The 115,343-nt window shown below is 50.9% G+C and carries 88 protein-coding genes (2 of these 88 cut by a window edge); 42 read left to right on the top strand and 46 right to left on the bottom strand.

Translation table 11 applies throughout. From position 1 onward, the window contains the following. The 5 genes from argH to bioA all read left to right on the top strand — a co-directional run. A protein-coding gene (argH, locus tag ACN0YN_RS00220) for an argininosuccinate lyase (RefSeq protein WP_417382954.1) crosses the window boundary here: on the top strand, positions 1-1,027 show its 3' portion. The gene continues 353 nt to the left of window position 1, outside the view; the window shows 1,027 of its 1,380 coding nt (coding positions 354-1,380); the start codon falls outside the window, past its left edge; the stop codon is at positions 1,025-1,027. A 59-nt stretch (positions 1,028-1,086) separates the two neighbouring features. Then, positions 1,087-1,890, top strand: coding sequence for a tRNA pseudouridine(38-40) synthase TruA (gene truA / locus ACN0YN_RS00225; RefSeq protein ID WP_417382955.1), 804 nt, complete (start codon positions 1,087-1,089; stop codon positions 1,888-1,890). A gap of 138 nt (positions 1,891-2,028) precedes the next feature. After that, positions 2,029-3,204, top strand: coding sequence for a hypothetical protein (locus tag ACN0YN_RS00230; RefSeq protein ID WP_417382956.1), 1,176 nt, complete (start codon positions 2,029-2,031; stop codon positions 3,202-3,204). Positions 3,205-3,438: 234 nt separating this feature from the next. Beyond that, a complete protein-coding gene (locus ACN0YN_RS00235) occupies positions 3,439-4,431 on the top strand; it encodes a malate dehydrogenase (RefSeq protein WP_417382957.1) in 993 nt (330 codons plus the stop codon). Between the two features lie 101 nt (positions 4,432-4,532). Then, positions 4,533-5,900: an adenosylmethionine--8-amino-7-oxononanoate transaminase gene (gene bioA, locus ACN0YN_RS00240; RefSeq protein WP_417382958.1), complete on the top strand. Its 1,368-nt coding sequence runs from the start codon at positions 4,533-4,535 to the stop codon at positions 5,898-5,900. Positions 5,901-5,924: 24 nt separating this feature from the next. Here bioA and ACN0YN_RS00245 read toward each other — a convergent pair whose 3' ends face one another. The 4 genes from ACN0YN_RS00245 to aceE form a co-directional block, all read right to left on the bottom strand. Further along, a complete protein-coding gene (locus ACN0YN_RS00245; RefSeq protein ID WP_417382959.1) occupies positions 5,925-7,010 on the bottom strand; it encodes a hypothetical protein in 1,086 nt (361 codons plus the stop codon). A gap of 85 nt (positions 7,011-7,095) precedes the next feature. Beyond that, entirely contained in the window at positions 7,096-8,523 is a 1,428-nt protein-coding gene (gene lpdA / locus ACN0YN_RS00250; protein WP_417382960.1) for a dihydrolipoyl dehydrogenase, read from the bottom strand. A gap of 47 nt (positions 8,524-8,570) precedes the next feature. Beyond that, the gene (locus tag ACN0YN_RS00255; RefSeq protein WP_417382961.1) at positions 8,571-9,893 is read right to left on the bottom strand and encodes a 2-oxo acid dehydrogenase subunit E2; all 1,323 of its coding nucleotides are present in this window, start codon (positions 9,891-9,893) and stop codon (positions 8,571-8,573) included. Between the two features lie 58 nt (positions 9,894-9,951). Then, a complete protein-coding gene (gene aceE, locus ACN0YN_RS00260) occupies positions 9,952-12,645 on the bottom strand; it encodes a pyruvate dehydrogenase (acetyl-transferring), homodimeric type (protein WP_417382962.1) in 2,694 nt (897 codons plus the stop codon). A 671-nt stretch (positions 12,646-13,316) separates the two neighbouring features. Between aceE and ACN0YN_RS00265 the strand changes: the two genes are divergently transcribed. From ACN0YN_RS00265 to ACN0YN_RS00285, 5 genes are all read left to right on the top strand, one after another. Next, positions 13,317-14,366: a sigma-70 family RNA polymerase sigma factor gene (locus ACN0YN_RS00265; protein ID WP_417382963.1), complete on the top strand. Its 1,050-nt coding sequence runs from the start codon at positions 13,317-13,319 to the stop codon at positions 14,364-14,366. A gap of 115 nt (positions 14,367-14,481) precedes the next feature. Beyond that, positions 14,482-15,534: a pseudouridine synthase gene (locus ACN0YN_RS00270; protein ID WP_417382964.1), complete on the top strand. Its 1,053-nt coding sequence runs from the start codon at positions 14,482-14,484 to the stop codon at positions 15,532-15,534. Then, positions 15,531-16,403 (top strand): dihydroorotate dehydrogenase electron transfer subunit, encoded by an 873-nt coding sequence (locus ACN0YN_RS00275; RefSeq protein WP_417382965.1) that lies wholly within the window; start codon positions 15,531-15,533, stop codon positions 16,401-16,403. The genes ACN0YN_RS00270 and ACN0YN_RS00275 overlap by 4 nt, the downstream gene beginning before the upstream one ends. Positions 16,404-16,589: 186 nt before the next feature. Continuing rightward, positions 16,590-17,606 carry a hypothetical protein gene (locus ACN0YN_RS00280; protein WP_417382966.1) on the top strand — a complete coding sequence of 339 codons (1,017 nt, stop codon included), beginning with the start codon at positions 16,590-16,592 and terminating at the stop codon, positions 17,604-17,606. 380 nt (positions 17,607-17,986) lie between these two features. Beyond that, positions 17,987-19,681, top strand: coding sequence for a serine/threonine protein kinase (locus tag ACN0YN_RS00285; RefSeq protein ID WP_417382967.1), 1,695 nt, complete (start codon positions 17,987-17,989; stop codon positions 19,679-19,681). A gap of 25 nt (positions 19,682-19,706) precedes the next feature. On the opposite strand, the gene ACN0YN_RS00290 is transcribed toward ACN0YN_RS00285, so the two are convergent. Then, positions 19,707-19,973 carry a hypothetical protein gene (locus ACN0YN_RS00290; RefSeq protein ID WP_417382968.1) on the bottom strand — a complete coding sequence of 89 codons (267 nt, stop codon included), beginning with the start codon at positions 19,971-19,973 and terminating at the stop codon, positions 19,707-19,709. Between the two features lie 99 nt (positions 19,974-20,072). Beyond that, entirely contained in the window at positions 20,073-21,134 is a 1,062-nt protein-coding gene (locus tag ACN0YN_RS00295; RefSeq protein ID WP_417382969.1) for an Ldh family oxidoreductase, read from the bottom strand. A gap of 526 nt (positions 21,135-21,660) precedes the next feature. Here ACN0YN_RS00295 and ACN0YN_RS00300 point away from each other — a divergent pair. After that, on the top strand, positions 21,661-21,960 hold the full coding sequence (locus ACN0YN_RS00300; protein ID WP_417382970.1) for a hypothetical protein: 300 nt from the start codon (positions 21,661-21,663) through the stop codon (positions 21,958-21,960). Between the two features lie 8 nt (positions 21,961-21,968). On the opposite strand, the gene ACN0YN_RS00305 is transcribed toward ACN0YN_RS00300, so the two are convergent. Then, positions 21,969-22,610: a hypothetical protein gene (locus tag ACN0YN_RS00305; RefSeq protein WP_417382971.1), complete on the bottom strand. Its 642-nt coding sequence runs from the start codon at positions 22,608-22,610 to the stop codon at positions 21,969-21,971. Positions 22,611-22,766: 156 nt separating this feature from the next. Here ACN0YN_RS00305 and ACN0YN_RS00310 point away from each other — a divergent pair, with 156 nt between their 5' ends. Then, positions 22,767-24,491 (top strand): arylsulfatase, encoded by a 1,725-nt coding sequence (locus ACN0YN_RS00310; RefSeq protein ID WP_417382972.1) that lies wholly within the window; start codon positions 22,767-22,769, stop codon positions 24,489-24,491. Between the two features lie 64 nt (positions 24,492-24,555). Here ACN0YN_RS00310 and ACN0YN_RS00315 read toward each other — a convergent pair whose 3' ends face one another. The 4 genes from ACN0YN_RS00315 to ACN0YN_RS00330 form a co-directional block, all read right to left on the bottom strand. After that, positions 24,556-26,121, bottom strand: a complete 1,566-nt coding sequence (locus ACN0YN_RS00315) for a hypothetical protein (RefSeq protein ID WP_417382973.1) — start codon at positions 26,119-26,121, stop codon at positions 24,556-24,558. Between the two features lie 618 nt (positions 26,122-26,739). After that, a complete protein-coding gene (locus ACN0YN_RS00320; protein WP_417382974.1) occupies positions 26,740-28,296 on the bottom strand; it encodes a UxaA family hydrolase in 1,557 nt (518 codons plus the stop codon). Positions 28,297-28,443: 147 nt separating this feature from the next. Next, positions 28,444-29,916 carry a sulfatase gene (locus ACN0YN_RS00325; protein ID WP_417382975.1) on the bottom strand — a complete coding sequence of 491 codons (1,473 nt, stop codon included), beginning with the start codon at positions 29,914-29,916 and terminating at the stop codon, positions 28,444-28,446. 34 nt (positions 29,917-29,950) lie between these two features. Next, positions 29,951-31,585: an arylsulfatase gene (locus tag ACN0YN_RS00330; RefSeq protein WP_417382976.1), complete on the bottom strand. Its 1,635-nt coding sequence runs from the start codon at positions 31,583-31,585 to the stop codon at positions 29,951-29,953. 505 nt (positions 31,586-32,090) lie between these two features. Between ACN0YN_RS00330 and ACN0YN_RS00335 the strand changes: the two genes are divergently transcribed. Further along, the gene (locus tag ACN0YN_RS00335; RefSeq protein ID WP_417382977.1) at positions 32,091-33,284 is read left to right on the top strand and encodes a SpoIIE family protein phosphatase; all 1,194 of its coding nucleotides are present in this window, start codon (positions 32,091-32,093) and stop codon (positions 33,282-33,284) included. A gap of 72 nt (positions 33,285-33,356) precedes the next feature. Beyond that, positions 33,357-34,274, top strand: a complete 918-nt coding sequence (locus ACN0YN_RS00340) for a bestrophin family ion channel (protein ID WP_417382978.1) — start codon at positions 33,357-33,359, stop codon at positions 34,272-34,274. 7 nt (positions 34,275-34,281) lie between these two features. Here the strand turns inward: ACN0YN_RS00340 and ACN0YN_RS00345 are convergent, their stop codons facing one another. The 4 genes from ACN0YN_RS00345 to ACN0YN_RS00360 all read right to left on the bottom strand — a co-directional run bounded on the left by ACN0YN_RS00345 (position 34,282) and on the right by ACN0YN_RS00360 (position 37,596). Next, entirely contained in the window at positions 34,282-34,719 is a 438-nt protein-coding gene (locus ACN0YN_RS00345; protein WP_417382979.1) for a DUF695 domain-containing protein, read from the bottom strand. Then, positions 34,716-36,671 (bottom strand): cation acetate symporter, encoded by a 1,956-nt coding sequence (locus ACN0YN_RS00350; RefSeq protein ID WP_417383528.1) that lies wholly within the window; start codon positions 36,669-36,671, stop codon positions 34,716-34,718. Before ACN0YN_RS00350 ends, ACN0YN_RS00345 begins: the two co-directional genes overlap by 4 nt. Next, positions 36,661-36,972: a DUF485 domain-containing protein gene (locus tag ACN0YN_RS00355; RefSeq protein WP_417382980.1), complete on the bottom strand. Its 312-nt coding sequence runs from the start codon at positions 36,970-36,972 to the stop codon at positions 36,661-36,663. The genes ACN0YN_RS00350 and ACN0YN_RS00355 overlap by 11 nt, the downstream gene beginning before the upstream one ends. A gap of 219 nt (positions 36,973-37,191) precedes the next feature. Further along, entirely contained in the window at positions 37,192-37,596 is a 405-nt protein-coding gene (locus ACN0YN_RS00360) for a ComEA family DNA-binding protein (protein WP_417382981.1), read from the bottom strand. A gap of 217 nt (positions 37,597-37,813) precedes the next feature. On the opposite strand from ACN0YN_RS00360, the gene ACN0YN_RS00365 reads away from it, so the two are divergent. Next, complete coding sequence (locus tag ACN0YN_RS00365) at positions 37,814-38,785, top strand: alpha/beta hydrolase (RefSeq protein ID WP_417382982.1); 972 nt, start codon at positions 37,814-37,816, stop codon at positions 38,783-38,785. 31 nt (positions 38,786-38,816) lie between these two features. Here the strand turns inward: ACN0YN_RS00365 and ACN0YN_RS00370 are convergent, their stop codons facing one another. Next, positions 38,817-39,710 carry a hypothetical protein gene (locus ACN0YN_RS00370; RefSeq protein ID WP_417382983.1) on the bottom strand — a complete coding sequence of 298 codons (894 nt, stop codon included), beginning with the start codon at positions 39,708-39,710 and terminating at the stop codon, positions 38,817-38,819. Positions 39,711-40,202: 492 nt separating this feature from the next. On the opposite strand from ACN0YN_RS00370, the gene ACN0YN_RS00375 reads away from it, so the two are divergent. Together ACN0YN_RS00375 and glgX are read left to right on the top strand one after the other, a co-directional pair. Then, positions 40,203-40,733, top strand: a complete 531-nt coding sequence (locus tag ACN0YN_RS00375; RefSeq protein ID WP_417382984.1) for a hypothetical protein — start codon at positions 40,203-40,205, stop codon at positions 40,731-40,733. A gap of 507 nt (positions 40,734-41,240) precedes the next feature. Next, the gene (gene glgX / locus ACN0YN_RS00380) at positions 41,241-43,337 is read left to right on the top strand and encodes a glycogen debranching protein GlgX (RefSeq protein WP_417382985.1); all 2,097 of its coding nucleotides are present in this window, start codon (positions 41,241-41,243) and stop codon (positions 43,335-43,337) included. Positions 43,338-43,348: 11 nt separating this feature from the next. Here the strand turns inward: glgX and ACN0YN_RS00385 are convergent, their stop codons facing one another. Beyond that, positions 43,349-44,116, bottom strand: a complete 768-nt coding sequence (locus tag ACN0YN_RS00385) for an undecaprenyl-diphosphate phosphatase (protein WP_417382986.1) — start codon at positions 44,114-44,116, stop codon at positions 43,349-43,351. 328 nt (positions 44,117-44,444) lie between these two features. Here ACN0YN_RS00385 and ACN0YN_RS00390 point away from each other — a divergent pair, with 328 nt between their 5' ends. After that, positions 44,445-44,846: a thioredoxin family protein gene (locus tag ACN0YN_RS00390; protein WP_417382987.1), complete on the top strand. Its 402-nt coding sequence runs from the start codon at positions 44,445-44,447 to the stop codon at positions 44,844-44,846. 55 nt (positions 44,847-44,901) lie between these two features. On the opposite strand, the gene ACN0YN_RS00395 is transcribed toward ACN0YN_RS00390, so the two are convergent. Then, positions 44,902-46,737: a GTPase gene (locus ACN0YN_RS00395; RefSeq protein WP_417382988.1), complete on the bottom strand. Its 1,836-nt coding sequence runs from the start codon at positions 46,735-46,737 to the stop codon at positions 44,902-44,904. A 4-nt stretch (positions 46,738-46,741) separates the two neighbouring features. Continuing rightward, positions 46,742-48,676, bottom strand: a complete 1,935-nt coding sequence (locus ACN0YN_RS00400) for a GTPase (RefSeq protein WP_417382989.1) — start codon at positions 48,674-48,676, stop codon at positions 46,742-46,744. A gap of 365 nt (positions 48,677-49,041) precedes the next feature. Between ACN0YN_RS00400 and rpsB the strand changes: the two genes are divergently transcribed. From rpsB to pyrH, 3 genes are all read left to right on the top strand, one after another. Further along, a complete protein-coding gene (gene rpsB, locus ACN0YN_RS00405; RefSeq protein WP_417382990.1) occupies positions 49,042-49,800 on the top strand; it encodes a 30S ribosomal protein S2 in 759 nt (252 codons plus the stop codon). Positions 49,801-49,948: 148 nt separating this feature from the next. Then, entirely contained in the window at positions 49,949-50,785 is an 837-nt protein-coding gene (gene tsf, locus ACN0YN_RS00410; RefSeq protein WP_417382991.1) for a translation elongation factor Ts, read from the top strand. A 115-nt stretch (positions 50,786-50,900) separates the two neighbouring features. Then, complete coding sequence (gene pyrH / locus ACN0YN_RS00415) at positions 50,901-51,668, top strand: UMP kinase (protein WP_417382992.1); 768 nt, start codon at positions 50,901-50,903, stop codon at positions 51,666-51,668. 15 nt (positions 51,669-51,683) lie between these two features. On the opposite strand, the gene ACN0YN_RS00420 is transcribed toward pyrH, so the two are convergent. The 7 genes from ACN0YN_RS00420 to ACN0YN_RS00450 all read right to left on the bottom strand — a co-directional run bounded on the left by ACN0YN_RS00420 (position 51,684) and on the right by ACN0YN_RS00450 (position 59,102). After that, positions 51,684-52,463, bottom strand: coding sequence for a class I SAM-dependent methyltransferase (locus tag ACN0YN_RS00420; RefSeq protein ID WP_417382993.1), 780 nt, complete (start codon positions 52,461-52,463; stop codon positions 51,684-51,686). Between the two features lie 135 nt (positions 52,464-52,598). Then, positions 52,599-53,060, bottom strand: a complete 462-nt coding sequence (locus ACN0YN_RS00425; protein WP_417382994.1) for a hypothetical protein — start codon at positions 53,058-53,060, stop codon at positions 52,599-52,601. A 305-nt stretch (positions 53,061-53,365) separates the two neighbouring features. Continuing rightward, positions 53,366-54,229 carry a hypothetical protein gene (locus ACN0YN_RS00430; protein WP_417382995.1) on the bottom strand — a complete coding sequence of 288 codons (864 nt, stop codon included), beginning with the start codon at positions 54,227-54,229 and terminating at the stop codon, positions 53,366-53,368. Between the two features lie 92 nt (positions 54,230-54,321). Continuing rightward, positions 54,322-54,810: a Holliday junction resolvase RuvX gene (gene ruvX / locus ACN0YN_RS00435; protein WP_417382996.1), complete on the bottom strand. Its 489-nt coding sequence runs from the start codon at positions 54,808-54,810 to the stop codon at positions 54,322-54,324. After that, the gene (locus tag ACN0YN_RS00440; RefSeq protein ID WP_417382997.1) at positions 54,794-55,870 is read right to left on the bottom strand and encodes a mannose-1-phosphate guanylyltransferase; all 1,077 of its coding nucleotides are present in this window, start codon (positions 55,868-55,870) and stop codon (positions 54,794-54,796) included. Before ACN0YN_RS00440 ends, ruvX begins: the two co-directional genes overlap by 17 nt. Positions 55,871-55,950: 80 nt before the next feature. Further along, positions 55,951-57,372 carry a UTP--glucose-1-phosphate uridylyltransferase gene (locus ACN0YN_RS00445; protein ID WP_417382999.1) on the bottom strand — a complete coding sequence of 474 codons (1,422 nt, stop codon included), beginning with the start codon at positions 57,370-57,372 and terminating at the stop codon, positions 55,951-55,953. 38 nt (positions 57,373-57,410) lie between these two features. Next, a complete protein-coding gene (locus ACN0YN_RS00450; protein ID WP_417383000.1) occupies positions 57,411-59,102 on the bottom strand; it encodes a dihydroxy-acid dehydratase in 1,692 nt (563 codons plus the stop codon). Positions 59,103-59,721: 619 nt separating this feature from the next. On the opposite strand from ACN0YN_RS00450, the gene ACN0YN_RS00455 reads away from it, so the two are divergent. The 4 genes from ACN0YN_RS00455 (at position 59,722) to murA (ending at position 63,731) form a co-directional block, all read left to right on the top strand. Beyond that, positions 59,722-60,006, top strand: a complete 285-nt coding sequence (locus tag ACN0YN_RS00455) for a type B 50S ribosomal protein L31 (protein ID WP_417383001.1) — start codon at positions 59,722-59,724, stop codon at positions 60,004-60,006. 165 nt (positions 60,007-60,171) lie between these two features. Next, entirely contained in the window at positions 60,172-61,254 is a 1,083-nt protein-coding gene (gene prfA / locus ACN0YN_RS00460) for a peptide chain release factor 1 (RefSeq protein ID WP_417383002.1), read from the top strand. 51 nt (positions 61,255-61,305) lie between these two features. Next, on the top strand, positions 61,306-62,223 hold the full coding sequence (gene prmC / locus ACN0YN_RS00465; protein WP_417383003.1) for a peptide chain release factor N(5)-glutamine methyltransferase: 918 nt from the start codon (positions 61,306-61,308) through the stop codon (positions 62,221-62,223). Positions 62,224-62,282: 59 nt separating this feature from the next. Next, positions 62,283-63,731: a UDP-N-acetylglucosamine 1-carboxyvinyltransferase gene (gene murA / locus ACN0YN_RS00470; protein WP_417383004.1), complete on the top strand. Its 1,449-nt coding sequence runs from the start codon at positions 62,283-62,285 to the stop codon at positions 63,729-63,731. A gap of 32 nt (positions 63,732-63,763) precedes the next feature. Here the strand turns inward: murA and ACN0YN_RS00475 are convergent, their stop codons facing one another. From ACN0YN_RS00475 to ACN0YN_RS00495, 5 genes are all read right to left on the bottom strand, one after another. Beyond that, the gene (locus ACN0YN_RS00475; RefSeq protein WP_417383005.1) at positions 63,764-65,281 is read right to left on the bottom strand and encodes a PQQ-binding-like beta-propeller repeat protein; all 1,518 of its coding nucleotides are present in this window, start codon (positions 65,279-65,281) and stop codon (positions 63,764-63,766) included. Positions 65,282-65,306: 25 nt separating this feature from the next. Next, positions 65,307-66,899, bottom strand: a complete 1,593-nt coding sequence (locus ACN0YN_RS00480; protein WP_417383006.1) for a DUF6798 domain-containing protein — start codon at positions 66,897-66,899, stop codon at positions 65,307-65,309. A gap of 87 nt (positions 66,900-66,986) precedes the next feature. Further along, on the bottom strand, positions 66,987-67,217 hold the full coding sequence (locus ACN0YN_RS00485) for an RNA polymerase subunit sigma (protein WP_417383007.1): 231 nt from the start codon (positions 67,215-67,217) through the stop codon (positions 66,987-66,989). 149 nt (positions 67,218-67,366) lie between these two features. Beyond that, the gene (locus tag ACN0YN_RS00490) at positions 67,367-68,935 is read right to left on the bottom strand and encodes a pyridoxal phosphate-dependent decarboxylase family protein (protein ID WP_417383008.1); all 1,569 of its coding nucleotides are present in this window, start codon (positions 68,933-68,935) and stop codon (positions 67,367-67,369) included. A 142-nt stretch (positions 68,936-69,077) separates the two neighbouring features. After that, positions 69,078-70,196: an FtsW/RodA/SpoVE family cell cycle protein gene (locus ACN0YN_RS00495; protein WP_417383009.1), complete on the bottom strand. Its 1,119-nt coding sequence runs from the start codon at positions 70,194-70,196 to the stop codon at positions 69,078-69,080. Positions 70,197-70,425: 229 nt separating this feature from the next. Here ACN0YN_RS00495 and ACN0YN_RS00500 point away from each other — a divergent pair, with 229 nt between their 5' ends. The 3 genes from ACN0YN_RS00500 to ACN0YN_RS00510 all read left to right on the top strand — a co-directional run bounded on the left by ACN0YN_RS00500 (position 70,426) and on the right by ACN0YN_RS00510 (position 74,867). Further along, complete coding sequence (locus ACN0YN_RS00500) at positions 70,426-71,649, top strand: rhomboid family intramembrane serine protease (protein WP_417383010.1); 1,224 nt, start codon at positions 70,426-70,428, stop codon at positions 71,647-71,649. Between the two features lie 286 nt (positions 71,650-71,935). Next, entirely contained in the window at positions 71,936-73,528 is a 1,593-nt protein-coding gene (locus tag ACN0YN_RS00505) for a hypothetical protein (protein ID WP_417383011.1), read from the top strand. Positions 73,529-73,592: 64 nt separating this feature from the next. Then, on the top strand, positions 73,593-74,867 hold the full coding sequence (locus ACN0YN_RS00510; protein ID WP_417383012.1) for a hypothetical protein: 1,275 nt from the start codon (positions 73,593-73,595) through the stop codon (positions 74,865-74,867). 18 nt (positions 74,868-74,885) lie between these two features. Here ACN0YN_RS00510 and ACN0YN_RS00515 read toward each other — a convergent pair whose 3' ends face one another. Continuing rightward, on the bottom strand, positions 74,886-76,667 hold the full coding sequence (locus ACN0YN_RS00515; protein WP_417383013.1) for a HEAT repeat domain-containing protein: 1,782 nt from the start codon (positions 76,665-76,667) through the stop codon (positions 74,886-74,888). 144 nt (positions 76,668-76,811) lie between these two features. After that, on the bottom strand, positions 76,812-79,427 hold the full coding sequence (locus ACN0YN_RS00520; protein ID WP_417383014.1) for a PVC-type heme-binding CxxCH protein: 2,616 nt from the start codon (positions 79,425-79,427) through the stop codon (positions 76,812-76,814). 204 nt (positions 79,428-79,631) lie between these two features. Between ACN0YN_RS00520 and ACN0YN_RS00525 the strand changes: the two genes are divergently transcribed. Further along, on the top strand, positions 79,632-82,934 hold the full coding sequence (locus ACN0YN_RS00525) for a PAS domain S-box protein (RefSeq protein WP_417383015.1): 3,303 nt from the start codon (positions 79,632-79,634) through the stop codon (positions 82,932-82,934). A gap of 2 nt (positions 82,935-82,936) precedes the next feature. Here ACN0YN_RS00525 and ACN0YN_RS00530 read toward each other — a convergent pair whose 3' ends face one another. From ACN0YN_RS00530 to ACN0YN_RS00540, 3 genes are all read right to left on the bottom strand, one after another. Then, positions 82,937-84,256 (bottom strand): 4Fe-4S binding protein, encoded by a 1,320-nt coding sequence (locus ACN0YN_RS00530; RefSeq protein WP_417383016.1) that lies wholly within the window; start codon positions 84,254-84,256, stop codon positions 82,937-82,939. A gap of 86 nt (positions 84,257-84,342) precedes the next feature. Then, positions 84,343-86,640, bottom strand: coding sequence for an FAD-dependent oxidoreductase (locus tag ACN0YN_RS00535; protein WP_417383017.1), 2,298 nt, complete (start codon positions 86,638-86,640; stop codon positions 84,343-84,345). 164 nt (positions 86,641-86,804) lie between these two features. After that, a complete protein-coding gene (locus ACN0YN_RS00540) occupies positions 86,805-87,728 on the bottom strand; it encodes a hypothetical protein (protein ID WP_417383018.1) in 924 nt (307 codons plus the stop codon). Positions 87,729-87,955: 227 nt separating this feature from the next. Here ACN0YN_RS00540 and ACN0YN_RS00545 point away from each other — a divergent pair, with 227 nt between their 5' ends. Further along, complete coding sequence (locus tag ACN0YN_RS00545; RefSeq protein WP_417383019.1) at positions 87,956-88,576, top strand: ECF-type sigma factor; 621 nt, start codon at positions 87,956-87,958, stop codon at positions 88,574-88,576. After that, positions 88,573-91,125 (top strand): protein kinase domain-containing protein, encoded by a 2,553-nt coding sequence (locus ACN0YN_RS00550; protein WP_417383020.1) that lies wholly within the window; start codon positions 88,573-88,575, stop codon positions 91,123-91,125. Before ACN0YN_RS00545 ends, ACN0YN_RS00550 begins: the two co-directional genes overlap by 4 nt. Before the next feature lie 99 nt (positions 91,126-91,224). Here the strand turns inward: ACN0YN_RS00550 and ACN0YN_RS00555 are convergent, their stop codons facing one another. Continuing rightward, positions 91,225-92,922, bottom strand: a complete 1,698-nt coding sequence (locus ACN0YN_RS00555) for an FAD-dependent oxidoreductase (protein WP_417383021.1) — start codon at positions 92,920-92,922, stop codon at positions 91,225-91,227. A gap of 19 nt (positions 92,923-92,941) precedes the next feature. Further along, positions 92,942-93,403, bottom strand: coding sequence for a GNAT family N-acetyltransferase (locus ACN0YN_RS00560; protein WP_417383022.1), 462 nt, complete (start codon positions 93,401-93,403; stop codon positions 92,942-92,944). A 206-nt stretch (positions 93,404-93,609) separates the two neighbouring features. Between ACN0YN_RS00560 and ACN0YN_RS00565 the strand changes: the two genes are divergently transcribed. The 7 genes from ACN0YN_RS00565 (at position 93,610) to ACN0YN_RS00595 (ending at position 101,025) form a co-directional block, all read left to right on the top strand. Further along, positions 93,610-94,767, top strand: coding sequence for a XylR family transcriptional regulator (locus ACN0YN_RS00565; RefSeq protein ID WP_417383023.1), 1,158 nt, complete (start codon positions 93,610-93,612; stop codon positions 94,765-94,767). Between the two features lie 179 nt (positions 94,768-94,946). Then, complete coding sequence (locus ACN0YN_RS00570; protein WP_417383024.1) at positions 94,947-95,510, top strand: DJ-1/PfpI family protein; 564 nt, start codon at positions 94,947-94,949, stop codon at positions 95,508-95,510. Between the two features lie 42 nt (positions 95,511-95,552). Then, complete coding sequence (locus ACN0YN_RS00575; protein WP_417383025.1) at positions 95,553-96,881, top strand: Gfo/Idh/MocA family protein; 1,329 nt, start codon at positions 95,553-95,555, stop codon at positions 96,879-96,881. Positions 96,882-96,942: 61 nt separating this feature from the next. Then, positions 96,943-97,701, top strand: coding sequence for a phytanoyl-CoA dioxygenase family protein (locus ACN0YN_RS00580; protein ID WP_350197835.1), 759 nt, complete (start codon positions 96,943-96,945; stop codon positions 97,699-97,701). Between the two features lie 39 nt (positions 97,702-97,740). Further along, on the top strand, positions 97,741-98,682 hold the full coding sequence (locus ACN0YN_RS00585; RefSeq protein WP_417383026.1) for a sugar phosphate isomerase/epimerase family protein: 942 nt from the start codon (positions 97,741-97,743) through the stop codon (positions 98,680-98,682). 75 nt (positions 98,683-98,757) lie between these two features. After that, positions 98,758-99,129 carry a hypothetical protein gene (locus ACN0YN_RS00590; protein ID WP_417383027.1) on the top strand — a complete coding sequence of 124 codons (372 nt, stop codon included), beginning with the start codon at positions 98,758-98,760 and terminating at the stop codon, positions 99,127-99,129. A 78-nt stretch (positions 99,130-99,207) separates the two neighbouring features. Further along, the gene (locus ACN0YN_RS00595; RefSeq protein ID WP_417383028.1) at positions 99,208-101,025 is read left to right on the top strand and encodes a sulfatase-like hydrolase/transferase; all 1,818 of its coding nucleotides are present in this window, start codon (positions 99,208-99,210) and stop codon (positions 101,023-101,025) included. On the opposite strand, the gene ACN0YN_RS00600 is transcribed toward ACN0YN_RS00595, so the two are convergent. From ACN0YN_RS00600 to ACN0YN_RS00615, 4 genes are all read right to left on the bottom strand, one after another. Further along, on the bottom strand, positions 101,026-101,286 hold the full coding sequence (locus tag ACN0YN_RS00600) for a hypothetical protein (RefSeq protein WP_417383029.1): 261 nt from the start codon (positions 101,284-101,286) through the stop codon (positions 101,026-101,028). Positions 101,287-101,511: 225 nt separating this feature from the next. Then, the gene (locus ACN0YN_RS00605; RefSeq protein ID WP_417383030.1) at positions 101,512-102,189 is read right to left on the bottom strand and encodes a TPM domain-containing protein; all 678 of its coding nucleotides are present in this window, start codon (positions 102,187-102,189) and stop codon (positions 101,512-101,514) included. A gap of 54 nt (positions 102,190-102,243) precedes the next feature. Next, positions 102,244-102,975 carry a TPM domain-containing protein gene (locus ACN0YN_RS00610; RefSeq protein ID WP_417383031.1) on the bottom strand — a complete coding sequence of 244 codons (732 nt, stop codon included), beginning with the start codon at positions 102,973-102,975 and terminating at the stop codon, positions 102,244-102,246. Positions 102,976-103,097: 122 nt separating this feature from the next. Further along, entirely contained in the window at positions 103,098-107,057 is a 3,960-nt protein-coding gene (locus ACN0YN_RS00615; protein WP_417383032.1) for a PQQ-binding-like beta-propeller repeat protein, read from the bottom strand. A 341-nt stretch (positions 107,058-107,398) separates the two neighbouring features. Here ACN0YN_RS00615 and ACN0YN_RS00620 point away from each other — a divergent pair, with 341 nt between their 5' ends. Together ACN0YN_RS00620 and ACN0YN_RS00625 are read left to right on the top strand one after the other, a co-directional pair. Beyond that, entirely contained in the window at positions 107,399-108,739 is a 1,341-nt protein-coding gene (locus ACN0YN_RS00620; RefSeq protein WP_417383033.1) for a leucine-rich repeat domain-containing protein, read from the top strand. A 15-nt stretch (positions 108,740-108,754) separates the two neighbouring features. Further along, positions 108,755-109,648, top strand: coding sequence for a uracil-DNA glycosylase (locus ACN0YN_RS00625; protein WP_417383034.1), 894 nt, complete (start codon positions 108,755-108,757; stop codon positions 109,646-109,648). A 15-nt stretch (positions 109,649-109,663) separates the two neighbouring features. Here ACN0YN_RS00625 and ACN0YN_RS00630 read toward each other — a convergent pair whose 3' ends face one another. The 3 genes from ACN0YN_RS00630 to ACN0YN_RS00640 all read right to left on the bottom strand — a co-directional run bounded on the left by ACN0YN_RS00630 (position 109,664) and on the right by ACN0YN_RS00640 (position 112,211). Continuing rightward, entirely contained in the window at positions 109,664-110,191 is a 528-nt protein-coding gene (locus ACN0YN_RS00630; RefSeq protein WP_417383035.1) for an HPP family protein, read from the bottom strand. A 287-nt stretch (positions 110,192-110,478) separates the two neighbouring features. After that, positions 110,479-111,549 (bottom strand): hypothetical protein, encoded by a 1,071-nt coding sequence (locus ACN0YN_RS00635; RefSeq protein ID WP_417383036.1) that lies wholly within the window; start codon positions 111,547-111,549, stop codon positions 110,479-110,481. 29 nt (positions 111,550-111,578) lie between these two features. Continuing rightward, positions 111,579-112,211, bottom strand: coding sequence for a TlpA disulfide reductase family protein (locus ACN0YN_RS00640; RefSeq protein ID WP_417383037.1), 633 nt, complete (start codon positions 112,209-112,211; stop codon positions 111,579-111,581). 149 nt (positions 112,212-112,360) lie between these two features. Here ACN0YN_RS00640 and ACN0YN_RS00645 point away from each other — a divergent pair, with 149 nt between their 5' ends. Continuing rightward, positions 112,361-113,602 carry a c-type cytochrome gene (locus ACN0YN_RS00645; RefSeq protein WP_417383038.1) on the top strand — a complete coding sequence of 414 codons (1,242 nt, stop codon included), beginning with the start codon at positions 112,361-112,363 and terminating at the stop codon, positions 113,600-113,602. Positions 113,603-113,615: 13 nt separating this feature from the next. On the opposite strand, the gene cls is transcribed toward ACN0YN_RS00645, so the two are convergent. Further along, positions 113,616-115,046 carry a cardiolipin synthase gene (gene cls, locus ACN0YN_RS00650; RefSeq protein ID WP_417383039.1) on the bottom strand — a complete coding sequence of 477 codons (1,431 nt, stop codon included), beginning with the start codon at positions 115,044-115,046 and terminating at the stop codon, positions 113,616-113,618. Between the two features lie 229 nt (positions 115,047-115,275). Between cls and ACN0YN_RS00655 the strand changes: the two genes are divergently transcribed. Then, positions 115,276-115,343: the 5' portion of an alpha-2-macroglobulin family protein gene (locus ACN0YN_RS00655; RefSeq protein WP_417383040.1), read on the top strand. It continues 6,109 nt past the right edge of the window; only the first 68 of its 6,177 coding nucleotides appear in the window; it begins with the start codon at positions 115,276-115,278; its stop codon lies beyond the right edge, outside the window.

Raw genomic sequence — 115,343 nt, forward strand, 5'->3', positions numbered from 1 at the left:
GAAACTTTATACCCGCGAAGCGATTCAACATGTGGACGGACTGCTGAAAGATCTGCAGACGGCATTTGTGGAACGCTGCGAACGGGATCAGGATCTCGTGCTGCCTGGTTTCACACATCTGCAGCGGGCACAACCGGTGAAAGCCGCCCATTATTGGCTGGCTTACTGTGAGAAGTTCGATCGCGACCGACAGCGACTGGCAGACTGTCTGAAGCGTGTGAATGTTTCTCCCCTGGGAGGGGCCGCTCTGGCGGGGACTTCGTTGCCCATCGATCGTCATTATACGGCGGAACTGCTGGAGTTCACCGATGTCGCGCGGAACAGTCTGGATATCTCCAGTGATCGGGATTATCTGGCGGAGTTCTGTTTCTGTATGGCGTTGATCGCAACTCATCTCAGTAACTGGGCGGAAGAGTGGATTGCCTGGTTCTCGACGGAATTCGGGTTCATCAAGCTTCCTGACGCCTTTACCACGGGTTCGTCGATCATGCCTCAAAAGCGGAACCCGGACGTACTGGAACTGATTCGTGGCAAGTCAGCTCGACCGATCTCCGATGTGCAGCAGATTCTGGTACTGCTCAAAGGGCTGCCGATGGCTTACAACCGTGATATGCAGGAAGATAAGCTGGCCTTATTTGATGCCTATGATACCGTAGCTGCCTGCCTGGAACTGGCGGCGGCGATGGTGGAAGGGGCCGAACTACAGCAGGAAACAATCGCGAACAAACTGGAAGACGGTTTTCTCGATGCCACCGCGCTGATGGAGTACCTGATCAAAAAAGGGACGCCGATGCGGACCGGGCATGGCATTGTAGGGAAACTGGTGTCACTGTGTGAATCGCGGTCAATTCGTCTGGTGGATCTTTCACTGGAAGAACTTCAGCAGGCCTGTCCGCAGATTGAAGAGGACATCTACCAGGTTCTGGGGGCGCGTAATGCGATGGCGGCACTCTGCAGTTTTGGTTCAGGGGGAGAAGCACCTGTGCAGGAACAGACCGAATACTGGAAGAAAAAACTGGGGCTGTAAGGAACCTTTCCCGTCGATCTGAAATTCTGTCTCTGATGATCTCAGCTGATTGAGCGTTCATGAGAAATATTAAGCTGACATTGGCCTATGATGGATCGGAATTCGCGGGCTGGCAGGTTCAACCCAATGGGCCGTCAGTCCAGGCATGTGTCGAGAAGGCGATTGAACAGCTCACGCAGCAGCACAGTCCGGTACTGGTTGCCGGTCGAACCGATGCCGGCGTGCATGCGTTAGGACAGGTCGCCAGTTTTCAGACGGAATCTGCCATTCCCTGCAAGAATCTGCAATCAGGTCTACAACGATTTCTGCCAGACAGCATCTGCGTACGCGAAGCGCGGGAGGTCTCTGCAGACTTTCATGCGACTTATTCGGCGATACAGAAACGGTACCGGTATGTGATTCATAATTCCGCGGTTTCTTATCCATTCCTGAAGAAATATGTCAGTGAGTTCGGTCGACCGCTGGACTTTGAAAGTATGCATGCTGCTGGTCAGATATTGTTGGGGAAACATGATTTTCGCTGTTTTGAATCTCATTTTCCCAATAAAGCTACCAGCGTACGGACGATTAAAGAACTGACAGTGCAGCGGACCGGGGTCTGGCCAGTCTGGGGCGTACTGGAACAGGCTGCGCTTTTGCAGGGAAATTCTTCCGCAGCAGAATTCATTACCGTTGATGTTGTGGCTGACGGTTTTTTATACAATATGGTGCGGGCAATTGTAGGGACCTTACTGGAAGTGGGCGTAGGTCGCTGGACCGCAAATGATGTGCAGAACATTTTAACTGGAATGGATCGTTCACTGGCCGGACCGACTGCGCCGGCCTGCGGTCTGTATCTGGTTCAGGTTGACTATCCGGAATGAATTCTGCAAATTAGGTTTGATCCTGAGCAGGGAAAATTACGTTCACTGCAAGTCGAGTGTTCTTAAGGGACTGAGAGTGTTACCATTCGAATTCAGAGAGATTGAGGGGCACGCCACCGTCAGTCCGGAAAGCAAAAGATGAGTCAGCAACCACCGCCTTTACCTCCGCATGATGCCGATGAGCCGATCTTTCTGGAAGACTCATTTGCTGGAGGGGGAGAACGGATTGACGATGATAAGGGCCGTATTTTTCCCTGTGAAAGCTGCGGCGCCGATCTGGTATTCAACATCAAAACACAGAAGCTCCGTTGCGGGCATTGCGGCTTTGAAAAAGAGATCGGGATTGATCCTGACCGTGAAGTGGAAGAGCAGGATATCTATGCCATGCTGGCGCACCTGCGGGAATTGCGCGAGTACCCGGACCAGGAAGGGGACGAGCAGGAACAGGAAGTGCGCTGCGAGAGCTGTGGTGCGACTTTACTGTTTGTGGACTCGGTCACCAGTTCCGAGTGTCCGTACTGCGCGTCTCCCATTCAACTGGAGCATGCACATACATCTGAGAAGCGGGTTCCCGTTGACGCCGTGCTGCCGTTTCTGATTGAAGAAGCGGTCGCACGTCAGCAGTTGAAGGCATGGGTGAAGTCGCTGTGGTTTGCTCCCAATGAATTTGTAGAGAAGGGGGTCGAAGGTAAATTCCATGGCGTTTATATGCCTTATTTTACTTACGATACGATGACCAGTACCCGCTATTCAGGACAGCGGGGAGAATATTATTACGTCACGGTGGGGACCGGGAAGAATCGTCGGCAGGAAAGACGGACCCGGTGGTATCCGGCTTCGGGCGACTTTCAGCGTTTCTTTGACGATGTGATCATCCTGGCTTCTCATGGCTTACCGCGGGATCTGATTCGCGCTCTGGAACCGTTTCCCCTGCATCTGCTGGTTCCCTTTAAACATGCCTATCTGGCGGGCTTTACCGCGCGGACTTATGAGATTGAACTCGATGACGGATTCATACTGGGAAAAGAGCGTATCGATGCTGCCCTGTATTCCGAAGTCTGCAGCCGCATCGGTGGGGATACTCAGCGGGTCGATTCTGTCCAGAGCCAGTACGATGCGATCACATATAAGCATCTGCTGTTGCCTTTGTGGCTGATGAGTTACCAATACAAGGACAAACTGTATCAGGTCGCCGTAAATGCAGCGACAGGAGAAGTGAGTGGAGAGCGTCCTTACAGCTGGGTGAAAATCACCTTAGCCTCGTTGGCTGCGGCTGTTCTGGTGATTGGTGGAATCGCACTGTTCAACCAGTAATCACCGTCTTGTCGGCTTGAGTCAGAATCGCCGGAATCTCTGGATTTATTCGAGTTTATGACCCGTTTTGATGGGCAAGACACTGTAGTCTTCAGAAAATGGAAACAGATGCCTCACAACGGTTGCTGATCCGGCAGCAGGGAGGTAAAAAAATAGAAGAATCCACATTTATCCTGGCCTGTGTTCAGGGACAGGTTCACTGAGTAATATTCAATGTTAAGGAGTGCTTTAGAGATGACTCATCCGATTCGAGTTGCGGTAACCGGGGCAGCAGGCCAGATTGGTTATGCCATGCTGTTCCGTCTGGCTTCCGGGGAAATTTTTGGCCCTGATCAGCCTGTTATTCTGCATCTTGTGGAAATTCCTCCGATGCTGTCCGCGTTGGACGGGGTCGAAATGGAACTTGACGACTGTGCCTTCCCAACCCTGGCTGGTGTTGTCAAAGCAGACAGCGATCACCTGGAAGATGCCTTTGCAGACTGCAACTTTGTCGTTTGTGTCGGAAGTATTCCCCGTAAAGCTGGTATGGAACGCGGCGACCTGATCCGCATTAACGGTCCGATTTTCACCAGCACCGGTAAAGCGGTTGAAGCGGCTGCCGCTGATGATGTGCGGGTTCTGGTGGTCGGAAATCCCTGTAACACCAACTGTCTGATCGCAATGAGCAACGCTCCCAAAGTTCCCCGTGATCGCTGGTACGCCATGACCCGTCTGGACCAGAACCGTGCCATGACACAGATCGCGAAGAAAGCCGGTCAGCCTGTGTCTGCAGTCAAGAACATGAATATCTGGGGAAATCACTCAGCCACTCAGTTTCCTGATTTTTACCATGCCACCATTCACGGAAATCCGGTTCCTGAAATCATTGAAGATCATGACTGGCTGCGTGGCGAATTCATCGAAACCGTCCAGAAACGTGGTGCTGCCGTCATTCAGGCGCGTGGTGCCTCCAGTGCCGCTTCTGCTGCAAATGCTGCCCTGGATACCATCAAAAGTATTATCACACCAACACCCCTGGGCGAAAGCTTCTCAGCCGCTGTCTGCAGTGATGGCAGCTACGGTGTTGATGAAGGCCTGATCTGCGGTTACCCGCTGACCAGTGATGGCACTACCTGGAAAATCGTCGAAGGTCAGGAGCATGACGATTTTGCCCAGGCAAAATTTGAAGCGACTTTACAGGAACTGCGGGATGAACGCGATGTCGTTCGCGACCTGCTGCCAGGTTAGTCCTGTATCAGCTTTTGAAGAATCAGTGAAAGAGTCACGCTCTTCGGACGTGGCTCTTTCTGTTTTTTATTACCGCGCTAAATATAACGTCGAGTGGAAAAATGCAGTCTGACGAATTACGTAAAATTGATAACGAGCATCTCTGGCATCCCTTTACCCAGATGCAGGGGCACCGCGATGAATGTGTGCCAATCATTGAATCCGGTGATGGCTTCTTTCTGATTGATACAGAAGGGGGTTCTTATCTGGATGGCGTGTCGTCACTGTGGTGCAATGTGCACGGCCACCGCGTGCCTGAACTGGATCAGGCAATCCGCGATCAACTGGATCGAATCGCACATTCGACACTTTTGGGACTGGCGAGCGTGCCTTCAATCGAACTCGCAGAAGAACTGGTAAAACGGACCCCCACCGATTTGACCAGGGTCTTTTATTCTGATAGTGGCTCGACGGCTGTCGAAATTGCGCTGAAAATGGCGTTTCAGTATCATGCGCAGAAGACTCCCGCCGATTCGCAGCCTCGTGATTTGTTTGCCTGCATGCAGCACGCATATCATGGCGATACAATCGGTTCGGTCAGTGTCGGCGGTATTTCGATTTTCCATCAGATCTTCGGGAAGCTGTTGTTTGAATCGGTACAGATCCCATGTCCGGTCGCCTATCACCATCCTGAAGGATATACGGAAGAAAGCTATCTTGAATTCTGTTTTGCCGAACTGGAACGACTGCTCGAAGAACATCACCAGCGACTGGCTGCGTTTGTGATTGAACCGCTGGTCCAGGGGGCAGCCGGCATGTTGATGCATCCTGCCGGATATCTGAAACGGGTGCGGGAACTGACGAGCCAATACGGTATTCCGCTGATTGCCGATGAAGTGGCGGTTGGGTTGGGACGGACCGGGACGATGTTTGCCTGTGAGCAGGAAGGGGTGACTCCCGATTTTCTGTGCCTGGCGAAAGGGATCACCGGCGGCTATCTGCCTTTGGCGGTAACAATGGCGACGGATGAGATTGCTGCTGCCTTCGAAGGGGCTCATACGGACTATAATGCTTTCTATCACGGGCATACTTATACGGGGAATGCCCTGGCATGTGCCGCTGCTCTGGCAACTTTAAAGCTGTTTGATGAGCATCAGATCCTGGAGAATGTCCAGGCGTCATCAGCGGTTCTGTCTCAGCGCCTGGCGGAACTCAAGGATCATCCGCACGTGGGAGAGATTCGTCACAAAGGGGTAATGGTGGGGATTGAGCTGGTCGCGGACCGTGAAACCCGGGCTGCGTTTCCTGCAGAACGTCGTATGGGACATCAGGTGACCCTGGCTGCCAGAAAGAACGGCGTGATTGTGCGTCCGCTGGGTGATGTGGTCATTCTCATGCCGGCTCCGGGGATGCCTGTGGAGTTAATTCACCAATTATGTGATACCGTGTTTGCTGCGATTGATGAAGCAATTCAGATGCAGGTCGCCTGAGTCGAGCTTGGACTGGCATACAGTTTACTTCTGGCTATCTGGTTTGTCTGACCCGGCTGGCGGATCCTCTTTCTGCTGCCCCATCTGTTTGAGGACATCATTGATGTCCACGGTCTTGATGTCTTTGAGACTCTCCATAGACATGTCGGGGCGTTGCATCAGTTTCGCGGTACGACTGCGGGCAAATTTCTGATCGCTGACCATGAATCTCCAGATCAGAAAAACCAGTGCAACACTGATTACCAGAAACAGGCTGACAATGTATTTCACTGCTCCTGAGGAAGAAGGAGCGGTCTGCTTTGCTGTTGGGAACCAGCGAATCTGGCGGGCAATCAGCAAGGGGGCCGTCTGGAGTTTACCGGCTGCGGAGGGATAGCCGTATTTTTTAAAATAGTATCCCGTGATCTGGACGTCAGGCATGTCAGCGAGATCATCACCCGTAGGAATACCTGGAGGGAGTTGAGTACAGAGGACACGCCAGGGATGAGTACCGGAATCTTTTGAGAAAAACCAGCCTTCATATAGCGACTCGACTCCATATCTGTTTTCTTCTACAGGTAGAGACTTGAGTCGTTTCAGGTTCCCTTTGACTGTCATCAGTTTTCCCCGGTACTGAGGCGATTCTGTCATGACAACCACGAAGGGGGGCGCCGGTTCTGCCGACTGTTCCAGTACGTTCTGCGGGATGGCAGTGGCTTTGGCGAGCAGATAATACATGGCGTTCGCTTCATCACTACGAATACCCAGGTTGCTGTCCGAGACGGGATTCAGAAGTCGAGGATCAACGCGTACATCAAATTCACCGCTTTCCAGCCGGGCAATGACTTTTTCAGGCGCTTCGATTTCACGCTTTGGTTCAGAGCGAAATACATCCGGCCTCAGAGGAGCTTCTTCCTTGACACTAAAGTCAATTTCGCGTGGCGGCTCTTTGGCCTGCTGTCGCGCAGGATCATCTGCAGGGCGCCCCGTGAGCCAGTACCAGTTTTCTTCACGTGAGGCATAAAGCATCGCGAGAAAAATAACACCCAAAGCGGCAACCAGACGAAACAGCCGGATCTGATCACGTCGACTGAAATAAGAAGGCGTCGTTGATCGGTTATGAAATCGCATTCAACAACGCCTTCCGTTTATGCTGGTTCCTGTTCTTAATGATTCGATCCGCTGACAGTCTGGATCGACTGCCTGACGTCATCGATTACTTTCGTTTGGGTTTATACATGTGTGTTGCCTGACCGATGAAGCCTTCTGCAGCTTCCATTAAGGTTTCAGACAGGGTGGGGTGTGCATGAATACTTTCCGCGACATCTTCCGCGACAGCAGCCATTTCGACCGCCATGACCCCTTCGGCAATCAGTTCACCGGCACCTGGTCCGACGATCCCGACGCCGAGCACGCGTCCGGTTTTTTTATCGAAGATCATTTTGGTGAGCCCTTCCGTGCGGGCCAGAGTCTGTGCACGTCCCGAAGCCGCCCAGGGGAAGCGGGTGATTTCCACTTCCAGTCCCTGGTCTTTGGCTTCCTGCTCGGTGACGCCACACCAGGCGAGTTCCGGATCGGTGAAGACAACTGCGGGGATGGCGATATTATCGAACTCGCCGAATTCACCGGCTATACTTTCGACGGCCACTTTGGCTTCGCGTGTGGCTTTGTGGGCCAGCATCGGTTCGCCGGCAATGTCGCCAATCGCATAAATGTGAGGCTCGGCGGTCCGCTGCTGTGCATCGTGTTTGATGAAGCCGCGTTCGTCGAGTTCCAGTTTGGTGTTCTCGAAGCCGATGCCTTTGTTGTTGGGGCGACGACCAATCGAAATCAGCACGCGGTCAAAGACCTGCTGGGGTTCGACGCCTTCACCACTCAGATCGGCGGTAATGCCGTTATCGCCGGGAGTCAGCTTTTCGACTTTGGTATTCAGGTGAATTGCAGCAAAGCTTTCTGTGAGTCGTTTCTGCAGCGGGCGAACAAGATCGCGGTCAGCACCGGGGAGCAGTCCTCCAGTCATTTCCACAACCGTCACTTCCGAGCCCAGTGCAGCGTAGACACTACCCATTTCAAGGCCGATGTAACCGCCACCCACGACAAGCAGTTTGGCAGGGATGTCGGCCAGTTCCAGGGCACCGGTGGAATCCATGATCCGATCATCATCCAGATCGAATACAGGAGGCACAGCCGGTGAAGAGCCTGTCGCGACAATTGCGTATTTGAACTGGACGGTTTCGGTGGTGCCGTCCTGCTTTGTGACTTCGACTGTGTGCGAATCTTTGAAACGGCCGAAACCTTTAAGGATTTCCACATTGCGGGCACCGGCCAGTTGTCCGATACCGCCGGTCAATTGTGTAACCACTTTGTTTTTGAAATCCCGGAGCTGATCGAGGTTGATTTCCGGCTTCTGGAAAGTGATGCCCCACTCAGATGATTCTCTGGTTTCGTTAATCAGTTTGGCGACGTGCAGCAGTGCTTTGGATGGGATACAACCCCGGTTCAGGCAGACTCCACCCGGGGCGACGTCATCATTGACCATGATGACTTTGTAGCCTTTGTCGGCTGCATCGAATGCGGCCGGATAACCACCAGGGCCACCACCGATAACAACAACATCCGTTTCTCTGGTAGCTGATCCAGACATAATATCGATAAACCTTTTATTGCATTACTTCAGAGTAGATAACGTTCTCAGCAGTCAACCAGCAGATTGAATGGATCAGAGAGTAAACTGGAAAGTCGCACGATGAATCGAGCAGCGTCAGCCCCGTTGATGACCCGATGATCGTAGGACAACGACAGCGGCAGCATCAGGCGAGAAACGGGTTTGTCATCCACCAGCTGGAATTCATGCCGCGAGCGTGACATACCCAGAATGGCGACTTCAGGATAATTGACGATTGGTGTGAAGGATGTTCCACCGAGTCCACCCAGGTTGGTGATGGTAAACGTTCCCCCCTGCATGTCACTCATTTCCAGTTTACGATCGCGGGCCTTGATGGCTAATGCGTTCATTTCATTGGCAATGGTGATGATGTTTTTCTTGTCGACGTTTTTGACGACGGGGACAACCAGTCCGTTTTCCGTATCGACGGCGACACCGATGTTGATGTAATTCTTGAAAACAATTTCATCGGTCTGTGTATCGAAGCTGGAGTTGAAGCTCGGGTATTCGTGCAGCGCGATGGCGATGGCTTTCATGGCCAGAGCGGTCATCGTTACTTTGGGACCCGAGTAATTCGGCTTGGAGATGAACAGCTTTCGGGCTGTTTCCAGGTCGGTGATATCAGCCAGATCGTGTTGCGTCACGTGCGGAATCACCTGCCAGGACAGGCTGAGGTTGTTAGCAGAGACACGCGACAGCTTGTTGAGTTTCTTGCGTTCGACTTCGCCAAACTGGGTGAAGTCGGGCAGGGGAGGAACAGCAATTCCGCCACCGCCACCTGCAGGACCGCCGTTGGCAATCAGGTTTTTGACATAGTTTTCGACGTCTTCCTGAGTGACGCGACCGCCGGGACCGGAGCCTGTGACCTGGTGCAGGTCGACCCCCAGTTTTCTGGCGAGTTTGCGAGTAGCAGGGCCGGCAGGAACAGGAGGTTTATCGCCATTTGCATCCGCAGCAGCTGGTTTTGCGGCAGCGGGTTGTGGTGCAGCTGGTTTGCTTTCCGGCTTTTCTTCAGGGGGAGCAACCTGTTCCGCTTTGGCTGGTTCCGTCTTTGGTTCTTCTGGTTCAGGTTCCGCAGGCTTTTCTGCAGCGGGGGCAGAAGGAGCACCGTTAGATTCTTCAATCGACAGCAGAACGGCTCCAATCGAAACCGAATCGCCTTCAGAGACTTTAAGCTCTGCAATCGTGCCTGAGTAAGGTGATTCCAGCTGGACAACCGCCTTATCGGTTTCGATGTCCATCAGAACCTGACCCTGTTCCACTGTATCGCCTACCGCGACAGAGATTTGTCCGACATCTGCTGTCTCGACACCCTCACTCACTTCAGGAAGTTTAAATTCAGTAGCCATAGTTTTGTGTTCTATCTTCTTTGTTGGTAATGCTTCAATGAAACCTGTTGTATGGGAATTAAGCGAGCCGTGGATTCACTTTGTCCGGATCAATTCCCAGCTCTTTGATGATGGCAGGCAGCTTTGATTTATCGAACTGACCTTCTTCGGCTAAAGAGACCAGCGTTGCCACCACGACGTTCTCGGCATCAATTTCAAAATGACGTCTGAGTGATTCACGGGTTTCACTGCGACCGAAGCCGTCTGTTCCCAATACGCAATAATTACCGGGAATGTCTTCACGGATCTGGTCTGCGACCAGTTTGATGTTATCACTGGAAGCGATGAACGGACCAGCGACACCTTCGAAGGTTGTTTCCAGGTAGGATTTCTTAGGTTCTGCATCGGGATGCAACCGGTTCTCGCGTTCGACGTCTTTCACATTACGGGCCAGCTGGCTGTAGCTGGTGACACTCCAGACGTCTGTCGCGATGCTGAACTGCTCTGCCAGGATTTCCTGGGCCCGCAGCACTTCCCGCAGGATGGGACCACTGCCGAACAGCTGAGGTCGCATTGAAACAGCAGGTTTTTCAACTTCCTGTGACCGGAATTTGTAAATCCCTTCAATGATGCCTTCGACGACATGATCGCCTTCCGGCATCGGTGCCATTTCGTAGTTTTCGTTGTAGACGGAGAGGTAGTAGAAAATCTCTTCGCCTTCCTGGTACATGCGTCGCAGACCTTCCTGGATAATGACTGCCAGCTCGTATGCATAAGCCGGGTCGTAAGCCAGTAACGTCGGGACTGTCGAAGCCATCAGGTGGCTGTGTCCATCCTGGTGCTGCAGACCTTCGCCATTCAGGGTCGTTCTGCCGGATGTTCCCCCCAGCATGAAGCCTTTAGTACGGGAGTCGGCAGCGGCCCAGACCAGATCGCCGACACGCTGGAATCCGAACATGGAGTAATATACATAGAACGGAATCATATTGACGCCCTGGTTCGCGTAAGCTGTACCTGCGGCGATGAAGGAGGAAATCGCTCCTGCTTCGTTGATTCCTTCTTCGAGGATCTGTCCATCTTTCGCTTCTTTGTAGTACATCAGCTGATCACGGTCGACCGGCTCGTACAACTGTCCCTGACTGGCATAGATACCACACTGTTTAAAGAGGCCTTCCATACCGAAAGTACGGGCTTCGTCCGGAATGATGGGCACAATACGCTTGCCAATCACTTTGTCTCTCAGCAGGTTACCGAGCAGGATTCCGAAAGCGCCGGTGGTAGAACCTTTTTTTCCGGCCATACTCGTGAGGAATTTATCGAGTGATTCCAGAGTCGGAGTTTCCAGACGCTCTTCAGTGGGGGCCCGTTTGGGGAGATAGCCGCCCAGTTCTTCCCGTTTTTTCTGCAGGTACTGCATTTCAGGACTGTTATCATCGGGGCGATAGAAAGGTGTGTTTTTGACGTCTTCATCACCAATGGGGATGCCGAAGCGGGAACGGAAGTCTCTCAGTTCTTCTTCGTTGGCTTTTTTTACGTTGTGTGCGATGTTGCGACCTTCGCCTGCTTCACCCAGACCGTACCCCTTGATGGTTTTCGCCAGAATCACGGTGGGGGAACCAGTGTGTTTCACAGCAGCGTTGTAGGCGGCGTAAACTTTTTCCGGATCGTGACCACCACGTTTCATACGTTTGAGCTGGTCATCAGACAGGTGCTCTGCCATCTTTGCCAGTTCGGGATTTTCTCCGAAGAAGTGCTCTCGGATGTAGGAGCCTGGTTCGACGACATATTTCTGATACTGTCCGTCGATGACTTCGCCCATGCGTTTCACGAGCAGACCATCTTCGTCTTCGGCCAGCAGGGGATCCCAGTCACTGCCCCAGACCACTTTGATGCAGTTCCAGCCCGCACCGCGGAAGGCAGCTTCCAGTTCCTGAATGATTTTACCGTTACCGCGAACGGGACCATCCAGACGCTGCAGGTTACAGTTGATTACAAAGATCAGGTTGTCCAGATGCTCACGGGAGGCGAGGGTAATGGCTCCCAGGGTTTCGGGTTCATCGGTTTCACCATCGCCGACAAAACACCAGACCTTTGATTTGGATGTATCCATGATGCCGCGATTATGCAGGTAACGCAGGAAACGGGCATGATAAATGGACATGATCGGGCCCAGACCCATTGAGACCGTTGGGAACTGCCAGAAGTTCGGCATCAGCCAGGGATGCGGATAGGACGACAGCCCACCGCCACGGGGAAGTTCCTGTCGGAAGCGTTCCAGGTTCTCTTCTGTCAGACGCCCTTCGACAAAGGCACGGGCATAGACACCAGGAGAAGCATGTCCCTGAAAGTAGACGACGTCACCTGAGTGATCTTCCGTGCGGGAATGGAAGAAGTGGTTGAATCCTATTTCAGAAAGTGTTGCAGCGGAAGCGTAGGTTGAAATGTGTCCGCCAATGCCGTCATGGTATTTGTTGGCACGTACAACCATTGCCATCGCATTCCAGCGAATGATACTTTTGATGCGACGTTCAATCTCACGGTTACCGGGGAAGGGGGCCTGCTCGTCAACGGGAATGGTGTTGATGTAAGGAGTGTTCGCCGTGAAGGGCATTGTGACGCCCTGACGGTAAGCACGTTCCTGCAGAATCGCCAACACATTTTTGACGCGTTCTTTACCGTACCGGATGATGAGGTCATCCAGCGATTCAAACCATTCTTCGAGTTCCGCTGGATCGACTCCAGGCACTGCACCTGTAACTGTCTGTTCTACCATGAGATATGGTTCTTTCAACCTGCTTAAGTATTTTCGATGAGCGTAACTTCTCTCAGATCACTGACAGTAGTCATCCTGGAAGAATTTACGCAGATGAGTTCTCAACAATTCTAGGAATGCACCGTGAGTAAGGGAACTATCACGGTTCTTTTTTGAGATCCTTCAGCTTCCGGTTCAGAGTTGAGAATGCTGCAACGGATCCCTGTTTAGGAAATGCTAACTAATTTCAGTCTGTTTTGCGAGTCAAAGCAACGGGTCTAAACTCTTTAATAGACATAGCAAACAGCAAACAGAACTGAGACGGGGGTCGGGAGGGAGATTTTGATGAAAATGGGACAGGAATTCTGAAATTGTTCCCGGGGAAAACGAATGCGTTCACCCCTTAATTTATTGATCGGCTGTTGTGGAAAATTGCGTGAGTCCGTCTCGGAATTCCTGCCAGTGTAATAATAACCAGTTGTGTTTTGATTCGTCAAAATTAGAGCGATAAAATTCCGAGTTCGAAGTGTCCACAACTTCCTGTCCCGTCTTAAGATCATTAATTATCGTGCATTTTAAACAATTCTGCCTGTTAAAATTGTTTTATCGAATCAGATTTCCTAGTATGATCGCAGTATCTCTGACGAGAGATCTCGCTTAGTGTCAGCATTATTCGAACGAGTTTCTATTTCATGTACAGTGCATCGACGACTGGTTTTCAGCAGGCGGAAGCTTTCTCCCAACTGGGAGAGCGTGCGATTGTTGCAGATCAGTCGAAATCCTGTCAGTGTGAACTGCTGGCCGCCAAAAAAGCGGTTCGGATGAGGAAGGTCTGCGTTACACGTGAATTGCAGAAACGGGCAGAGGAGATCTGCGCGACTGAGATCGAATATGTCTACAGTGAGCGGTTTGAAGAGTCTGCCGCCAGCGAAGATATTCTGCAGCCCCTGCAGAAACTGTGTGCAGAATTAAATCCGGATTCCGACTACGAATTGTCTGAATTCGATTTCCAGCAGGCGCAGCTGTATACAGTGCCTCTGCTGGATAAAGAGCAGGAAGTCATCCTGTTCCGGGGGATGAATTATCTCAAATACCGCGCAGAACTGCTGAAGTCACAGGTTGATCTCAAGTCTCCCTGTATCGGCCTGCTGGATCGAATTGAACAAAAACTGAAAGACGCGCGGCGACTTAGAAATTACATCATTCAGGCCAATCTGCGTCTGGTGGTTTCGATCGCCAAAAATCTGACAGATCGTGCCAACCTGTTTGAAGACATTGTCAGTGATGGTCATCTACCGCTGATTCGTGCTGTCGAGATTTTCGATGTGGATCGTGGAAACCGGTTCAGTACCTATGCGACCTGGGCCGTCCGTAATTTCCTGTTTCGCACTACAAAAAAAGGGCGAAAGTACCGTAAGACCTTTTTAAATGGTGCAGAGACACTGGCAATGGGATTGAGCGACAGCCGCTCGACATCGCGATCGCATGAAACCTATCATCGAAATATTGATGATGTTCTCCAGAAGGTACTGCATACCCTGGATGAGCGCGAGCAGGTCATCCTGCGGCGTCGGTTTGGTCTGGAGAAATCAGACACGCCGGAAAAGTTTCGAGAGATCGCGGAAGATCTGGGCGTGAGTACCGAGCGGGTTCGGCAGTTGACGATCCGCTCACTGCAGCGAATGCGGGAAGCGATTGAGGAACAAAAGCTGGAAATACCGGATATTCCAGAAATCATTTGAGTTCCCTGTAAAGAAACCCTGCAGCATAATTGGTATCGCGCGCCCGCTGTGTTATAAGAAACACAGGTGACAGGTGCCTTTTTCTTACTTTTCCTTTTCTCTTATAGTTGAAAACATGAGTTCCGATTCCCAGACCCCGTCCAATGAACCATCAGCCGATGATGAGGATCACCTGATCCGTTTGCAGAAATTTCTGGCTGCCACCGGTCTGGGATCCCGCCGTCACTGCGAAGAATATATCGAAACCGGTCGCGTGAGCATTGATGGCGAGGTCGTCACAGAGCTGGGAGCGAAGATCGATCCGGAGACACAGGTCATCGAGGTTGATGGCGAACGGGTACGTCTGCAGCCTCGTCGGTATTATCTGTTGAATAAACCTTCCGGGTTCCTCTGCACCAATAATGATCCTGCCGGCAGGAGACGGGTGGTCGATCTGTTTCCCAGCGATGGACAGCGACTCTTTACTGTGGGGCGTCTGGATGAAAACAGTGAGGGGTTGATTCTGGTCACCAATGATGGCGAACTGGCTCAGAGGCTGGCGCATCCCCGGTATCGTGTCGCTCGTACCTATCATGTGCAGGTCGTGGGCAACCCGCCACGCGAAAAACTGGACGAACTTCGGAAAGGTGTTCGGTTCAAAGAAGGCGTGTTTCGGGTTTCCGGTCTCAAGTATCTCAAAAAACAGGGCAAGAGCGCGTTTCTGGAATTAACGCTGCATGAAGGGCAGAACCGTGAAATTCGTCGCATGATGGCGCGGATTGGTCACAAGGTGATTCAATTGGTGCGGATTCGCTTTGGCCCATTGAATCTGGGGAAACTCAAAACAGGAGAATCCCGACGATTAACTGATGTCGAGTTGAAAAAATTACGGCAAATGTTAAATGAGAAGCACTCCCCGGATATCCGCCACCGTAAGGGAAAGAAAAACGCTGCCCCTGCCAAAGCCCGGGGCGCTCGAAAAGCGGTCAACAAGCCGTCTGGTGAACGGTGGGCAGCCGCCGGTAAAAATGTTTCAGAGAGTAAAACAGGCGGAAAAAAAGCGGGAGGCAAGCGTTCTGTCACCACAGGACGAAAAGCTGGCACAGGCTCTGCAAAACCGAAAACAACAGGACGTAGAATCATCGGCGATGTATCGGAAAACCGGACACGTCAAGGAAAACGAAAATGACAGAGTCCTCACAATTCAGTCATTGTGCAACTCCCCAGTACCTTTCCGCCCGTGTAGTCGAGCAGGAACGCATGGCGCGTGACACGTATCGATTGCGTCTTGAGTGTCCCGAAGTGGCTGAGGTGATTTTGCCGGGCCAGTTTTTCATGGTTCGGGAACCAGGAGTGAATGATCCTCTGCTGGGACGGCCTTTCGCCTTGTATGATACCTGTCTGGATGGAAGTGGCACGCCGACCGGAATCGATTTTGGCTATGTCGTAGTAGGAAAACTGACGTCCCGGATGACTCACTGGCAACCTGGGGATCAGGTCGAAATCTGGGGACCTCTGGGAAATGGATTTCCACACCCGGGCAATGGTTCACTGGTGATGGTCGCGGGGGGGATCGGACAGACACCATTTCTGGCTACGGCGCGAGAAGCGTTAGGGCTGAGGAAATATGGACGTCCCGAACGAACTCTGCCTGCGCTACCGGAGCGAGTGAGCCTGTTGTATGGGGCACGATCCAAAGAGTATCTGGCTGGTCTGGATGATTTTCAGCTGGAGGGACTGGATGTCGAAGTAGCGACTGACGATGGTTCTTACGGGCATCAGGGGTTTGTCACCGAGCTGTTACAACAGCGCATCGAGAGCGAGACACCACCGACAACGATTTTCTGTTGTGGTCCGGAACCGATGATGGAAGCGGTCAGTAAGATTGCTGCACAGGCAGGAATTTCCTGCTGGCTTTCTCTGGAGACTCCCATGGCGTGTGGCTTTGGAGCCTGTTTCAGCTGCGTAGCGAAAGTCCGGATCAGCGATGATGAATGGGATTATCGGCGAACGTGCGTTGAAGGCCCGGTTTTCAATGCGGAATCACTGATTTTTTAATCCCGTTTCTTCCAGTGACGTGAGTTTTACGGTTCAGAGGCAGTTGCTGCGGCCGGTCTGGGGGATTCAGTAAAACAGGATGTGCCTGCAGGGCATAACTTCCTGTAAAAACAGCGGTTGCAGCGAGCTCATATTGACAGTTTTCATGAAATCACTTTATAGTCCTGTCAGCAGACAGGCCCGAAAATGAGCGTGAAACACGAAAAGCACAATCTGATCGATGCGGAATCTTTTGCTGAATTGACGCAAAAACAGACAGGGACCGGTTCCAGCGGGTATACGGAACTACGGTCAGAAGGCTCTCTCCGGCAGCAGCCGTTTCCCTCTGGTTTTAAAGCGCTGTTTATCAGTAAGGTTCGACCGGTGTGGGTGGGCCTGGCATTGCGGCTGGATGCAATGGGCTGCTGTGAACCACGATTTGAGTGGGTTTCCACGGCTGAGGAAGCATTAACTCAACTGCGAAATGACAGCTATGACTGTCTGCTGATCGAGATCGATTCTGCAACCACTAAGTCTCGCCTGGAACTTCTGAATGCGATTCGCATCAGTGGTTGTCATGAGCCTGTCGTCCTGCTGATGTCTGCCCCCGATGATCAGGTGATGCTGGCTGCCTGTGAGAATCAGGCAGAACTACTCGTTTCTGCTGCGATGTGGGAGTCTCCCGCATTGTTAAGTGTTGTGCATCGTGCATTATCCATACAGCAGATCAGCGAAGAAAACCATCAATTGCAGGTGGAAAAGCATCGACGTCTGATTCGAGAGCGGGATGAAGCGGAACGTCTGTTGAATCAGCAGAGATCGATGGTGGAAGAATTACAGGCACTGGTGAATCCAGAGGCATTCCCGCTTGAACAGGCTGAATCAGAACAGGGGGGCACATCGGATCTCCACGAATCTGATCCCAGGCTGGAACTTCCGCAGATTCCGTTTGAAGTTCGGGATTATTATCAGGAATTATTACGGACCTATGTGATCATGGGAGCAGGAAGTCTGAAAGATGAAATCCTGCAGATCGCGGAATTACTGGCGGCTGCTGACTTAACTCCGCCTCAAGTGCTTGAATTTCATCTGCAGTGTGTTGAATTGATTGTAAAAGGGCTGGGGAATCGCAGTACCCGGCATGTGATGAGTCGGGCTGATCTGCTGGCTCTGGAGATGATGGTTCATCTGGGCGAATGTTATCAGAAAAAACAGAGCGATTAGCTTCCCGCCTGGGTTGCTTCTCCCTGTTTTACAATATGAAATCGAATTTAACTGATCAATATGTGAGTGGATTCAGCAGGTTCAGTGCTTTTTTAAACGTCTGTCAATAAATGATTTAGCAGAGCTGGTTCTTATTTGTGGGACAACGTCAAAAAGTACTGTAAATCATTTCTTCAACTACGTATAATAGAGCAAAATTATCTGTGCGATGTGGTCAGTGAATTCCATTCTTTCTCCATGAAACGCAGATCCTGATCATGATTCGAGTGTCATGGGAGACAGAAGCATCAGGATTGGTCGTTTCAAAGTGTGAGAGTGACTTGCCAGTTCTGATCCGCAGTTTGCATTCACAATAATTGATCATGTCTGGGACATTGAGGATGGGTTCTAAACAACATGCCGGGGCGAAGACTCAGGCTTTCGCTGCATTGATTCCTGGGGAATTCAAAAAAGAAGCAGGTAAGTTCTGCCCGCATGCCGGTGTTGTCTCGCGCGGTTCCGGGATGTTTCAGGAACAGGGACGTGTCCTGCTGCTCAGTCGGCTGAGAATGGCTTCATTGCTGTTGGCACTGGCTTCTCTGGCGTTTCTGATACGTGGCTTATGGCTGGGTGAGTTTGATGACTCGCATGGCCAGGAAATGCTGATTCTGGATTCGATCCTCACGGGCATTCTGTTTGCCGTATCAGGTGTTCTCTGGTTGAAGCCTTCACTCTGTCTGTGGCGTTTGAGAATCTGTGAGGCAATCACGTTCGGCGCGCCTGCTGCCTTTTTTATCTGGTGGCATTTTTGTGAACTGTGCGCCTGTGATCCCGTTCTGCTGGGCAAGGTGGCATTTGCATTTCCGCTACGCACCGTATTCCCCTGGATGATCCTGATCTATACCTACGGGTTTTTCATTCCCAACTCCCTGCGAGGAGTGATCTCAGTCGTGAGCCTGATGGTAATCAGCCCGATTGCCGGGGCTATAATGACCGGGATGCAGGTGCCCCAGGTTTCGGAAGTGCTCTACTCAGGTGGCTTGTCTGAGATGATCATTCTGCTGTTAATCGCCGCCAGTACTGCCGTTTATGGCTCACATCGCGTGGGCAGTTTGCGACGCGAGGCTTTCGATGCGAAAAGCATCGGCATGTACACACTGCGCAAACAGGTCGGCAGCGGGGGGATGGGGGAAGTCTATCTTGCTGAACACCGTCTGCTCAAACGACCCTGTGCGATAAAACTGATTCGACGGGACAAAGTGGATGATGAAAACGTCCTGCTGCGGTTCGAAAGCGAAGTGCAGGCAACGGCGGGTTTGACACATCCCAATACGATTGAAATCTATGATTACGGTCACACGGAAGAGGGAACCTTCTACTATGTGATGGAGTTTCTGCCCGGCTTGAATCTGCAGGAAATTGTAGAACGTTTTGGAGTTTTGCCTCCGGAGCGGGTAGTTTATCTGTTGAAGCAGGTCTGTTCAGCGCTGGCAGAAGCACATCATAAAGGCCTGATTCATCGCGATATCAAACCGGGTAATATCTTTTCAGCCGAGCGTGGCGGTCTGTACGATGTGGCCAAATTGCTCGATTTTGGACTCGTCAAGGATAATCGTTCGAATGTCGATTCACTGAATCTGACCCAGGAAGGGGCTGTAGTAGGATCACCCCTTTATACCAGTCCCGAAGCGGTGACCGGTGATGGTACTCCCGATCCACGGTCCGATATCTACTCCCTGGGAGCGAGTGCCTACTACTTATTGACGGGCAAACCTGTTTTCGATGGTGAAAATGCACTTAAGGTCATGTTTGCTCATGCGAGCCAGACAGTCATTACTCCCTCTTCGATCAATCCACGTATCCCGGAAGAACTGGAAGCGATCATCATGAAGTGTCTGGAGAAGAAGCCTGAAGATCGTTACCAGCGGGCAGAAGAACTGAGTGCCGCACTCAAATTGCTGCAGGTTGAAGATTGGACTCAGGAGCAGGCAATCGCCTGGTGGTCTGAAGCAGAACAGATTGTGCAGTCAGAACCTGACGCCGAGTATGTATCAGATTACATGAAGGCGACGACCATTTTGCCTGTGAATGCCTGAGCCTGCTTGAAAAGCGGACTTGTGGTTATCTTTTGCGATGCTGCCAGTTCAAACGGTCCCGGGTCAGGAAACCGTGCCTGATGGCACAGTCGACACAATACATGTCATGGCCGTTTGTCACCACAATTTCACCATGCATTAACAGGTGGAAGTGGTCCTGCCCGGGAAATTTTGAAAAGCAGTATTCTTTGGAAGACGAACGTTTGACGATGAGGTTGATGTTGTCTGTCTCATTGACGGGAACATACAACCTCGCATCAGGATTCTGATTTTGATCCGTTTCGTTTTCCATTTCAAATACAGACTGTGTCCAGTTTTACTGTAGCGTCTCCAGGTCCATTTGGACCGAGTATATTAGATTGACAGACGCTATGGTTAAATCTGATGCGCTCTAAGCCTGGTCTTCTGGTACAGGCACTCCCAGTTCGTCTGCGAGATTGGTTAAGGCTTCCCAGTTTCCCTTATCCACAGAGATGCCCGATGTTTTTCGTGCGGCTGCGGTTTTCTTTTCCGGATCGCCTGGTAGAAAGATCTCACTGACCCCATCCTTGAGAGGGACGTTTCTGACATACTGCTCCAGATTGGTGATTTCGTTCAGCAGATGGTTCTGGCCGCCCAGGTGACCGGGATCGATAACCACGACGAACACGCAGTTTCCCTGTGGTGGTGGCGGGTCAGGGAACGCACATTGTCCGCCTGAGAGTGCGCCGCAGAGCATTTCTACCATGAAAGAGAGTCCAAACCCTTTATAAGCCTGGTCTCCACCCATCGGGAGAATTGTTCCTGGCGGATTACCGTAGAGCATGTTGGGGTCTGTCGTCGGGTTTCCATCGGGATCCAGAATCAGTCCGGGAGGGACCTGTTCGCCGGCGATTTTTTTGATGCGGACTTTGCCTTCCGCGGTGGCGGAGGTACCGAAGTCAAGCACAAAAGGACCTTCAGCGCCGCCTGGCATACCGATACAAATCGGGTTGGTTCCCAGTCGAGGTCGTTTTCCACCGACCGGAGCGACACGGGGAGCAGAGCCGTGTGTGTTGGCACAGATGATGGAAGCCATCCCTTTTGCGGCAGCCATTTCCGCATATTCACCCAGGCGACCGATATGAGAAGCCCGCTTCAGTGTTCCACAGGAGACGCCCAGTGTGCCTGCTTTTTCGATTAAACGATTCATCAGATCGTGCATGACGGTCTGACCGAAACCCCAGCAGCCGTCTCCGGCAATCGCAGCGGGAGTCTCATTCAGAATCTGCAGCTTCTCACCTGCTTTCAGGATGCCTTCCTTCACGCGTCCCAGATAAAAGGGGAGCCGCATGACACCATGAGAGTCGTGCCCCAGCAGGTTGGCGTCGACCAGGCTATGGGAAACGATCCGTGCTTCTTCTTCATTTGCGCCTCCTTTGAGCAGGAGCGATTCAGTAAAGTTTTGCAGAGATTCAGCAGAGATAACGGGCACTTCAGGAAGTCCTTCAGATAAGAAGTATGGTTGAGCCAATTCTGGACAAAAAGTTGAATTGCTGTTTTCATCAATTTCTATCATACAAACAATTTTATATTCGGTAAATTTAGGGGATATCAGGATTTTCCCTGTTGGTCAGAAAAAACGAACCCGCGTACAGTCCTGATTGAATCCTCCGGGGAGTAAAGTGAACCAGCTGTTCTGATTAGATAAACCAGTCCGGTCCAGAAAAGGACCACGTACCGTGAAATCGCGCTCTGTTTCTGGCTTGATCTTCAGTCCTGTTTTTTGATTTTTGTGGAAATCCAGGAAATAGTACTCCCGGGTAACGAATACAGAAAATTGATGATCTTCTCAAATTTTAACAAAGAGACGGGCATCAAAACTCTTCTGACAGATGCCCGTCTGGCTGGACGATACTCGTCAGGTCAACCTGCTGATTCGGGATTGGACAACAAGTGAGGAAACCACTCACTTCACTGAATAAACAGGTGAACGAGAATTTTTGCGAGAGGGACAGTGAATGAGTTTCAGTGTAGATAACATCCAGTCACTTAACGAACTGCGACAATTTATTCATAAAACGTTGTGCGAAAAAGAGAACCTGCTGGAAGAGCAGTTCTCGATGTCAGAAATGTCCCTGATTCGTCGTGGACGCAGCTGCGGACTGCAGTTCTCGATCAATGGCCCGCGTAGCGTACGTCTGGGAGCCATCTGGGCATCAGACTCAAATATGATCTACTTTTACGATGCACGAGGCGAACGCTATGCTAAGGTGCATCTCCCCAATCGAATCTTTATCGCGGATGAAGAAGCGGCCTGATCCCGGTGCTATTCAGCTGAGATTCTGCTCCGGACTGAGTCATTTGTTGCACTGGTGGTCGTAAGTTCCTGGAGACGGGCTGCCGCTTTGGTGCTGCCATACTTTTCCGCGTTCCTGTAATGGAGTATGGCGATGGTGGGGGTAGCGTGTTTTTTCTCCGCCTGCCGTCCCAGTTCATAAAATCTCTCCGCCTTGGTGCGCCTCAATTCACTGGCGTGATTCTGCGATTTCGAAGAGCCGGTCTCTGTTGCCTGCCTCGCGTCAGTCTGATTCAGTAACTGGTTGCGCCAGTGCTGATGTGCAGAGGAAGCGTTCCGGGTATCGCGTAAAACTCGCGGCGCAGAATTGAGCAGCATCTGATCCATGGCTTCAAAATCATGGATATAGACACTGACACTGCTGGTCGAACTCTGAAAAGAGTGACCATAGGTGGAACCGCTGCGAAAGGGGCCACTCTGTCTGGAATAAACGGCACCTGATTGAACTCCTCCCAGTAATGCAGATCCCCGATCGGGAACAGTCAGTGTTGTTCCCGCTGAAAATTGTTGTACGATGGGTTGCTGGATTCTGACAACCTGCGCTTCAGCAGTTTCAGTAAGAACTGTCATCAGGCAGATCAACATGCTGCAGCCAACAGCGATGGATTTCATACTTGGAGTCTCCGCTAAGAGTATGCGGTTGGTTAATCTATCGTAAGGCATCAGGCTGGACTCGACAACTGTTTTTTCCAGTTGAGTGTTCGAGCAGACTTTGCTGCAGCCCTTTTTTTGATGTAAGAACAGCCTCTTTCGATACCTGGAGAGATCATGAATACGCGTTATATCCCAACTGTGAAATGGTTTGCCGGGTATCTGTTCCTGCTGTTCTTCACGCTTTACGGTGAAAAAGGATTATGCGCTGAGAACCGTCCCAATGTGATCATTATTCTGACTGACGACCAGGGGTATGGGGATGTCGGGTTTCACGGAAATCCCAAAATTAAGACGCCACACCTGGATCGCATGGCGAAGCAGAGTACTGAGTTAACCCGGTTCTATTGCAGTCCCGTCTGTGCACCGACGCGTGCCAGTCTGTTGACGGGGCGTAACTATTATCGCACGGGAGTCATTCATACCTCGCGTGGCGGTGCGAAAATGCACGGCGAAGAGATCACACTTGCCGAACTGCTGCAACAGGCAGGATATCAGACCGGTATCTTCGGGAAATGGCATCTGGGGGATAACTATCCGATGCGGCCGCAGGATCAGGGATTTATGGAATCGCTGATTCATAAGAGTGGCGGGATTGGCCAGAGTCCCGATCAACCCAATAGTTATTTTGATCCCAGGCTCTGGAAGAATGGAGAAGCGTTTCAGTCAACCGGGTATTGTACGGACGTGTTTTTCGATGCGGCTCTGGAGTTTATTGATCGACAGAAGCAGGCAGCAAAACCGTTTTTTGTTTATCTGCCGACGAATGCACCTCATACGCCACTGGAAATTGCTGAGTCATACTGGAAGCCTTATCGACAGCAGGGACTCGATGAAACAACGGCACGTGTATACGGGATGATTACGAACCTGGATGAAAACATCGGGAAACTGCTGTCACATCTGGATCGCAGCGACCTGTCTGAGAAGACAGTGGTTCTGTTTCTGGGAGATAATGGTCCGCAACAGAAGCGATATACCGGAGGTCTGCGCGGACGTAAATCCTGGATCTACGAAGGGGGGATCCGGGTTCCCTGTCTTGCGCAGTGGCCTGGTCATTTTCGGGAAGGAGTGAAAAACAATCAGATTGCCGCACACATCGATCTACTGCCAACGTTGCTGGCTCTGACAAACACACCGCGGCCTGAACGCCTCAAACTGGATGGCGTCGATCTCTCTCCGTTATTGACAGGCGGGAAAGAGAAACTGCCGGAGCGAAGCCTGTTTTTCCAGGTGCATCGGGGTTTAAGGCCACAGCGTTATCAGAATTTTGCCGTGGTGACGGAACGGTTCAAACTGACTGGTTATCCTGGCACTTTTGGCAACGAAAATCTGATGCTGCAGGCTGAGCCCGTTCTGGAATTGTATGATCTTTCGGTTGATTCGGGAGAGCGAAAGGATGTACTGTCTAAGCATCCAGAGACGGCAAAAACGTTGTTGAAACAATATGAAGCCTGGTTCTCAGAGATGAAAACGACGCGAAACTTTGAGCCGGGACTGATTGTGATTGATCGGGAGCAGGAGAATCCCAGTGTCCTCTGTCGCTATCAGGATGGCTCGTTTCAGCAGGGAGTGTCGGAAGGCTGGATGGTGAAGATCGTCCGACCCGGTTTATATCGCGTCAAAATCAATCGTGAGTCGGAAAAACCAGGTAAGCTTACTGTGAACTGGCAAGGTAAGGCTCTGCATGAATTCCTGAAAAACGGGGAGTCTGCTGCCGAGTTTGAGCTGGCAGCCGGAACGGGGTTACTTGATATCTGGTTTCAGGTCGAAGGTGAGGAGCGGGTTTATCCCGGTGATAACAGTCCGCGAGGTGATGTGGTCATTAGCCAGGTGAAATAAAAAAACCGGCGGGGAAGTCCGATTCCCAGCCGGTTAAGTTGTCTGATATCGTCAGTCGAATGACTTAATAGTTCCAGTCGAGACCGACACTCCAGGTTCCGACACTCCAGGTTTCGCGTTTCAGGTCGATCGAAGGGAAGAGCCCTCTGGTCGGCATCCCCTGCCAGCGGATACTGTCGTATGGTCTAGCGATTTCTCCGGCTGCGATGTAGGTGTAGCCGACTTTTAATTTCGCTTCTTCAAGCAGTTTCATGCGTTTCAGCACAGGAATCTTATCGAAGAGTGCCATTTCTGCAAAGATCGACTGTTCGAAGAGAGGTGAAACGTGTGTATGAGTCTGTGAGTCAGAGAATTCGTTCGGGTTTGGGTCAGTAGGAGTCGGGTCGATCAACGCTTTGGGACGATCCACATCATTGGGATCAGCCCGGACAATCATACCGACGTTGTCCCCTTTCAGTTTGATTGTTTCCTGGTTTGCCATCAGACCAAATTTTGTCTGTCCCGAGATTTTGAATTTCTCGCCACCCAGGTCAAACTGAAAACCAATTTCCGGACCAGCCAGATTGGTGCGTACTACGTTATTGACATAAGTCGTCGTAGGAGTCACGGGCAATCCGGTGACTGGATCCAGAGGAGCAACGAAGAAGGCAGTCGAGGTACCTGTGTTAGTATTTCCGGTACTGTCGTCTTCGACCACACCCGCATTGTCAATAATTCCATCCTGGTTTTCATCTGTTCCCGAAGGAAGCGAGAACAGTTTCAGGTCTGGTCGTATCCCGGCGATGTTAGTCGCATCACTGTAAAGCAGCCCACTGTCGCGACCGACGAAGCTGAACGCTTCTCGAACACGCATATATCGGGCTCCTGCAAGACCGCGGATCTTCAACGCTTTCTTATCCACAAACGGAGTTGTCATCCAGGTGGCGTTAGTACCCCAGGCCTGACTGACAACTTTAATGTTAAAGTCGAGGTCATAAGGAACAGTAACACCATTGACGCTACCGTCATCCAGCGGTAAGCCTCTCAAATTCATCAATTCGTTCTGGAGAACTGTATTGATTTCGGCTGTCGTGACACCAGGGATGGAAGAGACCACACCGGTTCCAGATGGATCAATATAGTTTGGAGGTGAAAGCAGGATATCCATGATTGCCTGATTGGCCCGATTCGGCTGATGAGTGGAATCTTCAATCGCAGACCATGAAGTGTCAGCCTGCGTCAACCACCAGCCTGCGATTTCAACTCCACTTCCATCATCGTTCGTCCAGCCCCAACGCAGTCGGGTACCAGGTGCATTCAGGTTGGGAATGACATCATAGGTTGTCTGATCGAAGTAATTGAATCCTTCGTTCTCGCTGAATTGATCGTAGAAATCTTCATCAGTCGCATCGATCAGTTCGTCTTCTACCAGTTCCAGATAGGAGATGGATCCGTCGTTCCCCAAACGCATGCTGCCTGGTCGACGGTACCGTGCGAACAGAGCTTCCATACTGAAGAAATGACGTTTTCCATGATTGCTGGACTGGTACATCCACAGCCCGTCACTCTCGACACGATGTTGTTGAAACATCTTCTCGAACGGGGTAATTTGTGGAAACGCACTGACCGGTGCCTCGGGACCAGCGTTCATAGGTACTCCCGGTGCCGTCGGAACCCCATAGGGTCCAGCTGGCGGCTGAAAGTATCCAGACGGTGGAGGTGGTACCATGGTTTGTGCATTTGGAAGATTTCCGGGGTTGTATGATACAGGTTGTACCATCCCGGCTCCCTGGTATGAGGGCGGATATCCCTGCGCATGTACTCTAGAGTGTGCATGCGAGATCAGAACGATGCTCAATACCGGTGCTAGCCAATGAAGAAGCCGCATCTATACGTCCTTACAAACAGCGGAAACTTTGATAACAATCCGCGCGGTCTAAAACGGAAAAGCGCGGAGTCTGTTGCTGGTTATATCGGACAGTGCTTCTGGTAAACTGTAGCGATTATTCGGAAGATACCGAATTTTCCTGTTTCAATAGTCCTGACGGTTATACTGGCTCATTCGGTGTGTTTGCGTATGTATACTTGTTAGGGGTTTGAATCACCCTGTCAGGATTCATTCTAAGCGTTTTATTTTTGAAGGTAGAAGTTGTAAGGTATAGATATATAAAGAGATATGGGTTTGTGCTCGAGTCGGGCCCAAGAATCAGATTCCGAGCTGTTCTCTTCAGGAATTGCGGTCGCCGGAATCTATGTAAATACGACAAAATTAGAGGACCGGACCGATACTCCAGGGGCAAAATTCCTCATCTCCGATGCCTTGAGCCTCACTTTTCGTCTTTTTACCACTGGCAACTTCGATGATCAGCTCGAAAATTTCGCGTCCGACCTGCTCTACAGAAGTGCCGTGAAGAATCCGGCCTGCATCCAGGTCCATATCATCTTCCATGCGTTCGAACATGGGGGTATTCGTCGAAATTTTGATACTGGGAACCGGTTTGCAACCAAAGCAGCTGCCGCGTCCGGTTGTGAAGGCGACTACATTCGCACCACCGGCGACCATGCCGGTTACGGAAGCCGGGTCATAGCCTGGTGTATCCATGATGACAAAGCCTTTTTCGGTAACCGGTTCTGCAAAGCGATAGACTTCCCGCAGTGCAGTGCTACCCCCTTTAGCGATGGCCCCTAGAGATTTCTCGTAAATCGTGGTCAGGCCGCCTCTTTTATTTCCGGGAGAGGGGTTATTATCAATGACCACTCCGAATTTCCCTGTATATTCTTCCCACCAGCGAATGCGTTCGATGAGTTTTTTACCCACTTCCGGCGTGATGGCTCGTCGTGTCAGAAGATGTTCACCGCCATAGATTTCGGAAGTTTCACCGAGAATCGATGTGGCACCGTGGGCAACCAGCAGGTCGCTGGCAATACCCAGAGCTGGATTGGCAGTGACGCCGCTGTTCCCATCGCTGCCACCGCATTCGGTACCCAGAATCAGTTCAGAAACCGGAATCGGGACTCGAGTGACATCATTTACCTGAGGCAGATATTCTTTCAACAGGGCCGAAACCTGCTTCACGGTTTTGGTAATCCCGCCAATATCCTGAATATTAAGCACCAGAGGGGCATTGGCAGGTGGTTCTTTGAGATTGGGGAGTTGCACGAGGCCTTCCGAATCGGAGAGAAACGCTCCCTGACCGGTTTCGCAGCCCAGCCCCAGAATCACATAAGCGCCTATGTTAGGATGTTTCGCAAAACCACCCAGAGTACGCATCAGTTGATGATGGTCTTCGCCATCATACTGCATCGCACATCCCCCTTTGTGAACCAGGGGGATGATTCCGTCAATATTAGGGAAGTCTTTGAGCGAGGTCTGGGCCAGTTCCCGGGCGATATACTTCGATGCGGTAGCAGAGCAATTCACCGTACTGACGATTGCCAGATAGTTGCGAGTACCCGCTTTGCCGTTGGGACGTCGGTATCCCATAAAAGTTCGCCCTGTGATTGGCTCGGGGGGGGCGGGGACATCAGTTGAGTAAGCATAATCCAGGCTTAATTCGCCAGCTGCCAGGTTATGGCTGTGAATCCAGTCGCCGGGTTGGATATCACAGGTGGCAAAACCGATGATCTGGCCGAATTTACGGACCGCTTCCCCTTTGTTGATTTGCTTAATTGCGACTTTATGCCCGAGATCGATGTCTTCGCGTGTCGTCACACTCTCCGTTTCAGATAACTCGCATTCCTGGTTCTCACCGACCGAATTGCGGGCGATGGCAATATTATCTTCAGGGTGTAATTTTAACAGGGGAGAGTGGGCGACGGCAGACATGGTTGTTTAACGATCTAGATTGAGAAATAAAGAAGATGCTCAGATGACGCACCGAAAGCGTTCTGCTGAACTGGGAAGAGTTCGGATCTCATAATATAGAATATCTCGATTTGTGGCGGCAGAATCAAGTGAGAGATCAGTCAGCCGTCAATTCGTCTGATCGAGGCGCGTCTTTTTCCGTTCGGGAACCGGTTGATTTGTACGACGATTCCAGAACTGGGAAGCCCGGGCGGGATCGTATTCCGGATTTTTGACGGGCAGGGCGGCTCCGACACTGGTTCTCCAGTTTGCCAGTTTCTGCTGCAGTTCAGCCGTTTTCTCTGGATTCCTTAGAGCCAGGTTTGTCGATTCAGAGAGGTCTGATTTCAGGTTATAGAGTTCCAGATTCCCATCTGCGAAAAATTCGATCAACTTCCAGTCTCCCGCACGAATCGCTCCTGCGGGGGTTGAATGATGGTAATGGGGATAGTGAAAGTAAATCGCATCCCGGTTGAGATGGCTGTTGGGATTTTTCAAGAGGGGGACCAGGCTCAGACCATCGATGGTCTGATGTTTCTGTGGAGGGGCATGCGAGATTTCGGCAAAGGTAGGCCAGAAATCGATACTGATGGTCGGTTCGGCGCATGTTTTTCCAGCGGCAGCGACGCCCGGCCATTTGATGATCAATGGAACCCGAATGCCCCCTTCATAGAGTGAACCTTTCTCATCCCGGAGTGGTGCGTTCGTGGAAACAATGTCGCCGCCTGAGAAGCTTTGACGCAAACCACCATTGTCAGAGGTGAAAATCACGACGGTATTCTCAGTCAGTTTCAGTTCATCCAGCGCAGCGACGATGCGGCCCACACTGTCATCCACGTGTGCGACCATGGCCGCGTAGACAGGATTATTGATTCCAGAGTCCGGTTTGGATTTCTGCTGATATTTCCGGATCATCTGCTGTTTCGCTTCCAGCGGAATGTGAACGGCGTAATGTGAGAGTTGGACGAAGAAGGGCTCTGACTGATTCTGTTTGATAAACTCAATCGTTTTGTCGGTCAGAAAATCTGCGAGATACGCTTTGTCGGGAACCTCTGTGCGAGGCGTTGTGCGGAAGCGGGGGGCAAAATGGCGACCACCTATCACCAGTGAAGTCTGGTATCCCTGCTGGTCGGGATTGTGTGATTCCGGACCCAGATGCCATTTTCCGAAGTAGGCGGTATTGTAACCCGCCGATTGCAGGAGTTCGCCTGGCGTGACGATGTCCAGAGGGAGATAGGGGGCATTTTCAGGAACGATCAGTTTTTCAAACGGTCGCCAGTGGCCGGGAATGAAATCGGTCAGATGCAGTCGTGCCTGGTATTGACCAGCCTGGATACTGGCTCGCGTGGGAGAACAGACTGGACAGGCGGCGTAAAAATCAGTGAAACGGACGCCATCACTGGCCAGCTGATCGATGTGAGGTGTCTCGTGAAACTGATGCCCGTAACTGACTGGATCGGGCCAGCCCATGTCATCGATGAGAATGAATACAATATTCGGTTTGGGAGTAGCTGACTTCTGCTCGGCCTGTAGCACGGTTGCCGGAATCAGCAGCAAACATACGGCGAATAACAGCCTCTGGTGCAGTGATGTCAGCTTCATATCATGATCCCCTCAAAGAAATGAATCGCGCGGTTTACTTTTTACGATAAAAATCAGGACCTTTACTGCGATAACCGGGGGGAGGCAACTGTTCCCAGGGAACAACTCCCACTTTCTCGGCCCAGATCTGCCAGGCCCCTGCGAGGGTGGCAGCACGTTCCGGTTGTGATTTCGACAGATCATGCAGTTCGCTGCGATCCTGACTCAGATCGTAGAGCTCCCAGTCATGCTGGTCTTCTTTGACCAGTTTCCAGTTTCCCTGGTGAATGGCTTTATTGCCTTCATGTTCCCAATAGAGTGTGCGTGGTTTCGTCTGTTCCGGATGCTGAAACGTGGGGAACAGACTGATACCCGCGAGAGGGGTGATCTGTTTTCCGTTTCGAGTTTTGGGATATTCCGCTTTTGTAACGTCAACAAAAGTGGCCAATAGATCGATGACATGCCCGGTTTGTCGCGTCCAGCCACCTGTCTGTTTGATCTGTTCGGGCCAGCGGACGATCAGAGGCGTTGAAATCCCTCCTTCGTGCATCCATATCTTATGGAAACGGAATGGGGTATTGCTGGAATTTGCCCAGCCAACTTCAGCACAGCGGAACGACTCACGCGTGCCTGTGATCGCGCCAGGCTGATGTCCGCGGTCGATGTATTCTGCACTGGCACCATTGTCAGATAAAAAGAGAACCAGTGTATTGTCAGTGGCATCCATTGCATCCAGTTGTTTGAGAACCTGGCCGATGCCTCGATCCATGCAGGTGATCATGGCGGCGTAAACGGACATCCGCAGATCCCATTCCTGCTGTTCTGCTTTGGTGAGTGAATCCCAGGCTTTCGCATCCGGATCGCGCGGTGAGAGCGGGCTGTTGATCAGGCCGAGTTCCTGCATTTTCTGATGACGCTGTTGGCGGAGTCGGTCCCAGCCTTTCAGGTAGTTGCCTCGATAGCGGGCAATGTCTTCCGGCCAGGCATGGAGAGGAAAATGCGGTGCGGTATATGCGAGGTACATAAAAAACGGTTGTTGCGGTTGTTTCTGCGCATGGTCTTTCAGGTAATCGACGGCACGCTGGCTGAAGGCATCGGTGACGTAGTAATCCTGTTTTGGAGGTTTGATGTGCTGATTGTCTTCGTAGAGGGGGCGGGGGGCAAAATAGTTACCCCCTCCGCCTGTTCCATAAGCGCGGGCAAAACTGCGTCCCAGCGGCCAGTTTTCGTTGGCCTCTTTCATGCGGTGCGTCAGATGCCATTTACCGACGTGAAAACATTCATAGCCAGCCGGTGCAAGTACCTGGGGAATACTGACGCAGTGCTCGTTCAGTTCGCCTCGATAGCCGGGCAGTTTGTCGTCACGATTCATCCACCCCATACCCGCCTGGTGCGGATACAGGCCGGTCATCAATGAAGCACGCGTAGGGCAGCAACGCCCTGCGTTATAAAATTGTGAGAACCGTAGCCCGTCTTTGGCCAACTGGTCCAGATGGGGAGTCTGGATTTCTGAACCGTAGCAGCCCAGATCAGAGAAGCCCAGGTCATCAGCCATGATCAGGATGATGTTGGGGGACTCTGCCTGACAGTTGCTTGCCAAAATACAGTTTAGCAGCGGGCAGAGTAGCAGCAGTAAGATAGACCACTTCGGTCGGCCGATGACATGTTGTGTGTTTCGATTCCTCTGCATGATGTTTCTGTTAGTCCTTTGCGTGAGCGTTCGCATTCGAAACAGTCGTATGAATTAATGAAAGGGTCGCTTTATCAATTGTGCTTCAGTTGTTTTGAGACGTCAACTCTGGCTAGAAACAATACAAACTCAATGAATTGTCACACAGGTCGTATGGTTTCTGAAACTGACCTGTTTGAATGTACGTTGATATTTTCCTGATTCAATTCGCTTTGATTTTGTTGATCATCATGAAAATGAAAAGTGCTCGCACGCGACCAGCGACCACTTAAATCGATACGGGACGGGTGAGTAGAAAAATTGCTTTCTGCTTTTCGGGCCATCGCTGAAGAGTAAACTGCCGTGGGTTCGCGGATATATACAACTGTCAGTTTAAACACATGATTCTGATGTAAGAGCACTGTTCCCAGTAATTTAAGTCGATAATCGATTAGTAATATTATATGATGATACAGTTAACATACTATGAATGATTATTCTGAATTCGAACTAAATGGGGCCACATATGCGAATTCTGATTGGGTGGGACAATCCCGATGAATGCGAACTGATATCCCTCTATCTGGGTGTGGGGGAAAATGAGCTGACAGTCTGTGCGACTCCAGAAGAGTTCCTGTCAGAGGGACTGCAGCAGCACGAGTATGACATTATTCTGATGTCGATCATGTCACCCGATCCACAAACTGCTTTTGAACATTTCGAACAGATTCGGCAGAAACACCTGGATACTCCGATTGTGGGAGCCTGCCGCACCCAGGGAACCTTTCATGTCGCTCGTTTTTTAACAGCGGGCATGCGGGCATACATTATCCGCGATGAAGGGGGAGACTTCATGTTTCTGATGGAGACCACTTTGCAGAGTGTGGTAGATTCGGTTCGCGCGGAACGGGAACGTTTCGTGGCGGAGCGCCTGCGCGAGGAAATAGAGTCTGTACGCAAACTGCAGGAATCGATCATCCCGACGAACCTGACCTCTCCCGACCGGTTTCATGTCACAGCGCGGTATGAGTCTTCGCAGATTCGCGTGTTCGGTGGTCAGCCTGTTACGCTGGCAGGCGGGGATTATTATGATGTTTTCATGCTGGATGATGACAATCTGGTGTTACTGGTGGGCGATGCTTCAGGGCATGGCATGAAAGCCTGTATGTCGATCATGACCATGCATACGCTGGTAGGCATGATTCGTTCCAACAAATATCTGAATACGGCTGCCTTCGTAAAGGATGTCAATAACCGACTGTGTGACCAGGCAATCGTCAATGATGATGGTGGTTTTATCACACTGCTCTATGGGATTCTGAATTCCAGAACCAATGAGTTCCAATGGACTTCGGCCGGTGCACCGATCCCAATGATTCAGGAACTGGAAACCAACCAGGTGCGCGAATTAGGGACGCTCGATGATGGGGGGCTGCCTCTGGGGATTATACCTGATGCCGGTTATGATATTCACACATCGATTGTCCCGCCTGACAGTCGCCTGCTGATTTTTACAGATGGGCTGGCGGAAGCATTTCCCGGTGAAAAAGAGAAATTCGGTGAATTTGGAATTCCCGGAATCATGAAGTCGTTGCAGTCTTCCCGGAGTCAGAATCTCGAGGAATCGCTCGAAAATCTGTTTCGGGATTCCAATGCTTTTACAGATGGATCCGGCAGACACGATGATACTTCAGTTGTATTATTAGAGCGAAAAAACTAGAGTCCTCGTATTAACTTAGAACGAACTGACAGGATAGGTTTGTCTGATTTTTAATACAGGGTGTTCGGTTTTATGGCAGCTGATGTAGAATTAAATCTCTCGTTTATCGAGAAAAAGCTGGGGACCGTGGGACGTATTGCATACTATGCAGGTCTCGTGGGGCTGTATAGCCTGATTCCGTTAATCAAAAATGACCTGGGCTGGTTGCATCGATTTGGCTTTTCTGAAGATCAGATTCATGCAATCGAAAAATTTGGTGACTTCTCTTCAAGCCTGCATGGAATCATCGGCCTGGTACTGGGGTTGCTGCTGGTGTTTCGTACGAACAGTTCTTACTCCCGCTGGTGGGAGGCCCGTAAACTGTGGGGTAAACTCGTCAATATCAGTCGAAATATGGCGATCAAATTTCGCGAGCTGACCAATTTCAGCAGAGAACAATTAAGGGAACTGGGAGATCTGCTGGTCGCTTTTCCTGAGGCACTGCGGGATCATCTGCGTGAAGATGACGACTTCTCGATGTTTCCGGAACTGGAGCAGATTGATCCGCCTCCCCGCCATATCCCCGCCTATATTGCAGACCTGATTTACCGCAGAGTCATCGGCTGGAAACGTTCTGGAATCATTGATGGTGATGAATTAAGAGTGATTGATTCGGAAACGCGGGAACTGATGGAGATCTGCGGTGCCTGTGAGCGAATTCGCCGCACGCGGTTGTCACCTTCGTACCGGAGATTCGTGAGACACTGTATCACGCTCTATCTGCTGACCCTGCCCTGGGGACTGGTGGAAGACTTTAAATTCTGGACCGTACCCATGACGGTGATCATGGCCTACTTCATGATCGGGATTGAAGTCATTGCACATTCAGTAGAAGAGCCTTTTGGTCTGGACGAAGACGACCTGGATCTGGATGGTCTGTGCATTACGATTCGATCTACGGTAAACGAAATTCTGGATCGCTTCGGTAGTCAAACCGAAAGCAAATCCTGAGTTCAAACTATTCTGTTACCTGTTCCATGAAGTTTGAATAGGCGTACCAGTCGGGATCGTTTTCGGTATGGAATTCGATCGGCAAAGGTTCCTCGTCAGCCAGTGCTTCGTTCAACACCTGCAGTGCCTGCTCCGCATCGCGCAGATACCACTGCCATTCGCAGATCTGGTTACCTGTGATCAGCATGGTCAGGTGCCCCAAGCCTGTTTTAAGCCAGATCTCAACCAGTTGATCCTCAAACTGATTCATTTGCTGCTGATCTTCCGGGCCGGGCATCCCCGTTTCGTTGGGTGATGTGTACGACCAGATGATCTCTACCCGGGCGGGGAAATCAACTGTCTTGAGATTCTGTGGAATGGTCGGCAGCAGGCGAAAGAGGACGGTAAATTCATCCTCCATTGCAGTTGCTGTCAGCCATTCCTGTTCATGTGGTTGATCTGTCAATTGACCGACTCCTCAGTTTTGGGCTGCGTCATTAATGAGACAATTATCAGGACTATGAAGCCCAGCGGGATGGTGACCAGTCCCGGTTGACTGAAGGGGACGATGGCATCTTCAGCATTCCATCCGTAGATCCCTTTGTACGAGTCGGCACTCAGCAGAATCCAGGCCAGTGAAGAAATCATGCCGGTAAAGATCGCGACGGTGATACCCTGCTTGGTCGTTTTAGGCCAGAAGAGCAGCATTACCAGTGCCGGTAGATTCGCCGAAGCTGCCACACTGAAGGCCCAGCCAACCAGATAGTTTACATTGAATTTTTCGAACAGGATGCCGAGGATGATGGCGATGACACCAACTACTACGGAGGCGATCTTGGCGACACGGACTTTGGCAAAATCATTCATTTCGATTTTCATAAAGCTCGACATCAGGTCGTGCACCACTGCGCCGCTGGATGCGATAATCAGTCCGCTGACGGTTCCGAGTACCGTGGTGAAGGCAATCGCGGAAATAATCGCAAACAGCCAGTCGCCGATACTCTTTGCCAGCAGGGGAGCTGCCATGTTGGAATTGGTAACATCCATGGCGCCACTGGTCATGGCTCCCAGGCCCATAAACAGAGTCAGGATATAGAAGTAACCAATACTGCCGATACCGACGATCGTACTTTTTCGTGCACTGGCCTGATCCTTAACCGTGTAGTAGCGAATCAGAATGTGAGGCAGCGATGCGGTTCCGCAGAAGAGTGCCAGCATCAGTGAGAGGAAGTTAAGTTTCTCAGAGAATTTATCACCCCGAATACCGGCAAACTTGGGATGGTTACCAGGGCTGAGAACTTTCTCCCCAGACGTTGGTTTGGGGTAATAAATCGTCACGGTTGAACCATCGTCTTCTTTAACGGAATCAGAACCCCAGAGGATGATTTCGCTTTCCCGAATCATACTTAAAAAGCTCGTCAGTCCCAGCGGACCTGTTTCGGTTTTATCGCCGGGCAGTTTGCTGATGCGTCCCACAGGATAGAAATCGGTCTCTCCTTCGCCGGTCCCCTGGGGTAATCCGTTGATGAGAACTGCACCCTGGGATGTAACCAGTTTGTATTGAGTTTCGGAGAGAAAATATTGCTGATCCTGGTTTTCAGTTATTTTCCAGTAAGAAGTTTTTCCGTCTCGCGTCAGTTGCAGAATGCCTTTTTTAGCCCACGGCCCCTGGTCGAGGGAAGTCAGTTTGTCCTGGTCGGTCAGCTTGAGTTCTGACCTCCATTGCTGGAGATCGTTGGCTGCGACCGGACCAAGGATCTGGAACTGATGGGTGGTCTTTCCGTCATTGACCGGTTCGGTGGAAAGTCCCCGCTGCAGAATCAGAATGGTGAGAATGGTACTGAAGATGACGAGCAGAGAGCCTTTCAGGAACTGCACGTAGGTTGTACTGACCATCCCTGCGGTGACCACGATCAGGATGACGATCGTCCCGACCATCAATACGCCGACATAATGCGGGAAGCCGAGCAGAGGCGTGATCAGTGCGCCGGCACCAACCATCTGCGGAATCAGGTAGAAAATACTGACGGCCAGTGTACTGATGGCGGCAGCCAGTTTGATGCCTCTGGACTGGAATTTACTGTCGAGTGCATCGGCGAAGGTAAAGCGGCCCATGCGCTTCAGGGGTTCGGCAATAACGAACAGTGCGACGATCCAGCCTGCCAGGTAACCGATGGAGTACAGGAACCCATCGTATCCATAAAAGGCAATCATGCCGCAGATACCCAGGAAGGAAGCAGCTGACAGGTAGTCGCCGGCAAAGGCCACTCCGTTCACAAACCAGTGGATGCCACCACCGGCTGCAAAGTAACCTTTCGCTGATTTGGCTTTGGCCCCCAGCCAGAAACTGAGGCCCAGGGTCACAGCAACAATGGCCCCAAAGATTAAGACGGCCATAAAGGATGGTTCATAAATCATGGTTTTGCCTCCCGTTCTCTGCAGTCGGGGAGGTGATCTCATTTCGACACATCCAGCCGTAAATCATGGCCAGCAGAAATGCGGCGATGATCAGGGTAAAACCATAGACGATGGCCAGATTCAGGCCGGCAAATACGACCACTTCCATCTGGGCAGGTGAAAACGTATTCAGAAAAACAAATCCGCCGTACAATATCAGATAGACCAGAAAGAGGATGAGACCCAGACGCGTATTTCGCGAAATGGTCTCGAGGCTCTCCTTTTCATCTGGCTCATTGGGGCCATGATCAAAACCTGCCATAAGAAGTAAACCCTTTAGATGAAACGCTATTTCGGGCAAGATCAGCCAGAAAGGCTGGATCTGGAAAAATGATTGAAATGACTATTCAACCGTGATTCGGGTGTGGAATCAACTGACTTCAGAACGGGAGCAGCAAAGATATTGAAAAACTGCTGTTTTTGAGAGGGAATCAGCGTGCTTCTGCATTCTGACGCTGTACAAGCCTGAACAGAATCGATTTCAGTGGCTTGCATTATTCATTGGCGGATTTAAAACCAGGTGCCTGCGGTTGGTATTCAGTTTCTGTGCTCCGATTCCTTTAACGTTCAACAGGTCATCGATGGAAGTGAAGGGACCGTTTGCTTCCCGGTAGGCCACAATCCGTTTTCCCAGTGCAGGGCCGATGCCCTCAAGTTGCGCAAACTCCACCCAGGTTGCCTGATTGATATCAATCTGATACTCATAGGTGAGATGAGGCAGATGTTTGATTTCAATCGGTTCTGTACCCCAGTGCGACATCTGAATCAAATGGATCAGCGCAACGATCAGGATGGCGATGAGCAGGGTTCCCAGGAAAAACTGGTCATCCCGTTTAAGACCGAGGAACGGCCGAGATGGGTTTTCGTTGCTTTCCTGGTCCTGCATCGGCGGTCTGTTCTCGCGTTGAGGGATGATGATAAATACTGAGAAATACCGTGCACCGGAAAGGGTAAGTCTTGAAAAGCAAGGACACTATTTGACCTTACTGTGAAGAACCCATAGAATAGAAGTCTAGTCCATCAGAGACATTGCCTATCTTAAGACAGTTTGTACCATCAAGCTTACAATCACTGAGAAATTATTCCAACGTTGAGGGGGTTCCGTGCGAAATCTTTTATACTGTATGAAAAAAAATCACTTTCTCTGTTCGGTCTTCACGTTGGTATCGCTTTCGCTGATGAGCAGCAGTGCTGTCTTAGCGCAGTCTGACACCAAAGGCCCGCCTAAACCCCAGGAACAGACATTAACGGCACAGGGTGGGTGGCCGATTGCGATTACCTACTTTGAATCCAGCAATGCCTCTGATTCCCCTGTCGTAGTTCTGTTGCACGGAAAAGGGGGGAGTAAACGGGTATGGGATCAACAGTTTGCACCAATTCTGCAACAAAATGGTTATGCTGTTGTTTCAGTTGATTTGCGAAAACATGGCAAAAGTCAGGTGACAGCCGCGGATGCTGGAGGCAATCAGAATCAGAAAGGGAATTCCCGGGATAAACTTGCCGCGCTGGATTACAGGGCAATGGTTGCGTTCGATATGGAAGCTGTCTGGAAGTTTTTATATGACGAACATCAGAAAAAGCATTTAAACATGCAGAAGACAGCGATCATCGCTGCTGATATGAGTGTGCCTCTTGTCTTGAATTATGCTCTCTTTGACTGGAGTAAAATTCCCTATGACGATGCTCCTGTGCTGGCTGCTAAAACACCAAAAGGTCAGACGGTGAGAGCGCTGGTTTTGATCTCGCCTGATGCCAGTGTTCCAGGGGTCTCTGCGGCACGTGCTGCGGTAAAGATTAAAGAGCCTTTGTTTGGTGTCGGCTTTTTTGTCTGCACGGGGGCCAGTGATTCCCTGGATCGAGGTGCTGCCAAAAAATTGTATACACAATTGTCTTCCGCTCAGGATTCGAGTGAGCGGATGTATTTCAAGGAATATCCAGGAAAACTGCGAGGCACCGATATGCTCGGCAAGCGATTGGGGCTCGAACTGGATATCTTAAAGTTCCTGGATAAACACCTGAAAAAGCTGCCTGGTGAGTGGTCTGATCGTCGTCCCCGCTATGATCGGGAAGAGTAACCTGGTGTAGTCGTTTTTCAGGCGAATGCTGTCAGGCTGCTCTTTTTTGCGGAGTGTCATCCTGAATGGTGCTTCCGCAGACGGATAGAGAATTGATATTAATCCTGTCTGACAGCATTGCGATTTCGGATTTGATCTCTTCGATTTCGCGTTCTTTTTCCTGCAGCAGCGATTCCAGACGCGTGATCCGTTTTTCCGGATTTCGTTGCAGGAGACGATTGATGACATCCAGCATGAGGAGTGCCCGGTAGAGTTTCATTACCAGACTCTTTAAGCGGAACATCCGGGCTGATCTCAGAAGTCCGGCCATGCGGAAGGCCCGCAGGAAGGCAACCATAGGCAGGCAGATGACAGCCAGGTCGATCCAGTGTTTGCGGCAGTATTCAACACGTTTCTGTTCAATTGAGATCATGACGATGAACTCAAGAGTGAAAGCAAACCAGATCAGGCCGGTTGCCAGAGCAGTGATATCTGCCAGCAGGGGACTGGCTTCAATCTGTTTCTGCCAGTAATGTTCGACAGCAAACAGTGGCAGTACCAGCAGAGCCATGATCAGCATCGGGACAGAGAAGGATTTTCTCACCCGTTCCAGGAATGCCTGATTCACTTCCCGCCAGGCCAGAATGGGGAACCAGATTGCCCGTCCCGTCATTTGATCTCTTGCGCAAATTCGGAGTGGTGGGACCAGGCAGTAGAGAAGATTGAATTTCCAGCGTGGACTTCCCAGTGCAATATGTGTTACTGCTTCAGCAACAAAGCAGGGGTAGAGCAGGAACAGGCACCAGTTGCAGATATCCAGCGCAATTCCCGAAGATTCGAGATTGAAAAGATGCAATGTGCCAGCGAAAAACACGAGAAACAGAACGGAGCAGCAGAACATCGGGGCTGCAGCAAACTGGTCGACTTTCTTGGTGTACCGATTCATGAATTTCATCACTGCCAGTGGAGAAGGAGCAAAGCGTATTCGAAGGAAAGCGTCTGTTGAGGCGAGGGTTTATATTGGATATCGGCAGGATGGTCTATTCAGAATAATCCGACCAGACTGCCAGGCATGAATTCCAGAAAATCAAAATGACGACATGGTGGGAGTGTCAGAACCTCTATAAACACTGTCTGATTTTAACTGATCGCTACAGAATGACCGAAAAGATTCGCTGTTTTACTGATAATGACATCTCATGAGACAGGTTTGTAGAAATGATGTCGTAATTGTTACAAAAGATGGTGCGAAGTGTTGCGAAAACGATTTGGTGTCTGGTTTGTGTTACGTTGTTAAGTTGATATTGGTAAAAGGATTATGTGCAATTGTGTTTTCGTGTTTCTCCGTTTTGGCACAGCGAGTGCATTAGTGATTCATTACCACGATGTGGTTTAAATGATAACAGTACTCGACTTTTACAAATGTGGAGAAATCTCAATGAAACGTTTAATTACAGCTTTTGCTTTTTGTGCTGCAGCTATTGTGATGCTGTCCAGCGACTCTCAGGCCTCTGAAATTCAGACTGCTTATCAACCTCGTCCCGGTGGAGTGATTGATGTGATTACCTCACCATTTCGTGCGTTGACGCAACCAGTCAGTTATCGCACTGCACAGCAGACTTATCGTCCCTATTACGGTCAGCCCTCTTACGGAAGTACGAACTGTGTGAATGGTGTCTGTTACCCTACCAGCAATTACGCCAGTCCCTGTGCTTCAGGTAACTGCGGAGCCGGGATGGCATGTCCTGGTGGTAACTGTGGGACTGGTTACAGTACGGCAAATTGTCCTGGTGGCAACTGCAACTTGACTCAGTATCGTTACCCTACCCAGAATTACAGCGGGTACCGCGGAACAGGTTGGAATAATGGTCAGCAGTATCAGACTTACCGACCGGTTGCTCAGCCTGTTTACCGGACTTCTGTACCGGCATCTACTAATTCTATCCGAAATGATCCATTTTTCCCTTAAGCCAAGAATGTAAATTCTCTTGAAAACTGGTTCAAAACTACAGGATAAAAAATGTGGTTAGGTAAACTCTGAGCTGCTGGAACGTTCCAGCAGCTCAGTTTTCATTTTTGGGAAATTGTTCTGGGTAAAGTTGTTTTTCCTGTTAAACTATCTGCAGCTGTCAGTTAATTTATGTATAAACTGAGTATTGATTGAATAAAGTGCAAAACGAACTTTCTCTCGGTCATAGCTTCAAGTTTTTACTGATTTTAAAGTTCTCGAAATCAGAAAAAAAAAGAATGATCAATTACTGACCGAGGCGTCGAAGTATAGAATTAGGGATAATGGTTAAAATTTAATGGCGGTTACCTCTGCCCGAGAGCATGAGGCCGACTGCTGTTTGCAAATATTTAGAGATATATTACTGCGTTGAACGGAAATTTCTGAATTCTTTTTTTGGCGCTCAGGAGAAGATCCCTTTAATTTCCATAACAGTTCGATGCAGTCATTGTGAGGAACAGGTCAGCAATGGGTCGCGAATTGGTACACTCTCTCAGCTCCCCGATTCATTCCATGCATACTTTTTCCTACGGCGCGGTGCCGCAGGACAACGGGGTGCTTTTTTCTGTTTACAGTCGATCAGCCACTTCCATGTGGCTCCTGCTGTATAATCATGTGGATGATACAGAACCTTCGGAAGTCATCCGATTCAATCAGGAATATGGGCGTCTCGGAGATATCTGGACGGCATTCATTTCCGGTATCGGTCCAGGTCAGCTTTATCACTTCCAGGCTGATGGTCCCTTTCAGCCGGAAATCGGTCAGCGATTCGACAAACGGGCGCGACTGATTGACCCGTATGCGAAAGCGCTGGCAGGAAATTTCCAGCCATCTTTAGACGGTGTCGTGCGACCTCCAAAATGTGTGGTCGTCGATGACCAGTTCGACTGGCAAGGGGATCGGCATGTCCGTCACCATCTGGCAGACACTGTCGTATACGAAATGCACGTTCGCGGTTTTACCAATTCGCCTTCGAGCGGAGTGGAGCATCCCGGCACCTACCTGGGAGTCATTGAAAAGATCCCTTATCTGATTGACCTGGGGGTTACCGCGGTCGAGTTGATGCCCATTCACGAATTCCCGATGAATGAACCGGATGGTACTTTTACAGACCATCAGAACTACTGGGGATATGAAACTCTGGCCTTTTTCGCCCCGCACCGTGGTTACGCGACCAATTCAGAACCAGGCGCGCAGGTTCGCGAATTCAAAGAGATGGTGCGGGCGCTGCATAAAGCCGGCATTGAGGTCATTCTGGATGTGGTATTCAATCATACTGCTGAAGGAAATGAGAACGGCCCGACCCTCTCCTTCCGTGGGCTGGAAAACCAGGTTTACTACCATCTGGATCAAGGTGGGAAGTACTATAAAAACTATTCCGGCTGTGGTAATGCAATTAATGGGAACCATCCTGTTGTGCGGGAAATGATCTTCCACTGTCTGCGTCACTGGACCTGCAATTATCATATTGACGGATTCCGTTTCGATCTGGCTTCGATTCTGAGCCGGGATCGTAGCGGTCATCTTGTTCCCAGTCCGCCTCTGGTGGAAGCGATTGCAGAAGATCCATTGCTGGCGGATACCAAACTGATTGCGGAAGCCTGGGATGCTGCCGGTGCGTATCAGGTCGGTTCGTTTTCGCACATCCGCTGGGCGGAGTGGAATGGCCGTTACCGGGATGACATCCGTCGATTCTGGCGAGGTGATGTACCTACGCTGGGCGATTATGCCACAAGAATTGCAGGCTCAAGTGACCTCTATCAGAAGACGGGGCGCGAACCATTTCATGGCGTTAACTTTATCACCGCACATGACGGCTTCACGCTGAATGATTTGGTGAGTTACGAACACAAGCACAATTATGCCAACCGCGAAGATAACCAGGATGGCGAAAACAATAACATCAGCATGAATTTCGGCGTGGAAGGTCCTACTGATGATCCCGCGATCATTGGAATGCGTGAACGTCAGATAAAGAACATGCTGGCAACACTCTTTTTGAGCCAGGGTGTGCCGATGCTGCTTTCCGGTGATGAATGTCGCCGTACCCAGCGTGGGAATAACAATACCTACTGCCAGGATAACGCCATTTCATGGTTTGACTGGTCGCTGGTCAATAAACATAAAGGCCTGTATCGGTTCTGTAAGGAACTGATTCATTTCCGTCTCTGTGAGCCAACGCTGAGACAGCGGAATTTCCTCACCGGTCATTCGGACGGTGTTGAGAAACTGCCTGATATCAGCTGGTATAACGTCATGGGGCAGTCCGTCGACTGGCGTCATGATAAACATTGCCTGTTGTGCATTCTGGGCGCAAGGCATTCCTCACGCAGAGTGCGCGATGGTTCTGATCTGATGATTCTGGTGAATTCCTCACCCGATCCGCAGGCATTTGAATTGCCAGTGGGCATCAAACCGAAGGAGTGGAATCTGACAATCGACACCGCTGCCCGTTCTCCACTGGATATTTTCCCCAAACGGGATGGAGCGACGTTGTATCCGCGTGTCGCCGTACTGCCGCCGCGCTCACTGCGTTGTTTTGTGCGTCGGGGCGGTCGTAAATAAACGGTTGATACTCATATCAACTGCATGATCACGATCACGATTCCCAGGGGAATACACCAGTACGCGAAGTAGTGCAGCTTCCCTTTTTCCAGCCAGCGTACGAGCAGCCAGAGTGCGATGACTCCCACGACGGCTGCGATCAGTGCGCCGCTGAGTAACAGGCTGAGTGGTGTGCTGAGGTGCTGGTTCGAAATGATTTCCGCTGTTTCCAGAATGGTGGCACCGGAAATCGCCGGGATGGCAAGCAGAAATGAGAAGGTGGCAGCGGACTGCCTCGACATTCCCGTGAGCAGCCCGGCTACGATCGTACTTCCACTCCGTGAGATTCCCGGCAGAATCGCGACTGCCTGCGCCAGTCCGATCAGAATTGCCTGCTTGTAGGTGATCTTCGTGTAACTCTGATCGTTTTGTGGGATGCGAGGAATCAACAGCAGGATCAGGCCCGTTACAGGCAGCATGCAGCCAGCCAGCAGGGAGCTTTCCAGGAAGGACTCTGCAAATTTTTTGGCAGTCAGCCCGATGACGACAACAGGCAGTGTTCCCACAATCAGCAGCGGAATGACGCGCAGGTCCTGGCTTAATAACCGGAAGATTGTTTTGTGATAAAAGATCAGAATCGAGAGCAGCGTTCCCGCATGCAGCACGATATTGACATCGGTCTGATCCGCCTGGATATCCATCAGGCTTTCCACAATCACCAGGTGCCCGGAAGAGCTGATAGGCAGGAACTCGCTAATTCCCTGAATGATGGACAGCAGTATCATTTTTAACCAGGTCATGGTGGGGCTTTTCAGGGTTAAAGAGAAGCAATTGACGTCAACCAGCATGGAAACTGATCAGCGTTTGTGGATCCAGAGAAATTTGCGAGTCACAAAGCTTCTATGTTGGATGTGTTGTAAGTGTTTATCCAGATAAGGAATACGAATTCTGAGTGATCTGCAGACTAAATGAAAATCATTAGATTCTATAGCAGAGACTCTATAACGAGGAATTGGAATCTTGTCAATTTGAGTCGAGTTTAACGGTTGAACGGGTTAGCTTGAGTCGCTATGGTTATTGCCTATTGTTAATGAGGTTTCGAAATGTCTTTAATTGTAATGGAACACAATGAATACACTCATCCCAGCAACATTGGTGTTATCTCTTTCCTTAGCACCAGCTCAGTCAGTGGAAGTGCCTGCGTTGCCTGAAAACGTTGTTCAACTTTTCAAAATGGAAGAAGATGTCTCTAACCATCAGCTGTTACTATTCACAGCAAGCTGGTGTCCTGCCTGCGTGCAGATGAAGAACAACGAATTTCCCGCACTGCGAAAACAGAACTGGGAAATCAGTGAATCAAAATCAAGTCACATTCGAATCATCGACGTCGATCAGCACGCAAATCTGACGGATAAGTATAACGTGCAGTCTCTGCCAACGCTGATTCTGATTGTCGATGGCAAAGAAGTCAGTCGTTCTGGATCCTTGAGTGCCTACAGCATTGCCGAGATGTTTTACAATCGCAAATAGCTTTCAGACTTCTCTGATTGAACAGTGACCTGGTGCATCGGAAATGAGCGCCAGGTCAGGGCGTTGCTTGAGTGCCTGCGTGCTTTGCCGGTTCGTTTACTTTCCAGGATCCCAGGATTCTGGAAGTGGCGATTTCCGAGCGGAGCTGATGGACTTCGCCCCGCATGCGTTCCAGTGAGTGCTGTTGAGAGTAGATCTGGCGGCACTCGCGTTCCAGGTGCGGGAACAGACCATGTGAAAGTCTGGTATGAGCCATGTGGTCTGCCAGCTGGTTGATCTCCTGTTCCAGTCCCCGTTTCAGTTTGCGGGTAAACATCATGACCAGGAATCCGGTCCAGATCAGGAAGATGACTCCCGCAGTGACGTAAAAGTCAATTGCCAGGATATTCGATTCATCCAGGAACGAGTCGTAGAAAAAGTTTTTTCCAATGCGGACCAGCGCGTAGACGACCAGGGCCAGAAACAGGGTTTCATACACACAGCGTGTAAACCAGCCTGAGTTCTTATGTGCCAGTCGAGTAATGATACTGTCGATTTTGGTGCCCGCATCGTTCAGAAACTGTTCCTCGACATGCGCTGCTTCCGTCTGCAGGTATTCCAGCGATCCGATCTGGTGTCCCGGGGGAGGGATGAGCCCTGCCTCCTGGGTATAACCGTCGATCAACAGTTGGGATTCGCGCAGTTTATTGTCATCCAGTCCGAATGAACCAATGCGTTTCATACGGTCATCCGCCGCCTGTTCCTGCTGGCGATTGCCCAGCCAGCGGGCTCCCTGCAGGGCGCCAATCAAGGCGACCTGTGCTGAATTTCTGGCACGAAACAGGCTGGCAGAAGCGATCAGGTTTCCCAGTCCGTTATACAGGCGGAGCATCATGGAAAACGGGCTCGAACCCCAGGAATCGGAGACGCAGGAAAGCAGCCTGCGCTCCCAGAGATTTCGACTGACGAGTAATTCGGACCGCAGTTCCTGCGACATCTGCTCTGTGAGTACTGTCTGTTGCTGTTTGAGGAATGATTCGAGTTCGTGGACTGCAGGGAGTGCACTTTCGATTTTGGCCGTGCAGTGGTCGATGGCGTTCTGCATTAATTCCAGCAGGTTGGCGCGACGGACCTGCAGTCGTTCTGACTTGCCAAGCTGGGAACTCAAAATGTTCTGTAACGCTGCGAAGTCCGGGTCGGGGGTTCGGTCCGCCAGCTGGTCTTCTAACGCTTTGACTGAATCGACGAAATAGATTTCCGGAACTTCAAACTGTTGTGAAAGCTGCTGTTTCCAGTCTTCGCGAATGTCTTCATCCAGGCCCGCGTGTGTCTGCACGAAGATCAGTCGCCGACCGATGGCTGCTTCGATCAGCTCTTCAGAAACCCGCGCGGATCGATATTTCTGTTGCGTTGAGGTGTAGAGCAGGATGTCACAGAGTGGAATGATATGCTGCAGGCGGGTCAGATTGTTTTCTTCGAGGTTGGATTCAGAGGTGTCCGGGTCCGGGCAGTCGATCAGAATCACATTCTGCAACTGATCCAGTTTTTTCTGTTCGACATGAAACTGGCTCAGGTCCAGCCCCAGTCGATCGAGATCGGTTTCCGGGTGTGCAATCAGGACCGGTTTTGTCGTGGTCGGTCGTTGACGTCCGGAAGTCGTGCAATAAGAACCAATCAGCGCATTGACCAGGCTGCTTTTTCCGGTCCCGGTGCCGCCAAAAGTGGCGATGACCAGTGGAGATTCCAGTCGTACGCGGAGCATGCCGAGCCGCGGCAGGAGTTGCTGGATCACGGCCTGGCATTGTTGTGCAGTCTTCCAGTGCGATTGCTGCTCACTCCAGTGCTTGAGCTGGTGAATCAGGTTGTCCACCGCTGCCAGCATTTCGATTTGTGCTAATTCTGATGTAGGCATGATTTCAGTCTTTGTTTTCAGGCTCCAGAGAGGTTTCAAGCGTGATCTGCAGTTGATTCAGCTGTTGTTCCAGTTCGTTGGCGGTCTGTTGAACTGCATGATAATGTTCGGAGTCTGGCAGAGCGACTGCAGACTTCAACTCTTCCGGCAGTGTCTTGAGTAAATGAGTGCGAATGGCGTTCGCCAGCCACTCGGTCCGTTTCTGGGCAAAGACCGCGTGGAATCGTCTGATTTTTGCTTCGAGATATCCCATGCCCGAAGCTGCGGAACTGCTGACGGCGGTTTCTCCGACCGTCGTGGCGGCAGCGCCTCCGGCAACATCACCGGCGACATTGACGACGGACTGAATCATGGTGTCGGTGACGATTTGCGTTCCGACATCGCCGACAGCGCCAAAGCCGACAAAAAATAATCCGACACTGAGTACCGGTCGACCGACTGCGGCGGCCCTGTCGATCTGTTTAATTAACGCATAGTATTGCGGGCTTTCCGATTTGAAGCTGGTCATCTCTTTATCGACCAGACTTTCGAACTGCGTGGTGAAGTCGAACTCGGAATGCTCTGCATGCAGCGTCTTCAGAAGTGCCTCGCGCGAGGTTCCGTTTAACAGGCTTTTTAATCGACTGGTCAGCAGTTCGTTACCCAGTTCACTGACGAGCGTCAGGCGGTCGTAGATCCCTTCCACTGTCTGTAGCACCACCGACCATTCCTGGTCGCGGTAGACTTCCATCGGAGGTCGTTTTTCTTCGGTTGTTAGTGAATGCAGGTAGCGAACGGGCCAGAGGACCCCTTTGCCGAGTGTGTTGTAGAAGCCGTGCACGTGAGCGGACCAGCCTTCCCGCTGTTCCTGCCACCATTTACGGACGGCAGCGACGATCACAGAATTGGGAACCAACGGCCAGTTTTCGATCTCGGCCAATTCGTGTTCCGAAAGTAATTCTGCAGCAGAACGAAACTCCTGACTGCGCACTTTGATTTCACGCAGATAAGAGGGGACCCCCGCATCCTGCTGAATAAGATATTTCAACGCCCCCCGTAGCGTCTGAACTTTGATCTCCCCGAACTGCAGTTGTGACAGAACCTGCATCAGGTTCACAGGTGTGTCTGTCGGGGGAGTATCAGCGTTGCTCTCAGCAGAGGCATCCGCTGAACCTGGTTCAAATTGACGCGGATAAAAGGGGAGTTCCAGGCTGGTCGCGGCACGTCGATCGTTCGGCGCGATAAAGACCAGTTCCGGGTGCGCCCCGGTCTCCTGGCAGAAAGTGTTCAACCACAAAGGCCAGTACGCTTCATCGTCAGGTAACTGACATTGATTGAAAACGGTGATGATAACCTTGTCTTCCCGGGCCGCTTCTCGAAAGAACTTCTTGACCGCGGCGTCATTATATTTCTGCTGGGTGAGCACGGTGACCAGCACGTCCGCACATTGCCTGATCCGTTCGGCTCGCTCCCAGTTGACCTCAGCATCGCTGTCGATATCGGGGGTGTCCAGCACGAGCAGGTTCGAAGCCAGGGTATCACAGTTCTTCCAGAACAGCAGGTGCTCCTCATCCTGACGGAGAGGATCTTCTGCCGATGACCAGGGGATGAGTTGAAATCCCTGGAAGACTTCTCGCAAATCATGCTGTTGTTCAAAGTGTTTAGGCACCAGACAGACCGGATGGCGTGTCTGGGAGGCAAGCGGGCTGATGGCACTGGTCTGCTGATCAACCAGATGATTGAAAATGACACTCTTGCCGATATTGGTTCCGCCGACGACAGCGACCACCAGATACATCTGGTTGGTCAGCTGGGGAATCAGCTTGCGTTCCAGGATATCAAACCATTCCCGGCCGCTGAGCCGGGGGATTTCCAGCTGGCCGGACTCTGCTTCCAGCGCCTGCAGATGGTTTCGCAGCTGGTGAATCGTATTCGAAAATTTGTGAAGCGTAGTGGACATAGGGTGATTTAATTTAGAGCCAGGTGATGTTTTAGTCTGTCATTCGTCTGCCAGAGTTCATTCTTACGATCAAATCGCAATGTTTGAGTATATCCATTCCGGCATCACAGGATGACCCCAAATTGGATCTGAGAGGCTTCAAATTCGATCCAATTCCCTGAATTAACGGTCGCAAGGTTTGACGGGCGCAAATAACTCAGATACTATCCACCCAGCCGCACTTTGCAGTGTTCACAGCTCAAATTGCGCAAAGAGTTTTTGTAAAAGCTGTTTGTCGCCTTCAGTAGATAAGTCTATTGATTGTAATTCTTTAAGAACGTGACCCCTGGCAGGTCATGTGCCCATTAACAACAGAGGAGATGAAGATGTCGGAACTGGTAGTCAAGGATATTCTTGAAGCGGGTGTTCACTACGGTCACAAAACCAGCCGCTGGAACCCCAAAATGCGACCCTACATTTACGGTCGTCGCAACCAGATTCATATTATCGACCTGAAAGAGACTGTCCGCGGAATTATTCGTGGAAAACGTTATCTGGAACGGGTCGCCTCACAGGGAAGTTTGATCCTATTCGTCGGAACCAAAAAACAGGCTCAAGGCCCGATCCGCGACGCAGCAATCGCCTGTGGCATGCCTTATGTGACAGAACGCTGGCTGGGTGGTGCGTTAACTAACTTCCGAACCGTTCGTAACCGTCTGAAACGCCTGGAAGAGCTGGAATCATTCGATGAAACCGGTGAAATCCATTCTTACTCCAAGAAGATGCAGTCCACACTGCTGCGTGAAAAGCGAAAAGTCTTCCGTAACCTGAACGGCATCCGGACCATGAACCGTCTGCCCGAAGCACTGGTTGTGGTTGACCCGACCAAGGAAAAGAATGCGGTTCACGAAGCACACATTCTGGGAATCAAAGTGGTTGGTCTGATTGATACGGACTCTGATCCTGATGAAGTCGATCTCCCGATCCCCGGCAATGATGACAGCATTCGTTCTATTCGCCTGGTGATGAACCAGCTGGCTGCTTCCATCATGGAAGGCAAAGGCAAACTGCCTGACAGCAATAAAAAAGATGATAGTGGTGATGCGGGTGCTGAAGAAGAATTCAAGCCCGTCCCTTCACTGTAAGAGATACATGGCAAATTGAGATGGCAATAAGTGTCTCCGGCTGACTGGTGATTGAGCCAGTCAGCGGAGTCGCTTCAAAACACAAACAAATCGGAATATCAAATGAAAGCAACTGATGAAGCAGTTGCTTCCGAAGGAGATTACTGAGATGGCTGAAATCACAGCAGCAGCCGTGAAAGCATTACGTGAAATTACCGACCTGCCCATGATGGCCTGTAAAAAAGCATTGCAGGAAGCAGACGGCGATCAGGAAAAGGCAATTGAAATTCTGCGGGAAGAAGCTGGTAAGATCCAGTTGAAGCGGAGTGATAATGAGACTTCAGAAGGTCGAATTACTGTTCTGTCCAACGAAGATGGTTCAGAAACAGTCATGCTGGAAATTGCCTGTGAGTCCGCTCCTGTTGCCAGTGGCGAAGATCTGGTGAACTTTTCCAACGCCTGTGCCACACAGCTGATTGCTCATCCGGAAGTCGATACGGTTGAAGGTCTGCTGGCACTGCCTTCTGAAAAAACAGCCGGAAAAACTCTGAATGACGACTTCATGGACATGTTGAACAAGATCCGTGAAAAAATCGTCGTTACCCGAATTGCCCGGTCACAGGGACCCACAGGAAGCTATGTGCACCACGATGGCAAAACCGGCGTTCTGCTGCAGGCAAAAGGTGAAAAGGCAGATGCCGAGCTGCTTCGCGGCGTGGCAATGCATATCGCTGCTCTGAAACCAGTTGCCGTGAATGAATCAGATCTGGACCCTGCCGTTGTTCAGGAAGAACGCGACCGTCTGGTTGCGGAAGCCAAAGCAACAGGCAAGCCAGATAACATTATTGAGAAAATTGTAGATGGCCGCATGAAAACCTTCTTTGTGGAACAGGGTGTTTTGAATTACCAGCCTTATGCGGTTGATGATTCCAAAACTGTCAGCCAGGCTTTGGCCGAAAAAGGCCTGGAAGCAGTTTCGTTTACCCGTTGTGCAATTGGCGGTTAAGTATTTGCAAACTGTGACGCATGCGTACTGATAAAGTGCGCGTGCGTTTTTTTCTATATTGACTTTGAGTGCGCTTTTAAAACCAACTTCTGACCGACTATTGAGGATACCACGGATGACCGATTCTCCTGCCCCTTTGCTTCAGCCTGCTTATGAGCGTGTTTTACTGAAATTAAGTGGCGAAGTCTTCTGCCGCGACGGAGAAGGTGGCATCAGCATGTCTGAGCTGGAGTCGATTTCCGCTCAGATCAAGCGACTCGTCGATTCAGGAGTTCAACTGGCCATCGTCTGTGGTGGTGGCAATATTCTGCGCGGTAAGCAGTTCTCTTCTTCCAGTGGTTCCATCAATCCGGCGACCGCCCATTATATGGGGATGCTGGCGACGGTCATCAATGGCCTGGCGTTACAGGATGCTCTGGAGAACGCAGGCGTGGCAACCCGTCTGCAGACGGCTATCCGCATGGAAGGGGTGGCAGAGCCCTTCATCCGTCGACGTTGCATTCGTCATCTGGAAAAAGGGCGTGTTGTGATTCTGGCCGCGGGAACCGGGAGCCCGTTTGTGACGACCGACACCGCAGCTGCTTTGCGATCGCGTGAAATTGATGCGGATATCCTGCTCAAGGCAACCAAGGTTGACGGCATCTATTCCGATGATCCTGAGAAGAACCCGCACGCGGTCCGTTTCTCAGAAATCAGCTACCAGGACGTTCTGCATAAGAATCTGCAGGTCATGGATGCCCAGGCGCTGCATCACTGTATGGAACACGGAATTCCGATCCTGGTTTTCAATTTCCGCAAAACCGGGAACATCGAAAAAGCAGTGGCCGGCGAAAACATTGGTACCCGTGTGCTGCCAACCGTCGAATCGCGTACTGAGAGTTAAGTGGATTTGTTCCGATTACTTCTTGCGAAGTATGAAGACCACATCTTCCGTTTGCGCATCGAGTTCGATGGTAAAGTCCATTTCGTACATGAAGTCGTATAGCTCAACGACTTCAAATTCGGGAACTTTCTTCAGCAGTGCTTTGAACTGCGGCGCCGTGTAAGTCCGGTAGTCCATCGTGTCAAACAGCTGGAACTGACGGGACGGCGTGTAAACGTCAAACGTCATTTCCAGATGTTCGTTGCGTTTTTTAAGATCGGTCCAGATCGATTGCATGTGTGAGTTGATCTGCAGGTTGCCCCGCCTGGCGGACCAGCTTTCACTCTTCATCGGCTCACCCACTGTAGGAGTCAGGTGCAGGCCCAGAATATACAACCCGCCGGGCGCGAGTGCATCTGCGACACATTTCAGATGGTTTTCTGCAGCAGTTTCAGAAGGCAGATGACGAAAGCTGTTGATGGTATTGAATGCGGCATCAACCGGTTTTTTCAGTTTGAAATCCGACATGTCTCCCAGGACGGCTGAACGGGGGAAACCTGAGCGTTCGAGACGGTCGTTGCAGTACTTGATCGCGTGCTGATTGAGATCATTACCCGAGACCTGGTAGCCCGCCTGGGCCAGTTTGATCAGCAGGCGGCCGGTTCCACAGGCTGGTTCAAACAGTTTTTTTACTTTTCTACCAGCATGCTTCTCGAAGCAGTTTTGCAGAAAGTCGAACTCGGCTTTCCAGTCATCACCAAAAATGAGGTCGTAGTATTTAGGGTAGTCGTAGAGATGACCTTTGATCGTTTCCATCGTTCTTTCTTACTGATCTGCGTATTCTGCTTTTGAGTCTTGCTTCAAATATAAAAAAAGCCTTGAGTAGACGTTATAGTCTGCTCAAGGCTGATGTTCAACCAGTGGAGAGAGAATCTGTCGCAAGACGAACCGTTACAGGGCTTTCCCCAGTGTATGTGTCGGTAAGTCTTTAATCATCTCTCCCGGTCCATGGACAAAGTCAATCGAGGGGTCTTCTCCCAGACCGACGTACACGCTAATCGAGTAGTCTTTGAAGAAACCGTTCCAGGTGTACTGCTTCATTTTTTTACACATCTGGGTATGGTTGTCAGCGGGTCGCGTCACAACACTGGGGGTGCCAGCGATGTATTCGTTTATTTCGGACATTCGCAAGTCTCTATTCAGCTCAAGCATTTTTGTCTGAGCATGCTGTAAAGCAAGTTCAGTCTCATGGGCATAGGTCTGAGCATAAAAGTCAACCATTGCCAGGCCAAACAGGATCGTGCCCAGAGTCCAGGACAGGCATTTAATGGCGGATTGTGTAAATGATTCGAGAGAGTGTGTAGAAGGATCGTTAGAGCGCGATTCGTGCGCTTCGATAGTTAATGTAGACATTATTTGAGCCTTTCTGTCGTTCCTACTTAAGGTGGGTGTAGGTCGGGGGGGGGAAATAAGGCGTTTCATCTCAATAGTAAGGTGGGAACACAACGTTTAACTGGGGGGATGTTACCTCCTACATTTGAATAAAACAAAGACAACAGGTTAACTTTTGATGAATCAGCAGACTTTTCTGGATGAGAAGGCTGGATGATTCAATGCCCGTTTGAGTTCAGGCATTTACTATATACATGTTAGGGAATTGGCAGCAGGATTGACAAGTCTGATTTTCGGAAATCGCCTGGATAGGGTTCGCTTGAACACTATTTTGGGTCGAGGTCATCCAGTTTCAGGTCTTTCACCATAAACTGGTTCAAATCGATATTTCCTTTCAGTTCCGCGTCAATTAACTGGAGCCGCGCTTCAATCTTATGTAATCGGGCTTCCAGAGCAGGGTGGAACACCGATTTACCCGTTTGCGGCAGATTTCTCGGGACTTCCGGATAGCCCAACTGTCGTTGCAGGGCCCCGAACATGTATAGAGGATCACGATCGTGGTTGGCTTTGGCAATACGCCCGTCCTGGCTACTGAATAAAACTGGATAGCGAGGCTCGAAATCAGCATTTCCCGGACGTCTACGCTGTTCGTCAACAAAATGTTGAGAACGCAGGTAGATCAGGTCTGCGAAATCAACCGATCCCAACTGCTGTTTGAGCTTACGGATCCATTCTGACCAGTCGGCGTTATATTGAGTATCGCGAGAGATCGCTTCGAGTCCATGATGATATCCCAGCCGGTTACGCGAAATGCATTCGAACTGGAAAATGAACAGCCCCGCGCTGCTGGGATTTTCAGTACGATATTTTGATTCACGCTCCAGAATCTTGAGCGCGATTTTCTGGTCGAATTTCGACTTATCATCTTCCGCATTTTTCATGATGTAAGTCTGGAATGGGGTGAAATAATGCGAGAGCTTCTGCATTCCGTCAGAGATCCGACCGGTCAGCATTAACTCACCTTTCAGGAAGTCGATCGCCATCGGGAGTTTGGTCGTGGCCAGAATTTCTTCATAGATTGTAGCCAGGACAACCTGTGAAGGGATCGCATCTTCCAGCCTTTCGCGGTAGTTGCGAAAGAAGTAAGTCTGTTCGATGTATTCTTCACGATCCAGAGGCGTCTGTGTCATTAGGTTGGGTTCGAAATGATGGAGTCTGTAAAATCAAAGTTCGTTTGTATTTGCGGGCAATCTCATTATACCGCATCAGGAACAAAAACGGTTCAAAAAGATTCGGGAATCTGATTACGGTTTGGACTGTCCAGAAAAGCCTGCAGAATGATCTGGGCTGCCAGCTTGTCCAGATAAGCCTTCCGTTTGTTGCGACTGATATTCATGTTGGCCAGAAATTCTTCTGCCGTTGCCGAAGAGTAGCGTTCATCCCAGTAGCAGACGGGAATTTCTGCGAACTGGCTGACCCAGTTACCGAATTTGCGGGCCTCTTTTGCTTTCTGTCCTTCATCGCCACTCATGTGTACGGGGAGTCCGACAACCAGCCCTTTGCATTGATACTCTGTAATGATTTTTTCGAGATGCTTCTGGTCCTGCTGCAGGCTCTGGCGGTTATAGTTGTCGAGTGGGCTGGCGATATTCTGTTCAAAAGTAGAAATCGCAATGCCGACCCGCTTCGTGCCGTAATCGAGTCCCAGCAGCCGTCCCTCAGTGGGGAACTCTGCTTCAAAGGGTTGCCCCGTTTCAGAGGTACTGCTCATAGCCGCGCTCCTCGATCAGAGTGACCAGTTTTTTGATGGCGGATTCATCGTCTTTGGGAGCAATCAATGTCGCATCGGGAGTGTGCACGATCAGGCAGTTCTCTACCCCAAACGTGGCGATCAGATGGTCGTCTGTCGTACGGATAATACTGTTGGATGTTTCCAGGCCGCAATGTGGCCCTAGAATCGTATTGCCATTCGCATCGGTAGGAAAATATTTCTGCAGTGTATTCCAGTTACCGACATCGTCCCATTCGAACTCAGCGGGTACCACCGCCAGTAATCCTTTCGAATGCTCGAGAACCGCATAGTCGATTGAAATGGATTTCATAGCAGCGAATTGTTCTGCGAGAACCGTTTCGTAGTCGGGCGTTCCGATGACTGCACTGATCCTGTTCAAGGCAGCGTACATTTCCGGTTCCCGTTTTTTCAAAGCCATCAGAATTCGATCGGCTTTCCAGGCAAAAATTCCGCAGTTCCAGAGATAGTCGCCGCTGTCACAATACTGCTGCGCTGTTTCTGGATCTGGTTTTTCCTTGAACTCTTCAACTTTCAGTCCGCTCAGACTGGCAGCGAAGGGGGGGCCTGTCTGAATATAGCCGTAACCAGTCGCAGGGTAAGTCGGTGGTACTCCGATCAAGGCGAGTGTTTCCGGTTCGGCTTCAATCAGTGCTTCCGCCTGTCTGATCGTTTTCACAAACCCTGATTCCGGCTGGATCACATGATCGGATGAGACCACCAGCATAGTGGCTTCGGGATCAACGTATAACAGGTGAATCGCTGCCAGTCCAATACAGGGAGCGGTATTACGCGGTACTGGTTCGACCAGAATGTGTTCCGAGTTCAGTTGAGGCAGCTGGAGTTTGACTTCAGGCGACAAAGTGCCGTTGGTGGCAATCCAGATACGTTGCGGATCTGAAAGTTCGCGACAGCGAGACACCGTCTCCTGGATCATGGTCTGCTGGCCCACGAGTTTCAGCAGCTGTTTGGGAATTGCTTTGCGGCTTTGAGGCCAGAAGCGTGTTCCGCTGCCACCTGCCATGACAACTGTGTGAAGCATGAAGCCTGTTTCTCCGAAAGGGAAGTTTGGTTCTCTTGAATCAAAGCGGGAGTTGATACTGACTGCTCAACCAGGGAATTCTATTCTCCCAGATACACGGGAGAAGTAAATTCCGCATCGGCTGAGATTTTCTGTTTTAATTCTGTTTCATCGACTGCGTATAAGGGACTGATCTCAACCGTTGCATCAGCAGGGAGTGTAACACCACACGATGTCAGCCAGCCGGAAAAGATGCGATTGAGGGCTTCATGAGCCGTCTGGGGCGAATCCTGGCCTTCCGCGTTTTTAACGGGATTGAATTCCCGTTGTCGATCGATTTCATAGACCAGAACCGTCTCCGCTTCCGGCAGGACATCAAAGATGAACCGTTCGAACTTAATGGCGTTGGGTTTTTCGGGTTCAACCTGCTTACTTGATCCATCGATATACGGGACTTTTTTATTCGCCTGATGGAAGGGGAGGCGATCATCATCATTGGCGATCTGTTCCAGGAAATCCCGGTTGAAAATGTGAATCGCCGTACTGCCTGCCCAGTGCAGCAGCTTGCCTTCCTCGTCCGTCTGTTCGGCGATATGGTGCGGCAGATCACTGTATTCGATGATCTGAGTTTTCTCGTCCACATCACAGACGATTCCCATTTTTTCATCGGGCGAACGTTTCGAGACTACTTTGACGGAGACTTCTGCGTTTGCTTTTTGATGGTAGCCCAGAAACTCGGGATCACAGACGATGGCAGTCGGATTGTCGACCTGGTGATAATAGAGAGTGTCGATCCCTTTCTCCCGCATCACATCAAACATGCCATTGTTCTTGAGGGCGGCGAGCATGCCTCCATGTCCATCGGGACTGACGGCAATGCGGTGTTTTTCTGCCAGCAGAACCAGACCCGATTCCGCATCGACGGCCGGCATGGTTCCCTGTTTAAAGAAATAGAGTTCGTCTTCTGCCAGACCGAAATTCTGATGCTGCTGAAAATATTCGACGGTTTCATCGTGGGTGGCATCGCTGGTCATAATGAAATAGAAGATCGGCTGGCCCGCCTGACGTGCGCGGGCCCGTAACTGTTCCACCAGAATCTGAAACAGGGAAGTTTGTTTGACAGGCCCGATAGGATACATGCCTTTGGGATGACTGAAGCCCAGACGCGAACCCTGACCGCCTGCCACGAGGATGGCGCCGACTCGACCTGCTTCCAGAAGTTTCTGGCCCTGTTTTGTCGCCTCTTCCGATTCAGCGGGAGACGAACTACGATCTTCCAGTCGAACCACTGTTGCAGGACGGGTGGCGCGTTCTGCCTTTTGTGCCGGCGATTCTGTTTTCTGATTCGTTGCACCAGGAGCGTACAGCCGCTGGATCTGTGCGAAGTTGATGTGCTGTATCTGCGTTACGAGTTCTGATTGAGCCTGTTCGCTCAGGTCATTCCACCAGGTCAGTAGATGGGATTGATCAAAGTCTGCTAACGTCTGGTAAAGATCCTCTGGAAAGGATTCGGGGGCTGACATAGTTCTGGTTCCCTTGTATTGATTTGGGGGTTCCGGGTTTATTCGCAATCCGGCAGCAGGGCTTTGCTCACACAGCCATGATGGGCCTGTGCAGTCGTTGCTGAAAAATCAGCGAGGTAGCCGCGCGAATGCATGACGGGTTTGAGCTGGTGATTGTCTCGACGTTGCTGTAATTCCTGATCGGAGACAGCGAAACTGATTTCTCCTTTGAGCAGATCGAACGAGATCTGGTCTCCATCCTGAACCAGGCCAATCGGGCCGCCCACGGCTGCTTCGGGTGAACAGTGCACGCCGATGGCACCGTGTGAAACGCCGGAGACACGTGTGTCTGAGATGAACGCGACTTTACCATCCAGTTCCGGTACCGTCAGAGCGGCTGTCGCGACAAGTACCTCAGGCATACCGGATGCAACCGGACCGAGATTTCGTAATACGATAACACTGCCGGGCTTGATCTTACCGGCTTCGACAGCATCGACGACTGCTTTCGCTTCATCAAAACAGCAGGCGGTTCCTGTGAAGTGCGATTCCTGCATGCTGGACACTTTGAAGACAATGCCTCCCGGAGCGAGATTACCGAAACAGATCTGCATGTCGGCGTAAGCTTTATAAGGTTGATCCAGTGGGGCGATCAGTTCCTGGTCTGCGGGAACATCGCCGACGTCTGCCAGATTTTCAGCGAGTGTTTTACCTGTCACTGTCAGACAACTGCCATCAATGATACCTGCTTTGAGCAGATGTTTCATGAGGACCGGAGTGCCACCCAGGTAGTGCAGATCGACCATGGTTTTTTTGCCGCGTGGTGCAAAACTGCAATACACGGGTGTTTTTTTGAGGATTTCCTGAATGTCCTGCAGATGGAATTCGACTCCCGCTTCGCGCGCCAGGGCAAGCAGATGGAGGATGCCGTTTGTGGAGCCGCCGATGGCTGCGATGGTGGCGGCGGCATTTTCAAAGGCTTTGCGGGTCAGGATATCGCGCGGCCGGATATTTTTCTGCAGCAGGTTCCGCACGGCGGAAGCGACGTTGAGGCATTCCGTTTTTTTCGCGCTATCGATGGCAGGCGTCGAACTGCTGAATGGAAGCATCAGCCCGATGGCTTCGAGCGCGATTCCCCAGGTATTGAATGAAGCAGCAATCCCACAGCCTCCCGGACCCGGGCAGGCGGTTTTCAGAATCTGCTCCGCTTCCTCTTCTTCCATCGCGCCGACGGCCGCTGCCGCCTGAGAGTCGTAAACATCCAGGATCGAAATGTCCTGACCTTTGTGGCAGCCCGGCATGATACTGCCTCCACTGACGACCAGGCCTGGATAGTTGAGTCGCGCCAATGCCATCGCAAAGCCCGGGCCGTTTTTGTCACAGTTATGCAGACCAATCAGGGCATCGTAAGAGTGTGCACTGACGACACATTCTGCGGCGTTTGCGATCATATTCCGAGAGGGGAGGCTGGCGTTGCCTCCTTCCTGTCCCTGGGTGATGTTGTCACTGACGGCGGGAACTCCAAAGGGGAGACCAATCATTTCCGCCGATTTGCAACCTTCTGCAATTTCTTTCGCCAGTTCGTATGCATGCACATTACAGAGGTTGCCATCCAGTAACGGCACACCAATCCCAATCTGAGCCTTGTTAAAATCCGCGTCAGAAAAACCCAGCCCGTAGTAAAATGCGGTAACTCCCCGCTGCCAGCCGTGTGTCAGGTTTTGACTGTTCCAGTTTAAAGGGTGATCCATAATGTTGTTCCTGAGCGAATTGATATGTGAGTGGGACGAAAGCCCTTGTTTTTATCTAACTCTAAACGGTCGACAGCGGCAGGCCAAGTTACTTAACATTTGATTTTCAAAACAGATACAGAGTCCTGCCTTCTCTCGTTAAAAAGTGGACTTCCTGAGCAGACGAGCGTCCTGAAAGAGGCAGAAAATCTGAAGGTGATTTCAAATGCAGGCCTGCAGATGAGAGTTGAGGTGAGGAAAATATGAAAAATTGCGCGAATTGTTTGAATTCTGAGTGTCTGAAATAGCTGTATGTTAAACCTATAGAAAGAGTTGCGTTGATTTGTGTCTACAGGCCTTTGCGCTTGCTCATTCGTGCAGAGGAACGTAAACTGTGATGTTTCGTAGAGCAGATATTTCTATAAACTGTTTTGTTTTCTAATTTTAGGGAACTGAAGACTCAGACAGGGCAGTTTGAGAGATCATTCCGACAAGACAGTTCGATGATTGGCATCGGTTATATAGCAGAGTCAGGGACAGCACACGGCAAAAAGTGCTTTCGGAGTCCCGATCCACAAGACTGGCAGCAGACAGTCTGTGAAATCGATTAAGGTTTTCAGGTAATAAAGAAGCTGAGAAAATGAAAAAAGACATTCATCCCGATTATCATCCTGTTGTATTTAAGGATACTTCAACAGGTGATTCATTCCTCATCCAGTCAACAGCCACTTCTAAGACAACCGTGGAATGGGAAGATGGAAACACTTACCCATTGGTGGCAGTGGAAATCAGTTCCAAATCTCATCCTTACTACACCGGTAAGATGAAGTTTGTTGACAGCGCCGGCCGCGTGGAAAAATTCCAGAAGAAATACAACTGGGACAAACGCAAAGGCGAAGAAGGCGACACCAAAGAAGACGAATAGCACAATTTATTATTGTCTAAAACAGAGGCTCTACGGATGATCCGTATGAGCCTCGTTTAATGCATGGTCGTCACTTTTCTATTTTTATGTCTGGGTAGATCATTCAACATTACGTGAATTGATAAACCGAATATTACAGACAGGCTTATTCGTGGATTTGGGTAAATGAAGTTTCCCACCCTGCAGGTTAAACTGGATCGATATGAGGAGTTGGAAAAAGAACTCCAGGATCCGGAAGTTCTGGCTAATACCAGCAAGCTGGTTGAAATCCAGCGAGAGTACGGCGGTCTGGCGAAGGTTGCATTAGCAGTCCGCGAGTTTAATACTCGCGCCGAAGACATCGAAGTCGCGAAGGAGATGCTGGAAGAGGAATCCGATCCTGCTGCCAGAGAATACGCACAGAAAGAACTGGACGAACTCTGCGAAGAGCACGAGAGGCACACCAAAGAGCTGGAAGATATGGTCGTCGCCGGTGATTCGATCACGCGTGGCGGTTTGATCATGGAAATTCGCGCTGGTGCCGGCGGTGATGAAGCGGCTCTGTTTGCACGCGAACTCTTCGATATGTATATGCACTATGTCGAAGCGCAAAAGGGCTGGAAAACAGAAGTGTTGAACATGAGTGCCACCGAACTGGGGGGCATGAAAGAAGTCACGTTTTCCATCGCCGGTGAAGGTGCCTATCACCGTTTGCAGTTTGAGAGTGGCGGTCACCGCGTGCAGCGGGTTCCTGAGACGGAAACACAGGGCCGCGTGCATACGAGTGCAGCTACCGTTGCCGTGCTTCCCGAAGCGAGCGAGGTGGAAGTCGAAATCAAACCGGACGAAATTCGCCTCGATACCTTCCACGCGAGTGGTCCCGGGGGTCAGAAGGTGAATAAAACGGAAAGCGCCGTGCGAATCACCCACTTGCCGACTGGCACCGTGGTGCAGTGCCAGGATGAAAAAAGTCAGCATAAGAACAAAGCGAAGGCCATGCGAGTGCTGCGAAGTCGTGTGCTGGAACAGATGCAGCAGAAAGCGGCTGAAGAACGGGCTGACCAGCGTCGGACATTAATTGGCTCGGGAGACCGTAGCCAGCGTATTCGTACCTATAACTTTCCACAAGGTCGTGTGACGGACCACCGCATCAACCTTTCTCTTTATAAGATTGATCAGATTATGCAGGGTGACCTGGATGAACTGGTCAATGCCCTGTTACAGTTTGACCGGGAAGAGCGTTTACTGGGCGACGGCTCAAAAAAATAAATTCGACTGTCTACCGTTTATCGGTTAGCTGTAACTACGATGGATCGTGCCGTGAATGAGAACTCACCATCATCGGATCGCACCTCCGGGGCTGCATCAGAGGCCTGGACCGTCCGACGGATTCTGGACTGGACGACCGCCCATCTGGCGAAACACGGCAGTGATTCCCCGCGACTGGATACCGAAGTTCTGCTGGCTCACGCACGGAACTGCGAGCGGATTCGTCTCTACACAAATTACGAAGATGTCGTCACGGAATCGGAACGCGCGATGATGCGTCAACTGGTGCAGAGACGGGCCAATTCCGAACCGGTGGCCTACCTGGTGGGGAATCGCGAATTTTTCGGCCTCGATTTTTATGTCGATAAAAATGTGCTGGTGCCCCGACCGGATACGGAAACGCTGGTGATGGAACTGGTTGATGAGGCACAGAAACTCACGAATCCTTTCATTCTGGATTTGTGTACCGGGAGTGGCTGTATCGCTATTTCCGCTGCTGCGAATTGTCCCAATGCGAAATTTCTGGCAACCGATATCAGTGAACCGGCGCTGGCAATCGCTCAAAAAAATGCGGAATCCAATGACTTGTCGAATCAGGTTGATTTTCTGCTCAGCGACTGTTTCGAACAGATTACATCTGGAACATTGTTCGATGTTATCGTGAGCAATCCGCCCTACATTCCCGATGCGGAAATCGAGCAGCTGGAAAAAGATGTCAGGCAGCATGAACCCCGGCTGGCATTATCAGGCGGCAAAGATGGTCTGGATTTTTATCGTAAGATCATTCAACAGGCGGGCGGTTATCTGAAAGACAATGGGTTGCTGATGCTGGAGTTCTCACCAGAACAGGAAACTGATTTGCTGTCTCTGTTTAAGGCGACTGGTGTCTACACGGATGTGAGGGTCAAATCGGATCTGGCGGGGCGGGCCCGGGTCATAATTGGGCAAAAACTGCCTATCTTAAAATAAACGGATTTTCTATACTGCAGCAGTCAATCGACGTCTAATCTACATGAGGAGATCCAGGGATGGATATGTTTATCGTTCGCGGAGGCGAGCGGCTTTCAGGTAGCGTTTCTGTCAGTGGTGCGAAAAATTCGGCATTACCACTGATGGCAGCAGCGATGGCCTGTGAAGGCGAGACAACTCTGTGCTCCATTCCCGATCTGGTCGACGTTAAAACTCAGTCGCAGGTGCTGGGTTCTCTCGGCATGGATGTGAACCGCGATCCTGACGGTGCATTGCGTCTCAAGACGGTCGATGAAACATCCTGTATTGCCGATTACGATCTGGTGCGACGCATGCGGGCCAGTGTCTGTGTTTTGGGGCCATTGCTGGCCAAGCGACGCATGGCGTGTGTCTCTCTGCCGGGCGGCTGTAATATTGGTGACCGACCGATTGATCTGCATCTGAAAGGGCTCTCCGCGCTGGGAGCGCAAATTCGTGTCGACCGGGGTTATGTTATCGCGCGAGCCGATCGGTTGCGCGGCGCGAATATCTTTCTGGGTGGTGCCTTTGGAAGTACGGTTACGGGGACCTGCAATGTGATGATTGCGGCTGCCCTGGCAAAAGGGACAACGACCATCGAATCCGCGGCCTGTGAGCCGGAGGTGGTTGACGTCGGTAACTTCCTGAATGCAGCGGGAGCAAAAATCGAAGGGCTGGGAACACCGTTCCTGACAATCGAAGGTGTTGAACAACTCAACGGCGTGAAACATGAAGTCATCCCGGACCGCATTGAAGCGGCTACGCTAATGATTGCCGCTGCGATTACGGGAGGCGATGTCTGTTTAAAACAGGTCAGACCCGATCATATTACGGCTGTGATTGAAAAGCTGCGAGAAATCGGTGTCACGGTTGAGCTGGAATACCCGGATCAGCCGTCAAAAAAACAGGCGGTCACTGTACGGGTGACGCAGCCACTCCGGTCTGTCGACTGTATCGCACTTCCGTATCCCGGAATTCCGACAGACGTGCAGGCGCAGCTGATGTCGTTGCTGACCAGCGTGCCCGGCATCAGTATCGTCACCGACAAGGTCTTCCCGGATCGATTCATGCATGCTTCGGAACTGGCACGCATGGGGGCGAATATCCGCAGAGAGTCGGCCAGCGCCATTCTGAATGGTGTGTCCCGTTTGAGTGGTACCTGTGTGATGGCTTCTGATTTGCGTGCGAGTGCCGCCCTGGTTTTAGCCGGCCTGGCTGCTGAAGGGGAGACGGTCATTCGCCGGATTTATCATCTGGATCGCGGCTATGAACGTCTGGAGGAAAAGCTGATCTCACTTGGTGCGCATGTCGAGCGCGTCAGAGACGAACCGCAAAACATGCCCGACAGTCTGAAACTGACCGACGGCGAAAGCCGCCCCAGTTATTCTGAACTGCTCGATGCGTTAACCGGGCCGCACTGGAATCAGAGTGCCAGACAGCCCGATACCCAAAGTGTGTCGATGCCAACCGATACATCTGACGAAGACTGAAATCGTTTCGTTCGAGAACTCAGTCTGAGCAACTACTTTTTCTTTTCTGAAAAGTCCAGGCAGATCAGATGCGATTCGCTTCTGAGGTACAGCTTCTTATGTGCGAGTACCGGTGCTGCCCAGGCGGGATAATTGATCTGGGGAAATGATGTGCGGCAGACTTCGTGGAATTCCTTGGGGTCTACTTTGACAATCGCCAGAGTGCCTCTTTCTCCCAGGACGATGAATTTGTTGTCGGCCAGAATCGCAGAACCGCGCCCATAGAGAGGCCAGGGAGCTGTTTTCCCGGAATCGATCCACAGGAACTGACCGGTGAGTGTGTTGCGTTTGATTTTATCGATGACGGGGGCAGCGCCATCGGTTTCCCACACGACTTTACCGTCTGAGAGACGGACACAGCGCATTGTCGCTTCTCGTTCGTGGCGACCACTGAAGCCATACAGGTAACCGTCGTGATGAATGGTCGTTGACCAGTGGGTCATCATGTTAGTTGGGTCACGCCAGAGCTCTTTATAGCTTTTGCCGTTCGGTTCTACCTGCAGCAAAGCTGACCCCACCTGATAAGCGGCGGAGAGGAAGATTTTATCATCGATGACCACCGGTCGGGCGGCATTGACCGAGTCGTTAATCATGGAACGGAACCAGTATTTGAAGTTCAGCGAACCATCTTCGGGATTGAGGGAGACCAGTCCCTGACGCATCAGGCAGAGCAGGTGTCGTTTGCCATGAATGGTGACCGCGATGGGAGAGGAGTAGCTGGAGAGTTTTTCGTTACCCCTCCATTTGTAAACCGGCATTCTTTCCCAGCCTGTCGATGTCCCATTCCAGACGTCCTCACCGACATTGTGCCAGAGTGTTTTGCCCGTCCTGGCATCAAAGGCGACCATGCCGAAATCTGGTTTGCCGCCGACCATGACGATGAGCTTGTTTCCTTCCAGAATGGGAGTGGCGCCGATACCAAAGAATCCGGGGGGGACCTCAAATTCCTTGAGGCAGTCACGATGCCAGACCAGAGTGCCGTCTTTGATGTTGAGGCAATATAGTTTTCCCTGTGCGCCGAAGGTATAGCAGTACTGTTCGGTCAACAGAGGAGAGCAGCGGGGACCATTGTTATAGCCATAGGGATCGCGGAAATCGGAGTCGTAGGCGTACTTCCAGAGTTCCTTGCCGGTATCTGCCGCCAGGCATTCGATGACTTCTTTCTTCTCATCCTCACCTTTGTCAGGACGATGGTGAATGACCAGGCGGTTACCCAGCACGGAGGGGGCGCTGTAGCCGGTACCGATTCGTTTTTCCCAGAGCAGGGGAGGTCCTGACTGGGGGAAGCTGTCGATCAGACCGGTCTCTGCTGAAATGCCTGTCTGTTCCGGACCGAGAAAGTAAGGCCAGTCTCCTGTTTTGACCGCGGGTGGTTGTGCCTGAAGAGATGCCGTCGGTTGACCTGTCTGAGGTGTGGGTAACGACAGGTTCAGCAGGAGAACGATTCCCAGGCAGACGCTGATGCAGTATTTTCGATTGAGATGATTCATGTGTGAGTCGGTCGCTTTCATCAGTAAACCATTCAGAGGCAGGAGGTCAGGGGAGTTCGTATACTTTATAAGTACGATTCTGATAAATCGGGTCGATGGTTGTAAAGGGGCCCAGACGTTTTACCAGCAGATGCGTAATGCCGGTCTTCTGCTGCAAAGCTTCTAAGGCGTCATCGTCAAAGCCGTTATTATAATATTCCTGGCCCCATTTTCGAAGGTACTTGAGGCGTCGATTCCATTCTATGATCCCGCTGGCATCCTGGGGGCAGTCTTTGTAGGTCACATATTCGGGGCGCTGGGCATACCATTTGAAGTCGGATTGATGCGCCGGCGTCAGGAAGAGCGTCTCTTCAGGTGTATGATTTCGAATCCATTCACAGGCATCGATCCAGTCCGCCCGTTGTGCGGGGGACATCTTGTGGATTGGTGGATGGTTCCAGGCGGAATACAGCGTACCCGTAAAAATTCCCAGGCAGAGCAGACCCAGAATCAATTTGCGTGTTGCGGGAGACAACCTTGAGGCGCTGGTTTTCTGTTCTGCGTCGACAGTCAAATACTGCTGAAACAGATGGAATAAGGCGACGACAAATGCCAGCGGAAGCAGGGCGTCAAACAGACGGAAGGGATAGAATTTGAGCAGCGACATGCGAAAGGCATAATAGGGCATTTCGCTGGCAGGTCGGGGGCCGGCTCCCAGTAAAATACCGACGCAGGCCAGTCCGACAGAGCCGATGATAAAAAACTGAAAGAAGCGACTGATGAATGAGGCCGGTTCCCTGCGTGCCAGGAATAACCAGACGACCAGCAGAATCGCATACATGAGGTAGCTGAAAAGATCGAAATCCATCGGGTCCAGGTGGTGCTTGAGTCGGTAAAAAACCTGGATATAATTTGCGGCGAAACTGTCCTTGGGATTTCCCTGTGTCAGTAAAGCCAGGGAGGGGATCAGTCCGGGCAGCGAGCAGAGAATGAGGCATCCAAAAGCTGGTATTGCGACTTTGAGAGAATGGATCAGCGTGATGCGGTTCAGGTTCTTTCTGTTGAAAAACGTCAGGCAGATCAGGGCAAACAGACCGCAGGCCAGCGCCCAGACTCCGACGACGGGATGCCAGGTGATGGTCAGCCCGGTATAAATGCCGGCCCGGTTCCAGTTTTGTTCACAGGCATTGGCGAGCGCCAGGAACAGAAAACCGTACGCGTAGACTTTGGATTCTATGCCGCCAATGATCCATTCACCTGAGAAGTTCCCGATCGCTGCCAGCGCGAGATAGAGCCAGGCCGTAATCAAAGGTGCCCAGAACCCCGGACATAAAACGCTGATCAGACGATACCAGCCAATGGCCAGCAGCAGGAAACCTGCGAGTCGGCCCAGCACTGCGGTCAGTGGTAACGACAGCACCTGGGTGACAGCGCCGACTGTCTGGAAAAAAAAGAGGTGCGCATTGGATGATTCGAGAAAGAAGTCACCGGCGCACCACTGTGGATTCCAGTAATGATGTGCCTTGGTGAGATAATGCGGTTCGTTTGTGCCGGGAACCGGAAAACGCATGAATGAGTCGGCGGCAAACGATCCGCCGATCAATAAAATCATGAGAATGGCTGGAGCCGGTATCTTCGTCGCTGTGGATTCAGGGGTCACTGAACTTGAGCACCTTGTTTGGCCATCAGACGTCAACCGGAATAGCGCCTGCCGGATCAGTATCTGGGAGTCTGTTCCGGGATCAGGTTATTTTTTCTTCGCTTTCTTTTTCGCCGTTTTTTTCGCTGCGGTTTTTTTGGCAGTTACTTTTTTAGCAGCGGGTGCTTTGTCTGCTGTTTTTTTAGCTGCTTTTTTCTTCGTACTTTTTTTGGCAGCTGCTTTCTTTTTAGCCCCTTTTTTGGCTGGATCGCCGAAGATTTTATCGTAATTTTCCCAGAACTTGGGAGTCGTACCTGTTCGAACAATCGGGCCGCTCATAATCTTACATCTCCATTTCGAATCTGAATACGCCGACAGGCGATATCAAATACAATACATTTTCATCAAAAGTCAGTGGTCAAATTATAACAAGATACGGTCGTCTTGTCTTTTCTGAGCGATGATTCTTTCGATCTGATTGTGAATTGTCAAGTCTGTTCACATTGATCGACGAGAGGCGGGGGATCAAATGTCTTTTGGAGTTCACTGGCCCGGAGGCGAATTGTGTTTAATAACTGAAGCAGATGGGCTTCTGTTGTCAGGGGATTCATGACGGTGATGCGAAACGCCGCCTGTTCATTAATGACGGAATGCACAATGTAAAATTCACCTGATTCGATTAACTGACGTCGCAGTTTGAAATGAAACAGGTTCTGTTGTTCCATTGGCAGGGCATTCAGCCAGTCGGTCTGGTAACGGAAGACAACGATGTTGCATTCCGGTTCATGCAGTGGTTCAAAATCGGACGCCTGCAGGAGCATGTCATAGAAGGTCCGGGTAGTGGCAAACGTGATGTCTACCAGGTCGGCGAACAGGCTTTTCCCAAACAGTGACCAGATTCCCCAGAGTGCGTAGCTGTTCGCCCGCTTGGTGCATTCGATGGTGCGCAGGCCGATGTCATATTCCGCAATTTCGGGGGCTGAGGGGTCAAACAGATAGGCTGCCTGCTGCTGGAATGCTGAGAACTGATGCGCTTTGTTTTTGTAAAACAGAAATGCACTGAGAGCGGGCATGAACATCATCTTGTGGGCATCGAAAACTACACTGTCTGCCCGGTGCAGGCCGGCGGTTAAATGTTTGTGCTGTTCCGAAAAGCAGGTTGGTCCGCCGTGGGCAGCGTCGACATGCAGCCAGAGATCATGCTGTTCACACAGATCGGCGATTTCATTCAAAGGATCAAAGGCACCTATGGGTGTGGCGCAGGCACAGGCGACTACAGCGATGATGGTTTTATTATCCGCCTGACAGGAGAGGATCAGTTCCCTGAGAGCGGCGGGATTCATCTTCCTTCGTTCGTCGAGGGGGACTTTGATAATGTTTTCCGAACCGATGCCCAGAATTCCTGCCGATCGGGTGACGCTGTAGTGAGCATCGCTGGAGACCAGAATCACGGGAACGGAGTTCCGTTTTGCCTGCGGTCCCTGTGTCCAGATTTCCGGACATTTCAGATTACGAGCTGCCAGCAGTCCCGTCAGGTTGGCCAGCGATCCTCCATGTGTGACCAGGCCGGCAAACGTACCCGGCTTGTAGCCGATTTCACGGCCCAGCGATTCAATCAGCGCTAACTCGACTGCGGTGGCCCAGGGACCCATTTCATAGACGGCCATCACCTGATTGGTTACCGAGACGATGGCCTCAAACAGACCAGCCAGGGGGAGGGAAGCAGGGACCTGATGTCCGATATAACGGGGGTTCTGCAGGTTGTGTCCCCGGTCCAGCATGGACTGGGCCAGCTGACGAAAGGCGTTGATTGTTTTACTGAGATCGAATTCTTTCGCTTCATTCTCAGGTGCCTGATTGAGCTGCTGCAGAGCGGCTTTAAAGTTATCGGCAGGGTGTGCCCAGTTGAGAACAGGCGTGCTTTCGAGCGGCAGCGAATGCGCGTGCTTTGTGAGTAATTCACTTAACGTCCGACTGGCCGATTCCAGCAATTCGGGAGAGTAAATCGCCTGGATGCGGGACTGTGCTGCTGATAAATCGGGGGCTGTGGTGGTCATGAGCGTTTCTTACTGAGAGCGAGTACAAGCAGTACATTGAAAGGCAATCAATGTACCTGTCTGAATATTTTAGCTGTTTTTCAGCCCGCAGGAACGTGTACAAAACGAAAACAAACAACCGGAACTCTGTTTCATGAGGGTTTTAAAAGCGAAATGGTTCGGCGTTCATTTCGTAACCGGGGTGCATGCAGATATTAATCAGCAGTCCCAGGGCCAGACAGGTACTGAGCATACTGGTGCCCCCATAACTCATCAGGGGGAGCGTCATCCCGGTGATCGGCATCAGTCCGACGGTCATGCCGGTGTTGATGATGGTCTGTGAAGCCAGCAGCGTCACGATCCCGACGGCGACGAGACGTCCGAATGGTTCGCGGGTCGCCGTCGCGATCTGCAGGCCGCGAATATAGAGAGCAGCGAATACCAGTACGGTAAACAGACAGCCCATCATGCCGAAGCGTTCGCCGACCAGGCAGAAGATGAAGTCGGTCCGTCCTGCGGGAAGATGGTAGGCGGCAGGATCGTCGACAGGCATGCCGGCAATTTCACTCCCCCAGACTCCCCCCAGCGCGAGCATCTGCTTGGACTGGTAGAGGTGGTAGCCGTCCCCTTTGGGCATTTCTCCCCCATCCTGTTGGGTAAATAAGGCGACGATACGCGATTTCTGCTCCGGGTTCATCTGCAGCCAGAGCAGGGGGAGAGTGCAGATTCCCAGAATGACGATGGTGACCAGGTGTCGGGGGCGGGCTCCGGCGGAAAAGAGCATGGCAAACAGAATGGGAAAGAAGAGCAGAGACGTACCCAGGTCCGGTTCGCGCAGAATCAGAACGACGGGTACGCAGGTCAGAATGAAGGGGACGATCAGTCCCGGAATCCGCCGGTAGTTTTTGCGATACATCAGGTAGTGTGCCAGGGCAAGGATGTACGTGATCTTGGCGAGTTCAGAGGGCTGAAATTTAAAAAATCCCAATGGAATCCAGCGACGGGATCCATTCACCGCGGGAATAAAAAAGACGGCGATCAGAAACAGCAGTGTGACCAGAAAGAGGGGATAGCTGACGCCGCGCAGATTGCGGTAGGGAAACAGCATGGTACCCACAAGGGCAGAGAGGGAGATCAGGATCCAGATGCACTGTTTCTGAAAATAGTGCCCCTGGCCGACCAGTTCGTCTCCGCGCGCAATGCCCGCTAGACCGCATCCCATCAATATGAAGATACAGCAGAGGATCGACCACGGAATTCGACGAATACCAGTATGGATCATTGCGGTGTTTGCCCTGGAAGAATGGAAACGAACAGGCGTTTTTTAGCGAAAATCGGCAGATCAGGAAAGAGGGATCTTTTTTTGATGAAGTTCGCTGGAGTGGAATTGAATTACGGGTGTCAAAGCCTGCGAAATCAGCTATTCTTTGAATATCAGTTACTCATATCCCGGTTATTATCAATCGTCTTACATGTTTCATTCACTGCGAAGAGCCTGTTCAAAATATCCTGTGACTGCGGCTTACATTGCCTTTGCGGTCGGGTTATTTCTGGCGGTACAGATTTACAGAATCGATCATGGGATCTCCAATGACGGTAGTTTCGACGATGCGCTATGGAAACTGGGGGCTGTGCAACCTCTGGTCTTTGTGCACGATCATCCCCTGGTCGAAGAGAAAGAGTACCCGACCGGAGGCCCCTTTGATCTATGGTCGGGGGAGTGGTGGCGGATTCTGATCAGCGGTTTTCATCATGGCGATGCGTTGCATCTGCTGCTGAACTGCGTGGCGATCGGATTATTAGGCCGGCTGATTGAGCCTGTCATGAAGCCGTGGTTGTATGCCGCGTTTCTGATCCTGGCGACTTATGTTTCCCTGCTGCCGGAATATTTTCTGGAACACTATCCCGTTGGATTATCGGGGGGTGCCTATGCGATGTTCGGGTTGTTGATGATGCTCCGCCGCATTCATCCAGAAATCGCAGAAGTGTTTACCGAGCGTGAAATCAACTTAGGGCTGGGCTTGCTGATCCTGTGTTTTGTATTAACACATTTTGGCATTATGAATATCGCGAATGCCGCACACGTTACCGGTTTTATATACGGAATCCTGGCAGGGGCCGTCTTGATCAATGGGTCTCGATTTGCAGGGACGCTCCGGTTTCTGTTTGTGTTGTCTCAGGTTCTGGTGATCCCTGCGACCTATCTGGTCTGTCATCCGGTGTGGAACGGCAAGTATTACTGGTACCTGGCGCGGCATGAAAATAATCTAGAACAGAAAATTGCCTATCTGCAGAAAGGGATGGAACTGTCGCCTGGCGAACCGAAGATCAGTGCAGAACTGGCTCTCAACCTGTTTCGAACAGGAGAAGTTCCCTTGCGATCCTGGGAGATCATGCTGCGCTCGCTGGAACGTAATCGTTCCTATGATAAAGGGGTCGAGATTACGCGACTGATCTGGAAACAGTTCCATTCAGATCAGGAAAAGCTGCAGGCGTTAGAAATTGTTTCAGATGTGTTCGGCGAGGAGTCCGATGCCTGGCTGGAGCGCTTCCAACTGGATCAATCTGCCGTAGCTTCAGCGGATGTGCCATTGCCCAGGTCGGATCAATCCGGAAATGAGTTTCTGTTTCTGAGAGAAACGGATCGTCAGGTGGCTCCCCAGCCGCGCGATCTGTCTGCGCCTCCCGTCGATCCTCGCTCTCCACAAAGTGCAATGGAGGGAGTGACGCTGTAACGGATCTGGTTCACTGATCCGGGCGACTCCTGAAACTGGTAAAATCCGCAGATTCGTTATGAAGGTCAATGATGAATGTCGTTTTTTGGCGACATTCATCATTCGTAAAAGACAGTTTTTCACCTCTGGCTTACCTGACCTATTCTTTAGGTAAACAAATCTGTTGTGATGCTGCGCTACAGGTATTTTTACAGAGAGAAACTCCGAATCGTCTGATCTCTCTCGTTTGGCCTCACGTGGCAGCATATGATGTAACTAACTCACCTTTCATATCGATCTGTTTATTATGGCTACAGCTTTGGAAAACCAAAACGACTCCACAAATCAGAATTCTGACGAAGAACAGACGGAGGATGCGGTCCTGGTCGATCGCTTTCCAGAAGGACTGCGCGTTTCGCGATTCACGTTCTTCACGGTCTGTGTGCTCTCTCTGTCATTTGTGATGTTCTGTTCGATGCCGCTCTGGCATACCGATATCTGGGGCCATCTGGCTTATGGGCAGTTGATCAGTGAGACCGGCAGTATTCCGGCGCTGGAGCCACTGGTTCCGCTTTCATCAGGGATCCCGTTCATTGATACCGCCTGGCTTTCACAGATCTTTGCCTTTCAGACATTTGAAATCTTCGGTGTCGCAGGAATTAAACTGCTGTATGCCGCTGCGATTACTGCCTGCCTGGGGCTGTTGCTGTTTCGCGTACAAAAGCGGACCACCAGTTTCTGGTGGGGCCTGGCTGCTGTCATTGCCTTTCTGATTTGCGACTGGAAACAGTTGGGGATCGTACGACCTCAACTCTCAGGTCTGCTCTGCTTTGTACTCTTATTTTCATTATTAAACGCCCGCCAATGGCGCAAATTCTACTGGTTTCTGATTCCAGCGGTATTTGCGTTGTGGGCGAATCTGCATGGATCATTCCCGGTGGGACTGGGATTGATTGGCTGTCTGTTGGTAGGGCGTGCCGTTGATGTGGGCCGGAAGGCGGGTTCCTGGAAAGCGATGTTCGGCGACAGTGTCACGCGTCGTTATTTTCTGCTGCTGGAACTCTCAGCCGTTGCCGTTCTATTTAATCCTTATGGGATTCAGTTGTATTCAGAAGTCTTCAGCTTTTCATCCAATCCCAATCTGGAAGCCCTCGTCGAGTGGAATCCGCTGACGCTGCGGATGTTCCAGGGGAAAACAGCCGCGGTACTGGCATTACTGCTGGTGATTGCCAGCCGATTCACTCCACGTCGCATTGGAACTGCAGAAGTTCTGCTGCTGGTGGGGCTGGGAGCTGCCGCCATGTGGAGTTCGCGGATGGTACTCTGGTGGGCCCCTGTCGCCGCCTATTACCTGGCACTGCATGGTGCCGCAATCCGGGGACAGAAACTGAAACATCTGGCTGATCCTGAAGCAGAAGAAGTCTACTGTGCCGGGAAATGGACCGTTGTTTCTGTGGGAATGGTCTGGATCTGTTTTGCGATTACTCCGATTGGCTCACAGATCCTGCACGGTAAAGAGGTGGACTTTGAAAAGAGTGTTTCCACTTCGACACCGATTGGCGCAACGGAATACCTGAAAGAAAAGAAAATCGAAGGTCAGTTGTTCAATTCCATGGAACTGGGGGACTACCTGATCTGGGACGGCCCGAAGAACTCCTACGTTTTTGCTGACTCGCATGTGCATCTGCTGCCACGCGAAGTCTGGGATCATTACCTGCGAATTGTGAATTCCGCCGGCGACGCAGAAGAACTGCTGGAGCGGTACGGTGTGAACACCGTGGTACTTGATTTACCCAGACGGAACACGCTGATGCGTCGTCTGGAGCGAGACGGTGCGTGGCGTGTGGGTTACAAAGATGATCGTAGTGTCGTCCTGTTGCGAAACAAACCGATTCAATAAACGGCGTCCCAGACTTATACACAAATCAAATTGTTATTCAATTCAATCTTTATAGAGATCTGTCATGAAATCACGTAAGTTGTCATCGAAGACCATGATTACGGTTCAGGTTCTGGTGGTTATTACTTTTTGCGGCGCATACACACTGGGATCGCGCGATACCCGCCAGTCGTTCAACAGTACGTTTCTGGATCAGACTTACTATCCGGAAGTGAAAATCGAACGGGAAGTGCCATTACAGATTTCTGCGTTTTATGACGATCCCTCTGTTGTCACTGATGAGGAACTGGCGGCGGTGTTGAAACAGGTACGTCCCAGGTTTCCGCGTAAGCATTTGAAGCCAAACCATGTCGAACATGCTTTGCGGACGTGGAGCATTCATTCCGTGTTTCAGGACCCGAGTGTGGTCTCAGGTGCTGAGATGTGTGATTTTCTCACGGACCACGGTCGCTACCTGGCATCGTGGGGTGATGAAGCTTCACCGCTGCTGATTGACGAGCCCAAAGGGATTTCGATTCGCTGGGGAAGTCAGGTGGGAGGTTCGGTCCACCACGATCACTGGCTGGCTTCGTTGACAGAAGCAGGCATTCATCGGGACGCGCCCGTGTTTGCGCCAGCGCGACGCGATACGGATATCAATGATGTGATTCAACAGTCATTACGGGATTTTCGTCTGGATGAACGCGAAATCGAATGGTCGGCGATGGCGTTTGGCTTGTGGATTCCTCCCGTCAAAGAGTGGAAGACCACCGATGGGCGAACTGTTTCGTTCGATCAGTTAACGCGGAGACTGATTCGTGGACATAAAAAGTACGGTGTCTGCGTGGGAACTCACCGGGTTTATTCGCTGATGCTGCTGATCCGCCTGGATGACGAGTTCGATATTCTGTCTGATGCCGCTAGATCTGAAGCATACGCCTACCTGGAGCGGGTGCGGGACCTGATCAGTGAGTGTCAATTTGAAGATGGACACTGGCCTGCCAACTGGATGGAAGGTAAAGCGGCGCTGACCAGTACCGAAGAGATTCCCGAATACAAGAATGTGATAGCCACAGGGCATCATCTGGAATGGCTGGCGATTGCTCCCAAGGAACTTCATCCTCCACATGAGCAGATTGTGAAAGCCGCCAAGTGGGTGATTAACAATACGACTTCGCATACCGAAGAAGAAATTCTGCAGAAATATACGTTCTACAGCCACGTAGGAAACGCGCTGGCACTCTGGCGGAATACCCACGCTGCCACCTTCTGGAAGGAATGGCAGAAAACGCATCCGTACGTTCCTGAGGCAACTGCCGAACAGGATGAGGCAATCGAAGCCCCTAAGCCAACGCTGTAGGGGTCGTTCGAACCGCAATTACTTTCCGCCGACCACGGTGAAAGATGCTTTGGAGCCGGCTGGTTTGAAGAATTCTGCCTGTACGCCAGCGTCATTTCGATTTGCCAGGTCGATCAGCAGTGTCACCTTATGAATGCCTTTCGACAGTTCTACTTCATTTTCCGGCTGCGATTTCAGGCGTTGTGAATCGATCCAGATGCGGGTGTCCTGAGCGGAATTAATGCGAAAGCCAACGGTTCCTGCTTCAGTGACATCCAGTTCCGCCTGCAGCAGGATTTTTGAATTGCTGCTCAGACTTTTGAGCTCTTCGAAAGGAAGCAGGCCAGCGACCATTGCATACTGGGGGACGAATGATGTTGCCGGTGCCCGTAAAACTTGTTCTTCGAACAGTTCTTCATCCGGGTTTTCATTTGTGAGCAGCAGATTAGGGATCTCCCGCATCGCCAGCCAGCGTTGAATGGTTGGCCTGGATCGGATTGCGTAAGGACCCGGTTTGCCTAATACGGACAGATATTTGACGAGGTCGAGCAGTTCATCGCGTGTCAGGAATTTCGTGAGCCCCTGGGGCATCAGCGATCCCCCTTCCGCTTCATCATCGATATCATCGACGGGAATCACAATTTCTTTGCCGTTGGCATCTTTAAGAATGATTCGCTCTTCATTGCGATCAACGATGATGCCCCGCATGATTTTGCCTTCGATGGTGATGATCACGTAAGTCTGGTAAGCCTCTTTGACTGCCTGGTTAGGATAGAGGATGGAACGAACGAGATAATCAACGGGGGAACTGGCTCCGATTGGACTGAGGTCCGGACCGACTTCGCCTCCTGCTTTACTCACGGAATGGCATTTCATGCAGCTTAAATCTGCGCGTCGGAAGATCTGTTCGCCCCGTTCCGCATTTCCTTTAGCGATGACATCGGCGAGCAACTGTTTGAATTCCTCTTCGGTCAGCGCTTTGTCTTCACCTGACATGCCAGCTGCTTTACTGAGAGCGTCGCTCAATGCTTTATCGCTGCGTCCGACCGAGTACATGTATCGCAGCTGTTTTTTCGCGACATCTTCCGGGATCTGCTGAGTCGAAAGTGCGGCTGCCAGTTGATCTGGTGCGCCTTGAGTATCGAGAATGGCTTCGATGAACGGGGTGGGATCGCCGGCTTTCGCAGTCGACATGATTTGAATGCCGGCTGTGATAGCCTGTTTCAGATCCAATGTGACGAGAGCCGCTGCACCCAGGTAACGGATGTCAGCAGGTGAGTTTTCTTTCGTCAGTTTCTGCATCGCTTTGATGCTTTCCGGACCGCCGATGGAAACCAGCGCGTCGATGGCGGCGGTACGGAGTTTCTCATTGGTTTTGGCAGAGAGTGCGAGTTCCTGTAATTTGTCTGCTGCCCCGGAGACTTTCCACAGGCCTGCCAGTTCGATGGCAATCTGATTGACGGGCGGCTTGGCATCGATCAGCTTGCTGATGTCCGCCAGCGAACCGGCGGGTTTGATTTTGCGATTCTGAAACGCCTCTTTCAGAGCGATCAGTGATTTTTCTTTAACTTCTCCCTGGAATTTATCGTTGACGATCTGTTCCCAGATAAAGCCGAGTTCTTCCGGATTTCCTTTGCGGCAGATCAGTTCAATAATCGTCCCCTGACGGGAAGCCGGAACGCGGCCGCTTTTGAGCAGTCGCATCATTGGAGCAACACTGCTTTGGGACTGGGCGAAAACCTGTTCGTGGCAGGACAAGCCTGACAGCATTGCGATGACTGAAAGGCTCAAGGCGGAAAAAATACGTGATCGAATTCTCATTGTGTCTCTAACTCTGCATAAGGTGTGAAAAATGTCAGGCTGTCAGATGGCCTGGCATCAAAGGAATTCAGGGCGAGGGAGATCATCCCGGAGCACGAACTGCCTCCGGGATGATCATGATTCCTTCAGGTGTGAGTCGAAAAACTAATTGGCTTCCAGGCGTTTTTCGAGAGTATCCATCGTTTCTTTGAGTGCGTACTCCAGATAGTAATCCTGCGGGTGAATCAGTGATTCCACAGCGATCTCCAGTGCACGCGGATCATGGTAAAAGCTGAGTGCGCGAATTGCTTCCAGCCGAACCCGTGGGTTTTCGTCGTTGATCTGAACCTGGAGCAGGTCCAGTGAATTGTCAACGCGATCACGCCAGTAGCAGAGGACACGCGTGGCGGCGGCCCGTGCTTTGGGTTCGGGAGATTGCAGCATCTTTTTCAGGAAGTCGACATCGACAACATCCAGATTCTGGCGGACCCAGAGTGCTTCCAGCAGATTGTGCTGATAGTTTTCATCTTTGGGATCCAGGCCGGCAACCCATTTGTTGAGAGCCGCAATGACTTCATTGGTATCTCGGACACGCAGTTCACGACGCACACGGTAACGCACCCGATCTTCGTAGGTTTTCAAGAGATCGAGCAGTTCGGGAATGGAAGCGTCTGCGATATTCGGGTCTTTGAGGAGCGGTTTTTTTGAATAGGTAACACGCCAGATACGACCGTGCTGTGCATCGCGGTTGGGGTCGCGAATGGAGTGCTGCATATGTCCTACGAGCGGATTGAACCAGTCAATCAGGTACAGGGCACCATCGGGGCCGAACTGCAGATCGACCGGGCGGAAGTTGGTATCGGTCGATTTGACCAGTGGTTCGACCGGATCGGCGGCGAAACCGGAGCCATCTTCCTTCATTTTGTACTGCAGTACGCCATGAAAGCCGATGCAGTTATTCAACAGGTAATTTCCCTGAAGTTCTTCGGGGAACTGGCGGCTGGAAACGAATTCACAACCGGCGGTGGGTCGCCATTGTTTTTTCAGGAAGTGTTTCATGCCGGCATGCTTGCGTGGATAGTCGACATCACCGGAATAAGCGGTGCCGAAGTAGTTGGCTCCGCCGGAAGCGTCGGCGACAAAGTTCTGTCCCCAGCGATCGAAGACATGTCCCCAGGGGTTGGCATAGTTGTATGAGACAAATATGCTCGTTTTTTCGGTACGCGGTTCATAGCGGAAAATACCGGCGTTCATAACGCGTTGCGGGCCATAAGGGGTTTCGACCTGACTGTGGTGGAACGTCCCTTCCTGGAAGTAGAGTCCGCCGCCGGGGCCCCAGGTAAAGGCGCTGATGGAGTGATGCGAGTCGGCAGAATCGAATCCGTGCAGAACGATTTCTTTGTAATCTGCGTGGTCGTCGCCATCGGTATCTTTCAGGAAGACCAGGTTCGGCTGTTGTGCGACATAGGCACCGCCGTCTCCGAGTTCAATTCCGGTCGGCAGATGCAGGCCGTCAGCGAAAACCGTCTGTTTGTCGGCACGTCCGTCACCGTTGGTGTCTTCCAGGATCAGAATTTTGTCATCGACTTCTTTGCCTGGCAGGTACATCGGGTAGGAAGCCATGGTGCAGACCCAGAGGCGGCCTTTACTGTCGAAGGCGAACTGCACGGGGTTCTTGAGTTCGGGAAATTCGACTTCGGAAGCGAACAGATTGATCTCGAAACCTTCGGGCAATTCGAAGTGTTTCAGTGATTCTTCAGGAGACGTGATTTTAATCGAAGCGGGGTCTTTGACGTTGGTTTTGATATCAGCAAACTCACCTGTGTTGCTGTCATCAATTTTCACCGGGACGGTTTTGCCTTGCGCCACGGCCCAGATGCGTTTGTCGCGATTGGCAATCATTTTACGCAGCTTGGCAAACTCAGCGGGAAAGTTGACCACGCCGAACGGTTCTTTGCGGCCACCGTAGATGTAGTAGCCGTTAACGGCACGATAGTCGTACCAGAACTGTTTGTTCTTTTCCAGAACTTCCGCGCGGAGCTTTTTCATGTCCACGGTGGAGCCTGAAGAATTTCGAGGCCCGAACAACGCTTCATCGATGATGGGAGCGAGTTGCTGGTAGCCGTAGTCGGTCAGGTGGATGCCGTTGAAGGTTAAAGGCTGGTCGCCGGATTCCATCAGTTTTTTACTGGGGGTGAAGAGATCGACGAAGATGACATTTTTCTCTTTAGCGATTTTCTGCATCGTATCGGTGTAGAGTTTGATGCGTTCGTTGTTTTCTTTGCCATCCGTCAGACCGGGGCGGTTCAGATCTTCATTGGCGATAGGTGAAAACAGCACCAGCTGTGGGTGAGATTTGCCGTTATATTTGGCGGCGAGGGTGGTATCGATAAATTTTTTCAGATCTTCTTCAAATCTGGGAAGTCCTGATTTACCGGCAAAAGATTCATTAAATCCGAAGCAGGCGATGATGACATCGGCCTTGTGATCTTCCAGATTGTGTCCGTGGTCCTGGAAATCTTTGGAGCGGGGACGCAGCGTGAGTTCATCAGCCGACCAGCCCAGGTTTCGTACGACCAGTTCTTTATCGGGAAAGCGACTGTGGAGCAGTGTTTCAAAATAGCCTGCGTCCTGCATGCGTTCCGGGAATGTATTACCGATGAAAACGATATGATCGTGTGGTTTCAGTTCGAGTTTCTGTTTATCTGCAGCATGAGTGGTTGAGACAGTCAGCAGGATGACTGTAAGGAGACTCAGTGCTGTATTGAGAGATTTCTTCACTGCTGTGGGCTTTCTTTTAGGACTGAAAAGGCAGGAGACCCTGAGGGTAAATTTGTGAGGTAAATCGTCAGGATTGCGTTTTTTGGGATATCGATCCAATCTTTAATTTTGTAGCATAAGCCTACCTATGTCAAATCAAAGTCAGAGGTTGTAAGGAATGACCTTGCACTTTGAACATCAGTAGCATACGGGGAGTTTCGGTGTATGAAGTACCACTTCGCTTCCACTAGAGGGAACATTAAACAGTTCCGCATAGATACTACGCAAAAAACGCAGAATTCAATAAATGAATCCTATCCGCATGTTTCTGACATTGCATCTATTAAATTAATAATCGAAAGTATTCCCGCGGGAGTGGTCTACCGGTCGGGGGAAACGCTCTTTATCAATCAGCGTTCCGAAGAGTTATTAGGCAACTCGGACGAAAATCCCGAGCTGTTTGAACAGAATCTGGAACAGTTATTTGCATTACAGGCGATAGAACCGGAAGCAAAATCGGACTCCAGTGAACCAGATCAAGCAGAAGTCTGGTTTCAACATTCCAATCATGTTCAGCAATTGTGTGAAGTCAAACTCCCAAATAATCCGGAACAGCAACTCTGGTTATTGAATAGTGTTTCTGTACAAAGACAAAATGAGCGATTACTGAAAATTATGACTCAAGCAACCAGTGATGTCACTGGCGATGAGTTTTTTAAACGTCTGGTACAGGAATTATCTCGTGCCTTAAAAATGAAATATGTCTGTCTGGTTCAGCACCAGAAAGATCCACATACGAAATGTAAAACTTTTGGTGTTTCTGTTGATGGGGAATTAAGACCTGATTTTGAATACGATATTGTCGGCTCTCCCTGCGAACACGCAATTGGGAGAGATACCTATTCAGTGCATGAGGGTGTTGCCGGGCTCTTTCCGGAAGACGAATTTCTCGTCAAGCATGGTATTGAATCTTATTTCAGTCTCCCGATGATCGACAAAGATGGCGAGGTGCAGGGGCATCTGATGCTTCTGGGTGATCGGCCTGTTTATGAAGATCTATGCAATCTTCCCGTCATCAAAAATTATACATATCGAGCAGCTGCTGAATTCAGTCGTGCACAGGCTGAAAAGAAATTGCAGGAAAGTGAACTGCGAATTGCGATGGCGGCGCGGGGTTCGTCAATCGGGTTCTGGGAATACGATCTGACAACAGGCAATGTACATTTTGATGAGCACTGGCATTCCATGCTGGGATACGGTCCGGGAGAATTTCCCGAATCGTTTGCCAGTTTAAAAGGTCTGAAGGATCCTGCTGAAATTGAGCCTGCCATCAATAAAGCGTGGACCCAGATGATTCACCCCGATGACTATGTTACCTCGGTGAGAGCGCTTAACGATTATATTACAGGTAAATCGAATTCTTATGATGTCGAAGTTCGGATCAAGAAGAAAGACGGAAACTGGAAGTGGGTTTTTACACGAGGCAGGATTTCAGCTTACAGCCCGCAAAAGGTTCCTCTGCAGATTATCGGTACTCATATAGATATTGATGATCTGAAACGTTCACAACAGATTCGTCTGGAAAATGAAGCGCGGCTGCGGATTATTATGGATCAGATCCCCGCCATTCTCTGGACTACAGACTGTGATAATCAATATACGTCCATTGTCGGTGCCGGGTTAAACCAGTTGGGGATCCAGCCGGATGAGACCGTTGGTAAAGCGATTTATGATTTTTACAAATCGCAGGAAGTCTCTGTGAATATGACGGCCATGCATAACCGGACGTTGAAAGGGGAATCGGTCCGGTTTGAGCAACAGCTGCAGAATACGATTCTTGATATTCATATTGAACCCTTGCGAAATTCTGAAGAGGAAATTATTGGGTGTATCGGGCTGGCCATTGATGTGACGGTTCGCAAGAAAACGATCGAGCAGTTAAACCGGCAGCGTATTTTACTGCAGACGATTTTCCATTCCGTGACCGATGCCATGATCGTGACGGATCGCAGCCATAATATTGTCATGTGTAACGAATCCATTCAGATTCACTTCCGTTGTAAAGAAGCAGATCTGCTGGGCAGACCGGTTCGCGAACTCATTGTCTCTCCCAGTCAGTATGAGAAACAGTTCAACCGGGTTTCCTTCCCGAATACCCGGGTTTTAAAGCCGTTTATCGTCGAGTATCTGCGTGCCGATGGCTCCCGTTTTCAGGGAGAAACGATTGTCACTCCGCTCAGAAGATCCGATAACCAGATTACCGGGTACATTAAAGTGATCCGGGATATCACTGACCGCATTCAGATGGAGGAAGAAAAAGATCACCTTCATGCCCAGATGTTGCATGCTCAGAAACTGGAAAGTCTGGGTGTCCTCGCTGGTGGAGTCGCGCATGACTTTAATAATTTACTCCTGGCGATACTCGGGAATACGAACCTCGTACTAATGGAGCTGGATAAGGACTCTCCGGTAAATCCCTATGTGAAAAGTATTGAAATGGCAGCTCGCCATGCCGCTAAGATCTGCGAGCGACTCCTGGCGTATTCAGGACGCCGTACCTTTGCTTCGATGACATTTAATCTGAATCGGGTGATCCAGGAAACGGTCGAAATTATGAAATCGATTGTCTCTCCGAATGCGATCATTGAACTGGAACTGCCTGATGAAGAATTACTGATCCATGGTGATATCGGACAGATTGAGCAGGTGGTGTTGAATTTACTGACCAATGCTTCCGAAGCGATTCAAACTCAACCAGATGCAGGCAGGATCAAGATTCGAACCGGAATCAAGCAACTGGGTAAGAACGATTTTTCCGACTATTATTTCTGTGAAAATGGCACACCGGGACAATTCGTCTATTTTGAAGTGGAAGATAACGGGAGCGGGATGGATGATGACTGTCTGTCAAAAATGTTTGACCCGTTTTTTACCACCAAGTTTACCGGTCGAGGGCTCGGTCTGGCGGGGGTCTCAGGAATTATCAGGGGACATCATGGCGGTTTACGAGTCGTGTCCCATATTGATCAGGGTTCCTGCTTTCGCGTAATTTTACCTCAGGCAGCGGGTGCATCTACCGATCTCGACGATGACTCCAGTGCCGAAGATTGTTTACCTGTAGAGTCTGGTTCCATACTGGTGATTGATGATGACAAAGCCGTGTGTAATGTAGTGAATCGAGTGTTGAATCGGTTTGGTTTTTCGGTACTGACAGCGTATTCGGGCAGTGAGGGGGTTGAAGTTTACGAGCAACATCATGACGAAATCAGTGTGATACTTCTGGATATGACAATGCCGGGGCTAAGCGGTGTCGAGACATTCGAGTTACTCAGAAAGAAGGGAGCCTGCATTCCCGTAATTCTGACCAGTGGCTTGAGTGAGACCGATATTTCGGAACAGATGCAGGGGGCCGAGATATACCATTTTCTGAAAAAACCCTACAAGCCTCAAAAACTGGTAAATGTCATCAGTAAAGCGCTGATTAGAAAGCAAATTAAAGACGATGTTTCCAATATGAATTCCGAGTAACGTCAGTTCAGCAGGAACTGTTGCAGTTGGTCTGCGTACTGGTTGAAGATCAGTGCCAGAATCAGAAACAGGCCGCCAACCAGATCACTTCTGCTGAAATGATCGGCTCTGCCATGCGATCTGACAAATTCAAAGATGGCACCGGTGGGGCAGCCATAGTGACAGTAAGCCTGTGGGACAACCAGGGACGCGACCAGTCCGACAACTGCGATCACGATCGAAGCGATGCCTGCAGATGTCAGCAGATACGCATCGAAGGCTTCCAGTTCTGCCAGATCGATGGGAATCCTTAAAAAGAGTATCGTGAGGATCAAGCCGATAAGTAAAGCCGGGATCCAGCGCAAGGCCCGTTTAATATCTGGTCTGATTTTCCATTTCGAACGGTGCGGGACGATTTTCCCGAGAAACTCCTGGGCCGTACCATGCGGGCAGATACTCTGGCAGTACACATTGCGACGGGTTGTCCAGGGAATGAACACGGCGACAGCCGCCAGCACGACCAGCCCAAAGACCGTTCTCCAGGGAACGGCATACCGGGCCCAGCCGGCAAACAGTGATTCGGCCAGCAGGTCCCCCGTCCAGAAGCCCAGGTATATCATGGCGACGAGCTTGTACATTTTTCGCAACCAGTGAATCCGTTTGAGCCGCGTGAACGTAATCAGGCATGCTCCGATACAGAAGGCAATAAGGGTTGCATCTTTTGTCCGGAACAGGAAAGGGGGATCAGCCTGGATCTTCTGTTCCGAAGAGCGGATACGATGCGCGATGGCATGGGCAATACCCATACTGGTCATTGTGGCGCCGGAAACCCCTTCAATCTCCCCGGACTGCAGATCCAGATCGGCGATCTTTTGCCAGCCGTATTCTTTCCAGAGGTTCATCCAGTACTCATTCTGGCGGACATCATTGACGTGCGAGGTCGTATCACCGCTGCTGCGGATGGAGATGCCGACGATGCCGTCCCGCTGTGAGTTAAATACAATCAAGGTGTCTGAAGGGCCACAGTAACCGATAATATCATCGGAGACGGGTGAAGTGCGAATGGCATAGCCGATAGGTTTCTGATTCTTGTCCAGTACGAACAGTCCCATCCGAGCAGAATGGTCGACTTTGAGTGAATCAGCGGCAGGAAGTAACTTCTGGACTTCCTGCAGTTTGATGGGAGCGTTGCCCTGCACACGCTGTCTGACAAAGTAGTCTCTAATAAGACAAATAATGAGAACCAGAATGGTGATCCGGTAGAGTTTGAGAGAAAGTGACTTGAAGTGACTGGCGCGCCGTTTGGGGCGTTGAGGCGTCACAACTTGCGGTAAGTCTGTCATCCTGCTCTCATCGACTCAGGCAATCTACATTGCCTGAGTCGTTTATTCTCGGGGGTTGAGTTCAAACCATGTTTCAACGGTTCTGATTATTCCGCAGGCAGAACCTGGATCGCATCGGCGTGGACATTGCCGTCTACACCTTCATTTGACATGACGACTTCAATTTCCTGACCTTTCTCAAATTCAAAGGTACCAAGAGAAATAAAACCATTTTTCAAAGGTGGCTTGATTCTCTGATTGATTTTGACGGTCTTCGATTCCTGGGGTGAGCGAATGGTGACCGGTGTGTTGGTCGCGCGGTTTTCATGATGCCCGTAGGAGAGGCGCACTTCGTATTTTCCGGTTTTCTCTACCTGGAATTTAAAGTGGATTTCAGCTTTTTTCCCTTTACCATGATAAACGTAGTGATTGCCGATAAAGCCTTTCAGCCCCTCCCCTTTGGTCCAGGTTCCGACGAACTGTACGTTATTGTTTTCATCGTCGATCACCAGGCCGGGCAATGTTGTCGGGTCGATATAGGCATCGATGACAGGAGGCAGTTCTTTGGAATCTTTCGGGATATAAAACTGACCATCAATGGTATCGCGGCGTTCGACACCTTTGCGGGCCATCAGTTTTTCGAGGTCCTGATAGTAGTCAGTATAGACATCGCGGGGACTGCAGTCTTTTTCGGTGCAGACAGCAGCTGCTTTACCGACGACTTCACCCATCATGCCCCCCGTTTTCATCACGCGTACTGTTCCCAGCGCTTCATGAGTCACACTGATACAACGACCCGCCATAAACAGGTTCGGAATATTGCGCGAGTAGAAACAACGATAGGGAACCGGGTAGCCGAATCGGCGGTCGACCCGACTGTCAAAAACAGCCTGTGAAATAAAGGGGTCTTCCGGGTACTTCTGCATGTATTGTTTTTTGGGGTAGTGTAAGTCGATGGACCAGGTACTGGGGACGCAACCATCAGGAAAGGCGATTTTATTCACGATGTCTTTCTTGCGCAGAATGACGTCGCCGCGGAGCATGCGCGATTCACGGGGTCCGCCGATGTAAGCCATCCAGGTTAATTCCGCGTTGGCATGTTTGTCTTTGCCCTCTTTGTTTTTCATCGCGTTCCAGGCACCGTAGACGGCGCGGAAATTCCAGTCCCGCATTGATTCGAGATCTTTGATCGGATCTTTGTCAAAACCGCTTTCCCAGAACCACTCCCCGTGAAAACGTTTGGGGTAGGGGAAGTCTTCCATATTCAGGTTGAGTGCCCAGCTGACATCGGGAAATGTTTTTTCGGTATCGGCTTCTTTCCAGGTCCACATGTTGCTCATGCCCATGTGCCCTTTTTCATGTGTGTAATAATCGGCGCCGGCTAAATATCCGATTTCACCATGCCCGGTGCAGTCCGCGAAGAGGGAACCAAGAAATTCCGTCCGTTTGCTGGTTTTGGTGTTGAAAGCGGTGACGCTCTGAATGGCCTCTCCCTCTTTTTTCACCGCAAATGCACGTGTGTTGAGGAACAGGTCAATATTTTTTTCAGCACGGATTACATCTTCTTTCAGTTTGTCGCCGTATTCTTCGTAAGTGCCGGGCGAAGCAGCAGCGGAATCGGCAAACTCTGCGATGATCTCACCAATGTGAGGATATTTCCCGCGGCGTACCAGTCCCTGTGCCCAGACACGGACTTCCGAACTTCCGTTCCCTCCTAATACAGGACGATCCTGAATCAACGCCACCGAACATCCCATCCGGGCAGCGGAGATTGCGGCTCCCATGCCTGAGTAACCGCCACCGACGACGACCAGATCATATTTCTTTGTTTTCTCCGGTTGATCCGGCAGACCGAGCATGCCTTTGCGCCACTGATCCATCGGAGACAGATCGTTGGGAGGCTGATAGTTGAGGTCTTTGGTAAACAGAATAGCGTCACAGCGCCCTTCAAAACCTGTCAGGTCATGCAGTGCCAGTTTGACTTCCGGTTTTGTGATCTCGATGGTACCGCCATCCTGCCAGAACCAGTTCGCGCTCTTAGTGCCGAATGTTTCGTCTAATGGTTTGCCATCAATGATTAACTGGAAGCGACCTGGCGCCCCTTTGGCTTTCCAGGGAGCGACCCAGTCTTTGGTGCGAACCAGTACACGATATTTTCCGGTGGATGGAAACGAGATGGTGGTTTCCGCGTCTGCTACCGGCTGACCCAGTCCATGCGCTAACAGATATGGAGAACCCATGATGTTGATAAACTGGGTGTCCAGTTTCCAGCCACCATGCTGGTCGAAACTTTCAGCTTCCACCAGAACACCTTCGACAGGCTGGGAAGCGGTCGCGTATTCGACAGAACACAGTAAAATCGCAAGTGTTGCGAAAATTGAGAGGGTTTTAACCGGGTAGCGCATTTTGACAGACTCCTGACATTGATTCTTTGAGTGTACCTTACACTCATATCAAACGGATTCGATCCGAAATCGACTTCTAAACCGATTATAGTCCCGTCGTCGAATCAATTGCAAACAGGCTGTCGCTCGAAATACGGCAGGGAACTGTAAAATAATGTTCTTAATTATTGGGCATGTTCACCCAGAAACTGTAAAAGCTGCGAATCACTGACTTCTGCCTTGTTGGAGAGTGATTTTCCCTGTAATGAAGCAGGTACAGCGGGCCGCTGAAAATGCACAAAATCGAAACCGGCAACAAGGTCCGGACGACCGTTACGAATGACCTGCGTATTCTGTTGAGGTGGTTTCATACGGGAGGCTGTGGTGTAATCCGTATAAACTGTGAGTCCCACCTGTAATTGCTCAGGCATGTCCGCGCGGCGATAACGCTGATGGACATTCCAGTTTCCGTCCGGTGTTTTTTTCAGCAGAATAAAGTCGTTCCCAATCCGCGCGATCTGAATCATTGCGGCAGGCGTTCCTGCATCGGTGACTGCGAGTGTCGAGCGACTGTTGAGAGTCGTTTTGACTTCAAACTGATACGATCCAGGGCGATTCGCAGCGCCGAGAGAGAGAAAGATATAATTCTCTCCACCCGGTTTCCAGGTTTGGGGAGTGACATCGCGGGGAGTGCGGATCATAAGTCCCGCCAGGGAATAGTTACTGCGCGGTGCGCCATCACCGCCCCGACGTGCGACACGGATGTTGGAAGTGACTACAAAATCGCCTTTGATTTCTTTGTAGACCAGCACTCCCCGGTAGTCCATGTACCAGGTACTGCTATAAGGGATCATAACCATCCAGCCTGGTTTCGTTTTGCCAATGTCGAATTGTTCTAGTTGATCGGCATTGCTCTGTTCCGTCTGAAAAATTCGCGACCACTGTTTCAAGGTTGAGGCGTCCTCAAAGTCATCACTCAATTGTTTGAGATCATCTCGCTGGTTTCCGGTCTGTTGGGCATGCACGTCAGCAGCGATCAGGCAGCTCACGATCAGTGTGATACCCGGAAGGAGGCAATATCGGAATCGGTTTGAGGGATTGTGAAACATGGGTTCTTTCTTTGCTGAAATCGGGTGATGTACACAGATCAATCGGTAATGACTGGTCTGAATGGGGTCGTTCGCCGGGAATTCGTCAGGGAATGTTAAGTTGCGACAAAATTTTCGCAAAAAAATGTGACTTTAAGCGAAATGAGACCGGAACTGTTGAATGCATGGACTCTACGATATAATGGTGGGCTGAGTTTCAGCAGTGCTGTTCAAGAAAGCATGTCAGTATGTCTGTCATTGAAGAGACCGTCACACAGTGGATCGACCAGATTAAATCTGGTGATGCTCAGGCTGCGCAGAGGTTGTGGGAATCGTATTTTCTGGAAATGGTGGAAGTCGCCCGGAAAAAATTACGAGGGGCTCCACGGGCGATGGCAGACGAAGAAGATGTGGCGCTCAGTGCCTTTAAAAGTTTCTGCATGGGGGCACAGAATGGCCGGTTTTCGCAGATTACGGATCGACAGAATTTATGGCCGCTCCTGGTGGCAATTACCTCGCACAAATCAGTGGATCTGATTCGTCTGGAAAACAGGCAAAAGCGGGGCGGGAGTGGACAAATTGACGCAGCAGGGACCACAAAGAAGCAAACGTCCATGCGGGTTGATTTTGAAGAGATAATTCAGCAGCAACCCTCTCCCGAATTCGCCGTTCAAATGGCCGAAGAACTGGAACGGCTGCTGAATTTATTAGACAAAACAGGTGATTCGGCCTTAAGACAGGTTGCATTGGCCAAAATGGAAGGGGAAACTACAACTGAAATTGCGCAGTGTCAAGGTTGCGCCCGCCGAACCGTTGAACGAAAACTCCAGTTGATTACCCGTCTGTGGCAAGAGGATTGCAATTTGTGAAATCTCGAAATGAAACTGATTTCGAACAGCTGCCTTCAGACTTGATGCTGAGAATCAACCAACTGTGTAATCAGTACGAGACAGCGTTGAGGCAGGGGGAACTCCCCTCGATTGATGACTATCTGGAACATGTCGCGGTAGAATACCGGGACGTGATTCTCAGAGAATTGATCTCACTGGAAATTGAACATCGATACCAGTTGGGGGAATCTCCGAAGTCTGCCGATTACCTGGATCTGTTTCCCGGACTTGATCCCGACTGGCTGGTGTCTGTTCTGGAAACAGCACAGGCTGAACAGCAGGCCGTTTCAGATAATGCTGTTGTCCAAACGCAGCAAGGTCTATCGGAGTCTCTTTCCCTGGAACAGTGTCAACGGCGGATTGTAGAAGAAGGCATTCTTTCACAAGAGGAACTCACGGAACTTCAGAACACTTCTGAAGCAGGTCAATCCTGTGAAACGTCTGAGGGGCTGACTGATTTTTTAATGCAGGCCGGAAAAATCACCGACTATCAGTCGGACGTGTTATTGTCCCACGACGGGCGACGATTACTGATTGCCGATTACCTGATTCTGGAACCGATCGGCTCAGGTGGAATGGGAACCGTTTACAAGGCGATGCACCGCCGGATGAAACGCATTGTGGCGTTGAAGGTGATTCGCACGGATCTGCAGCATGTACCCGATCGCCTGAAACGTTTTGAACGTGAAGTTCAGACGGCGGCAAGGCTTTCACATCCACACATTGTGACCGCTTATGATGCGGGGGAAGATCAGGGAATTCATTACCTGATCTGCGAATACATTGACGGCGAGAGTCTGACACAGTTGGTGCGCGATTCCGGACCGCTCGATTTTTCTGATGCCTTGAACTGCATCCTGCAGGTGGCACAGGGGCTGGAGTATGCACATCGTCAGGGAGTCATTCACCGTGATATTAAACCGGCGAATATCCTGGTTGACGATCAGGGGGACCTGAAAATCCTGGATATGGGACTGGCACGACTGCAGCAGCCGGCAGAGGATGTGTTGGGAACTGATGCTCCGACAGAATTGACAACCAGTCAGTTCTTTATGGGGACGATTGATTACATGGCTCCCGAGCAGGCGCGGAATACGAAGCTGGCAGACCATCGGTCAGACATTTATAGTCTGGGTTGCACATTTTATTTTCTGCTGACCGCGCAGCCCGTCTACCAGGGGGAAACGACCGTTGAACGCATTCTGGCACACCGGGAAGAGCCTGTTCCCCGCCTGTCAGAACGACTATCTCAGGTTCCTGTTGGGTTCAATCCGATATTCGAAAAGATGCTGGCAAAGTCGCCCGATGACCGCTACCAGTCCGTAACCGAACTGATTTCTGATCTGGAAAACTTCTCAAGGGATTATGAGGGGCAGACCACAGTGATTCCGCTGGATGAAAGTCCAAAACCGCAACCCACTAAAGATAGTTGGGCGAGTACCACGACCAAGGTTCAACCTGCTGTTCCCGAGTTGACCATGCTGGCAAGTGCCAACCCGCAGCAGGTGGCAAAGACGGGCGTATTCCCAACTCGCGGATTGTTATGGGGAGGGCTGGCCGTTGCCGCTGCGATTCTGATCGGAGCTTTTTCCTGGAAGCCGACAGCGACGGACCATTTGGAGTCCGGCTCCGAAGTTGCGGCTGGTACCTCGAAATCCAATACAGCTGATTCTACTGTTGCACCGCTGCAGCAGAGTTATGCTGAGAAAACTGGTCTGCCTGTCAAACTGGAAGTTCCCATTGGTGCCGGGAAAGCAGCTGTCAAACTGGAGTTGATGTTGATTCCCCCGGGAACGTTTCAGATGGGAGATCAGGCAGCGACATCGGCGGCGTCAGAAGCGCCTCCGCATCAAGTCAGTCTGACTCGCCCCTGTTACATGAGTGCCACAGAAATCACTAACGCACAGTTTCGTGAATTTGTGAACGCGACGAACTATCAGACCGATGCGGAACGGAGTGGCGGGTATGGCATGACCGATGGCAACTGGGTGAAGACAATGGAATACTCCTGGAAAAATCTGGGAGACTTACCAGTTCAGGATCAGGCGCCGGCGGTCAGTATCAGCTGGAACGATGCGAACGCATTCTGTGACTGGCTGTCTGACAAAACGGGAGATCGCTATCGTCTCCCTACGGAAGCTGAATGGGAATATGCGTGTCGGGCGGGATCCGAAACGCCGTGGTTCTTTGGTGATCAACCTGACCAGATGGATCAGTATGCCTGGTTCCTGAATAATTCCGAGGGACAGGTTTATCCGGTCAGACAGAAGCGTCCCAATGCATTTGGCCTGTACGACATCTATGGGAATGAATGGGAGTGGTGTCAGGATTATTACAGCCCTGGTTACTATTCTGTTTCACCGGAAAAGAATCCCACGGGGCCAGATCAGGGGCGTGAGCGTGTCAGGCGAGGAGGGGGATTTCAACAGCCGGCGGACCAGTTGACCTCCTATGTGCGCGGACATGGAGTGCCGGAAACACCGTCCCGCGGGGCGTTCCGGATTGTTCGTGAAACACAGCCTGAATGAATCTGATCTGTGATCATGGCGAGTGGCACGATGCCGTTAAGTCGAATTCATCAGTGCTGGAGTAGCCAGGAGAGGAAGAAGTGGTTCGCTGGACGCTGATTAGTGGACCGCTTTGCCATAAAACTTCTGGATGTGGGACTGATAAGATTCGAGTGTTGCGGGGATCTGGGCTGCATCCAGTTTACCCGTTTCGACCAGACATTCCGCGAGGGCCTGCAGAGTGGCTGCCTGCAGACGTTCAGCGAAGATCAACATCAGGCGACGTTCGATGAGATCGCCGATGGTCTCGACCCATTCGTTGTTGATGGTCCAGATTACGTACTGGCGGGGAATGTCGGTTCCGGGAAGCAGTTCTGTTGACAGGTCGGGCAGTGAATCCAGGATATCTTCGATCATGGTTCCCTGGAGTGTCCAGAGTGTCTGGATACTTGCCAGCGACAGTTGATACTTTTCCGCAAGGCGATCCTGTTCCGCTTTGAGGATATCGGGAGTTTGCGGGTAATGTTCCGCACCGGGGATCAGACGGGTTTTGGATTCGGAGTGATAACTCTTACCAAGTTTTTTGAGAATGCGATCGGTAACGTTTTCAGCAAAGGCACGCCACGAAGTCAGTTTTCCTCCTACCAGAGTAACGATCCAGCCGGAAGGGCCTTCGAATTCTTTGATGGAGTGATCGCGCGAAATGGAAGCCGCTTTCCCCTCGGGTTGATAAGGCAGGGGACGAACGCCGCTATAGTGAAAGTTGATATCATCCGACGTCAGGCCGACCTGTGGGAAGACCATGTTGACCATGCCGACGAGGTAATCTAATTCTTCGGGACTGGCGGTGACGTCGAGCGGATTGCCTTCGACACGGACATCGGTCGTGCCGATCAGGGTGGAGTTTCCAAACGGAAGTATGAAGACCAGGCGGCCGTCACTGGCTTCGGAGTAAATTGCCTGTTCGCCTAAGACATCGCGGAGTTTTTGATTGAAGGTGATGATGTGACTGCCTTTGGTTCCCCCCATCAGACGGGGAGAGGGAACGTCGACCTGTTGGAGTGTCAGATCGCCACAGGCCCCGGAAGCATTGATGATGACTTTCGGAACAAAGAGCTCGTGATTGAAGCCGGGATTCAGCAGAGATGTCAGTTGGGCATTTCTGTTTTGCAGGGAGAGCTGGTGGTAGGTGAGGAGTTCAAACTCAAGACCTTTCTGCCGGGCAATCTTCTGACAGTCATGTAATAACGCGACGACAAACCGTTCGGGAAATCGCATTTGAGCGTCGGAATAGCAGGCGAGCCAGCGGAATTTATCCTGATTGATCTTTGGCATTCCCGCTTCGCCGACATCGTGAACCGAGTGGCGGGGAAGATTGCCTTTCGAAGCGAACCAGTCATACATGGTGAGTCCCATGTCGACGAGATACATGCCTCGTTCCGATGAGAAGGAGAACTGCGTGGTGAGCCAGTGTGCGCCCGGAACACGGAAGCCGCTGAGAAAACGCAGGCCGGACGACATGACACCTGTCGCGCGATGGGCCAGCGGAATGGCAAACCTCAAAGGTTTTACCAGATGCGGTGCCAGATTGAGCAGGATACCGCGTTCGTGAACCGATTCTTTCACCAGGGAAAAATCACCATATTCCAGGTAACGCAGTCCGCCATGAACCAGACGGGAGGATTTGGAAGTGGCTCCCTGTGACAGGTCCCCCTGGTCGATCATGCAGACGGGAATTCCGTTTAACAGCAGTTCTCGGGCAATCGCGACGCCATTGATACCTGCTCCCAGGATGAGTACCCGCTCGGTCTGATTCATAAAAAATCCATGTGTTGAACTAAGTCGCAGGTTTGAATTCCATCAACAGTCGATGTTCATGGGGGCGATAATAGCCTTCAATTTTCTTTCTGACCTGAAAACCAAAGCTCTCATACAGCTTGACCGCCGGTGTATTTTCAGGGTTCACCGTCAGTAATACAACCTTATCCGCCTGCTGCAAGGCTTGTTTCATCAGGGCGGAGCCGATTCCCTGTCCTCGAAAATCGGCATGGACCATGATTTTATGCAGAAAGATTTCGTCCGTATTTGTGGGAAACATCAATAGGGCACCAGAGAGGATCTGAGAGCCTTCTTCAGGCGAAGAAACAGCGATCAGGACAGTGGCATATTCACACCAGAGTCTCCAGGCATGTTCGCCATCGGGGATAAAAGTGTCCGGTTCTATCGGCCAGGCAATACGATCCAACGCTGCGATTTCCAGAAAATCATGGGCCTGAGCCTGTTTGATCTGATAGTCCACAAAAGCCTTTCACAGTCAATTCTTATCGGTCATGGTGTCAGCAAAGTTTATGAAGAGTATTGTACGAAGTCTGCCGATCTGTTTCGATCTTGATTGAACAGAATTCGGAGTTGCTGTAAAAGATTACTTTCATTGAATTGAAATAAAATCCCGCCTGCATCGCTGATGCAGATCACACATCGATTGAACTGGCACTGATGGCACTGATGGCTAAATCTTCGATACCGCATGTGGCTTTACTGATTGAAACATCCCGTTCACACGGTCGGGGATTACTGAATGGCATTCGACAGTACATAACAGAAAATGAAGAATGGTCTGTTTTCGTGATGCCTCGTTCACTGGATTCCCAGGTTCCCGCCTGGATTTCCCGCTGGAAAGGTGACGGGATCCTCAGTCGCACTACCAGCCAGGAAATGGCGGATGCCATAACGAATTCAGGGATACCGGCTGTGGAATTACGATCCACCAAGCTGGAACATTCCTTTCCCTTTCTGGGGATTGATAACCGGGTGATGGGTCGCATGGTGGCGGAACATTTTCTGGAGCGGGGCATTCATCACTTTGGTGTCTATGAAATTGGTAGTGAAGTTTATTTCGAACAACGCCGCGATAACTACATTCAAACCATCAAAAACGCCGGGTATGACGTCAGTGTGTTTTCTTCTCCCGATGATTCCGAAGTGCCCCGCGAGTGGGAAAAACATCAGGAAAAGATGGTCGAGTGGGTTCGCGAACTGCCTAAGCCGGTCGGCATTATGGCTTGTACCGATCAGTTGGGGTTCTGGCTGCTGGATGCCTGTGATCGCGCTGGGATTTCCGTTCCCGATGAAGTCGCCGTAGTCGGGGTCGAGAACGATGATATCCTGTGTATGATGGCGCGGCCGCCGTTATCGAGTGTGGCTTTCAATTCGACCCGCATTGGATATGAAGCAGCTGCGCTGTTGAGCCGGATGATGAAGGGGGAGCCGGCTCCTGAAGAACCTTATTTGATCAAACCGCTGGGAATCGTGACGCGGCAGTCATCCGATGTGGTCGCCGTGGATGATCCCGAACTGGCGCTGGCATTGCGGTTTATTCGTGAAAATGCCTGCAGGGGCATTCAGGTTTCCGATATTCTGAAAGCGGTTCCCATGTCGCGAACGGCGTTGGAACGGCAGATGAAATCGGCGATTGGCAGGTCGCCCAAAGCGGAGATCATCCGGACACAGATGGAGCGGGCCAAGGAACTGCTGGCTTCGACTGATTTATCACTCTCCCAGATTACGCAACGCATCGGTTTCCGCCATACGCAGCATTTCAGCACGCTGTTCAAAGAAAAAGCAGGCGAAACTCCCGGCGAATTCCGGGCGAAAATGCATTGATTACATGCATACAGCAGCTGCAGAAGATGCCTGAAATCAGGAGAATTCTTTGATTTCGTGTCGTATATTCTACGCAAAACCTGATAATGTTTATGAGATTCCGTAATGACCGGTCTGGATTCCCCTGTAGAATGGAATCCAATTCAATGCTTGAATTTAACGTAGAAGGAATGTTTTGAATGAACAAAGTGCTAATCATTGTTGGTGATGCAACCGAAACTGTTGACACGCTTTATCCCTACTATCGACTGATTGAAGGGGGCTATGAGCCTGTGGTTGCTGCACCTGAAAAACGTTTGTATCAGATGGTCCTCCACGAAGTGAAACCGGGATGGACGATCACAAAAGAGTGGGAAGGCTACACGATCCAGGCAGATATTGCCTTTAAAGATATCAAAGAAGAAGAGTACCTGGGCATCTTTTTCAGCGGCGGCCGTGCTCCCGAGTACATTCGCGACGATGAAGACCTGATTCGGATCACTCAGCATTTCTTTGAGAAGAATAAACCCGTTGCTTCCGTGTGTCATGGCGTAGAAATTCCAGCACGTGCCGGTTGTGTGAAAGGGCGTCGTATGGCGACCGTTCCCAAATGCCAGTTTGATCTGGAAGTCTGTGGCGGCATTTTCGTGAATGAACCCTGTGTGATTGACGGCAATATGGTCAGTGGGCGTACGTATCACGATCATGGTCAATACATCGGCCCCTGGATGAAAATGCTGGATGAGGCACGAAATCAGTACTGATAAACCGTTTTGAAATCACTCGATCAATCAGAGGAGACTGCGATGACTTCACAAAAACTATCTCGTCGAACGTTTGTTAAAACAGCAGCAGCCGGGCTGCCCCTGGCCTGTCTGGCGCCGGGAGTTTTTGTGAATACGGCTCGTGCTGCAGAGAAGGCCCGCAATCCGAATGAACGGTTGAAAATCGGTTCGATCGGCATGCGGTATCAGGGTTCGGTCATTGCGGACAAAGCCCAGCAGTATGGCGACATCGTCGCAATTGCCGACGTGGACCGGGAGATTGCAGAGAAGGCCCGTAAGCAGTTCGGTGGAAAAGCGACTCTGTTCGAAGATTATCGTGAAATGCTGGAGAAGGCGGACATCGACGTCGTCACGATTGGTGCCCCCGATCACTGGCATACTAAAATGCTGATCGATGCCTGCCGCGCCGGCAAGGACGTTTACTGCGAAAAACCATTAACGTTGACCGTCGATGAAGGGAAAATCATCAACAAAGTCGTTGATGAGACCAAGGCAGTCGTTCAGGTCGGAACCTGGCAGCGAAGCGATCATCGTTTCCGTCAGGCTGTCGAAATGATCAAGGATGGTCGTATTGGAAAACTGCAGAAAGTGACTGTCACGCTCAGTAAAAATAAGACAGGAGGCCCATTCAAGACCGAACCGGTTCCTTCTGTATTGAACTGGGATCTGTGGCAGGGGCAGACACCCGATGTTCCCTACATCAAAGAACGCTGTCATTACACGTTCCGCTGGTGGTATGAGTATTCGGGAGGTCAGATGACCGACTGGGGCGCGCATCATATTGATATCGCCCAGTGGGGGGCCGGCATGCAGGATTCCGGTCCTGTTGATATCGAAGGAACAGCGACGTTCCCGAATGTTGAGAACGGTTACAATGTGGCCCTCGATTACCATCTGAAGGCCCGTTATGCCAACGGCGTGGTTCTGGAAGTCAATGATACCGGTCGCACCGGGGTCATGTTCGAAGGAGACGCGGGACGTCTCTTTGTGAACCGGGGTACGATCGCCGGCAAACCGGTAGAAGACCTGGCCAAGAATCCTCTGCCTCGGGAATCGTTCAATGTTTATGCCCACGATAATCTTTCGCGCCCCCCTCGCATGGGAAAACTAGATGCGATTGTGAATCACATGGGGAACTTCTTCGATTGTATCGAAACGCGGGCGACACCCATTTCCAGCGTGCAGAATCAGCACCGTTCTGTGACAGTCTGCCACATCGGGAATATCTCACAGCGTCTGGGCCGCAAACTGACCTGGGATCCACAGCAGGAACAGTTCGTCGGGGACGCCGAAGCGAATACCTGGCTCAAACGCGAACAGCGTGCCGGTTTTGAGATCAAAGATACTTAATGTTCTTTGACTTCTATTACTCGTGAATGCTTAACCATTTCTTTTGTTTTCAGGAGAAACGATGACTGTCTCGACCGGGATCATTACCGAAGAACATAAAAAACAGTTTCAGGAAGAAGGCTACTTCATTCTGGAGCGGGCGATTTGTGAAGAACATCTGCAGATTGTTCGCGATGCCTGCGATCACCTGATTGATCTGATGCATGAGGAGATGGATCGCCTGGGGACCGATCATATTCACATCAGCCATCGTGGCAAACGCTATCATATCGCGAAGAAATATGATCAGGCGCCGCGGCTGGAAGAATATGTATTCAGTGATCTGATGGCAGAAATCTGTAAAGCCACGATCGGGGATACGTCGTACCTGTTCTACGATCAGTATGTCGTGAAAGCGGCTGAAAAAGGGATCAAGTTTTCCTGGCACCAGGACTCCGGCTATCTTGGTTTCCTGCATCGTCCTTACGTGACCGTCTGGGCCGCCGTCGATGACATGACTCTGGAAAACGGGACGGTCGATGTTCTGCCTTATTCCACGGTTGGTATTCGTTCGCTGGTCGAGCACATTCGTGATCCGGAAACCGGCGACAAAACCGGTTACTTCGGTAAAGAACCGGGTGTGACCGCAGTTGTTCCCGCAGGCAGCCTGGCAGTCTTCAGCTCATTGACATTTCATCGCAGTGGTGCGAATACCACCGACAAAATGCGACGGGCTTACGTGACACAGTATTCTCCCGAACCGATTATCGATCCCGAGACTCAACAGCCTAAGCACCTGGTGGTTCCCTTTCTGAAGGATGGGGAACGGGTTGTTTCTTAAGTCGCTTCGGATTTCACAGCAACAGAAAGATTCAGATTCATGAACGATCAGCTCAGTCGTCGCGATTTTAATAAACAGCTTCTGGGGACAGCCTGTTCGGCGGGTTTACTGGGAACGGCGCTGGGAGCCGGGACAGAAGCTTCACAGAAGCCTTTCCAACTGAATTATATTGTCGCATCCTGTATGTATGGCACACTGCCTTTGGAAACCATTCTGCAGGAAACGCCGAAAACGGGTGCCGAATATATTGAGATCTGGGCGAAGCGTCACGGCAACCAGCGCGAACAGATTGACGAACTGGGGGTTGAAAAAACGAAGCAGCTGCTCGACAAGTACAAAATCAAACTGGGTAGCTTCACCTGCTTCAAATACGGTCTGTTTAACATGCGGGGCGAAATGGATCTGGTCAGTCAACTAGGTGGAGACATGGTGATCTGCAACAGTGGCGGTCCCAAAGGATTGAAAGGGGCCGAGCTGAAAGCGGGGATCAAAGCGTTCGCCGAAAAACTCAAACCGCACGTCGCTGCAGCCGAAGAAAAAGGAGTGATGATCGGTCTGGAAAATCATGGCGGCGGACTGATCAACGATCCGGACACACAACGCTGGCTGATGGAAATGCTGCCCGCGAAGAATTTCGGCATGGCGCTCGCCCCGTATCATCTGGAACAGGACCCGGAAATGATCGGTAAGCTGATCACCGACCTGGATGATCGACTGCTGCACTTCCAGGCCTGGCAGCATGGCATGGGCTGTACCAAAAAACTTCCGAAAGAACAGGAACTGCTGCAGTTACCCGGACGGGGAGATTTAAACTTCGTCCCTCTGCTGGCGGCGCTCAAGAAGATCAATTACCAGGGACGGACGGAAATCTTTATGCACCCGGTACCGCGCGGCATTCCCATTCTGCCGACAGCAGAACAGGTAACCGCGGAGATTAATCGCTCCCGTGAATATCTGGAAAATTGCCTGAAGCAGGCTTAATTCAGATAAAGAAATGAGAGAGAACTGGTGAACAGTTCGGTTAGCGAATATGATTTCGATGAGGAGGGACTGCTGATGTCCGAGAATCTGACCATCGAAACCAACGCGATCGAACATCATAATCGGGGCTTACAGGCCATCGTATTAATTTCATTATACGTGCTCGCTGTCTGGGTCCCAGAGATTTGTTTTGTTCTCTATTCTTTTCTCGTGCGCGGCGTCTCCAGCAATGACCTGATTTATGCATTGTTCATCATGATTACATTTATGGCATCGCCAGACGCAGTCTTGATTCAGTGGGAAGCCTTAATCTTTACGGTCACTTTGTTAGCCGGAATCGTATTCGTCTGGCCTGCGTCCCTTAAGGGGAAAACCTGGTGTGCCGGTCTTGTCCTGTTGCTTCATGGTGTTATTGGCGGCTACTTAATCTATCTGCGAACTCGTTAGAGGATGCGATCTTTTGTTGTGAATCCTCTGTCTGAATAGTGAAACCTTAAGAATGACTCTGCGAAGGTAATCTGACTTATGAACCCGCGACGTATTCTTCTGAGTATGATTCTCCTACTTGTTTCCAGTCTGCTTTGCCTGGACAGCCAGTCCCTTCAGGCAAAAGAAAAATCCCGGCAACCGAATATTATTCTGGTCATGACCGACGATCAGGGGTATTGGGATACGGAGATATCCGGTAACCCCAAGATCGAAACACCGACGATTAAAAAGCTGGCAGCCGAAGGGGTCACCTTTACGCGGTTTTATGCCAACATGGTTTGTGCGCCGACCCGGGCCGGGTTGATGACGGGCAGGCATTATCTGCGAACCGGTCTGTACAATACCCGCTTTGGCGGAGACACACTCGGTCCGAATGAAACGACGATCGCGCAGGTCCTGCAGAAAGCGGGCTACAAAACAGGTCTTTTCGGCAAATGGCATCTGGGGCGTTACGCGCAGTATCAGCCGCATCGTCGCGGGTTCGATCATTTCTTTGGACATTATCACGGACACATTGAACGCTATACCAATCCCGATCAGGTAGTCGTCAACGGGACTCCCGTGGAGACGCGGGGATATGTGACCGACCTGTTTACTGATGCCGCCATTGATTTCATCAGGCACAATCAGCAGCAGCCATTCTTCTGTTATCTGGCTTACAATGCACCGCATTCTCCGTTCCTGCTCGATACGTCTCATTATGGTCAACCGGAAGGGGACAAGCTGATTGAAAAATATCTTGCGAAAGGGCTGCCACTGCGGGAAGCCCGGATCTACGCCATGATTGAACGGATCGATCAGAATCTAAGTCGCTTATTGCAGACCGTGCACGATCTGAATCTCGATCAGGAGACGGTCGTGATCTATACCAGCGATAATGGCGGCGTGAGTCGAGGCTTTAAAGCCGGGCTCAAAGGGAGTAAAGCGAGTGCCTATGAAGGGGGGACCCGCGTTCCGTTTGTGGTCCGCTGGACCGATCACTTTCCGGCAGGAAAAACAACCGATGCGATGGTGGCCCAGACCGATCTGTTTCCGACATTCTGTCAACTGGCGGGGGTCCCGGTTCCCAGTGACCTGAAACTGGATGGGAAATCGATCCTGTCATTGATGGAGCAGGGGGGCGGAAAGTCGCCTCACCAATATCTGTATCACACCTGGGATCGCTACACACCGAATCCGTTTCATCGCTGGTCCATTCATGGTTCCCGTTTCAAGCTGGTGGGCCATGATCCGCAGGGGAAAAAGGAAAAAGAGGGGGAGCCTCAAGGTCAGCTCTATGATCTCCAGGCAGATCCCGGCGAGACAAAGAATGTGGCCAGTCAATATCCGGAGAAGGTCAGCGAACTGCGTGGAGAGTTTCTCCGCTGGTTTCAGGATGTAACGGAAGGCCAGAACTACCAGCCAGCGGCGATTCCTGTCGGCGATGCAGAGGAGCCGCTTGTTGAGCTGCAACCCAGTTGGGCGATTTTGAAAGGGGATGATCTGGAGTATTCATTCGACGGTTACGACTGGGATACGATCGATGGCTGGAAATCAGACGAGGGGAGCGCCACCTGGCAACTGGATGTGTTGAAACCGGGCACGTATGAAGTGATCGCCAGCTATGGTTATAGCAGTCCTGCAACTGCAACCGGGCAACTGGAGATCAATGCGGGGGCAACAAAGCTGGAATGTCGTCTCCCAATGACTCCCAGTCAGAACGTCTTCTTCAAACAGAATGTGGGAACGATTTCACTCAAAGAAGGCAAACAGAGGCTGACCGTCAAAGCAGACAGCCCCGCTGGTATTCCGGGGCTGCGTTTGAATTCACTGTGGTTGAAGTCGGTAATTAATCCCTACTTTGAAAGCAAGTGATCAGAGTGACTTCCGAATCCGCTGAAAGCTTTCCTGAATTTCTTTGCCGACATTGAACAGGGCATCAGCCACGCTGCCTGCGGACTCTTTCATGGCATCTTTGACGGGTTTGTAATCATCTTTTAATTTATCCAGACGATCTGAGACCTTATTCCATTCATCTTTTGCTTCCTGTTTACCCAGATGAATTTTCAAAGCGAGTTCATCTTTCTGCTGCTCCAGCGCTTCGATCAGTTCGTCCATTCGATTGCGGTTGGTCATTTGATGATCCTTTTCTGGTTTCGATTTTAGACTTGCCCGGTTCTGGTAATTAAAAAGCTTCCCTGCAGCAAAAAGCTGATAGAAGTAACCCGGTTTCAACTATTATTATACCCGTTCTCAACGAACATCAACAGCCGTCAATTTAAAAGATTGCAGCAGGATAAGATCTTCGTAAAGCACGGCTGTGAGAGACAGACTGGTGGTAAAGTATGTCTTACCTGTCGCTCAGTCAATCAGAACCAGTGCATCCTGAAGTTCATTCTGATCGTCTGCGGCGCGGGGAAGTGGGACTGATGCCTGGCTGCCGATTTCCAGAATGGTTTCGCAGAGAGTGGCGGTTGGATTTCCGGAATGCAGTCCCGTCGTGAGTTTCTGGCAGGTTTGATCCAGGAAGGACTGACCAAGCTTGTCAATGACGGACTGGTCTGCCAGAGCGACCGCCATATGCTCGAAGAGGGAGATGTAGATCAGGATGCCTGTCCCCCCTTCGGTATGATGGATGCGTTTATCAAAAAAGATTTCCCGGGCACGGGCTGCGACTTCATCCTGCATCTGAACCCGGGGAGTAAAGAGTCGTCTCAGCCAGCCAATTCGACTACCGGCGATCGCGCCCAGAATGAACGCGATGGCAAGCATGATGGCCGCCAGAAAGAGTTCAACAACGATGGGCATGCCTCCCCAGTCTCCCGTCTGACCACTGCTGCGGGGGAAGAAATACCAGAGGCAGAGAGCTGTCACAATTGTCAACCAGAGCCCCACGACATCTTCCGGTCGATCGTACCGCCCTGAGGACGTTGCAATGACGGGTACGATTTCGCAGGATGTCTGCTTTTCCGCTGCGACGACCGCCTGCTCGACTTGCTGCTGTTGCTCTTCGTTTAAATAACTGAATGCGCTTTGCATGAAATATGTCTTTATCTTAAGGCCGTCGCGTGTCAGGGAAAGAGAGTACGAAAATTACCAGGAGCCCGTAGCGCCCCCACCACCGGAAAATCCGCCGCCAAAGGAACCGCCACCGAAGCCGCCTCCACTGTTTCCTCTATTGGTAAGCATCTGATACAGGATCGCCCCGATGACAGCAAACACGACTCCCCAGAACAACCAGGCCCAGCCACTGGAACCTCGACGAATGAGAGAGACGACGGTGAAAATCGCCAGGCCAACAGCCACAGCGATAATAACGTAGGTCCAGGATGAAACCGGCTTCGCGGGCAATTCCAGCTTGCGTGCCATCTTATCGAGGGCTTCGACCCCCGCGAGGATTCCCTGGTCAAACTGTCCCTGTTTGAAGTGCGGAATAATGTAGTCATCCATAATCTGGCGGCACTGGGCATCATCCTCACGCCCCCAGCCGGCTCCCAGTTCGATACGGGCTTTGCGGTCATTTTTGGAAACGAGCAGCAGAATCCCCGTATTCCAGTCCTGATCGCCAAGTTTGGCATGCCCGATCTGCCATTGGTTAAACAGGATCGTGGCGAAGGTCTCAATCCGCATGTCAGCACCGCCATGCTGAGCCATCGAGTCGATTGTGACCACAATAATGGGGGTGGCTTTGTCCGTGAGCAGCTTATCGCAGATCTCTTTGATCTTTTTTGTCGTTGGCTCATCCAGCATGCCGGCGAGATCGCGAACGAACTCCCGGTCGCCTGGTGGATCCAGAGTGATTTGCAGCGCAGAGGCTGACGACAACCTGCTGAAGCCTGTAAGGATGAGGATCAGACAGATAACGGCTGATTTGCGGTTCAGATGAAATTTCACTTTATCTCGCTTCAAGTAGAGAGCGGGCAGAAGAGTTGGATCTGCCTGTCAGTCTATGAATCTGAGCGGATAATTTCAATTCCACTTAAAGCTGCGGGAGTCTGGCTGGCAGATTCGTTTTGCGGAACCAGTTCGAGCTGTAAGTTATCTTTGACGGAAACGCCATCAAATTTGAGTGTCTGGGTTGGCTTCGTAGACTGAGGATTAAAATCTTTTTGAACCACTTTCCCCTGCAGTTTGATCTCATATAATGGTGGTTCCTGCTGCTCACTGATGGCAACCGGTTCCAGGCCAGAGAAGGAGAGTTCTACCGAGTAGGTGGCGGGCGCATCGTCTTTGCCCAGCAGAGGAATCGTACAGGCTTTCAAGCCGCGCGCCCAGGACGTGTAGACCCAGCCTGGCTCTGCATTTTTGACAGGGTGGGTGATTTCATTCAGGCTTTCATAACCTCCCCCCTGGTTGAATTGAGGCTGGATATCAAATTTGAAGTCGAGGCCGGTTTCCCGGCTTGGTTTCGGTCGGGGATACGCCATCCAGACCGTTCCGTGTGCATCGCGACGGTCACCGGGGGCACCCATGTTCAATGCCATATGCTGGACTGGAGTTTTGGGGCCGACAGAGCTGAAGATCGTCCAGTGGGTACGTTCTTCGCGCGGTTCGAGCACGATGGTGGAAGAGATCGAGAACAGACAGACGCAGCCTGCACTCGATTCGGGGATCATCACCAGCCCGTTGGCGGGAATCGCATTGATCCAGCAACCGGTACGATGGCCGGCGAAATGCCGGGTGCCGGCGTCTTTCTCCAGATCGTAGAAACCTGTGAATCCGGAGCGGAACATCAACAGGTTTTCGGAGGCAGATAACATACCGCAGTGATGACCTTCCCGCATGATGCTCCAGGGAACTTCCTGGCCGGTCAATGGATGCTTACGCGTGTGTTGTATGCCGGTGTAAAGGTCGTAGGACCAGGGTTCGGCGATGATCTTATCTCCGACAACGATGGGGCGATGTCGATAGTTGGCATCTTTTTTCCAGAGCAGGGACCCATCTCCGGCATTCAGGGCCACCAGTCGTCGGCGGGAAAAATCACCGGCAATAAACTGTTTCCAGTAATGTCCGTTTGCATTGGCTCCACAGAGCAGCAGTACATTGTTCTGGTACAGTAGTGTCAGTTTTCCGCCGCCAATGCCAATTTCACTGCAGTCCGTCACGTCGACGGGTTTCGACCAGAGTTTCTCCCCCGTTTTGATGTCGAGGGCAACTGCCAGCCGCAGGTCCTGTTTTTTCAGTCGATCTTCGGCGATTTCACGTTCCTTGCCGGTCAGTTCTTTCAGATGCGATTTGTCCTGACGCAAAATTTCAGCACGCTGCTCACTGGTGATGGAACTGTCAATAAAGTAGGCGGCTTCAGGGCCGATTGCGATTGTATGATGGGCGATATTTTTACCCTGATAGCTCCAGGCTGGCTTTCCGGTTTTGACATCGATGGCGAACAACGCATCGGTAGAATCTTCCGTTTTCCGACCGCGGCGAATCTGTCGGGCTTCGAGTTCTTTGCGTGTCGTCGCGGTTCCGAAGATCAGACCATTCTGATAGGCGAGATACCCCCATTCGTGTTTGCCGTCATTGAGTTTTTCCGGCAGGGGAATTTTCGCCACAGTATTGCCAGTGGCTGCGTCCAGCTGGTAGCAGCTTTCTTTCATCATGAAGAACAGGCTGTCATCGCTGGCGACGAGGTTCCCCGGATTCTGGTTCTGAAATACGCCGGTTCGAATGGCCTGCGGATTATCCCGTTCCCAGAGAAACAGACCATTGTAGGCATCAAAGGCCATGATGGTGCTTTCACCCTGAATAAACAGGCGGCCGTTGATAGCAAGAGGACCGACTGCACCTTCATGACGGTTGACCATCTTCTTTTCGCCGGGATCACCAAACCAGAGCACTCCCAGTCCGCCTCGAACCAGCTGGTCTTTACTGCTGGCGGTGTTGCCTGGATCGCCGTACTGATGAGACCAGCTGCCTGCACCAGGCAGAGCGCCCCGGACCAGAGTGGCGTAACCCTGTTTGTCATTAATTTTCGAAGTGTCGGCGAGTCCGGTCTGTTTCAGCCAGTCCATGAGTTGTGTGTTCTCGACCTTCTCGGCCTGTGAATTCGCTGGAATTCCCAGACAGATGGTACCCCCCAGTGGTTTCACATGCGTGGCAATGTCTTTGGGAATTCCCGGAATCTGACCGGTTTTGAGCAGAGAGTCGGAAACAATCAGGTTTGCGAAATAGTGTGAGTAAGGCAGCGGAGAGAGTTCGGTCTGATGAACGGTCACACGATGACCATAATAGCCGGCCTGGCTGAGTTTCTGCCGAGACAGTTCGGCTTTTGCTGGATCTGGTTCGATACAGTAGATTTTCAGGTTGCTGTTTCGGGCCAGTTCATAGGCGAGCCGACCTTCTTCACTACCGAGAACCAGACAGAATCCATCTTTCATATCAGTGTGTGTTAAAATATCTTTGGCTGCCTGCTGATAGACAGGAGTCAGGTCATCTTCGGGATAAGGTGATGTCGCTGTGACTGTATTGATCTGTGAAACAGGTTGAGCAGACTTTGAACTACCATACCCGATGACTTCGCCCGCTGATGTGCTGACAATCAGTTCGCCATCGGAAACCGCCAGCCCGCGTGCTTCTCCTTTGACTTTTAATGTCTCCAGCAACTTTCCCGTGGCTTCATCAATGATCAATACCTGATCTTCTCCACCGGCAATCACTTTATCACCGGCGACAATCAGAGCGTTACGGGAAGGAGCTGCGATCTCCCAGATGAGACCCGCTTTCGCAAATGCTTTATTTTCGTCCTGTAACGTTTTGATTTCCGCCCGTACTTCTTCCGCTTTTTTCCCTTTCAGGCCGCGGAGTTTTTTGAACAGGTCGTTAATGGTCATGTCATTTTTGTGGGCTTTTTGAGAGCCAACAGCGTGTTCGCTGCGATTCACTTTCAGGATCGATGAACCCGTTGCGAGGTAGGCGAAATCTCCCTGAACGGCCATCTGTTGCCCGTTGATCCAGGCATAACCGATGTCACCTTCATCCTGAGTTAACGCCAGAATATGGTGTGCACCCATGGAATAAATCTGACCATCGGCGAGCAGCGCCTGTGTTCCCCCCACGACCCCACCTGCAGTGCTGCGCCAACTGTAAGAGCGTTTGTGTTCTTCCTCGCCGGTTTTTTTATTGAATGCAGCCGGCAGGGAACGCCCTGAGGGGAAGAACAGGAATTCGTCATTTGCCAGAATGTAACCCTGAGGAGAGAGTTCGTTGCGGCCTGCTGAAGTCTGGCTGAGATTATCTACTTTCCAGATGACTTTACCGGTTTTGGCATCGACGGCGTACAGATAGATATTTTCATGGGGAAAGATTCCCGCTCCGAAATAAGCGATTCCGTCATCAACCAGAACATTCGTGCGAACGGGCCAGCGCGAGACCATTTCCCCGCGGGCAATGATCATTTCTTCGTTCAGTCCGGCACGCAGTTTCCAGATTTCTTTCCCCGTTTTCGCATCGAGGCAATAGACGAAGCCATCATCCGAACCGAAATAGACGCGAGACTGGCTGACAGTGGGGGAGAGGCGAACTGGTCCGCCAGTAAAACAGGTCCAGAGAACTTTGCCTGATTTCAGATCGACACAACGCAGCATATGATCGACCGAGGAGCCAAAATAGGCCCGTCCGTCAGCGATGGCGACCTGGAAGGCTGCATCAAAATCAACGCGCGATTCCAGATCGTGCCCTTCAATCACACGCTCTCCCGGATCGGTCTGACCTGTCTTAGGCGGGCTGGGAGCAACATATTTCCAGGCAGGCGTCAACGGAAGCGAAATGGAGTCGGTTGTGGCCCCTGCACGTTCCCGGTCTGCGAGATAAGTATTCCAGTCTTTTGCCTGAATTTCCTGAGGGAGAATCGCGAACAGGGATGTCAGACAGAAAAACAGGAGAGCGGGAGAGGCGAGGCGATGTTTCACTTCAAGATCCTTGAATAACTGGCGGCAATCGAACTTACCGGGGAGGTAAACGGAACAAAATTTCAAGTCAACACATCGAAGTCTATTTATGCTATCGAGTATAGCCGGTTTGCTCCGGGAATCGCAAGTAGTTACAGAAAACAGAGTCATTGAATTGCAATGTTTTGGTCTGGGCTCTATTTTGGGGATCATTGTTAGCATCTTAAGAGGGTTCTATGAATCTTTGATGACAGGCAGAATTACGCTGACCATGTCGGTCGGCAGGTAGAACGCCTGAACATAAAATTCGCCCGGAATGCAACCAGATTTGAACCAGTTCAAATATGACAAAGGATATCAGGATGAAGACAAGAGTGTTTCTTTCTCTGGCAGGTTTTTCTCTGGCTGGAGCATGTCTGTTAACAGGATGTCCCTCTGCAAGTACACCACCCGCTGATCCGGAGAAAGCCGTTTCTACTGCGAAAAGTGAGCCGGCACCAGAAACAGAAAAACAGAAGACCGCTGTCGAACCTGATTCGCCGGAAGCAGTCAAGGTATTTAAAGACCTGGATGCCAAACTGGGCATGTCCGATGATGGCCGCGTGCTGATCCTGGATCTGAAGGGGACGAATGCGAAGGACGAGGATCTGAAGCATCTGGCAGGTCTGCCTTCCCTCGAACGGTTGATCCTCTGGGGGCCTAACTTTACAGATGTCGCTACTGAAGAAATTGGCAAGAAAAAGAATCTCTGGTTTCTCAGTCTGGAAAGTACGGCTGTGGGAGATGAAGGGGTTAAGAATCTGTCGGATCTGAAAGACCTGCAGGTGCTCTCGCTGCGGGCAACCAACATTACCAATGACGCGTTGAAAGTGGTTGCCGAATTCCCGGAACTCAAAGATTTGGATCTGCGGTTCAATAAAGAAATCAATGATGAGGGGATGCCGCATATCAAGGGGATGAAAAACCTGAAAGTCCTGAAGGTCCAGGCGACTCAGGTGACGGATAAGGGCATGAAGGATGTCGCCGCCCTTCCGAATCTGCAGCGTTTGAATACATGGGGAAGAAATATTTCTGACGAGACACTGGAGTTGTTGAAGGATAAAAATCTGGTGTCTCTGGAACTGGATGATACAGAAATTTCGGATGAAGGGATGAAGTATCTGAAAGACATGACCAACATGGAAGCCCTGCATCTGCGGCGGGATTTTGTCGGCAATCCCGGGATTGAAAACATTCAGAATATGAAAAAACTCCAGACACTTCATCTGCGGGATACCGTGGTAACCGATGAAGGAATGAAGTATCTCTCGGGGTTGACTGATCTGACTTATCTGGATCTGGATGAATCGATGATTGGCGATAAAGGACTGGAGCAGATCAAGGACCTGAAGAAGCTGACCCGACTGGGTTTGTGGGGCACGGAAACGACCGATGAAGGCTTGAAAATCATTTCTGGATTTACAGAACTGAATCGGCTGAACCTGGAGGGGACTCCGATTACCGATGCGGGACTGGAACAGTTACTGCCGCTCAAAAAACTGGAATATCTGAATTTGAGTAAGACAGATATTTCCGATGCCGGTTTAAAAAAACTGGAAGCCTTGAAGAATTTGAAGGAGCTGCAGTTAAGCTTTTCCCAGGTGACCGATGACGGCGTCAAACAGTTTGAATCCGCTGTTCCCGGGTGTAAGGTGAAGCGTTAAAGACTGGTAAAGCTGATGAATCAGGATGCAAAGACACGCTCGCAGCGCGCGGTCCGACAGTTGCTGGAAAGCTGGCAGCGGTCGGGTGTGACCTCTGTACGTAAGCTCGATCCCGCTGAGCTGGAGTCTCTCGTCACAGCATCTGTTGTGGAACCGGTTCCGGAAATCCCGGTTCAAGCAGTTGAGCCTGCGACTGCGACTCCGATTCCCCAGCCATTAAATGTACCGCAGCCTCAAGTCAGCGCAATGACAGAGGAGCCGGCCCAGGAGTCGGATCAAGCTCGAAAGGAAATGAGTGTGCCTCGAACAACGAAATCGAAAATGAACAAAGGCGATCGCCAGGCAGAACTGGATATTATCGCGACTCAAGTATCAAAATGTCGAAAATGTCCGGAACTGGCTGAAACACGGACCCAGACTGTGTTTGGCGTAGGAAATCCAAGTGCTAAAATCATGTTCATCGGCGAAGCGCCGGGAGCGGATGAGGACAAGCTGGGAGAACCCTTTGTCGGCCGGGCAGGGAAGCTGCTGGATAAAATTATCGAAGCGTGTCAGATGAAGCGCAGCGAGATTTATATCGCCAATATTCTGCGGTGCCGTCCGCCGGGAAACCGGAATCCTACCGATCAGGAAGCTTCGAACTGCCGCGGATTTCTGGATGCGCAGATTGAGATTGTGGACCCGGATTATATCGTCTGCTGGGGCTCTGTCGCGGCGAAGAATTTATTGCACTCGGATCTGCCAATCGGAAAAATGCGGGGAGACTTCTACGAATACGGGCGGGCTAAAGTGGTGTGTACCTATCACCCTTCCTATCTGCTGCGGAATCCTTCCGCGAAGAAGAACGTCTGGGATGATATGATCTTTCTGTTCGCTGATATGGGCATTGATCTGAAAGCCCAGGGTTGATCCGTCTGCAGCCCGTTAATTACCGGAACTGACTTTCAGCTGCAGTCGGTTGACTGGTGTGCCGTAGCGGGGGAGGTGCGGCGGGTTAATCGGGGACGAGGATGAGTGTATGGTCTCTGTGTCTGAGGTGTCCTGAACCGATGTCTGATCAGGATCGTCAATCGCATCAAGCGTGAGCATGACTCGAAACAGATCACGGCAGGTGAGTTTTCCTACCAGTTTGCCATTGTCGGTGACGGCCATACAGCTGTTGCGTCGATCACGAAAGAGAGGTGCGAGTTGCAGGGCATCGTCTTCGGGGGAAAGCGATTCAATCTGAACATACATCAGAGAATCGATGGGGGCTTCGAGGTGGTAATGTGTCAGGCGATATTTGAGAAGATCGTATTCGGGAACGACTCCCACCAGTCTTCGTAATTCGTCTACCACGTATATTTCAGACGCTTCTGCCTGAATCATCTGCTCCGCAGCGGCCTGAAGTGTTGTTCCCAGGCAAACGCTGGCCGGATTAACGGTCATCAAATCGCGAACTCGTACCCGCATCGTGACTCCTCCTGATCAACTTTCGTTTTGTTGTGAACAAAAACGAATCACCAAAGAGACGGATGAACCACTTTTATCTAACAGGAAGATAAAAGAACTGGCCCGCTGGAGAACCCAACTTCGGATAAAGTAATAACGTAATCCACACCTGAGTCTCTACTGAGAGAATAAGTTGCCCGCTGACAACATGATGCCTTTTTTCAACAGAAACTGACGAAATTGTGAGAATTCAAATTGAAAGAATACAGGTCATACAGATTGTAACGGTTGCATTTTCTCGTCAGGTACTACGTCTGGTTCATGGTCGAATCAGCAATAGAATCTGCAGGAAACTTCCAGAATTGAAGAATTTCTTCTGCGACCTGCGCGACAACTTTAGGGCCGGTCGTCGCTTCAATATGTCCCAGAGAATGATGCGTCACCTTTGTGTGCCACTGCTCTGCCAGTGCCTCGATTCGAAATGGTGGGACAAACCGATCGTAGTCGGCCACGTGCAGATGAATGGCAGAACCAGCGAGTTTCGGTTTCCAGAGCGGAATTCTCAGCGGCTGGCAAATCTGTTCGAGTTGCTGTTCGCTGAAGTCAGACTCTTTGATCCCGCGACGGATAGCATTGACCACGGTCCCCCCTTCATCAAGAATGTGGAAGAGGTCTACGGGAGGTGTGATGGCCATTACGAACTCAAGTTGCTCGATTAAAAGTGAAGCCGTCAATGTCATCCAGGCACCATGACTGATTCCCATCAGGCCGACCTGGCGTCCTTCTGATTGCAGAGAAAGAATCAGGCTCCAGAGATCAAGCAGGCCTTGCCTGGCGACGGAGAGTTGATGGTCCAGGTTTCCGCCGGCAATCAGCTGACCGGGACGGTAGCCCGGCGGAGTTCTTCGATAGTTGAACGGACTGTCCAGCATGACGACGTCGATTCCAGCGGGTGTCAACCGACGGGCGAGTCTGTTAAAACTGCGTACTCCCAGTTGAACGATTCCGTCGATTGCTACCACGGTATAACGAAGATCGGAGTTTGCATCTGCTGCAGTAGCCGTGGATTTCCAGTGCCGTCCCTTCACCAGATCATTCTCGGGGAAACCGGTCTGGATTGAACTGGGGAACTGAAAGTCTTGTACTTCTGCCGCAGGAAATACCGCCTCCGAAGTGGGGCGCAGCTCTGATCGATATTCCAATCGTGCCGGCTCAGGCACTGGTGAAAAGAAGGTATGCAGGTCGCCGCTGAACAGTCCTGGCGTCTCTTGCTTAACATCCGAGATGATCAGAGGCTGTTTTTTATGATAGAAGAACCAGTGCAGCAGGTAGAAGCCGATGACCTCATCCACGCAGGTCGACCAGAGTTTACGTATCATGGACTTCACTTATCACTGCAGGTTCTGGATTATTCAGGCTTCTGTTTCAGAGCTTCCTGAATGGCGGTTTCAATATCCTCTTGCGTAAACTGCTGGTCCGGGTCGGCGAAAGAAAACTTTTTGATCAGCTTACCGCTGCGATCGTAAACCCGGTAATGAGGCAGGGCCCCTCCATCAACTTCAAACGTATCCATGGGATCCTGATCGTCGGTTGCCGTTGCGAGAATATTGGTAAAGTCCGCGTCTTTTGATTTCAGGAACTCCAGGACTGCTTTTTGAGTTTCTTCGTCCGACTCATCCATTGAAACTGAAATGACACTGAGCCCCTCATCGGCATACTTCTGATTCCATTCAACGGTGTGATGAAAATTCTTGACACAGGGGACGCACCAGGTTGCCCAGAAATCAACCAGGACCACTTTTCCGTTTTGCTTCGCCAGAAGTTCCTCGAAGTTTTCCGCATCGCTTAACGTCAGCGTGATGTCAGCTGTTTTTTCAGGCTTCTTTTCCGCTGATGTGGCCTCAGGTTGTGCTTCAGTTTTAGGTGTTTCTGTGGGTTTATTTGAGGAACAACTCCAGCAGATGATTCCGAGAAGGATGATGCTGAGAGTCTGAAAACCGATTCGGGAAATACGCTGAGAAATGGACTTGCTGTCTGCCATGATTCGTCCCTGAAATTCAAAGGAGTGATGAGATACCTGTACCAATTTTAAACAAAAACCGGAAATGAACATAGTGTGAAGCCGGTGATCTTCTGTAAGATTATAATTCCGTTGTCATTCAACTTTTCAAATGAAAGCAGGCATTCCTGATGGTGAGCCTCAATAAAATAATACTGTTTCGGACTCTTATTCTGGGGCTGGTGTGTAGCGGGATTGGAGATTTCTGCCAGGCCAAATCTCCCGCGATCAATTTTAAAATCGATCGCCTGGAAGATACGGTTCTGAAGGAAGTCGCAGAGGGTGATTATCGGATTATGGTGGCAGGTGAGCCACTTGATCGATTAACGGGAGCTGAATTTACCGCGCTGCGCGAACAGGAACTGAAGCTGCAAAACCAGAAACCAGCGGATGCAGAATCGAAACGTAAGCTGAATGCTTTACTGATTGCGATGGCACGGATCGCAGATGAACCCACACTCATTTATCTGCATGAACTGTTTGAATCTTATCCGGAGCGGAGAAATGATATCGCCGAAGCCATCAGCTGGTATGCAGAAGAAAACCAGCGACGTGATGCCGACTGGCGCGTACTGGTTCGATCACTGAATGTCATCGAAGGAGATCAGGCGAAAGCAGTGATGCGTGCGCTGACTCGTTTTCGTCGTCGTTCCAATAAAGCGCAGTGGATCAGGCAGGCAATCCTGGTCGGTCTGGAACAGGATGCCGAGGGGCAACAGATCGCTGACAGACTGTTAACACACTGGACAGGGCAGCAGTTCCAATCGGAAAGTAATTCCACACATCCGCTCATGCAGCAGTGGCAGGACTGGTTTGCATCAAATTATCCCGACGAACTTCCGGCTGTGCTGCCGGTTGAACCAGCCGACAGTCGCTGGAAGTATAAAGATCTCCTGGCAGAACTGCAGCAGCAGACAAAAGCCACGCTCGATCTGAAACTCGGTGCGCAGGCCTATGTCAAAGCGAATTGTGTGAAATGTCATCGTTTTGGAGAGCAGGGAGAAAAGATCGGTCCTGATCTGACCTATGTCAGTCGTCGGTTTCAACAGAAAGAAGTCCTGCAGGCCACCCTGTTTCCCTCACACTTCGTCTCGGAGGAATACCCTACTTTCACGATAGTGACTCAGGGGGGGAAGACATTTACCGGAATGATGGGGGCCGCAGGGCAGGATGAGATCCTGCTGTTAACGGAGGATGGTAAGCGACAGGTGATTAAAAAACAGGACGTCGATGAAATCATCCCTGTTAAAAAATCTGCGATGCCGGACGGCTTGCTGAATCTGCTGACGAAAGCGGAAGCGGTTCAGCTCATCCGATATCTGGGAACGTTGCCTGAAGGTGCCTCAGACAAGTATCGACACAAGTTGCCTTAGACGTACTTTGGCATTACATCACAGGGGCAAATAATCGACACAGATTCTGTTTCAGAATTACGAATTTGCTGCGACTGTTCCAGTCTGAATGTGTGATTTTAGCAGCGTTCAGGAAATCCTGTTCGACGGATTCTCTCAAACGCTGTGCAAATTTACGATCATAGACAGCCAGGCCAACTTCAAAATTCAGGATCAGGCTTCGGTAATCAAAGTTGGGGGTGCCGACCAGCGACCAGCTGTCATCAATGGTTAAAGTCTTCGAGTGCAGAATTCCCTTTGTATATTCAAAGATTTCCACACCAGAGTCCAGAAGCGGATCGTAGTAGGATCGACCAGCGTGAACGGTTGCAGGGTTGGCTGACTTACTGGATAGCAAAAGCCTGACGTGAACCCCGCGCCGTGCTGCTGACTCCAGGGCGGTGGTCAGTGATTCGGGGGGGACGAAATAGGAAGTCGTCAGCACAATACTTTCTCGTGCTTCGTTGATGGCAGCAAACATCATGGTTAAAAACACATCGGCATTTTTTTCCGGGCCTGACAGCAGCGTCTGGGCTGTCACAGTGCCAGTCGGATCGGGATGGGGGTAATATTCCGGCTGTGTTAACGCTTCGCCGGTGGCAAAAAACCAGTCTTCAGCGAAGACCTGTTGGAGTTGCAGAGTTTCCGGTCCCTCAATCTTAAGGTGTGTATCTCTCCAGAACCCAAGGTCATGGTTCAGTCCCAGGTATTCATCACCTATGTTCATTCCTCCGGTGAAAGCCGTCTTGCCGTCTACAATGACAATCTTGCGATGGTTACGCAGATTGATTGACCAGCGTTCTCGAATGGAAGCGCCCGGGAGGAACGGTGCAATCTTGATCCCGGCTGCCCGCATCGGTTTGAAAAAATTCTTACCCAGGCCAAAAGAACCCAGGCCATCATAGAGAAAACGGACTTCGACACCAGACCGGGCTTTTTCTATCAGTAGATCGCGAAGTAATGTGCCTGACTTATCGGGTTGCCAGATGTAATATTCCAGGTGTAATGAATGCTCGGCGTTTAAGATTGCCTGTTTGATTAAACCAAGTGTCCTGTTGGTGTCGGTCAACAGCTCAATATGGTTTCCGAAGGTGGGAACGGTATGGCTGGTATTCTGTGCCAGTCGCATCAGACTCTGGTTGATGGGGAGATACTCTTCATTGGAGAGCAACTGGTTCTGTACAATCTGGGGGAGTTTCGGTGCCAGTGACTGGTTCGCTTTCTCCTTTGAGAGCGATCTGCGCTGGACCCGATTAATTCCAAAGAACAGGTAGATGATTCCCCCCAGACCGGGCAGAAGAATGATGGTGAGGATCCACGCGACCGTAGAAATCGTGTGGCGGTTTTTCTTCAACAGGATGCTGGGGATTAAAGCCAGGGTTATCAGGTAGCCACAGAGCGACAGGGCTGCTGTTATCCAATCCATTGATCTGTCTCTTCGGCGCTTTCAGGCATGATACAGGGGAATCAAATGCTGTTGAGGTCGGATTATGCAGTAATCTGAATGTTTCTCATACCTCGTTCTCGTGTAGTTCGTTTAAAATTATGAGAATTCCGGGAACTGAACGCAAATCTGTCTCGTCAAACAGACGTAACGTATTATGATCCCATCTGATATTCAAAACTGAATCCCATCAATATATACAGGTTTCACCATGTTTTCGCTCAAAACACTTCGCAGCAGCGCCGCCGCATTCTTTTTAATCCTGTTGACGACTTTGGG

Origin of the sequence: Gimesia sp. (genome assembly GCF_048260065.1) — a bacterium.
Classification (GTDB): Bacteria; Planctomycetota; Planctomycetia; order Planctomycetales; family Planctomycetaceae; genus Gimesia.

Bases quoted from the DNA above. Each gene is read 5' to 3' on its own strand.
- ACN0YN_RS00510 (WP_417383012.1), top strand. From the start codon at position 73,593: ATGAAATCACGTAAGTTGTCATCGAAGACCATGATTACGGTTCAGGTT.
- ACN0YN_RS00640 (WP_417383037.1), bottom strand. From the start codon at position 112,211: ATGGCAGACAGCAAGTCCATTTCTCAGCGTATTTCCCGAATCGGTTTT.
- ACN0YN_RS00505 (WP_417383011.1), top strand. From the start codon at position 71,936: ATGGCTACAGCTTTGGAAAACCAAAACGACTCCACAAATCAGAATTCT.
- ACN0YN_RS00425 (WP_417382994.1), bottom strand. From the start codon at position 53,060: ATGTCTACATTAACTATCGAAGCGCACGAATCGCGCTCTAACGATCCT.
- ACN0YN_RS00310 (WP_417382972.1), top strand. From the start codon at position 22,767: ATGAATACGCGTTATATCCCAACTGTGAAATGGTTTGCCGGGTATCTG.
- ACN0YN_RS00595 (WP_417383028.1), top strand. From the start codon at position 99,208: ATGAACCCGCGACGTATTCTTCTGAGTATGATTCTCCTACTTGTTTCC.
- ACN0YN_RS00330 (WP_417382976.1), bottom strand. From the start codon at position 31,585: ATGCAGAGGAATCGAAACACACAACATGTCATCGGCCGACCGAAGTGG.
- ACN0YN_RS00545 (WP_417383019.1), top strand. From the start codon at position 87,956: ATGTCTGTCATTGAAGAGACCGTCACACAGTGGATCGACCAGATTAAA.
- ACN0YN_RS00375 (WP_417382984.1), top strand. From the start codon at position 40,203: ATGAAACGTTTAATTACAGCTTTTGCTTTTTGTGCTGCAGCTATTGTG.
- ACN0YN_RS00590 (WP_417383027.1), top strand. From the start codon at position 98,758: ATGTCCGAGAATCTGACCATCGAAACCAACGCGATCGAACATCATAAT.
- ACN0YN_RS00475 (WP_417383005.1), bottom strand. From the start codon at position 65,281: ATGAAAGCGACCGACTCACACATGAATCATCTCAATCGAAAATACTGC.
- ACN0YN_RS00570 (WP_417383024.1), top strand. From the start codon at position 94,947: ATGAACAAAGTGCTAATCATTGTTGGTGATGCAACCGAAACTGTTGAC.
- ACN0YN_RS00485 (WP_417383007.1), bottom strand. From the start codon at position 67,217: ATGAGCGGCCCGATTGTTCGAACAGGTACGACTCCCAAGTTCTGGGAA.
- ACN0YN_RS00585 (WP_417383026.1), top strand. From the start codon at position 97,741: ATGAACGATCAGCTCAGTCGTCGCGATTTTAATAAACAGCTTCTGGGG.
- ACN0YN_RS00395 (WP_417382988.1), bottom strand. From the start codon at position 46,737: ATGCCTACATCAGAATTAGCACAAATCGAAATGCTGGCAGCGGTGGAC.
- ACN0YN_RS00255 (WP_417382961.1), bottom strand. From the start codon at position 9,893: ATGGCTACTGAATTTAAACTTCCTGAAGTGAGTGAGGGTGTCGAGACA.
- glgX (WP_417382985.1), top strand. From the start codon at position 41,241: ATGGGTCGCGAATTGGTACACTCTCTCAGCTCCCCGATTCATTCCATG.
- ACN0YN_RS00445 (WP_417382999.1), bottom strand. From the start codon at position 57,372: ATGTCAGCCCCCGAATCCTTTCCAGAGGATCTTTACCAGACGTTAGCA.
- ACN0YN_RS00430 (WP_417382995.1), bottom strand. From the start codon at position 54,229: ATGACACAGACGCCTCTGGATCGTGAAGAATACATCGAACAGACTTAC.
- ACN0YN_RS00230 (WP_417382956.1), top strand. From the start codon at position 2,029: ATGAGTCAGCAACCACCGCCTTTACCTCCGCATGATGCCGATGAGCCG.
- ACN0YN_RS00580 (WP_350197835.1), top strand. From the start codon at position 96,943: ATGACTGTCTCGACCGGGATCATTACCGAAGAACATAAAAAACAGTTT.
- ACN0YN_RS00440 (WP_417382997.1), bottom strand. From the start codon at position 55,870: ATGCTTCACACAGTTGTCATGGCAGGTGGCAGCGGAACACGCTTCTGG.
- ACN0YN_RS00350 (WP_417383528.1), bottom strand. From the start codon at position 36,671: ATGATTTATGAACCATCCTTTATGGCCGTCTTAATCTTTGGGGCCATT.
- bioA (WP_417382958.1), top strand. From the start codon at position 4,533: ATGCAGTCTGACGAATTACGTAAAATTGATAACGAGCATCTCTGGCAT.
- tsf (WP_417382991.1), top strand. From the start codon at position 49,949: ATGGCTGAAATCACAGCAGCAGCCGTGAAAGCATTACGTGAAATTACC.
- ACN0YN_RS00455 (WP_417383001.1), top strand. From the start codon at position 59,722: ATGAAAAAAGACATTCATCCCGATTATCATCCTGTTGTATTTAAGGAT.
- ruvX (WP_417382996.1), bottom strand. From the start codon at position 54,810: ATGAGCAGTACCTCTGAAACGGGGCAACCCTTTGAAGCAGAGTTCCCC.
- pyrH (WP_417382992.1), top strand. From the start codon at position 50,901: ATGACCGATTCTCCTGCCCCTTTGCTTCAGCCTGCTTATGAGCGTGTT.
- lpdA (WP_417382960.1), bottom strand. From the start codon at position 8,523: ATGTCTGGATCAGCTACCAGAGAAACGGATGTTGTTGTTATCGGTGGT.
- ACN0YN_RS00530 (WP_417383016.1), bottom strand. From the start codon at position 84,256: ATGACAGACTTACCGCAAGTTGTGACGCCTCAACGCCCCAAACGGCGC.
- aceE (WP_417382962.1), bottom strand. From the start codon at position 12,645: ATGGTAGAACAGACAGTTACAGGTGCAGTGCCTGGAGTCGATCCAGCG.
- ACN0YN_RS00235 (WP_417382957.1), top strand. From the start codon at position 3,439: ATGACTCATCCGATTCGAGTTGCGGTAACCGGGGCAGCAGGCCAGATT.
- ACN0YN_RS00305 (WP_417382971.1), bottom strand. From the start codon at position 22,610: ATGAAATCCATCGCTGTTGGCTGCAGCATGTTGATCTGCCTGATGACA.
- ACN0YN_RS00335 (WP_417382977.1), top strand. From the start codon at position 32,091: ATGCGAATTCTGATTGGGTGGGACAATCCCGATGAATGCGAACTGATA.
- ACN0YN_RS00280 (WP_417382966.1), top strand. From the start codon at position 16,590: ATGAGCGTGAAACACGAAAAGCACAATCTGATCGATGCGGAATCTTTT.
- ACN0YN_RS00320 (WP_417382974.1), bottom strand. From the start codon at position 28,296: ATGTCTGCCGTCGCCCACTCTCCCCTGTTAAAATTACACCCTGAAGAT.
- ACN0YN_RS00360 (WP_417382981.1), bottom strand. From the start codon at position 37,596: ATGCAGGACCAGGAAAGCAACGAAAACCCATCTCGGCCGTTCCTCGGT.
- ACN0YN_RS00535 (WP_417383017.1), bottom strand. From the start codon at position 86,640: ATGCGCTACCCGGTTAAAACCCTCTCAATTTTCGCAACACTTGCGATT.
- ACN0YN_RS00620 (WP_417383033.1), top strand. From the start codon at position 107,399: ATGAAGACAAGAGTGTTTCTTTCTCTGGCAGGTTTTTCTCTGGCTGGA.
- ACN0YN_RS00635 (WP_417383036.1), bottom strand. From the start codon at position 111,549: ATGATACGTAAACTCTGGTCGACCTGCGTGGATGAGGTCATCGGCTTC.
- ACN0YN_RS00325 (WP_417382975.1), bottom strand. From the start codon at position 29,916: ATGAAGCTGACATCACTGCACCAGAGGCTGTTATTCGCCGTATGTTTG.
- ACN0YN_RS00450 (WP_417383000.1), bottom strand. From the start codon at position 59,102: ATGGATCACCCTTTAAACTGGAACAGTCAAAACCTGACACACGGCTGG.
- ACN0YN_RS00605 (WP_417383030.1), bottom strand. From the start codon at position 102,189: ATGCAAAGCGCATTCAGTTATTTAAACGAAGAGCAACAGCAGCAAGTC.
- murA (WP_417383004.1), top strand. From the start codon at position 62,283: ATGGATATGTTTATCGTTCGCGGAGGCGAGCGGCTTTCAGGTAGCGTT.
- ACN0YN_RS00285 (WP_417382967.1), top strand. From the start codon at position 17,987: ATGGGTTCTAAACAACATGCCGGGGCGAAGACTCAGGCTTTCGCTGCA.
- ACN0YN_RS00515 (WP_417383013.1), bottom strand. From the start codon at position 76,667: ATGAGAATTCGATCACGTATTTTTTCCGCCTTGAGCCTTTCAGTCATC.
- ACN0YN_RS00400 (WP_417382989.1), bottom strand. From the start codon at position 48,676: ATGTCCACTACGCTTCACAAATTTTCGAATACGATTCACCAGCTGCGA.
- ACN0YN_RS00630 (WP_417383035.1), bottom strand. From the start codon at position 110,191: ATGCGGGTACGAGTTCGCGATTTGATGACCGTTAATCCGGCCAGCGTT.
- ACN0YN_RS00420 (WP_417382993.1), bottom strand. From the start codon at position 52,463: ATGGAAACGATCAAAGGTCATCTCTACGACTACCCTAAATACTACGAC.
- ACN0YN_RS00270 (WP_417382964.1), top strand. From the start codon at position 14,482: ATGAGTTCCGATTCCCAGACCCCGTCCAATGAACCATCAGCCGATGAT.
- ACN0YN_RS00575 (WP_417383025.1), top strand. From the start codon at position 95,553: ATGACTTCACAAAAACTATCTCGTCGAACGTTTGTTAAAACAGCAGCA.
- ACN0YN_RS00625 (WP_417383034.1), top strand. From the start codon at position 108,755: ATGAATCAGGATGCAAAGACACGCTCGCAGCGCGCGGTCCGACAGTTG.
- ACN0YN_RS00385 (WP_417382986.1), bottom strand. From the start codon at position 44,116: ATGACCTGGTTAAAAATGATACTGCTGTCCATCATTCAGGGAATTAGC.
- truA (WP_417382955.1), top strand. From the start codon at position 1,087: ATGAGAAATATTAAGCTGACATTGGCCTATGATGGATCGGAATTCGCG.
- ACN0YN_RS00495 (WP_417383009.1), bottom strand. From the start codon at position 70,196: ATGATCCATACTGGTATTCGTCGAATTCCGTGGTCGATCCTCTGCTGT.
- ACN0YN_RS00275 (WP_417382965.1), top strand. From the start codon at position 15,531: ATGACAGAGTCCTCACAATTCAGTCATTGTGCAACTCCCCAGTACCTT.
- ACN0YN_RS00300 (WP_417382970.1), top strand. From the start codon at position 21,661: ATGAGTTTCAGTGTAGATAACATCCAGTCACTTAACGAACTGCGACAA.
- ACN0YN_RS00525 (WP_417383015.1), top strand. From the start codon at position 79,632: ATGAAGTACCACTTCGCTTCCACTAGAGGGAACATTAAACAGTTCCGC.
- ACN0YN_RS00555 (WP_417383021.1), bottom strand. From the start codon at position 92,922: ATGAATCAGACCGAGCGGGTACTCATCCTGGGAGCAGGTATCAATGGC.
- ACN0YN_RS00600 (WP_417383029.1), bottom strand. From the start codon at position 101,286: ATGACCAACCGCAATCGAATGGACGAACTGATCGAAGCGCTGGAGCAG.
- ACN0YN_RS00265 (WP_417382963.1), top strand. From the start codon at position 13,317: ATGTACAGTGCATCGACGACTGGTTTTCAGCAGGCGGAAGCTTTCTCC.
- prfA (WP_417383002.1), top strand. From the start codon at position 60,172: ATGAAGTTTCCCACCCTGCAGGTTAAACTGGATCGATATGAGGAGTTG.
- cls (WP_417383039.1), bottom strand. From the start codon at position 115,046: ATGGATTGGATAACAGCAGCCCTGTCGCTCTGTGGCTACCTGATAACC.
- ACN0YN_RS00645 (WP_417383038.1), top strand. From the start codon at position 112,361: ATGGTGAGCCTCAATAAAATAATACTGTTTCGGACTCTTATTCTGGGG.
- ACN0YN_RS00355 (WP_417382980.1), bottom strand. From the start codon at position 36,972: ATGGCAGGTTTTGATCATGGCCCCAATGAGCCAGATGAAAAGGAGAGC.
- ACN0YN_RS00315 (WP_417382973.1), bottom strand. From the start codon at position 26,121: ATGAACGCTGGTCCCGAGGCACCGGTCAGTGCGTTTCCACAAATTACC.
- ACN0YN_RS00290 (WP_417382968.1), bottom strand. From the start codon at position 19,973: ATGGAAAACGAAACGGATCAAAATCAGAATCCTGATGCGAGGTTGTAT.
- ACN0YN_RS00340 (WP_417382978.1), top strand. From the start codon at position 33,357: ATGGCAGCTGATGTAGAATTAAATCTCTCGTTTATCGAGAAAAAGCTG.
- ACN0YN_RS00245 (WP_417382959.1), bottom strand. From the start codon at position 7,010: ATGCGATTTCATAACCGATCAACGACGCCTTCTTATTTCAGTCGACGT.
- ACN0YN_RS00370 (WP_417382983.1), bottom strand. From the start codon at position 39,710: ATGAATCGGTACACCAAGAAAGTCGACCAGTTTGCTGCAGCCCCGATG.
- ACN0YN_RS00490 (WP_417383008.1), bottom strand. From the start codon at position 68,935: ATGACCACCACAGCCCCCGATTTATCAGCAGCACAGTCCCGCATCCAG.
- ACN0YN_RS00390 (WP_417382987.1), top strand. From the start codon at position 44,445: ATGAATACACTCATCCCAGCAACATTGGTGTTATCTCTTTCCTTAGCA.
- ACN0YN_RS00540 (WP_417383018.1), bottom strand. From the start codon at position 87,728: ATGTTTCACAATCCCTCAAACCGATTCCGATATTGCCTCCTTCCGGGT.
- ACN0YN_RS00565 (WP_417383023.1), top strand. From the start codon at position 93,610: ATGGCTAAATCTTCGATACCGCATGTGGCTTTACTGATTGAAACATCC.
- rpsB (WP_417382990.1), top strand. From the start codon at position 49,042: ATGTCGGAACTGGTAGTCAAGGATATTCTTGAAGCGGGTGTTCACTAC.